This is a genomic window from Streptomyces sp. CNZ287, assembly GCF_007827615.1.
In genome coordinates this window covers 57,672-170,886 of the sequence record NZ_VISV01000017.1, presented here as the reverse complement: position 1 = coordinate 170,886, position 113,215 = coordinate 57,672, and the positions used below count along the sequence as shown (strand labels likewise).

General features: G+C 74.5%; 97 protein-coding genes and 2 pseudogenes (1 of these 99 running past the window's edge). 71 read left to right on the top strand and 28 right to left on the bottom strand.

Annotated elements, in window-relative coordinates; all coding sequences use genetic code 11:
* The first annotated feature begins 164 nt into the window (after positions 1 to 164).
* The 4 genes from leuC (at position 165) to FB457_RS26890 (ending at position 3,321) form a co-directional block, all read left to right on the top strand.
* Positions 165 to 1,577 (top strand): 3-isopropylmalate dehydratase large subunit, encoded by a 1,413-nt coding sequence (gene leuC, locus FB457_RS26905; RefSeq protein WP_125937356.1) that lies wholly within the window; start codon positions 165 to 167, stop codon positions 1,575 to 1,577.
* Positions 1,578 to 1,580: 3 nt separating this feature from the next.
* Positions 1,581 to 2,192 carry a 3-isopropylmalate dehydratase small subunit gene (gene leuD / locus FB457_RS26900; protein WP_047018301.1) on the top strand — a complete coding sequence of 204 codons (612 nt, stop codon included), beginning with the start codon at positions 1,581 to 1,583 and terminating at the stop codon, positions 2,190 to 2,192.
* Between the two features lie 126 nt (positions 2,193 to 2,318).
* Positions 2,319 to 2,531 carry an SCO5555 family protein gene (locus FB457_RS26895; RefSeq protein WP_047018302.1) on the top strand — a complete coding sequence of 71 codons (213 nt, stop codon included), beginning with the start codon at positions 2,319 to 2,321 and terminating at the stop codon, positions 2,529 to 2,531.
* A 127-nt stretch (positions 2,532 to 2,658) separates the two neighbouring features.
* Positions 2,659 to 3,321 (top strand): HU family DNA-binding protein, encoded by a 663-nt coding sequence (locus FB457_RS26890; protein WP_047018303.1) that lies wholly within the window; start codon positions 2,659 to 2,661, stop codon positions 3,319 to 3,321.
* A gap of 120 nt (positions 3,322 to 3,441) precedes the next feature.
* Here the strand turns inward: FB457_RS26890 and FB457_RS26885 are convergent, their stop codons facing one another.
* Positions 3,442 to 3,645 (bottom strand): hypothetical protein, encoded by a 204-nt coding sequence (locus FB457_RS26885; RefSeq protein ID WP_047018304.1) that lies wholly within the window; start codon positions 3,643 to 3,645, stop codon positions 3,442 to 3,444.
* A gap of 24 nt (positions 3,646 to 3,669) precedes the next feature.
* Positions 3,670 to 4,479 (bottom strand): 2-phospho-L-lactate guanylyltransferase, encoded by an 810-nt coding sequence (gene cofC / locus FB457_RS26880; protein WP_047018305.1) that lies wholly within the window; start codon positions 4,477 to 4,479, stop codon positions 3,670 to 3,672.
* A 156-nt stretch (positions 4,480 to 4,635) separates the two neighbouring features.
* Between cofC and FB457_RS26875 the strand changes: the two genes are divergently transcribed.
* From FB457_RS26875 to FB457_RS26865, 3 genes are read left to right on the top strand one after another with little or no spacing between them, the layout of a single operon-like run.
* Complete coding sequence (locus FB457_RS26875; protein WP_047018306.1) at positions 4,636 to 5,382, top strand: lysophospholipid acyltransferase family protein; 747 nt, start codon at positions 4,636 to 4,638, stop codon at positions 5,380 to 5,382.
* Positions 5,379 to 6,419, top strand: a complete 1,041-nt coding sequence (locus FB457_RS26870) for an NAD(P)H-dependent glycerol-3-phosphate dehydrogenase (RefSeq protein WP_047018307.1) — start codon at positions 5,379 to 5,381, stop codon at positions 6,417 to 6,419. Before FB457_RS26875 ends, FB457_RS26870 begins: the two co-directional genes overlap by 4 nt.
* Before the next feature lie 32 nt (positions 6,420 to 6,451).
* A complete protein-coding gene (locus FB457_RS26865; RefSeq protein ID WP_047018308.1) occupies positions 6,452 to 7,621 on the top strand; it encodes a D-alanine--D-alanine ligase family protein in 1,170 nt (389 codons plus the stop codon).
* Between the two features lie 50 nt (positions 7,622 to 7,671).
* Here the strand turns inward: FB457_RS26865 and FB457_RS26860 are convergent, their stop codons facing one another.
* Positions 7,672 to 8,259 (bottom strand): DUF3515 family protein, encoded by a 588-nt coding sequence (locus tag FB457_RS26860; protein WP_078898458.1) that lies wholly within the window; start codon positions 8,257 to 8,259, stop codon positions 7,672 to 7,674.
* A gap of 23 nt (positions 8,260 to 8,282) precedes the next feature.
* Positions 8,283 to 8,516: an Lrp/AsnC family transcriptional regulator gene (locus FB457_RS26855; RefSeq protein ID WP_018839656.1), complete on the bottom strand. Its 234-nt coding sequence runs from the start codon at positions 8,514 to 8,516 to the stop codon at positions 8,283 to 8,285.
* A 137-nt stretch (positions 8,517 to 8,653) separates the two neighbouring features.
* Between FB457_RS26855 and FB457_RS26850 the strand changes: the two genes are divergently transcribed.
* Positions 8,654 to 9,628: a thiamine-phosphate kinase gene (locus FB457_RS26850; protein ID WP_047018309.1), complete on the top strand. Its 975-nt coding sequence runs from the start codon at positions 8,654 to 8,656 to the stop codon at positions 9,626 to 9,628.
* Entirely contained in the window at positions 9,621 to 10,469 is an 849-nt protein-coding gene (thiD, locus tag FB457_RS26845; RefSeq protein ID WP_047018310.1) for a bifunctional hydroxymethylpyrimidine kinase/phosphomethylpyrimidine kinase, read from the top strand. Before FB457_RS26850 ends, thiD begins: the two co-directional genes overlap by 8 nt.
* A 153-nt stretch (positions 10,470 to 10,622) precedes the next feature.
* Here thiD and rpmB read toward each other — a convergent pair whose 3' ends face one another.
* Positions 10,623 to 10,808, bottom strand: a complete 186-nt coding sequence (gene rpmB / locus FB457_RS26840; protein ID WP_018839653.1) for a 50S ribosomal protein L28 — start codon at positions 10,806 to 10,808, stop codon at positions 10,623 to 10,625.
* Between the two features lie 226 nt (positions 10,809 to 11,034).
* On the opposite strand from rpmB, the gene FB457_RS26835 reads away from it, so the two are divergent.
* On the top strand, positions 11,035 to 12,735 hold the full coding sequence (locus FB457_RS26835) for a DAK2 domain-containing protein (protein WP_145783546.1): 1,701 nt from the start codon (positions 11,035 to 11,037) through the stop codon (positions 12,733 to 12,735).
* Between the two features lie 93 nt (positions 12,736 to 12,828).
* Here FB457_RS26835 and FB457_RS26830 read toward each other — a convergent pair whose 3' ends face one another.
* On the bottom strand, positions 12,829 to 15,900 hold the full coding sequence (locus FB457_RS26830) for a tetratricopeptide repeat protein (protein WP_145783544.1): 3,072 nt from the start codon (positions 15,898 to 15,900) through the stop codon (positions 12,829 to 12,831).
* Positions 15,897 to 17,765: an HSP90 family protein gene (locus FB457_RS26825; RefSeq protein WP_047018313.1), complete on the bottom strand. Its 1,869-nt coding sequence runs from the start codon at positions 17,763 to 17,765 to the stop codon at positions 15,897 to 15,899. The genes FB457_RS26830 and FB457_RS26825 overlap by 4 nt, the downstream gene beginning before the upstream one ends.
* 166 nt (positions 17,766 to 17,931) lie before the next feature.
* Between FB457_RS26825 and recG the strand changes: the two genes are divergently transcribed.
* From recG to mutM, 8 genes are all read left to right on the top strand, one after another.
* Positions 17,932 to 20,202 (top strand): ATP-dependent DNA helicase RecG, encoded by a 2,271-nt coding sequence (gene recG, locus FB457_RS26820; RefSeq protein ID WP_047018314.1) that lies wholly within the window; start codon positions 17,932 to 17,934, stop codon positions 20,200 to 20,202.
* A 151-nt stretch (positions 20,203 to 20,353) separates the two neighbouring features.
* A complete protein-coding gene (gene rsmD, locus FB457_RS26815; protein WP_047018315.1) occupies positions 20,354 to 20,929 on the top strand; it encodes a 16S rRNA (guanine(966)-N(2))-methyltransferase RsmD in 576 nt (191 codons plus the stop codon).
* Positions 20,930 to 21,017: 88 nt separating this feature from the next.
* On the top strand, positions 21,018 to 21,497 hold the full coding sequence (gene coaD / locus FB457_RS26810; RefSeq protein ID WP_078898719.1) for a pantetheine-phosphate adenylyltransferase: 480 nt from the start codon (positions 21,018 to 21,020) through the stop codon (positions 21,495 to 21,497).
* A 24-nt stretch (positions 21,498 to 21,521) separates the two neighbouring features.
* Complete coding sequence (locus FB457_RS26805; protein WP_047018317.1) at positions 21,522 to 22,706, top strand: F0F1 ATP synthase subunit B; 1,185 nt, start codon at positions 21,522 to 21,524, stop codon at positions 22,704 to 22,706.
* 117 nt (positions 22,707 to 22,823) lie between these two features.
* A complete protein-coding gene (locus FB457_RS26800; RefSeq protein WP_047018318.1) occupies positions 22,824 to 23,504 on the top strand; it encodes a YceD family protein in 681 nt (226 codons plus the stop codon).
* A gap of 2 nt (positions 23,505 to 23,506) precedes the next feature.
* Positions 23,507 to 23,680 carry a 50S ribosomal protein L32 gene (gene rpmF, locus FB457_RS26795; RefSeq protein WP_018844671.1) on the top strand — a complete coding sequence of 58 codons (174 nt, stop codon included), beginning with the start codon at positions 23,507 to 23,509 and terminating at the stop codon, positions 23,678 to 23,680.
* Between the two features lie 18 nt (positions 23,681 to 23,698).
* Positions 23,699 to 24,664 (top strand): ribonuclease III, encoded by a 966-nt coding sequence (gene rnc, locus FB457_RS26790; protein ID WP_145783542.1) that lies wholly within the window; start codon positions 23,699 to 23,701, stop codon positions 24,662 to 24,664.
* A gap of 7 nt (positions 24,665 to 24,671) precedes the next feature.
* Positions 24,672 to 25,526, top strand: coding sequence for a bifunctional DNA-formamidopyrimidine glycosylase/DNA-(apurinic or apyrimidinic site) lyase (gene mutM, locus FB457_RS26785; protein ID WP_047020414.1), 855 nt, complete (start codon positions 24,672 to 24,674; stop codon positions 25,524 to 25,526).
* Positions 25,527 to 25,554: 28 nt separating this feature from the next.
* On the opposite strand, the gene FB457_RS26780 is transcribed toward mutM, so the two are convergent.
* Entirely contained in the window at positions 25,555 to 26,532 is a 978-nt protein-coding gene (locus FB457_RS26780; RefSeq protein ID WP_145783540.1) for a CAP domain-containing protein, read from the bottom strand.
* A gap of 145 nt (positions 26,533 to 26,677) precedes the next feature.
* On the opposite strand from FB457_RS26780, the gene FB457_RS26775 reads away from it, so the two are divergent.
* From FB457_RS26775 to ftsY, 4 genes are all read left to right on the top strand, one after another.
* Positions 26,678 to 26,959, top strand: coding sequence for an acylphosphatase (locus tag FB457_RS26775; protein WP_047018320.1), 282 nt, complete (start codon positions 26,678 to 26,680; stop codon positions 26,957 to 26,959).
* A 287-nt stretch (positions 26,960 to 27,246) separates the two neighbouring features.
* Entirely contained in the window at positions 27,247 to 27,447 is a 201-nt protein-coding gene (locus tag FB457_RS26770; RefSeq protein ID WP_047018321.1) for a hypothetical protein, read from the top strand.
* 242 nt (positions 27,448 to 27,689) lie between these two features.
* Positions 27,690 to 31,268: a chromosome segregation protein SMC gene (gene smc / locus FB457_RS26765; protein WP_145783539.1), complete on the top strand. Its 3,579-nt coding sequence runs from the start codon at positions 27,690 to 27,692 to the stop codon at positions 31,266 to 31,268.
* Between the two features lie 82 nt (positions 31,269 to 31,350).
* The gene (gene ftsY, locus FB457_RS26760; RefSeq protein WP_145783537.1) at positions 31,351 to 32,562 is read left to right on the top strand and encodes a signal recognition particle-docking protein FtsY; all 1,212 of its coding nucleotides are present in this window, start codon (positions 31,351 to 31,353) and stop codon (positions 32,560 to 32,562) included.
* Positions 32,563 to 32,684: 122 nt separating this feature from the next.
* On the opposite strand, the gene FB457_RS26755 is transcribed toward ftsY, so the two are convergent.
* Positions 32,685 to 33,374 carry a bifunctional DNA primase/polymerase gene (locus tag FB457_RS26755; protein ID WP_145783535.1) on the bottom strand — a complete coding sequence of 230 codons (690 nt, stop codon included), beginning with the start codon at positions 33,372 to 33,374 and terminating at the stop codon, positions 32,685 to 32,687.
* 403 nt (positions 33,375 to 33,777) lie between these two features.
* On the opposite strand from FB457_RS26755, the gene nsdA reads away from it, so the two are divergent.
* From nsdA to FB457_RS26645, 22 genes and pseudogenes are all read left to right on the top strand, one after another.
* Positions 33,778 to 35,301, top strand: coding sequence for a transcriptional repressor NsdA (nsdA, locus tag FB457_RS26750; protein WP_145783533.1), 1,524 nt, complete (start codon positions 33,778 to 33,780; stop codon positions 35,299 to 35,301).
* Between the two features lie 254 nt (positions 35,302 to 35,555).
* Positions 35,556 to 36,890, top strand: coding sequence for an ammonium transporter (locus FB457_RS26745; RefSeq protein WP_047018326.1), 1,335 nt, complete (start codon positions 35,556 to 35,558; stop codon positions 36,888 to 36,890).
* Positions 36,887 to 37,225 carry a P-II family nitrogen regulator gene (locus tag FB457_RS26740; RefSeq protein ID WP_145783531.1) on the top strand — a complete coding sequence of 113 codons (339 nt, stop codon included), beginning with the start codon at positions 36,887 to 36,889 and terminating at the stop codon, positions 37,223 to 37,225. The genes FB457_RS26745 and FB457_RS26740 overlap by 4 nt, the downstream gene beginning before the upstream one ends.
* An 86-nt stretch (positions 37,226 to 37,311) precedes the next feature.
* The gene (locus FB457_RS26735; protein ID WP_486589145.1) at positions 37,312 to 40,209 is read left to right on the top strand and encodes a [protein-PII] uridylyltransferase; all 2,898 of its coding nucleotides are present in this window, start codon (positions 37,312 to 37,314) and stop codon (positions 40,207 to 40,209) included.
* Between the two features lie 99 nt (positions 40,210 to 40,308).
* Positions 40,309 to 41,856 (top strand): signal recognition particle protein, encoded by a 1,548-nt coding sequence (gene ffh, locus FB457_RS26730; protein ID WP_047018327.1) that lies wholly within the window; start codon positions 40,309 to 40,311, stop codon positions 41,854 to 41,856.
* 77 nt (positions 41,857 to 41,933) lie between these two features.
* Positions 41,934 to 43,361: a proline--tRNA ligase gene (gene proS / locus FB457_RS26725; protein WP_047018328.1), complete on the top strand. Its 1,428-nt coding sequence runs from the start codon at positions 41,934 to 41,936 to the stop codon at positions 43,359 to 43,361.
* Between the two features lie 241 nt (positions 43,362 to 43,602).
* Complete coding sequence (locus tag FB457_RS26720) at positions 43,603 to 44,193, top strand: hypothetical protein (protein ID WP_047018329.1); 591 nt, start codon at positions 43,603 to 43,605, stop codon at positions 44,191 to 44,193.
* A 357-nt stretch (positions 44,194 to 44,550) separates the two neighbouring features.
* On the top strand, positions 44,551 to 45,045 hold the full coding sequence (gene rpsP / locus FB457_RS26715) for a 30S ribosomal protein S16 (RefSeq protein WP_145783528.1): 495 nt from the start codon (positions 44,551 to 44,553) through the stop codon (positions 45,043 to 45,045).
* A gap of 2 nt (positions 45,046 to 45,047) precedes the next feature.
* Positions 45,048 to 45,287, top strand: a complete 240-nt coding sequence (locus FB457_RS26710) for an RNA-binding protein (protein WP_027771538.1) — start codon at positions 45,048 to 45,050, stop codon at positions 45,285 to 45,287.
* 163 nt (positions 45,288 to 45,450) lie between these two features.
* On the top strand, positions 45,451 to 46,020 hold the full coding sequence (gene rimM / locus FB457_RS26705) for a ribosome maturation factor RimM (RefSeq protein WP_047018331.1): 570 nt from the start codon (positions 45,451 to 45,453) through the stop codon (positions 46,018 to 46,020).
* Positions 46,017 to 46,826 (top strand): tRNA (guanosine(37)-N1)-methyltransferase TrmD, encoded by an 810-nt coding sequence (trmD, locus tag FB457_RS26700; protein WP_047018332.1) that lies wholly within the window; start codon positions 46,017 to 46,019, stop codon positions 46,824 to 46,826. The genes rimM and trmD overlap by 4 nt, the downstream gene beginning before the upstream one ends.
* A gap of 135 nt (positions 46,827 to 46,961) precedes the next feature.
* Positions 46,962 to 47,309, top strand: a complete 348-nt coding sequence (rplS, locus tag FB457_RS26695) for a 50S ribosomal protein L19 (protein ID WP_047018333.1) — start codon at positions 46,962 to 46,964, stop codon at positions 47,307 to 47,309.
* Positions 47,310 to 47,355: 46 nt separating this feature from the next.
* Positions 47,356 to 48,078: a signal peptidase I gene (gene lepB / locus FB457_RS26690; RefSeq protein ID WP_047018334.1), complete on the top strand. Its 723-nt coding sequence runs from the start codon at positions 47,356 to 47,358 to the stop codon at positions 48,076 to 48,078.
* Positions 48,068 to 49,349 (top strand): annotated as a pseudogene (lepB, locus tag FB457_RS26685) (signal peptidase I); the annotation flags it as partial. The gene lepB (FB457_RS26690) and the pseudogene lepB (FB457_RS26685), both read left to right, overlap by 11 nt.
* A complete protein-coding gene (lepB, locus tag FB457_RS26680; protein ID WP_486589144.1) occupies positions 49,261 to 50,361 on the top strand; it encodes a signal peptidase I in 1,101 nt (366 codons plus the stop codon). The pseudogene lepB (FB457_RS26685) and the gene lepB (FB457_RS26680), both read left to right, overlap by 89 nt.
* 236 nt (positions 50,362 to 50,597) lie before the next feature.
* Positions 50,598 to 51,356 carry a signal peptidase I gene (lepB, locus tag FB457_RS26675; RefSeq protein WP_164492588.1) on the top strand — a complete coding sequence of 253 codons (759 nt, stop codon included), beginning with the start codon at positions 50,598 to 50,600 and terminating at the stop codon, positions 51,354 to 51,356.
* Positions 51,353 to 51,670, top strand: coding sequence for a DUF2469 domain-containing protein (locus FB457_RS26670; RefSeq protein WP_047018337.1), 318 nt, complete (start codon positions 51,353 to 51,355; stop codon positions 51,668 to 51,670). Before lepB (FB457_RS26675) ends, FB457_RS26670 begins: the two co-directional genes overlap by 4 nt.
* Before the next feature lie 118 nt (positions 51,671 to 51,788).
* Positions 51,789 to 52,151 (top strand): YraN family protein, encoded by a 363-nt coding sequence (locus FB457_RS26665; protein WP_047018338.1) that lies wholly within the window; start codon positions 51,789 to 51,791, stop codon positions 52,149 to 52,151.
* Positions 52,151 to 53,773: a YifB family Mg chelatase-like AAA ATPase gene (locus FB457_RS26660; RefSeq protein WP_047018339.1), complete on the top strand. Its 1,623-nt coding sequence runs from the start codon at positions 52,151 to 52,153 to the stop codon at positions 53,771 to 53,773. Before FB457_RS26665 ends, FB457_RS26660 begins: the two co-directional genes overlap by 1 nt.
* Positions 53,774 to 53,949: 176 nt before the next feature.
* Positions 53,950 to 55,197, top strand: coding sequence for a DNA-processing protein DprA (dprA, locus tag FB457_RS26655; RefSeq protein WP_047020416.1), 1,248 nt, complete (start codon positions 53,950 to 53,952; stop codon positions 55,195 to 55,197).
* A gap of 318 nt (positions 55,198 to 55,515) precedes the next feature.
* Positions 55,516 to 56,325 (top strand): RNA polymerase sigma factor WhiG, encoded by an 810-nt coding sequence (whiG, locus tag FB457_RS26650; protein ID WP_047018340.1) that lies wholly within the window; start codon positions 55,516 to 55,518, stop codon positions 56,323 to 56,325.
* Between the two features lie 51 nt (positions 56,326 to 56,376).
* Positions 56,377 to 56,931, top strand: coding sequence for a TetR/AcrR family transcriptional regulator (locus tag FB457_RS26645; protein WP_047018341.1), 555 nt, complete (start codon positions 56,377 to 56,379; stop codon positions 56,929 to 56,931).
* Between the two features lie 22 nt (positions 56,932 to 56,953).
* Here the strand turns inward: FB457_RS26645 and FB457_RS36440 are convergent, their stop codons facing one another.
* The gene (locus FB457_RS36440) at positions 56,954 to 57,325 is read right to left on the bottom strand and encodes a peptidoglycan DD-metalloendopeptidase family protein (protein ID WP_486589143.1); all 372 of its coding nucleotides are present in this window, start codon (positions 57,323 to 57,325) and stop codon (positions 56,954 to 56,956) included.
* Between the two features lie 704 nt (positions 57,326 to 58,029).
* Between FB457_RS36440 and rpsB the strand changes: the two genes are divergently transcribed.
* The 9 genes from rpsB (at position 58,030) to FB457_RS26595 (ending at position 67,830) form a co-directional block, all read left to right on the top strand.
* Positions 58,030 to 59,010 (top strand): 30S ribosomal protein S2, encoded by a 981-nt coding sequence (gene rpsB / locus FB457_RS26635; RefSeq protein WP_047018342.1) that lies wholly within the window; start codon positions 58,030 to 58,032, stop codon positions 59,008 to 59,010.
* A gap of 45 nt (positions 59,011 to 59,055) precedes the next feature.
* Positions 59,056 to 59,889 carry a translation elongation factor Ts gene (gene tsf / locus FB457_RS26630; protein WP_047018343.1) on the top strand — a complete coding sequence of 278 codons (834 nt, stop codon included), beginning with the start codon at positions 59,056 to 59,058 and terminating at the stop codon, positions 59,887 to 59,889.
* Between the two features lie 281 nt (positions 59,890 to 60,170).
* Positions 60,171 to 60,962, top strand: coding sequence for a UMP kinase (gene pyrH, locus FB457_RS26625; RefSeq protein ID WP_047018344.1), 792 nt, complete (start codon positions 60,171 to 60,173; stop codon positions 60,960 to 60,962).
* Positions 60,963 to 61,060: 98 nt separating this feature from the next.
* On the top strand, positions 61,061 to 61,618 hold the full coding sequence (frr, locus tag FB457_RS26620; protein ID WP_047018345.1) for a ribosome recycling factor: 558 nt from the start codon (positions 61,061 to 61,063) through the stop codon (positions 61,616 to 61,618).
* A 71-nt stretch (positions 61,619 to 61,689) separates the two neighbouring features.
* Positions 61,690 to 62,619, top strand: a complete 930-nt coding sequence (locus FB457_RS26615) for a phosphatidate cytidylyltransferase (RefSeq protein ID WP_047018346.1) — start codon at positions 61,690 to 61,692, stop codon at positions 62,617 to 62,619.
* 131 nt (positions 62,620 to 62,750) lie between these two features.
* Positions 62,751 to 63,869, top strand: coding sequence for a dual-specificity RNA methyltransferase RlmN (gene rlmN / locus FB457_RS26610; protein WP_145783523.1), 1,119 nt, complete (start codon positions 62,751 to 62,753; stop codon positions 63,867 to 63,869).
* Positions 63,870 to 64,031: 162 nt separating this feature from the next.
* Complete coding sequence (locus FB457_RS26605; RefSeq protein WP_047018348.1) at positions 64,032 to 65,090, top strand: thiamine ABC transporter substrate-binding protein; 1,059 nt, start codon at positions 64,032 to 64,034, stop codon at positions 65,088 to 65,090.
* Positions 65,091 to 65,206: 116 nt separating this feature from the next.
* Entirely contained in the window at positions 65,207 to 66,811 is a 1,605-nt protein-coding gene (locus FB457_RS26600; protein ID WP_145783557.1) for an ABC transporter permease, read from the top strand.
* Complete coding sequence (locus FB457_RS26595; protein ID WP_145783521.1) at positions 66,811 to 67,830, top strand: ABC transporter ATP-binding protein; 1,020 nt, start codon at positions 66,811 to 66,813, stop codon at positions 67,828 to 67,830. Before FB457_RS26600 ends, FB457_RS26595 begins: the two co-directional genes overlap by 1 nt.
* 381 nt (positions 67,831 to 68,211) lie before the next feature.
* Here the strand turns inward: FB457_RS26595 and FB457_RS26590 are convergent, their stop codons facing one another.
* From FB457_RS26590 to FB457_RS26575, 4 genes are read right to left on the bottom strand one after another with little or no spacing between them, the layout of a single operon-like run.
* Entirely contained in the window at positions 68,212 to 69,402 is a 1,191-nt protein-coding gene (locus FB457_RS26590) for an ABC transporter permease (protein WP_145783519.1), read from the bottom strand.
* 20 nt (positions 69,403 to 69,422) lie between these two features.
* Entirely contained in the window at positions 69,423 to 70,094 is a 672-nt protein-coding gene (locus tag FB457_RS26585; RefSeq protein WP_145783518.1) for an ABC transporter ATP-binding protein, read from the bottom strand.
* On the bottom strand, positions 70,091 to 71,293 hold the full coding sequence (locus FB457_RS26580) for an efflux RND transporter periplasmic adaptor subunit (RefSeq protein ID WP_047018352.1): 1,203 nt from the start codon (positions 71,291 to 71,293) through the stop codon (positions 70,091 to 70,093). The genes FB457_RS26585 and FB457_RS26580 overlap by 4 nt, the downstream gene beginning before the upstream one ends.
* The gene (locus tag FB457_RS26575; RefSeq protein WP_047018353.1) at positions 71,290 to 71,838 is read right to left on the bottom strand and encodes a hypothetical protein; all 549 of its coding nucleotides are present in this window, start codon (positions 71,836 to 71,838) and stop codon (positions 71,290 to 71,292) included. The genes FB457_RS26580 and FB457_RS26575 overlap by 4 nt, the downstream gene beginning before the upstream one ends.
* A gap of 172 nt (positions 71,839 to 72,010) precedes the next feature.
* On the opposite strand from FB457_RS26575, the gene FB457_RS26570 reads away from it, so the two are divergent.
* Both FB457_RS26570 and FB457_RS26565 read left to right on the top strand, forming a co-directional pair.
* Complete coding sequence (locus tag FB457_RS26570; RefSeq protein WP_047018354.1) at positions 72,011 to 72,667, top strand: response regulator transcription factor; 657 nt, start codon at positions 72,011 to 72,013, stop codon at positions 72,665 to 72,667.
* On the top strand, positions 72,664 to 73,935 hold the full coding sequence (locus tag FB457_RS26565) for a sensor histidine kinase (protein ID WP_047018355.1): 1,272 nt from the start codon (positions 72,664 to 72,666) through the stop codon (positions 73,933 to 73,935). The genes FB457_RS26570 and FB457_RS26565 overlap by 4 nt, the downstream gene beginning before the upstream one ends.
* A gap of 244 nt (positions 73,936 to 74,179) precedes the next feature.
* On the opposite strand, the gene FB457_RS26560 is transcribed toward FB457_RS26565, so the two are convergent.
* The 6 genes from FB457_RS26560 to FB457_RS26535 all read right to left on the bottom strand — a co-directional run bounded on the left by FB457_RS26560 (position 74,180) and on the right by FB457_RS26535 (position 80,685).
* Positions 74,180 to 75,283: an LOG family protein gene (locus FB457_RS26560; RefSeq protein WP_047020419.1), complete on the bottom strand. Its 1,104-nt coding sequence runs from the start codon at positions 75,281 to 75,283 to the stop codon at positions 74,180 to 74,182.
* 10 nt (positions 75,284 to 75,293) lie between these two features.
* Positions 75,294 to 76,481, bottom strand: coding sequence for a serine hydrolase domain-containing protein (locus FB457_RS26555; protein ID WP_047018356.1), 1,188 nt, complete (start codon positions 76,479 to 76,481; stop codon positions 75,294 to 75,296).
* Positions 76,482 to 76,602: 121 nt separating this feature from the next.
* The gene (locus FB457_RS26550) at positions 76,603 to 77,820 is read right to left on the bottom strand and encodes a hypothetical protein (RefSeq protein WP_145783516.1); all 1,218 of its coding nucleotides are present in this window, start codon (positions 77,818 to 77,820) and stop codon (positions 76,603 to 76,605) included.
* Entirely contained in the window at positions 77,802 to 78,620 is an 819-nt protein-coding gene (locus FB457_RS26545) for an ABC transporter ATP-binding protein (RefSeq protein ID WP_347615522.1), read from the bottom strand. Before FB457_RS26545 ends, FB457_RS26550 begins: the two co-directional genes overlap by 19 nt.
* A gap of 179 nt (positions 78,621 to 78,799) precedes the next feature.
* The gene (locus FB457_RS26540) at positions 78,800 to 80,224 is read right to left on the bottom strand and encodes an aspartate aminotransferase family protein (protein ID WP_486589142.1); all 1,425 of its coding nucleotides are present in this window, start codon (positions 80,222 to 80,224) and stop codon (positions 78,800 to 78,802) included.
* A complete protein-coding gene (locus tag FB457_RS26535) occupies positions 80,212 to 80,685 on the bottom strand; it encodes an Lrp/AsnC family transcriptional regulator (protein ID WP_047018360.1) in 474 nt (157 codons plus the stop codon). Before FB457_RS26535 ends, FB457_RS26540 begins: the two co-directional genes overlap by 13 nt.
* 255 nt (positions 80,686 to 80,940) lie before the next feature.
* Between FB457_RS26535 and FB457_RS26530 the strand changes: the two genes are divergently transcribed.
* From FB457_RS26530 to FB457_RS26490, 9 genes are all read left to right on the top strand, one after another.
* Positions 80,941 to 82,371, top strand: coding sequence for a gamma-aminobutyraldehyde dehydrogenase (locus tag FB457_RS26530; RefSeq protein WP_047018361.1), 1,431 nt, complete (start codon positions 80,941 to 80,943; stop codon positions 82,369 to 82,371).
* A 198-nt stretch (positions 82,372 to 82,569) separates the two neighbouring features.
* The gene (locus FB457_RS26525; RefSeq protein WP_047018362.1) at positions 82,570 to 83,709 is read left to right on the top strand and encodes a hypothetical protein; all 1,140 of its coding nucleotides are present in this window, start codon (positions 82,570 to 82,572) and stop codon (positions 83,707 to 83,709) included.
* A 122-nt stretch (positions 83,710 to 83,831) separates the two neighbouring features.
* On the top strand, positions 83,832 to 85,346 hold the full coding sequence (locus FB457_RS26520; protein WP_047018363.1) for a gamma-aminobutyraldehyde dehydrogenase: 1,515 nt from the start codon (positions 83,832 to 83,834) through the stop codon (positions 85,344 to 85,346).
* 136 nt (positions 85,347 to 85,482) lie between these two features.
* Positions 85,483 to 86,733 (top strand): polyamine ABC transporter substrate-binding protein, encoded by a 1,251-nt coding sequence (locus FB457_RS26515; RefSeq protein ID WP_145783513.1) that lies wholly within the window; start codon positions 85,483 to 85,485, stop codon positions 86,731 to 86,733.
* On the top strand, positions 86,730 to 87,887 hold the full coding sequence (locus tag FB457_RS26510; protein ID WP_047018365.1) for an ABC transporter ATP-binding protein: 1,158 nt from the start codon (positions 86,730 to 86,732) through the stop codon (positions 87,885 to 87,887). Before FB457_RS26515 ends, FB457_RS26510 begins: the two co-directional genes overlap by 4 nt.
* Positions 87,884 to 88,804 carry an ABC transporter permease gene (locus tag FB457_RS26505; RefSeq protein ID WP_047018366.1) on the top strand — a complete coding sequence of 307 codons (921 nt, stop codon included), beginning with the start codon at positions 87,884 to 87,886 and terminating at the stop codon, positions 88,802 to 88,804. Before FB457_RS26510 ends, FB457_RS26505 begins: the two co-directional genes overlap by 4 nt.
* Positions 88,804 to 89,595: an ABC transporter permease gene (locus FB457_RS26500; RefSeq protein ID WP_047018367.1), complete on the top strand. Its 792-nt coding sequence runs from the start codon at positions 88,804 to 88,806 to the stop codon at positions 89,593 to 89,595. The genes FB457_RS26505 and FB457_RS26500 overlap by 1 nt, the downstream gene beginning before the upstream one ends.
* Positions 89,592 to 91,058, top strand: coding sequence for an FAD-dependent oxidoreductase (locus tag FB457_RS26495; RefSeq protein WP_145783511.1), 1,467 nt, complete (start codon positions 89,592 to 89,594; stop codon positions 91,056 to 91,058). Before FB457_RS26500 ends, FB457_RS26495 begins: the two co-directional genes overlap by 4 nt.
* A gap of 20 nt (positions 91,059 to 91,078) precedes the next feature.
* Positions 91,079 to 92,305, top strand: coding sequence for a saccharopine dehydrogenase C-terminal domain-containing protein (locus FB457_RS26490; RefSeq protein ID WP_145783509.1), 1,227 nt, complete (start codon positions 91,079 to 91,081; stop codon positions 92,303 to 92,305).
* On the opposite strand, the gene FB457_RS26485 is transcribed toward FB457_RS26490, so the two are convergent.
* Positions 92,269 to 95,697 carry an AfsR/SARP family transcriptional regulator gene (locus FB457_RS26485; protein WP_347615525.1) on the bottom strand — a complete coding sequence of 1,143 codons (3,429 nt, stop codon included), beginning with the start codon at positions 95,695 to 95,697 and terminating at the stop codon, positions 92,269 to 92,271. The genes FB457_RS26490 and FB457_RS26485 overlap by 37 nt on opposite strands.
* Before the next feature lie 150 nt (positions 95,698 to 95,847).
* On the opposite strand from FB457_RS26485, the gene FB457_RS26480 reads away from it, so the two are divergent.
* Both FB457_RS26480 and FB457_RS26475 read left to right on the top strand, forming a co-directional pair.
* Positions 95,848 to 96,399, top strand: a complete 552-nt coding sequence (locus FB457_RS26480) for an NAD(P)H-dependent oxidoreductase (RefSeq protein ID WP_145783507.1) — start codon at positions 95,848 to 95,850, stop codon at positions 96,397 to 96,399.
* A gap of 36 nt (positions 96,400 to 96,435) precedes the next feature.
* A complete protein-coding gene (locus FB457_RS26475) occupies positions 96,436 to 98,049 on the top strand; it encodes an MFS transporter (protein ID WP_047018371.1) in 1,614 nt (537 codons plus the stop codon).
* Between the two features lie 147 nt (positions 98,050 to 98,196).
* On the opposite strand, the gene FB457_RS26470 is transcribed toward FB457_RS26475, so the two are convergent.
* Positions 98,197 to 98,946 (bottom strand): glycerophosphodiester phosphodiesterase, encoded by a 750-nt coding sequence (locus FB457_RS26470; RefSeq protein WP_145783555.1) that lies wholly within the window; start codon positions 98,944 to 98,946, stop codon positions 98,197 to 98,199.
* Positions 98,889 to 99,956 carry an adenosine deaminase gene (locus tag FB457_RS26465; RefSeq protein WP_047018373.1) on the bottom strand — a complete coding sequence of 356 codons (1,068 nt, stop codon included), beginning with the start codon at positions 99,954 to 99,956 and terminating at the stop codon, positions 98,889 to 98,891. Before FB457_RS26465 ends, FB457_RS26470 begins: the two co-directional genes overlap by 58 nt.
* Before the next feature lie 100 nt (positions 99,957 to 100,056).
* Here FB457_RS26465 and FB457_RS26460 point away from each other — a divergent pair, with 100 nt between their 5' ends.
* The 3 genes and pseudogenes from FB457_RS26460 to FB457_RS36435 all read left to right on the top strand — a co-directional run bounded on the left by FB457_RS26460 (position 100,057) and on the right by FB457_RS36435 (position 102,335).
* A complete protein-coding gene (locus FB457_RS26460) occupies positions 100,057 to 100,473 on the top strand; it encodes a DUF4190 domain-containing protein (RefSeq protein ID WP_486589141.1) in 417 nt (138 codons plus the stop codon).
* A 41-nt stretch (positions 100,474 to 100,514) separates the two neighbouring features.
* Positions 100,515 to 101,612 carry a DUF308 domain-containing protein gene (locus FB457_RS26455; RefSeq protein ID WP_145783505.1) on the top strand — a complete coding sequence of 366 codons (1,098 nt, stop codon included), beginning with the start codon at positions 100,515 to 100,517 and terminating at the stop codon, positions 101,610 to 101,612.
* A 176-nt stretch (positions 101,613 to 101,788) separates the two neighbouring features.
* A pseudogene (locus FB457_RS36435) lies at positions 101,789 to 102,335 on the top strand (hypothetical protein).
* Here the strand turns inward: FB457_RS36435 and FB457_RS26445 are convergent.
* From FB457_RS26445 to sigJ, 3 genes are all read right to left on the bottom strand, one after another.
* On the bottom strand, positions 102,274 to 103,194 hold the full coding sequence (locus FB457_RS26445; RefSeq protein WP_047018378.1) for a phosphatase PAP2 family protein: 921 nt from the start codon (positions 103,192 to 103,194) through the stop codon (positions 102,274 to 102,276). The pseudogene FB457_RS36435 and the gene FB457_RS26445 overlap by 62 nt on opposite strands.
* Entirely contained in the window at positions 103,191 to 104,549 is a 1,359-nt protein-coding gene (gene gabT / locus FB457_RS26440) for a 4-aminobutyrate--2-oxoglutarate transaminase (protein ID WP_047018379.1), read from the bottom strand. The genes FB457_RS26445 and gabT overlap by 4 nt, the downstream gene beginning before the upstream one ends.
* Before the next feature lie 293 nt (positions 104,550 to 104,842).
* Positions 104,843 to 105,742: an RNA polymerase sigma factor SigJ gene (gene sigJ / locus FB457_RS26435; RefSeq protein WP_078898462.1), complete on the bottom strand. Its 900-nt coding sequence runs from the start codon at positions 105,740 to 105,742 to the stop codon at positions 104,843 to 104,845.
* Between the two features lie 295 nt (positions 105,743 to 106,037).
* Between sigJ and FB457_RS26430 the strand changes: the two genes are divergently transcribed.
* The gene (locus FB457_RS26430; RefSeq protein ID WP_486589140.1) at positions 106,038 to 108,233 is read left to right on the top strand and encodes a hypothetical protein; all 2,196 of its coding nucleotides are present in this window, start codon (positions 106,038 to 106,040) and stop codon (positions 108,231 to 108,233) included.
* Between the two features lie 251 nt (positions 108,234 to 108,484).
* On the top strand, positions 108,485 to 110,374 hold the full coding sequence (locus FB457_RS26425) for a helix-turn-helix domain-containing protein (RefSeq protein WP_047018382.1): 1,890 nt from the start codon (positions 108,485 to 108,487) through the stop codon (positions 110,372 to 110,374).
* 48 nt (positions 110,375 to 110,422) lie between these two features.
* On the opposite strand, the gene FB457_RS26420 is transcribed toward FB457_RS26425, so the two are convergent.
* Together FB457_RS26420 and FB457_RS26415 are read right to left on the bottom strand one after the other, a co-directional pair.
* A complete protein-coding gene (locus FB457_RS26420) occupies positions 110,423 to 111,742 on the bottom strand; it encodes a phospholipase D-like domain-containing protein (protein ID WP_047018383.1) in 1,320 nt (439 codons plus the stop codon).
* 173 nt (positions 111,743 to 111,915) lie between these two features.
* A protein-coding gene (locus FB457_RS26415; protein WP_047018384.1) for an aldehyde dehydrogenase family protein crosses the window boundary here: on the bottom strand, positions 111,916 to 113,215 show its 3' portion. 149 nt of this gene lie beyond the right edge of the window; 1,300 of the gene's 1,449 nt are visible here — the last part of the coding sequence; the start codon falls outside the window, past its right edge; the stop codon is at positions 111,916 to 111,918.

Genomic DNA, 113,215 nt, shown 5'->3' with positions numbered 1-113,215 from the left:
ATACTCACGTCTCACACTGTGAAACGCAAGTTCAAATTTCCGGGGAACGCGTCACCCTGGGGGGGGACCGCGCCCCGTCCGGCGCGAGGGGAGCGGACGGTGCCTGCGGGCACCGGCACGGACATGCGCACACGCAGTTCGCAATCGACGACGATGGGAATGCGATGGGAAGGACACTCGCGGAGAAGGTCTGGGACGACCATGTCGTCCGGCGCGCGGAGGGCGAGCCCGACCTTCTCTTCATCGATCTCCACCTGCTGCACGAGGTGACCAGCCCGCAGGCCTTCGACGGCCTGCGCAAGGCGGGCCGGCCGGTGCGCAGGACCGACCTCACCATCGCCACCGAGGACCACAACACCCCCACTCTCGACATCGACAAGCCCATCGCCGACCCGGTCTCGCGTACGCAACTGGAGACCCTGCGCAAGAACTGCGCCGACTTCGGCGTCCGGCTGCACCCGCTCGGCGACGTCGAGCAGGGCGTCGTGCACGTCGTCGGCCCGCAGCTCGGGCTCACCCAGCCGGGCACCACCGTGGTCTGCGGCGACAGCCACACCTCCACGCACGGCGCGTTCGGCGCGCTGGCGTTCGGCATCGGCACCAGCCAGGTCGAGCACGTGCTCGCCACCCAGACGCTGCCGATGGCCCCGTTCAGGACCATGGCCGTGACCGTCAACGGCGAGTTGCCCGAGGGCGTCACCGCCAAGGACCTGATCCTCGCGATCATCGCCCGCATCGGCACCGGCGGCGGGCAGGGCTACGTGATCGAGTACCGCGGCGAGGCCGTCGAGAAGCTCTCGATGGAGGCGCGGATGACGATCTGCAACATGTCCATCGAGGCCGGCGCGCGCGCCGGGATGGTCGCCCCGGACGAGACGACGTTCGCGTACCTCAAGGGCCGCCCGCACGCCCCGGAGGGCTCCGGCTGGGACGCGGCCGTCGAATACTGGCGCACGCTGCGCACCGACGACGACGCGGTCTTCGACCGGGAGGTCGTCATCGAGGCCGCCGAGCTGGCCCCGTTCGTCACCTGGGGCACCAACCCCGGGCAGGGCGCGCCGCTGTCGGCGCAGGTGCCCGACCCGGCGTCCTTCGACGACGCCAGCGAGCGGCAGGCGGCGGAGAAGGCGCTGGAGTACATGGGCCTCACCGCGGGGCAGCCGCTGCGCGAGATCGCGGTCGACACCGTGTTCGTCGGCTCCTGCACCAACGGCCGGATCGAGGACCTGCGCTCCGCCGCCGAGGTGGTGAACGGCAGGCAGGTCGCCGACGGCGTACGGATGCTGGTCGTGCCCGGCTCCGTACGGGTCGCGCTGCAGGCCGTCGAGGAGGGGCTCGACAAGGTGTTCACCGCCGCCGGGGCCGAATGGCGGCACGCCGGTTGCTCGATGTGCCTGGGTATGAACCCCGACCAGCTCGCCCCCGGCGAGCGCTCGGCGTCCACCTCCAACCGCAACTTCGAGGGCAGGCAGGGCAAGGGCGGCCGTACGCACCTGGTCTCCCCGCAGGTCGCCGCGGCCACCGCCGTGACCGGCCGGCTGTCCTCCCCGGCCGACCTGATCACCGCGGAGGTCTGATCCATGGAAGCCTTCACCACCCACACCGGGCGCGCCGTGCCGCTGCGCCGCAGCAACGTCGACACCGACCAGATCATCCCGGCCCACTGGCTGAAGAAGGTCACCCGGGACGGCTTCGAGGACGGCCTCTTCGAGGCGTGGCGCAAGGACCCGGAGTTCGTGCTGAACGACGCGGCGTACCGGGGCGGTAGCGTGCTGCTGGCCGGCCCGGACTTCGGCACCGGATCGTCCCGCGAACACGCCGTGTGGGCGCTGCAGAACTACGGCTTCAAGGCCGTCGTCTCGTCCCGCTTCGCCGACATCTTCCGCGGCAACTCGCTCAAGAACGGCCTGCTGACCGTCGTGCTGCCGCAGCCGGACGTCGAGCGGCTGTGGGAGCTGGCCGAGGCCGACCCGCGGACCGAGGTGACGGTCGACCTCCAGGCCCTGGAGGTGCGCGCCGGCGGTACGGCGGGGGAGCCCGCGTTCGCCGCCTCGTTCGAGCTGGACGAGAACGCCCGCTGGCGGCTGCTGAACGGTCTCGACGACATCAGCATCACCCTTCGGTACGAAGCCGACATCGCCGCTTTCGAGGCGGCCCGGCCGGCGTTCAAGCCGCAGACCGTACAGGGCTGACCGGCGGTTTCCGCCCCAGCCGAAGCCCCGCGCCCGCCACCGACCGGTGGCGGGCGCGGGGCTTCGCGCGCCGCCGCGTTGGCATGCCGACGAGCGACAACTCACCGCAGATGACACAATCGGCGCATGGATCCCGACGGCCAACTCGCGCTCTACGAGGCCGTCGCCGCCGGGCTGAAGGAGGCCCACCGCCAGGTGCGCGAGGTGGCCGCGACGGACGCCGAACGGGCAGAGCTGACAAGGCGCCTGCTCGCCATCACGGGTGCCGCGAAGCACGATCTCGCCGGAGCCGCAAGGCGGCTGGAGCGGCTGCGGCGGGAGCTGGACGCGCGCTCGTAGCGGTAGTCCGTTGCGACACAAGGGTGATGAGAGACGTTTTGCCTTTGATTTGCGGTATATATCTGCCTAACGTGCGAAAAAGCTTGAACATTTCGTTCCGGCAATCAATGCCTCAGAAGGGGAAGACGTGAACAAGGCCCAGCTCGTTGAAGCTATTACCGACAAGATGGGTGGCCGCCAGCAGGCCGCCGACGCCGTGGACGCCGTCCTCGACGCGATCATTCGTGCGGTCGTCTCCGGCGAGCGCGTATCGGTCACGGGCTTCGGCTCTTTCGAGAAGGTGGAGCGTCCGGCGCGCTACGCCCGTAACCCGCAGACCGGCGAGCGCGTCCGGGTCAAGAAGACCTCCGTGCCCCGCTTCCGCGCGGGCCAGGGCTTCAAGGACCTCGTCTCGGGCACCAAGCGGCTGCCGAAGCACGACACGGCCGTGAAGAAGGCCCCGAAGGGCAGCCTGTCCGGCGGCACCAAGACCACCGCCAAGGCCGCCGCCAAGAAGGCCACCAAGAAGGCCACCGCCGCCGCCAAGAAGGCCACCGCGAAGAAGACGACGGCCAAGAAGACCGCGGCCAAGAAGGCGCCGGCGAAGAGGACCGCCACCGCCAAGAAGTCCTCGGCGAAGAAGACGACGGCCAAGAAGTCGTCGGCGAAGAAGGCCGCCGCCAAGAAGACGGCCGCCAAGAAGTCGGCCAAGAAGGCCCCGGCGAAGAAGGCGACCGCCAAGAAGGCGCCGGCCCGCAAGGCCGCCGGCCGGCGGACCACCGCGAAGAAGACCACTGCCAGGAAGCGATGACGGACCCGGCGCAGGGTCCGCAAGCGGGGCCGGCTCCCCTCGGGGAGACCGGCCCGCGGCATGTCCGGGCCCGGCCGCAGGCCGCCGTAAGGGACCGGGCGGCGCCCCGGGGCCGCGGCCTCAGAAGGTCTGCAGCGTCACCAGGACGATCCTGCGCTCCTCGCCCGCGCCCTCGGTCTCGATCCGCACCCGCTGCCCCGGCCTGAGCAGCCGCAGCCCGCCCGCCGCGAACGCGGCGCCGTCGAAGGGCAGCGGCGTGCCGTCGTCGAGGAGCACGCTGCCGCTGCCGGTCTGCGGGTCGTACGTGAACGCTGTGGCCTGCATGCGCCGCAGGTTACCGGCCGGCGCTCAGCCGCACACGCCGTCGGACGCAGCCCGCGTACCCGGGGCGTGCCCGGGGCACCCGGCAGGGGCCCCGTCCCGGCCCCGGACCCCGTCCCCCTCGCGGGCCCCCTCCCCGTCGCGGACCTCGCGGCCGCACGCCGCCAGGCGGTCCAGCGCCGCCGCCGTGTGCCGCCCCACCCCCAGCGCCATTGCGGCCCGCAGGTCGGCGCCCGTATCGACGTCCTGCCGCACGGAGTCCACCCCGCGCAGCCCGATCTCCCGCGCCCCCGACGCCAGGTGCCGCGCCCGCGACGCGACCCCGAAGCCCGGCGCCAGCGCCGCTCCCGCGTCCGCCGCCAGCAGCGTCGTGCCCACCCCCGGGGCGTCGGCCAGGAACGCCCGGCCGCCGCCCGCCGCCGCGAGCACCCTGGCCAGCTCCGCGGGGCGCAGCGCCGGCAGATCCGCGTTGAGCGCCGCGACGGCCGCGCCGGGCGCCGCCGCCCGTACCCGCTGCTCCCCGTGCGCGAGCGCGGCGTTCAGCCCCGCCCGCGGTGCGTCAGGTACGACCCGCGCCCCCGCCGCCGTCAGTTGCCCCGCCGCCTCGGCGTCGTCGGTGACGACCGTGACGGAGGCCACCGCCGGGCAGCCGAGCGCCGCGCCGACCGTGTCGAGCGCGAACGCCAGCGCCAGCCGGCCCCGTCCCGGCTCGCCCGCCGCCGGGCCCAGCCGGGACTTTGCCAGCGCGAGCGGCTTCAGCGGTACGACGACATGCCACAGCGGCCGGTCCGGTCGGCCGGGGAGTTCCGTCTGCGCTGGTGCCGTGCGTTTCGTCATCGTCGTTACGCCCCATTGTCACCTGACCGTGCCGCGCGCGGCGGGGCGGCCCGGTCACATGGGCGTACGGTGTTCTCGACAGACGTGAGACCCGGGGCCAGACTGTTTCGGCCACGAAACGCGCACCGAAGAAAATCCGGGAAGGTGAAAAGGACCGTGTCACGGCGGAGGATCGGCTTCTGGTACCGGCTGGTCGCGGCCATCTGCAAGCCCCCGCTGCGGCTGCTCGTCAAGCGGGACTGGCGTGGCGCGGAGCACATACCGGCCGACGGCGGATTCATCACCGCCGTCAACCACAACTCGTATCTGGACCCGTTCTTCTATGCCCACTTCCAGTACAACACCGGCCGCGTGCCGCGGTTCCTGGCGAAGGACGGACTGTTCAAGAAGGGCGTCGTCGGCACCGTGATGCGCGGCACCGGGCAGATTCCCGTCTACCGCGAGTCGACCGACGCCTCCAAAGCATTCCGGGCCGCGGTCAAAGCCGTCGAGGACGGCGAGTGCGTCGCGTTCTACCCCGAGGGGACGCTCACCCGCGACCCCGGCCTGTGGCCGATGAAGGGCAAGACCGGCGCCGCCCGGGTCGCGCTCGTCACCAGGGCGCCCGTCATCCCCGTCGCCCACTGGGGCGCCAACGAGCTGCTGCCCCCGTACGGAAAGCCCCGGCCCTTCCCGCGCAAGACCTTCCACCTGCTCGCCGGGGAGCCGGTGGACCTGTCGGAGTTCTACGGCAAGGAGCCCACCCCGCAGGTGCTCGCGGAGGTCACCGAGGTCATCATGGACGCCGTCACCCGCCTGCTGGAGGAGCTGCGCGGCGAGCAGGCGCCCGCGGAGCGCTTCGATCCGAAGACCGTACGCGCCGAACAGCGCCGCCGCTCCGCGGACCGTAAGGAGAACTCGTGACGCGCTGCGCCGTCTTCGGCACCGGATCGTGGGGCACGGCCTTCTCGATGGTGCTGGCCGACGCCGGCTGCCGGGTGACGATGTGGGGCCGCAGAGCCGCGCTCGTCGACGCCCTCAACGCCACCCGCGAGAACCCCGACTACCTCCCGGGCGTGCGTCTCCCCGACGCGGTCACCGCGACCGCCGACCCCGCCGAGGCCGCCCGGGACGCCGAGTTCACGGTGCTCGCCGTGCCGTCGCAGACCCTCCGGGGCAACCTGGAGCACTGGGCGCCGCTGCTCGACCCGGGCACCGTGCTCGTGAGCCTGATGAAGGGCGTCGAGCTGGGCACCGCCAAGCGCATGAGCGAGGTCATCGAGGAGGTCGTCGCCAAGCAGGGCGCCGGCGCGGGCCCCGCGGGCGGTCCCGGCGGCGTACGCGGCCGGGTCGCCGTGCTCACCGGGCCCAACCTCGCCCGCGAGATCGCCGCCCGGCAGCCCGCAGCCGCCGTCGTCGCCTGCGCCGACGAAGAGGTGGCCCGCCGGCTGCAGACCGCCTGCCACACCCCGTACTTCCGCCCGTACACCAACACCGACGTCGTCGGCTGCGAACTCGGCGGCGCCGTCAAGAACGTCATCGGGCTGGCCGTCGGCATCGCCGACGGCATGGGCCTCGGGGACAACGCCAAGGCGTCGCTCATGACCCGCGGCCTCGCCGAGACCGCCCGCCTGGGCACCGTGCTCGGCGCCGACCCGCGCACCTTCGCGGGCCTGGCCGGCATGGGCGACCTGGTCGCCACCTGTTCCTCGCCGCTCTCCCGCAACCACACCTTCGGCACCAACCTCGGCCGCGGCATGACGCTCGCCGAGACCATCGCCGCCACCAGGCAGACCGCCGAGGGCGTCAAGTCCTGTGAGTCGGTGCTCGATCTGGCCCGCAGACACGCCGTCGACATGCCCATCACGGAGACCGTGGTGAGCATCGTGCACGACGGGAAGCCGCCGCTCGTGGCGCTGAAGGAGCTGATGTCGCGCAGCGCCAAGGCGGAGGGACACTGACGTCGCCCGGCGCAGCGGGTAGTCTGCGAGCGATGAGCAGCGAGCACTCCTACGAAAGCCAGGGCCGCAAGCCGCGCGTCGCCGTCGTTTTCGGCGGACGCAGCTCCGAGCACGGCATCTCCGTCGTCACCGCGGGCGCCGTCATGGCCGCCATCGACCGGGACAAGTACGAGGTGCTGCCCATCGGCATCACCGCGGACGGCCGCTGGGCCCTCACCGCGGACGACCCCGCGCGGATGGCCATCGCCGACCGCCAGGTGCCGCGCGTGGAGGAACTGGTCGACGACGAGGCCGAGGACGGCGCCGTCGTGCTCTCCGCGGACCCCGGCAGCCGCGAGGTCGTCTACGCCGAGCCGGGGCAGGTGCCCAAGGCGCTCGGCGAGGTCGACGTCGTCTTCCCGATGCTGCACGGCCCGTACGGCGAGGACGGCACGCTGCAGGGCATGCTCGACCTCTCCGGTGTGCCGTACGTGGGCTCCGGGGTGCTGGCCTCCGCGGTCGGCATGGACAAGGAGTACATGAAGCGGGTCTTCGTCTCGTACGGGCTGCCGGTCGGCCCGTACGTCGTGATCCGGCCGCGCGAGTGGGACCAGGGCGCCCCCGGGCAGGAGGGCGCGGCGGCCCGCAAGAAGATCGTGGACTTCGCCGCCGACCACGGGTGGCCGGTGTTCGTGAAGCCGGCGCGGGCGGGTTCGTCCATCGGCATCACGAAGGTCGGCGAACTCGGCGCGCTGGAGGACGCGCTCGCCGAGGCGCGCCGGCACGACCCGAAGATCATCGTGGAGGCGGCGGTCGAGGGGCGCGAGATCGAGTGCGGCGTGCTGGAGTTCGAGGACGGGCCGCGGGCCAGCGTGCCCGCCGAGATCCCGCCGACCACCAGCCACGACTTCTACGACTTCGAGGCCAAGTACATCGACTCCGCCGCCGGGATCGTGCCGGCGCCGCTGACCGCGGAGGAGACCGCGGAGGTGCAGCGGCTGGCGGTCGCCGCGTTCGAGGCGTGCTCCTGCGAGGGGCTGGTGCGGGCGGACTTCTTCCGCACCGCCGACGGCGGCTTCGTGATCAACGAGATCAACACGATGCCCGGCTTCACCCCCATCTCGATGTACCCGCGGATGTGGCAGGAGTCCGGCGTGAGTTACCCGGAGCTGGTCGACCGGCTCATCCAGGCGGCGCTGCGCCGCTCGACGGGGCTGCGCTAGCAGCCCCCTGCGGCCCGCGGCCCGTGACCGGTCCCGGGCCCGCGGGGGCGTCAGAGCGTGCCGGGCACGGTCTTGTCGACCGCCTCCGCCAGGTCCGTCAGCGCGTTCACCTCGGGCGCGTACGCGCCGGGCACGGTGACCTCCACGAAGGCCCTGCGCTGCGTGGTGGTGAAGCGGGCCCCGTCGTCCAGCTCCTCGTACAGCCAGTCGACGCCGTTCACGCTCACCGCGTCGGCGGTGGGGTTGTAGTGTTCACTCCCGGGCGTGAGCACCTCCGGCCTGGGCACGCCGCAGCGCAGCTCGACGGCCGGGTCACCCCACCCGGCGGTGAGCGCCGAGACCGGATCGGTCTCGCGGCGACTCTGGCCGTCGACGGTGCCGGGCAGCCGGTCGGCGAGCGCGCGGCAGTGGTCCACGGCCTTCCCCTGCGGGGTCGGCACGGCCACCTGCGGCGTGCCGCCGCCGCCACCGGAACAGGCGAGCGGGGCGGCGAGCAGCAGCAGTGCGGCGGGCAGGCGGAGAGCGGAGCGGTATGGCCGGGTGGGGCGGAAGTGCAGGGCGGGGCGTTCGCTCCGTGCGCCGCGGTGCGTGGCGCCGGGGCGCCGGGGCGTGCGGGGCGGCCGGGACGGTGTGCTCATCACCGGCCGAGCATACGGGGGGCCTAGAGATGGACGACCGGGCAGGTCAGGGTCCGGGTGATCCCCGACACCTGCTGGACTCTGGCGACCACGAGCCGGCCCAGTTCGTCGACGGTGTCCGCCTGCGCGCGCACGATCACGTCGTAGGGACCGGTCACGTCCTCGGCCTGGATCACTCCGGGGATCTTGGCGATGACTTCGGCGACGGCCGACGCCTTGCCGACCTCGGTCTGGATCAGGATGTAAGCCTGTACCACGGAACCTCCAGGGGCGGCTTCGAGGATCATGGGAGAGGAGACGCAACCGTATCGCGTACTCCGGCCGGCGCGGGAGGGTCGGGAGCGGCCGTGACGGGCGAGACCGCGGGCGCCGGGTTGACGGAAGGAGCGATCCGATGAGGGGCCACGGGCAGGGCCAGGGCACCGTGGGGGAGCTGGGCGAGTTCGGGCTCATCCGGGAGCTGACCTCCCGGCTGACCACGACGCCCGCGGTACGGATCGGTCCGGGGGACGACGCCGCGGTCATCAGCGCCCCCGACCGCCGGGTCGTGGCCAGCACGGACGTGCTCATCGAGGGCCGGCACTTCCGCCGCGACTGGTCCACGGCCTACGACGTGGGCCGCAAGTCCGCCGCCCAGAACCTCGCCGACATCGCCGCCATGGGCGCCGTCCCCACCGCTCTGCTCCTCGGCCTCGTCGTCCCCGCCGACCTGCTCGTCACCTGGCCCGCGGAGCTGATGGACGGGCTGCGCGACGAGTGCCAGGTCGCCGGCGCCGCCGTCGTCGGCGGCGATGTCGTACGGGGCGACGCCATCACGCTCGCGATCACCGCGCTCGGCGACATGCAGGGCCACGAGCCGGTCACCCGCGCCGGCGCCCGCCCCGGGGACGTGGTGGCGGTGACCGGGTGGCTCGGCTGGTCCGCGGCCGGTCACGCCGTGCTGGCGCGCGGCTTCCGCTCGCCCCGCGCCTTCGTCGAGGCCCACCGCCGCCCCGAACCGCCCTACCAGGCGGGCCCCGCGGCGGCCGCGCTCGGCGCCACCTCGATGACGGACGTCAGCGACGGGCTGCTGGCCGACCTCGGCCACGTCGCGGAGGCGGGGAAGGTCCGTATCGACGTCCGCACCGCGGCCCTCGACGTGCCCGGACAGATGGCGGACATCGGCAAGGCGGTGGGCGTGGACCCGCTGCAGTGGGTGCTGACGGGCGGCGAGGACCACGCGATTGTGGCGACCTTCCCGCCGCAGGTGAAGCTGCCCGCGCGGTGGCGGGTCGTCGGCGAGGTGCAGGCGCCGTCGGCGGCGGCCCAGGTGACGGTGGACGGCGAGCCGTGGCGGGGCGCGGCCGGCTGGGACCACTTCGGTGGCTGAGCCGGCGGGCACGGAGGGCCCGGAGGGCGGCGGGGGCGGCGCGAGCGCGCCGCCGCGGGTGCTCACCGTCGCCGGCTCCGACTCCGGCGGCGGCGCGGGCATCCAGGCCGACCTGAAGACGATGCTCGCGCTCGGCGTGCACGGCATGAGCGTCGTCACCGCCGTGACCGCGCAGAACTCGCTCGGGGTGCAGGACAGTTGGACGCTGCCGGTGGCCGCGGTGCGCGGCCAGTTCCGCAGCGTCGTCGACGACATCGGGGTCCAGGCCGTCAAGACCGGCATGCTCGCGGGTGCCGAGACGGTGGCGGCGGTCGCGGAGCTGCTGGCGGGGACGCCCGCGCCGGTCGTGGTCGACCCCGTGGGGGTCTCGACCCACGGCGACCGGCTGCTGGCGGCCGAGGCGCTGGACACGGTGCGGACCCGGCTGCTGCCGGTCGCGACCGTCGTCACCCCGAACCTGGCCGAGGTGGCGTGGCTGACCGGGATCCGGGTGGCGGGCGAGGCGGACATGCGGCCGGCGGCGGCGGCGCTGCTCGCGTACGGGCCGCGCTGGGCGCTGGTCAAGGGCGGCCATCTGCCGGCGGACGAGGGCGCGGTGGACCTGCTGACGGACGGCACGGAGGAGCACTGGCTGCGCGCGCCCCGGATCCCCGTGCGGCACACCCACGGCACGGGCTGCACGCTGGCGAGCGCCGCCGCGGCGTATCTGGCGCGGGGGCGGGCGGTGCCGGAGGCGGTGGCGGCGGCGAAGGAGTACGTCACGGGGGCGATCGCGGCGGGGTTCCCGCTGGGGGCGGGGACGGGTCCCGTGGACCACGGCTGGCGGCGGCGCGGGGCGTAGGCCCCGGGGACGCCGTGCCGTACGGGCCGGGGGCGTGCCCCCGTACGGGCGGGAACTGCCTTCTCCGTACGGCCCGGTGGGGCCGCGCGGACACGAGAGAGCCGGCCCACCCCGCGGTGGACCGGCTCGCCGTGCGTGGGCGGCTGCGCTACGTCAGCGCGAGACCTTGCCCGCCTTGATGCACGAGGTGCAGGCGTTGAGGCGCTTCGGCGTCCCCCCGACCACGGCGCGCACCCGCTGGATGTTGGGGTTCCAGCGGCGGCGGGTGCGGCGGTGCGAGTGGGAGATGTTGTTGCCGAAGCCCGGCCCCTTGCCACAGACGTCGCAGTTGGCAGCCACGGGTCACTCCAAGCTTCTGATGCACGTACGGTCGGAACCCGGCAGCGCGCCCTTCTCCGGGAAGGAGCAGGCCGGCCGTGCCGGGGGAGGAAGGCCCGGTACGGGACCGGGCAACCTGTGCAGCATACTACGGCGCTTCCCGGCGGAGGAAATCACCGGTCCAGCGGCTACGCTGCCGCTACACCGTACCCGGCCGTGCCGTCGTCCGTTCCGAGGGGGTTGTGCAGTGCTCGACGCCTCGTCCGTGCGGGCCTGGTGCGCCCTGGCCCTGGAGGCGCTGGGCCGGGGCCGGGAGGAGATCGACGCGGTCAACGTCTTCCCGGTCGCCGACGGCGACACCGGGACGAACCTGTACCTGACGGTGGAGTCGGCGGCGCAGGCGGTGGACGCGGTGTACGGGGCGTTCGCGGCGGAGACCGCGGGCAGCAGCGGCGGCGTGGAGCCGGCGGTGGCGGACGTGCTGCGGGCGATGGCGCACGGGGCGCTGATCGGGGCGCGGGGCAACTCGGGGACGATCCTGGCGGAGCTGCTGCGAGGGCTGACGGGCGCGGTGGTGGCGGCGGACGCGGGCTCCGGTACCGGCTCCGGCCCGGGTTCCGGGGCGCTGCTGGCCGGCGCGCTGCGGCGGGGCGCGGACGCGGCCCGGGCGGCGGTGGAGCACCCGGTCGAGGGCACGATGCTGACGGTCGCCGACGCCGCCGCGGCCGCGGCCGAGGGGTCGGGCGCGGGCGACGCGGCGCGGGTGGCGAGGGCCGCGTACGACGGCGCGCGGGAGGCGCTGGCCGCGACGACCGGGCAGTTGGACGTGCTGCGCCGGGCGGGCGTCGTGGACGCCGGAGGGCTGGGCCTGGTGGCGGTGCTGGGCACGCTCGCCGACGCGCTGAGCGGTGCCGCGCGCCCCACGGAGCTGGAGCTCGAAGGGCCGGCGGGCCGCGGGGCGGGTTCCCGCAGGACCACCGCCCGCCACGAGGGCGGCGACGCCGCCTGTCCGGTGCCGGCCGGGGGCGGGCCCGGGTACGAGGTGATCTACCTGCTGGAGGCCGCCGACGACGCCGTCGCCCGGCTCAGGCCGCGGCTCGACGCGCTCGGCGACTCCCTCGTCGTCGTCGGCGGCGACGGGCTGTGGCGGGTGCACGTGCACGTCGACGACGCCGGTGCCGCCGTCGAGGCGGGCGTCGAGGCGGGCCGCCCGTACCGCATCCGGATCACCCACCTCCCGGCCGGCACCGCCGCGCCCCCGCGCGGCGGTGCCGGCGGCGGGCCCGGGGGCCGGGCCGTCGTCGCCGTCGTGCCGGGCGAAGGGCTGGCGGCGCTCTGCGCGGAGGCGGGCGCGGGCGTGGTGACCGTACGGGAGGGGGAGCCGCCCGCGAGCGGGGAACTGGCGGAGGCGATGCGGCGCACGGGCGCGCGGGAGGTCGTACTGCTGCCGAACGACGCGGAGTTGCGGCACACCGCGGCCGTGGCGGTGGAGGAGGCGCGCGCGTCCGGCGTGCGCGCGGCCCTCATCCCGACGCGCGCGGCGGTCCAGGGACTTGCTGCGCTCGCGGTGCACGACCCGGGGCGGCGGTTCGACGAGGACGTGGTCGCGATGACGGCCGCCGCGGGCGCCACGCGGCACGCGGAGCTGGCGGTCGCGGAGCAGGAGGCGTGGACGACGGCGGGTATCTGCCGCCCCGGCGACGTACTCGGGGTGATGGAGGGCGACGTGGCGGTGGTCGGCGCCGACCTCGCCGGGACCGCGGAGGCGGTGCTCGACCGGATGCTGGCGGGCGGCGGTGAGCTGGTCACGCTGGTGCTCGGCCCCGACCTGCCCCGGGGCTTCGGCGCCCGCCTGGAGGCGCACGTACGGAGTGGGCACCTGGCGGTGGACACGGTCGTGTACGAGGGCGGCAGCCAGTCGGCACCGCTGCTGATCGGGGTGGAGTAGCGGGGGGCGCCACGCGGTCGGCGGGGACGCTCCCGGGCGGAGCCCGGCCGCACGCGCCGGGTGGCGGCGGTGCGGCGCGGGCTGCGGCGGCGGTCAGGCCCCGGCGGCCCCGGCGTGGTCCAGCAGCGCCCGGGCCTCGTCCCGGCGGGACTCCGCGGTCTCGCCCGCGGCGTCGTCGTCCGCGTACGCGGCGAGTACCGCGCGGGCGCGCCGCGCCGCCGCCCCGGGGCGGCCCAGGTCGGCCTCCAGCCAGGCGGCGAGGAGGTGGGCGCCGGTGTACTCGTCGCGGCAGTCGGGGCCGAGACCGGCGAAGCCGGCCACGGCGCGTTCGACGTGGGCCAGCCCCTCTTCGTACGCGGCACGGGCGGCCTCGGCCGCGTACTCGTCCGGGTCGTGCGGCGTGCTGCCGGCGGCGGCGGTGATCAGGTCGCCGGTCTGCCGGTGCGTGGCGGCGAGTTCGGCGAGCAGGACGTCGCGGCGCCCTCCGCGGACCGGGGCGCCGCCGGCCTCGGCCGCCACCGGGGCGCCCGGCTCCGTCGCCGCCAGGGCCGTGGTCAGCTCCCGTTCCGCCTCCGCCATCAGCGCCCGGCCCGCCGCCGCGCCCTCCTGCTCCGGCCGGAGCGCCAGCCAGGCGCGGGACCTGAGCGTGCGGATCAGGGCCGGGACGTCGCCGAGGTCCCGCCAGAGCGCGCCGGCGCGCTCGTACGCGCGGGCCGCCTGGGTGTCCAGGTCCGCGCTGCTCAGCGACTGCGCGGCCAGCGTCGCCAGCATCGCGTGGTCGCGGGCGCCCTCGCGCGGCCAGTGCGCGGCGATCTCCGCGGCGAGCAGGTACTGCTCCGCCGCCTGCTGGTGCTCCCCGAGCCGCCCCAGGGCGTCGCCCAGCCACCAGCGCGTCTGCACCACGGTGCCTTCGCCGTGCCGTTCCGCGCCCAGGTCCGCGAGCGCGTCCTCCAGCACCGTCGCCGCCTCCGCCGCGCGGCCGAGGCGGAGCAGGGCGCCGCCGAGGTGGTGGCGGGCCCAGGCGCCGGTGCCGGCGGAGTCGCCGGCCTCGTCGGCCCAGAGGGCGGCTTCGAGCAGGTGCTCGGCGCCTTCGCCGTCGCGGCCGGTGTTGCAGAGGACGTCGGCCAGTTGCAGGTGCAGGCCCGCCTGCCCGGCGGGCTGGGCGTGCAGGGCGCTGTGCTCCAGCGCCCCGCGCACGGCGCGCTCCGCGGTCTCGCGGTCGCCGAGCCGGGACGCGAGGCCGGCCAGCGCGGACCGGGCCCGTACGGCGTACCAGGGCACGCCCGCGGCGGCGTACCCGTCGACCGCCTGCGCGTACAGCGCCGCGGCGGGCTCCGTCTCGCCGCGGCGGGCGGCGAGTTCCGCCCGGAGTTCGTACGTCTCGGCGATCCGTCCCGCGACGCGCGGATCGTCCGCGTACGGCGCGGCGAAGTCCGCCACCGCGGCCACCGCGTCGGCGGCGGATCCGTCCGCCGCGGCGGTGCCCTGTGTGCCGGAAGCCCCGTCGCCGCGCATGGTGTGGATACGGGCCCGGCAGATCAGCGCCGTCGCCGCCTCGGCCGCCGTGGCGCGGCCCTCCGCGTGCAGCGCCAGCGCCCGGGTACAGGGCTCCGCGACCGCCGCCAGGGCCTCGTCCGTACGCCCCTCGCGGGCGAGGGCGAACGCCGCGCGGGCGCGCGCCACCTCGGCCTGGCCCGGGTCGCCCGCCGCCTCGAAGAGCCCGGCCGCCGTCCCGAGGAGCGCCGCGACCTCGGCGTCGGCGGTGTCCGGGTGCATCGCGCGGTGGGCGGTGGCCTCCGCCCGGTCGCGTACGGACAGCTCGGTGCCCGCCTCCGCCGCCGCGCGCGCCGCGTCCGCCCAGGCCCGTACCGCGTCGGGGCGGCGGGCCTGGGTCAGCTCCCTGGCGGCCGCCAGCAGCTCCGCCACCCCGGGCCGTGCCGCGGGGGCCCCCGCGGCGGGCGGCGCCGCGGCACCGGCGGCGGAAGCCGCGGGCCGGCGCACCGGCCGGCCCACGCGCAGCCCCAGCGGCAGCCGCTCCGTCAGCGGCTCGCGCGCCATCCGCTCGCGTACGCCCGAGGACACGGCCGCCGTGCCGTTGCGTGCGTCGAAGCGGCTGGCGAGCGCCAGCGCCTCGCGCTCCGCGTACGCCCCCAGCTCCGCGACCTTCCACTCCCGTCCGGGGTCCCCGGCCCCCGGCGGGCCCACCACCGGCTCCGCGCCCAGGCCGAGATCCGCCAGCCGCCGCGTCAGCAGCGCCGTCACCGCCAGGTACGCCATCAGGCTCGACGGCTCGCCCCGGTCGGTCAGATAGGCGGGCCGCTCCGCCAGCAGCTCCAGGCCCCGCGCCTCGTTGCCCGTCAGCGCGCAGAACTCCACGTGCCGCGCGAACGCGAACCGCATGCTCTCCATCCGCCGCACCATCCGGTGCCCGCGCAGATGGTTGGCCCGCGCCTCGTCGACGCGGCCCAGCCGCAGCAGGGGCAGGAGCGACTCCGCGAGCGTGGCGTGCGGCTCGTGCGCGCAGGTGTGCACGCCGCCGAGCACCGGCGCCCACAGCTCGAGCGCGGCGGCGTCGTCCCCGTGCCCCGCCTCCCGACTGCCCTGGCCGCGCAGCTCGCAGGCGTGGCAGTCGCTCGTGGCGTCGCGCTCCGCGGCGCGCCAGGCGGCGTACGCGCGGGCGGCGCGCGCGTCGTCGCCGACGTGCTCGGCGATGTGGTACTCGGCCTGCCGCACGGCGCGTTCGCTGTGGCCCGCGAGGCGGTAGCGGCGCTCCATCTCGGCAAGCCACTTCTCCATCGCCGCCAGCGGGATGTGCGGCTGGTCGGTCATCCCGGAGGAGACCCACTTGAACATCCAGAACAGCCGGTGGGCGTCCTCCTCGTCGAAGTCCTCCGGACACTCGTCCCACATGCGCAGCAGCCGCGCGAAGGGGACGAACATCTTGTCCTGCTCGGAGCTGAAGTTGTACGTCTGCAGCAGGTGGATCAGGGCCTCGACGACGAACGCCGCCTGGCCGGTCCGCTCCGCCTCGGCGAGCAGCCGCTCCGCGCCCGCGTTGCGGCCGGGGCCCTCCGGCTCCCGCGCGTTGTCGTGCATCGCCTGGCGGAAGGCGACGATGTCGGCGGGAGGCCCGGCGGGGGAGGGGGCGGGGGCGTCCGTGCTCATCGGCCGTCCTCCTCACCGGTGCCGGGGGCGCCGGCCGCGGGGTCCGCGGCCCCCGGCGGGTGCGTCGCCCACTCCAGCAGGCCGGCGAACGCCCGGTTCAGCAGCGCCGAGTCGGCGGGCCGCAGCGGGCGCTGCGCCATCAGCAGCGCCTGCCCGTACAGCGCCTCGACCGCGCTGCCGACCAGCTCGGGAGCGCCCAGCGTGCTGATCCTGCGCACCAGCGGGCTGCGGTGGTTGAGGACGAGCCGGGCGCGCGGGGCGCCGCCGCGCAGGCTGCCGAGGATGTCCGCCCACAACTCGTCGGCCTGCTCCTCCTCGTCCGCGCGGGCCCGTTCGTGCCGGGCGGCGCGGTCGTCGAGGTGGAGCGCGGGCACGGTCAGCGGGTGGAAGGCGCGGAGCACGACGTCGCAGGCGAGCGGGTCGAGGCGGGCGCGGGCGACGCCGAGGAAGCCGGACAGGGCCAGCTCCTCGGCCGCGTCGACGCCGTCCAGGTGGGCGGTGACGGTGTCCGGGTCCAGCTCGGCGACCGCGGTGCCGGGGCGTACCCGCGGCAGCAGCTCGACCAGCTCCGCGTCGTAGGTGTAGCCGCCGTTGACGACGCCGATGCCCTGCGCGGAGGCGATCGGCGCGACCTGCCGGAACTCCTCCACGCTGCGGGTGAAGTGCACCACCGGGTGGCGCTGCGCGAACTCCGCCAGCGACACCTGCCCGTCGGTGGTCTCGAACGGCAGCCACGGCAGCATCGTGCGCAGCATCTCCTCGTCGTGCCGGGCCAGCGACTTCACGCCCAGGTGGTGCACGGAGAGGAACTGCGTGAGCCGGTCCGGGTCGCCGGTGGCCAGCGAGGTCAGCCAGTCGCGTACGGCCCCGCCGAGCGCCTCCCGTACGGCCAGGAGCGTCTCGTCCTCGTACAGCGCCTCCCGTGAGGCGGTCGGGCGCAGGCTGTCGGTGTCGACGACGCAGCGGACGAAGAACGCCCAGTCGGGCAGGAGCCCTTCGGCGCGCGCGGTGAGCAGCATGCCCTTCAGATGCACGCGGTGCCCGGCGCGCTGGGCGGGGCTGACGGCGGACGGCAGCACGTACGCGACCCCGCGTACGCCCGCGAGCGGCACGTCCAGCTCGACGGCGTCGAGCGGGGTGAAGCCGAAGACGTCCCGGCAGTGGGCCGCGAGAGCCACCCGCCGGGCGGCCGGGCTCGGGTACGGGCGGTCCCAGACCGCCGGCAGCTCGGTGACCGGCGTCTCGTCCACACGCACGTCGTACGGCAGGAGCGAGCCGAAGTCGCGGGCCAGGCCGGCGACGCGGGCCGGCTCGAACCACTCGGCGCAGCCGGGCCGCGGCGTCAGGTACACGGTGGTGCCGGGCTCGGGGCGGGCGGCCGGGGGGAGCGTCCGTACCGTGTACGAACCGTCGCCGGCGGCCGTCCACTCCACCGGCGGCGCCCCGGGCTCCCGCGCCGACCTGCTGACCACCCGGATCCGCTCCGCGACCAGGAAGCAGGCCAGCAGCCCGATGCCGAACCGGCCCAGGAACCCGGCCCGCACGGACTCCAGGCCCCCGGCGCGCTTGGAGCTGCGGCCGATGGTGGCGAGCAGCTCGTGCACCTCCGCCTCGGTGAGCCCCACCCCGCTGTCCTCGACGCGCAGCCCGGCGCCGCCGCCGTCCCGCGGGTACAGCCGGATCCGGTCCGGCGCGCCGGGGTCGGCCGCGCGCCTGGCGGTGACCGCGTCGACGGCGTTCTGCAGCAGTTCGCGGAGATAGACCCGCGGACTGGAGTAGAGGTGGTGGGAGAGCAGGTCCACCAGGCCGCGCAGGTCGACCTGGAAGGTGTGGGACGAGGCGGGCGCAGCGTTCTCAGATGTCATCACTGGAGCGCCGGCGGGGGGGTGGAAGGGGCGGCGCGGGTCGGGCGATCCCGATCGGCGTCGGTGATCGCGAAGGGGAGTTCGAGGCGGACCATCGTAGGACCGCGCGGGCCCGGGTTACCAGGGGTTTCCACGCTCTGTCGGCCCGATGGTGTGCAATGGACGCGTGTCCGTGCTGGAAGAGCCCCTGAAGACGTCCGTCGGAGACCGGACCGCCAAGGCCATGGCGGAGCACCTGGATCTGCACACGGCCGGAGACCTGCTGCACCACTACCCCCGGCGGTACGCCGAGCGCGGGGAGCTGACGCGGCTGGCCGACCTGGAGATCGACGAGCACGTCACGGTCGTCGCGCAGGTGGAGAAGGCCGCCATGCTCGGTACGGGCCGGGGGCGCCGGCTGGAGGTGGTCATCACCGACGGCAGCGGCCGGCTCACCCTCGTCTTCTTCGGGCGCGGCGCGTACCACCCGCAGAAGGAGCTGCTGCCCGGCCGGCGCGCCCTCTTCGCCGGCAAGGTCACCGTCTTCAACCGCAAGCGCCAGCTCGCCCACCCCGACTACAAGCCGCTGTCCGGCAAGGACGGCGCGGGCGCCGACGCCGAGGCCGACGAGTGGGCGGGCAAGCTCCTCCCGCTCTACCCGGCGTGCCGGCAGCTCGCCTCCTGGCAGCTCCAGCAGGCCGTCGACACCGTGCTGGACGGGCTGGAGGCCACGGGCTGGGAGGGCGTCGCCGACCCGCTGCCCGCGGCGCTGCGGGCCGAGCGGGGGCTCGTACCGCTGCGCGAGGCGCTGCTGAAGGTGCACCGGCCGAAGACCAAGGCAGACCTGTGGGCGGCCCGGGACCGGCTGAAGTGGGACGAGGCGTTCGTCCTCCAGGTGGCCCTGGCCCGGCGGCGGCACGCCGACGGGCAGTTGCCCGCGGTGCCGCGGGTGGCGCCCGCCGGGGGGCTGCTCGCGGACTTCGACGCCCGGCTGCCGTTCACCCTCACCGAGGGCCAGCAGCGGGTCTCCGCCGACATCTTCGCCGACCTGGCCACCGACCACCCCATGCACCGGCTGCTCCAGGGCGAGGTGGGCTCCGGCAAGACGCTGGTGGCGCTGCGGGCGATGCTCGCCGTGGTGGACGCGGGCGGGCAGGCCGCGATGCTCGCCCCGACCGAGGTGCTGGCGCAGCAGCACCACCGCTCGATCACCGAGATGATGGGCGAGCTGGCCGAGGCCGGCCTTCTCGGTGGCGCCGAGCACGGCACGAAGGTCGAGCTGCTCACCGGCTCCTCCGGCGCCGCGGCCCGCCGCAAGGCGCTGCTCGACCTGGCCACGGGCGAGGCCGGGATCGTCGTCGGGACGCACGCGCTGATCGAGGACAAGGTGCACTTCCACGACCTGGGCCTGGTCGTGGTCGACGAGCAGCACCGCTTCGGCGTCGAGCAGCGGGACGCGCTGCGCGCGAAGGGCAACCGCGGGGACGACAAGCGCACGCCGCACCTGCTGGTCATGACCGCCACGCCCATCCCGCGTACGGTCGCCATGACGGTCTTCGGCGATCTGGAGACCTCCGTGCTCGACCAGCTCCCGGCCGGCCGCTCGCCGATCGCCAGTCACGTCGTGCCGGCGGCCGACAAGCCGCACTTCCTCTCCCGCGCCTGGGAGCGGGTGCGCGAGGAGGTCGAGGGCGGGCACCAGGCGTACGTCGTCTGCCCGCGCATCGGCGACTCCGCGGAGGAGACGGAGCCCACGGGCGGCAAGAGCGGCAAGGGGGCGAAGGGCGGGAAGGGCGCGAAGGAGGCGCCGTCGCCCGAGGACGAGGCGGAGAGGCGGCCGCCGCTGGCGGTCCTCGACGTCGCCGCGCAGCTCTCCGCCGCCCCCGGGGCGCCGCTGGCCGGGCTGAAGGTCGAGGTGCTGCACGGGCGGATGCAGCCGGACGCCAAGGACGACGTGATGCGCCGGTTCGCCGCCGGCGAGGTGGACGTGCTGGTCGCCACGACGGTCATCGAGGTCGGCGTCAACGTCCCCAACGCCACCGTCATGGTCATCATGGACGCCGACCGCTTCGGCGTCTCCCAGTTGCACCAGTTGCGCGGCCGGGTCGGCCGCGGCGCGGCCGCCGGGCTCTGCCTGCTGGTCACCGAGATGCCGGAGGGCACTCCCGCCAGGACCCGGCTGGACGCGGTCGCCGCCACGCAGGACGGCTTCCGGCTCTCCCGTATCGACCTGGAGCAGCGCCGCGAGGGCGACGTCCTGGGCCAGGCGCAGTCCGGGGCCCGCTCCAGCCTCAGGATGCTCACGGTCATCGACGACGAGGACGTCATCGCCGAGGCCCGGGACGCCGCCGCGGCGATCGTGGCCGAGGACCCCGAGCTGACCGCGTACCCGGAGCTGCGCGGCGCGCTGGCGAGCCTGCTGGACGACGAACGGGAGCAGTTCCTCGACAAGGGCTGACACGGGCCCCGCTGCGGGCTTGTGCGCGGGCGGGCGGCGCAAGTGGCGCGTGCCCCGCCGCCCGCGCGCCACCGGGCGGCACCGCGCCCGTCACCCCGGAGGCATATCGTGGGACGGACCGCGCCCGTGAGGACAAGGACAACCAGCAGCCATGACCCGCGTGATCGCCGGCACCGCCGGCGGGCGGCGCCTGGCCGTGCCGCCCGGCACCGGCACCCGGCCCACCTCCGACCGCGCCCGCGAGGGTCTCTTCTCCACCTGGCAGGCCCTCCTCGGCCCGCTCGCAGGACTGCGCGTCCTCGACCTGTACGGCGGCTCCGGCGCCGTCGGCCTGGAGGCGCTCTCCCGCGGCGCGGCGCACGCGCTGCTCGTCGAGGCCGACGCCCGCGCCGCCCGCGTCATCCGGCAGAACGTCCGCGCCCTGGGCCTGCCCGGCGCCGAGGTGCGCGCCGCCCGCGCCGAGCAGGTCGTCGCCGGGCCGCCGCCCCCCGACCCGTACGACGTGGTCTTCCTCGACCCGCCGTACGAGGTGGAGGACGCGGCCGTGGGCGAGATACTCGTCACACTCCGTGCCCACGACTGGCTGTCACCGGGCGCGCTCGCCACCGTGGAGCGCAGCACCCGAGGAGGCGAATTCCCCTGGCCCGACGGGTTCGAGGGGCTGCGGGCCAGGCGCTACGGCGAAGGCACGCTCTGGTACGGTCGCGCCGCCTCCCCGGCCCCATGACCGCCCGCCTCCGTCCCGCCCCCGACCCTGGACCGCCACCCACACCCTCATGACCCTCACGACCGGAACCGAGAGCGAGGAACCTCCGTTGCGCCGCGCCGTCTGTCCGGGGTCCTTCGACCCCATCACCAACGGGCATCTCGACATCATCGCCCGGGCCTCGAAGCTCTACGACGTCGTGCACGTCGCCGTGATGATCAACAAGTCGAAGAAAGGCATGTTCACCGTCGAGGAGCGGATGGACCTCATCCGCCAGTGCACGACGGAGTACGGCAACGTGGAGGTCGAGAGCTTCCACGGCCTCCTCGTGGACTACTGCAAGGAACGCGACATCCCCGCCATCGTCAAGGGGCTGCGCGCCGTCAGCGACTTCGACTACGAGCTGCAGATGGCCCAGATGAACAACGGCCTGTCGGGCGTGGAGACCCTCTTCGTCCCCACCAACCCGACCTACAGTTTCCTCTCCTCCAGCCTGGTCAAAGAGGTGGCCACCTGGGGCGGCGACGTATCCCACCTCGTACCCCCGGTTGTCAACCGGGCACTCGGCGAACGCCTCACCAAGTCCTAGCCGGGCGCCGTAGAGTCTTTCCCCATGGACGTGCAGAGAAAGCTCGACGAGATCGCGGAGGCCCTCCAGGGCGCGCGGTCCATGCCCATGTCGGCGTCGTGCGTGGTCAACCGCGCCGAGCTGCTCGGCATGCTGAACGAGGTGCGCGAGGCACTGCCCGGGTCGCTCGCCCAGGCGCAGCAGTTGCTCGGCGGGCGCGAGCAACTGGTCGAGGAGGCACGCCGCGAGGCCGAGCAGATCCTCGACGAGGCGCAGAACCGGCGCAACGCGCTGATCTCCGACACCGAGGTCGCCCGGCACGCCCAGGCCGAGGCCGACCGGATCCTGGGCGAGGCCCGCCAGGAGGCCGAGCAGATCAGCGCCGAGGCCGACGACTACGTCGACAGCAAGCTCGCCAACTTCGAGGTCGTCCTCACCAAGACCATCGGCTCCGTCGACCGCGGCAGGGACAAGCTGCTGGGCCGCGCCCCCGGGTACGACGACCCCCAGGGCTTCGAGGCGGGGCAGGACCCGGCGGGCGAGGCGCCCGAGCGCAGCGCCGACCCGCAGGAGCAGCGCAGGCGCGCCGATACGTACGTCGAGGCACAGTTCCAGGCGTTCCAGTCGGTGCTCACCAAGACCCTGGAGGCGGTCGGCCGCGGCCGGCAGAAACTCCAGGGCGCCCGGCCCACGGACCAGCTCGGCGAGACCTTCGGGCAGCCCGGCACCGGGCACACGGGCACGACGGACGAGAGCTACCTCGCGGAGCTGGCCGAGCTGGCCGACCCGCCTCCGGGCCCGGCGCACGCCCCCGGCGCTCCGAGGGACCCCGCGATCCCGCCGCCCCCCGCGCAGCAGCCCCCGCACGCCGCCCCGCAGCCGGCCGCCGCGTACTACGACGTCACCGCCGCGCAGGGCTACGGCCAGGCCGGCTACCCCCAGCCGGAGCAGCCGGACTACCCGCAGAGCTACGGCCAGGGCTACCCGCAGGGCTACGAGCAGCCGGAGCCCGGCTACGGCTGGGCGCAGCAGGCCGGGCAGCAGGAGCAGGCTCCGGCCGGCGCGTACCCGGACGCCGGGCAGCAGGTGCCGTACGGCCACAGTGACGCGCACCTGCCGCAGCAGGGCGGCTACACCCCGGCGCCCGCCGCGCTGGACGAGACGAGCCTCTTCGACACCAGCATGATCGACCTGGAGCAGCTCAGGCAGTACGACGACCGCGGCCGCTGAGCCGCCGGGGAGCACCCGCCGGGACCGGCCGCGGCCGGACGCCCGGATTGGGTCCTGGGCGGGGTCTCAAGTATTCTGGACCCTCGCCGTATCGCGCCGCGCCCGTCCCTGCCCGTCATGCGCAGGGTGCACGAAAGCAGGAAAGCCCTGAAAGCCCATCCGGACCACCGCGCCCCTCTCGTGTTCGACACACGGGAGCTGGGCCGTCGTCCCGGTACGCTCAAGCGGCTCTCCCGCACCGTGCCGGCGCCCAAGGACCTCGGCAACGAGGTGGTGGGCGTGCCGGAGGGCGACCCCGTCGAGCTGGAGCTGCGGCTCGAGTCGGTGATGGAGGGCGTGCTCGTCACGGGCACCGCCCGGGCACGGGCGACGGGCGAGTGCGTAAGGTGTCTGGAGCCGCTCGGGCAGGAGCTCCGAGTGGACATCCAGGAGTTGTACTCCTACCCGGAGACCGACGCCAGGGGCCGTGTGGCCCGGGGCGGCGGCTCCGGCGCGGACGCCGAGGAGGCGGACGCGGAGGAGGAGACGCTGTACCTCGAGGACGACATGTTCGACCTCGAACCGGAGCTGCGCGACGCGGTGGTGCTCGCACTGCCGCTGCAGCCGGTGTGCCGGGAGGACTGCCCGGGCCTCTGCCCCGACTGCGGGGCGCGGCTCGCGGACGACCCGGACCACCGGCACGACGTCGTCGACGCCCGGTGGGCGGCGTTGCAGGGACTCGCCGAGACCGTCTCGGACGGCGAGAAGAACGATACGAGCGGCGCTGACGACGGCGCCGGCGAGAAGCAGGAGAAGTAGCCGTGGCCGTTCCGAAGCGGAAGATGTCACGCAGCAACACGCGCCACCGCCGGTCGCAGTGGAAGGCTGCGGTCCCGCACCTGGTGGCATGCGAGCGCTGCCACGAGCCGAAGCAGCAGCACATCGCATGCCCGAACTGCGGCACGTACAACCGCCGCCAGGTCCTCGAGGTCTGAGCGACGGGGAGAAGGCTCATGTCAGATGCCACTACGCCGCGGAAGGCGCCGGCCGACACAGCCTCGTCCCCCAAGATCCTGGAAGGGCGGCTCGAGTACGAACTCGAGCCCGCCCTTCTGGTGCGCGCCCTCACCCACCGCTCGTTCGCGTACGAGAACGGCGGTCTGCCCACCAACGAGCGGCTCGAGTTCCTCGGGGACTCGGTGCTCGGCCTGGTGGTCACCGACACGCTGTTCCGGGGCCACCCCGACCTGCCCGAGGGCCAGTTGGCCAAGCTGCGGGCCGCGGTGGTCAACTCGCGTGCGCTCGCCGAGGTGAGCCGCGGGCTCGACCTGGGCGCGTTCATCCGGCTCGGCCGGGGCGAGGAGGGGACGGGCGGCCGGGACAAGGCGTCGATCCTCGCGGACACGCTGGAGGCCGTGATCGGCGCGGTCTACCTGGACAAGGGACTGGAGGCGGCGTCGGAGCTGGTGCACCGGCTCTTCGACCCGCTGATCGAGAAGTCCTCGAACCTCGGGGCGGGGCTGGACTGGAAGACGTCGCTGCAGGAGCTGACGGCCGCCAGGGGACTGGGCGTGCCGGAGTACCTGGTGAGCGAGACCGGCCCGGATCACGAGAAGACCTTCACGGCTGCCGCCCGCGTCGGTGGTGTCACGTACGGCACCGGCACCGGCCGCAGCAAGAAGGAAGCGGAACAGCAGGCGGCGGACACGGCCTGGCGCGCGATCAGCGCGACCGGGACGGACGGCGAGGCGGGCACGGGCGCGGTGGGGAGTAACGGCTCCGCGGCCGCGGCACCGGAGCCCGCGCCGTCCGGCGGGTCCGACGGCGCGTCCGCATCAGGCGGTACGCCCGCGTCCGACGGCGCGTCCGCGTCCGCCGGCACGTCCGCGTCGGCCGGTACGCCCGCGGACGTACCGGACTCCGCGGACGGTGACGCCGCCGCGGGGCCCGCCGGGGCGGCGCAGGCCGCCGACCGGTAGCGCGGCGATGCCGGAGCTGCCGGAGGTCGAGGTGGTGCGCCGCGGCCTGGCGAAGTGGGTCGCGGGCCGCACGGTCGGCTCCGTCGAGGTGCTGCACCCCAGGTCCGTACGCCGGCACCCCGCGGGCGCCGGTGACTTCGCCGCCCGGCTGACGGGGCACCCGCTGGGGGAGCCGCGGCGGCGCGGCAAGTACCTGTGGCTGCCGCTGGCCGACGGCCCCGAGTCGGTGCTCGCGCACCTGGGCATGAGCGGCCAGCTCCTGGTCCGGCCGGAGGCGGCGCCCGACGAGAAGCACCTGCGGATCCGGGTCCGCTTCGCGGACGAGACGGACACGGAGCTGCGCTTCGTCGACCAGCGCACGTTCGGCGGCCTCTCGCTGCACCCGAACGCGGCCGGGGGGCTGCCCGACGTCATCGCGCACATCGCCAGGGACCCGCTGGACCCGGAGTTCGACGACGCGGCGTTCCACGCGGCGCTGCGCCGCAGCCGGACCACGATCAAGCGGGCGCTGCTGAACCAGTCGCTGATCAGCGGCGTCGGCAACATCTACGCGGACGAGGCCCTGTGGCGCGCCCGCCTGCACTACGAGCGCCCCACCGCCGGCCTCACCCGCCCCCGCACCGCGGAACTCCTCGGGCACGTCCGCGCGGTGCTGAACGCCGCGCTCGACGTCGGCGGCACCAGCTTCGACAGCCTGTACGTCAACGTCAACGGCGAGTCCGGCTACTTCGCCCGCTCGCTCGACGCGTACGGCCGCGAGGACGAACCCTGCCGCCGCTGCGGCACCCCGATCCGCCGCCGCCCCTGGATGAACCGCTCCAGCTACTTCTGCCCCCGCTGCCAGCGCCCACCACGCCCCTGACCCGGCCGGACCACCCGCAACCCGCGCCTCAGAAGCCGAAGTTCTGCGTCCACCAGGGGCCGCCGTCGCCGAAGTGGGCGCCGACGCCCAGGGTGCGGAAGTCGCAGTTCAGTATGTTCGCGCGGTGGCCTTCGCTGTTCATCCAGGCGTCCATCACCGACTGCGCGTTGGCCTGGCCGCGGGCTATGTTCTCGCCGCCGAGGTCGGCTATGCCGTAGTCCTGCGCGCGCTCCCACGGGTCGTTGCCGTCGGGGTCGGTGTGGTCGAAGAAGCCGCGCTCCGCCATGTCCTGGCTGTAGTCGCCGGCCAGCTTCGCCAGCTCCGGGTCGTTCGTCAGCGGGCGGCAGCCCGCCTGCGCGCGCTCCTGGTTGACCAGCCGCAGCACCTCCGCCTCCGCGGCGGTGGCGGCGTCGGCGGTGGCGGTCGGCTTCGCCGAGGGGGTGGGCTCGGAGGTCCGCGTCTTCGTGGGGGAGGGCGAGCGCGACTCCGTGCGGGACGGGCTCGGGGACGTCGACGACGGTTCCGCGGATTCCCGCTTCTCACGCTCGGGCGCCGAGGTGGAGGGCGAAGCACTCTTCGACTCCTTGCCGTCCCGCGCGTCCTTGCCGCCGTTCCTCTTCGCCTCCGGCCTCCCGCTCTCCGGCCGCTCAGAACCGTCGCTCGCGGACGGCGACGCCTCCAGCGTCGGTAGCTCGGAGGAGCCCTGGGTGCTGGGGGACGGCGGATCACCCGCCTGGACGTGCCCGGCGGGACCGCCGCCGCCGCGGTCGAGGTCGAAGCCGCTGCCGAGGACCCCGGAGGCCATCGCCACCGCGCCCACGGCCAGCGCCGCCGAGGTACCGAGCATCCCGGCCCTGGCCGGGCTCTGCTTGCGGTGCTGCCCCCGCGACCGGCCGGCGCCGTGCGCCTCGCGGTCACCGTAGGAGTCGTACGAGTCGTACGCGGCGGGCGTGTGCCCGCGGTGGCCTGTCGGGGGCTGCGGCTCCGAGCGTCTGTGGCGGCCCATCCGGCTGACCCCTCACGTCCGACGACAACATCTCCTGCACACGTGCCACTCGCACACACGAGTGATATTGCTGTCGGCAGACTGTACGCCATGACCCCTACGCCGGACGTGCCCGCGGCCACATCGTCCGGATAACGTGCGTCACATGAGTACGGACGTCCGCATGACGGCATGGGTGCGCGGCGTGGTCCAGGGCGTCGGCTTCCGCTGGTTCACCCGCGCCCGCGCGCTGGAGATCGGCGGCCTCAGCGGCTTCGCCGCCAATCTCGCGGACGGCCGGGTCCAGATCGTCGCCGAGGGTCCGCGAGCGCAGTGTCAGGAGTTGCTGGAGTGGCTGCGGTCCGCCGACACGCCGGGCCGCGTGTCGGGTGTGACGGAGATCTGGGACGAGCCGCGCGGCGGATATCACTCATTTGCCATCCGCTGAGCACGCTCCGCCATAAGGGCTGGTCCGACAGGGATGACCAGCGGGTTGCCAACGGCTGCCGGGCGTGCAAAGCTCTCACACCAGACGGGTCCTGCCACCCCCCGCGGCCTGCAATTGCACGCGCTGCGCCCGATGCGGGGTGTGATCGTGTTGACCGTCAAACCATTTGGTGAGACGCTTGAAGCCCCGCGCACCCTTGCTGTTTGTGCCATGGGCAGACACGCGGGTGCGAATCCCTCACGACCCACACCGCTCGGTCGGTCACTCAATGTGGAGGACCTGCAATCATGGCAAAGGCGCTTCTCGGTTACGTCGGCGGTACTGACCCGCGACTCCTCGCCGAGATGCGACGGCTGCAGCAGCGTGTCCAGGACCTGGAGTCGGAACTCGTCCGCGTCCAGGCCGAGAACGACATGCTCGCCGCCGCCGCTGCTCACAACAGCGAGTCACTGCTCGACGTACCCCAGGCGGAGCCTGCGCTTACCTGACAATCATGCGAGAACCGTCAGGTCTGCACCTCAACCGCTTGAGATAACTGTCAAGGGACGCTTACGGGCGTCCCTTCGTCGTTCCTCCGTCTCTTACGGATCCCCCGGCAGGGAACCCGCCCCGGAGCCGGCACCCCGGGGGTGATGCTCCGTAATGGATGTGCCCCGGCGGTTACCCAGTGAAACCGGCTTGCGCGATAGAGTCTCCGGCACATGTTTCGTTGCCGGAGGAGAGCTCGCCAGTGCACTTGAAGGGCCTCACGCTCCGGGGGTTCAAATCCTTCGCCTCCGCCACCACCCTCCGCTTCGGGCCGGGCATCACCTGTGTCGTGGGCCCGAACGGCTCGGGAAAGTCCAACGTGGTGGACGCGCTGTCCTGGGTGATGGGGGAGCAGGGGGCGAAGTCCCTCAGGGGCGGCAAGATGGAGGACGTCATCTTCGCCGGGACCACCGGCCGGCCGCCCCTCGGCCGCGCCGAGGTCTCGCTGACGATCGACAACTCCGACGGCGCGCTGCCCATCGACTACTCCGAAGTGACCATCACCCGGACGATGTTCCGCAGCGGCGGCAGCGAATACCAGCTCAACGGCGACACCTGCCGCCTCCTCGACATCCAGGAACTGCTGTCGGACTCCGGCATCGGCCGCGAGATGCACGTCATCGTCGGCCAGGGCCAGCTCGACTCCGTTCTGCACGCCGACCCCTCGGGCCGCCGCGCCTTCATCGAGGAGGCGGCCGGCGTCCTCAAGCACCGCAAGCGCAAGGAGAAGGCGCTGCGCAAGCTGGACGCGATGCAGGCCAACCTCGCCCGCGTCCAGGATCTCGGCGACGAACTGCGCCGCCAGCTCAAGCCGCTGGGCCGGCAGGCCGCCGTCGCCCGCCGGGCCGCCGTCATCCAGGCCGACCTGCGCGACGCCCGGCTCCGGCTGCTCGCCGACGACCTCGTCACCCTCCGCGCGGCCCTCTCCGCCGAGATCGCCGACGAGGCGGCGCTGAAGGAGCGCAAGGAAGCCACCGAGGCCGAGCTGACCGCCGCCCGCGCGCGCGAATCGGCCCTGGAGGAGCAGGTACGGGCCCTCACCCCGCGGCTCACCGAGGCGCAGGGCGCCTGGCACGAACTCGGCCAGCTCGCCGAGCGGGTCCGCGGCACCGTCAGCCTCGCCGACGCCCGCGCCAAGCACGCCACCGCCGCCCCCGAGGACGAGCGCCGCGGCCGTGACCCGGAGGACCTGGAGCGCGAGGCGCAGCGCATCCGCCAGCAGGAGGCCGAGCTCGAAGCCGCCCTGGAGGCCGCCGAACGGGCGCTGGAGGACACCGTCGCCCACCGGGCCGAACTGGAGCGCGAACTCGCCGCGGAGGAGCGGCGGCTGAAGGACGCCGCCCGCGCCGTCGCCGACCGCCGCGAACGGCTCGCCCGGCTCAGCGGCAAGGTCACCGCCGCCCGCGGCCGCGCCGCCTCGGCGCAGGCCGAGATCGACCGGCTGGCCACCGCGCGCGACGAGGCGGAGGAGCGCGCCGCGGCCGCGCAGGAGGCGTACGAGACCCTGAAGGCCGAGGTCGACGGACTGGCCGGGGACGACAGCGAACTGGCCGCCGAGCAGGAGGCGGCGAAGAGCGCCCTCAAGGCGGCCGAGGCCGAGCTGACCGCCGCCCGCGACGAGACCGCCGAGGCCGAGCGCGCCCGCGCCGCCACCACCGCCCGCCGCGACGCGCTCGCCCTGGGCCTGCGCCGCAAGGACGGCACCGGCACCCTGCTCCAGGCCCGCGACAAGCTCTCCGGCGTGCTCGGCCCGGCCGCCGAACTGCTCACCGTCGCCCCCGGGTACGAGGTCGCCGTCGCCGCCGCGCTCGGCGCCGCCGCCGACGCCCTCGCCGTCTCGGGACCCGCCGCCGCGGCCGACGCGCTGCGGCTGCTGCGCAAGCACGACGCCGGGCGCGCCGCGTTGCTCCTCGGCGACGCCCCGTACGAGCCGCTGCCCGACGGCGAGCTCCCGCCCGGCGCCCGCCACCTCGCGGCCCTGGTCGCGGGCCCCGACCAACTGCTGCCCGCCGTGCGCCGGCTGCTGGCCCGTACGGTGTACGTCGCCACGCTGGAGGAGGCGGAGGACCTCGTCTCGCTCCGGCCCGAGCTCACCGCCGTCACCGCGGAAGGCGACCTCTTCGGCGGCCACTTCGCCCACGGCGGCTCCGCCGGCGCCCCCAGCCTGCTGGAGGTGCAGGCGTCCGTCGACGAGGCGGCGGCCGAGCTGACCGAGCTGGACGCCCGCTGCCTGCGGCTCCGCGACCGGCAGGAGGCGGCCGTCGCCCGGCGCGCCGAGTGCGCCGCGCTCGTCGAGGAGCTGGGCGGCCGGCGCAGCGCGGCGGACCGCGAGAAGTCCCGCGTCGCCGGCGAGCTGGGCCGGCTCGCCGGGCAGGCCCGCGCCGCCGCGGGCGAGGCCGAGCGCAGCGCCGCCGCGGCGGCCCGCGCGGAGGAGGCCCTGGCCCGCGCGGGGGCGGAGGCGGAGGAACTGGCGGCGCAGTTGGAGACCGCCGAGGAGGAGGCCGGCGCCGCCGAGGACGGCGACGACGGCTCCGACTCCGACACCTCCGTGCGCGACCGGCTCGCCGCCGACGGCGCCAACGCCCGGCAGACCGAGATGGAGGCCAGGCTCCAGGTCCGTACCCACGAGGAGCGCGTCAAGGGCCTCGCGGGCCGCGCCGACGGGCTCGACCGCGCCGCCCGCGCCGAGCGCGAGGCCCGCACCCGGGCCGAGCGCCGCCGCGCCCGGCTGCGGCACGAGGCGGCCGTCGCCACCGCGGTCGCCGCCGGTGCCCGGCAGCTCCTCGCGCACGTCGAGGTCTCCCTGGCCCGCGCCGAGGAGGAGCGCGCCGCCGCTGAGCGGGCCCGCGCGGAGCGTGAGCAGGAGCTGGGCCGGCAGCGCCGGCTCTCCCGCGAGCTGGCCGGCGAGCTGGACAAGCTCACGGACTCCGTCCACCGCGGCGAGGTGCTGGGCGCCGAGAAGCGGCTGCGCATCGAGCAGTTGGAGGGCCGGGCGCTGGAGGAGCTGGGCGTCGAGCCCGCCGACCTGGTGGCGGAGTACGGGCCCGACCAGCCCGTACCGCCGTCGCTGCCCGCCGAGGGTGAGGAACTGCCCGAGGATCCGGAACATCCGCGCAACCGGCCGCGGCCGTACGTGCGCGCCGAGCAGGAGAAGCGGCTGAAGGCCGCGGAGCGCGCGTACACCAAGCTGGGCAAGGTCAACCCGCTGGCGCTGGAGGAGTTCGCGGCGCTGGAGGAGCGGCACAAGTTCCTCACCGAACAGCTCGACGACCTCAAGCGCACCCGCGCCGACCTGCTCCAGGTGGTCAAGGAGGTCGACGAGCGCGTCGAGCAGGTCTTCACCGACGCCTTCCACGACACCGCCCGCGAGTTCGAGGGTGTCTTCTCCCGCCTCTTCCCCGGCGGTGAGGGCCGGCTGATCCTCACCGACCCGGACGACATGCTGAACACCGGCGTCGAGGTGGAGGCGCGGCCGCCGGGCAAGAAGGTCAAGCGGCTGTCGCTGCTGTCCGGCGGGGAGCGCTCGCTGACCGCGGTGGCGATGCTGGTGGCGATCTTCATGGCCAGGCCGAGCCCGTTCTACGTGATGGACGAGGTCGAGGCCGCGCTGGACGACACCAACCTGCAGCGGCTGGTGCGGCTCATGCAGGAGCTGCAGCGCACCTCGCAGCTCATCGTGATCACGCACCAGAAGCGCACGATGGAGGTCGCCGACGTCCTCTACGGCGTCTCGATGCAGGGCGACGGCGTCTCCAAGGTGATCAGTCAGCGGCTCAGCTGAGCCCTCCGCGCCGGCGTCCCGCGGGCCGGAAGTGGGCGGGGTGCCGCGAACGCCTCCCGGGCGGGCGATACTGGTGGGCGTTATGGACATCATCCTCATCGTCATCGCCATTGCCGTCGTCGCAGTCCTCGTCGCGGGCGGCCTGGTCCTCGGCTCCCGCCGCCGGAAGCAGGTACCCCCGCCGCCGTCGCCCGGCACCACGACCCCCGCCGAGCCGCAGGTCGGCGAGGAGGCGGGGGAGCCAGGCGACGAGCAGCGCAGGACCATCGAGGAGGTGGGTCTGCCGGGCGAGGCCGCCGCCACCGGCACCGTCGTCGCCGAGCCGCCGGCGCCCGCGCCGGAGCTGGAAGTCCCCGCGCCGTCGGCCGGGCGCCTCGTCCGGCTCCGCGCGCGGCTGGCCCGCTCGCAGAACTCCCTCGGCAAGGGCCTCCTCGGCCTCCTCTCCCGCGAACACCTCGACGAGGACACCTGGGAGGAGATCGAGGACACGCTGCTCACCGCCGACGTCGGCGTGCAGCCGACGCAGGAGCTGGTGGAGCGGCTGCGCGAGCGCGTCAGGGTCCTCGGTACGCGCACGCCCGAGGAGCTGCGCGCGCTGCTCCGCGAGGAGCTGCTGGCGCTCGTCGGCACCGAGGCCGACCGGTCGCTGGACACCGCCGAGTCCGTCGGCCCCGAGGGCGGCGAGGTGCCGGGCGTCGTGCTCGTCGTCGGCGTGAACGGCACCGGCAAGACCACGACCACCGGCAAGCTCGCCCGGGTGCTGGTCGCCGACGGCAAGTCCGTGGTGCTGGGCGCCGCGGACACTTTCCGGGCCGCCGCCGCGGACCAGCTCCAGACGTGGGGCGAGCGGGTCGGCGCGCGTACCGTACGCGGACCGGAGGGCGGCGATCCGGCGTCCGTCGCGTACGACGCGGTGAAGGAGGCCATCGACGAGGGCGCCGACGTTGCGCTCATCGACACCGCGGGGCGGCTCCACACCAAGACCGGGCTCATGGACGAGCTGGGCAAGGTCAAGCGGGTGGTGGAGAAGCACGGGCCGGTCGGCGAGGTGCTGCTCGTGCTGGACGCCACGACCGGGCAGAACGGGCTGGTGCAGGCACGGGTCTTCGCGGAGGTCGTGGACATCACCGGGCTGGTGCTGACGAAGCTGGACGGCACCGCCAAGGGCGGCATCGTGATCGCCGTGCAGCGGGAGCTGGGCGTGCCGGTCAAGCTGGTGGGCCTGGGCGAGGGCGCGGACGACCTGGCGCCGTTCGAGCCCGAGGCGTTCGTGGACGCGCTGATCGGCGACTGAGCCGCTTGCCCCGGGCCGACCCCCGCCGACCCCCGGGCAGGGGGGCTGTCCTGCTGTCCGCGGCCGGTGGAGCGGACCGTATGCACGCCGCTGGTGGCCCCCCCCGTACGCGGGCGCCGGGGTCAGCCCGCGCGCAGCCAGGCGCTCTGCGCGTACGCCAGCGTGCCCAGCAGCAGCCGGGCCGGCGGCGGGCCGCCCGCCGTGTCCAGCGTCGGCGGGCGCAGCCAGCGCACCGGGCCGAGGCCGCGCAGATCGCAGGGCGGTGCGAGCAGATAGTCGCCCCGGCCGAGGCAGCGCAGGTCGAGCCGGGCGCCGTCCCAGCCCATCCGGTACAGCAGCCGGGGCAGCTCGGCGGCGGCGCCGGGGGCGACGAAGAAGTGCGCCCGCCCGTCCGGGGTCGCGCTGACCGGGCCGAGCGGCAGCCCCAGGCGCTCCAGCCGCGGCAGCGCCCGCCGCCCGGCGACGGCGCTCACCTCCAGGGCGTCGAACGACAGGCCCACCGGCAGCAGCACCGCGGCCCCCGGCGTGCCCGCCCAGGCGTCCGTCACCTCGTCCAGCGGGGTGCCCGCGGGGACGGGGCGGGCGTCCGGCAGCGGGTGCTCTCCGGGGGCGGGGCAGGCGGCGCCCCGCGCGCACGAGCAGACGCGCCCGCCGCCGTCGCCGCGCACGAGCGGCGCGCCGGGCAGCACGTCCCAGCCCCACAGCCCGGTGTACTCCGCCACCGCCGTCGCCGCGTGTCCGGCGGACGTACGGGCGCGCCGGACGGATCCGATGTCGCGTCGGCCGCGGATGCCGCCGATCGGGAAACCCATGCCCCCTCCAACTGCTCGCCGGTGCGGTCGGTCACTCCGCACGCCTCACTCACAGCAGTTTGCTCGTAACACTGTGTTGTCGGGGAGGTGTATCCGGGGTGTGATGGCGTGCGAGGGGGTAGCGTGACCCGCGGCGCGCGCCCTGCCGGGCGTCACCTCGAACGCTGCGATGCCGTCCCTCGTCAAGTCAACCGCGTGTCAGCGGCGCCGTGTTCACTCGTAGGGGTGGCGAATGGTGGCGTTTCCGTGATCGCGCTCGCGAAACCGTGATCGTAGGATTACTCTCAGTGCCAGCGGCGGCGGCATGCGACAGATGGATATGCCAACGGCAGGAATTCCCACCGGGCTTCGGGGGCTTCGGTTCCGGGGATAATCCGGGGCGTACCACGACGGCCGAGGCGGGATGGGGGCGTTGGAGTTGGACGGCACGGGCGGCAGCCGGACCGGCGCCACCGGCGCGGGCAAGGGCCCCAACGGGGAGCTCACCTCCTGGTTCCTGCGCAGCGGGTGGTCCAAGGGCGAGCTGGCCAGGCAGGTCAACCGCCGGGCCCGCCAGCTCGGCGCCCACCACATCAGCACCGACACCTCCCGCGTCCGCCGCTGGCTCGACGGCGAACAGCCGCGCGAGCCGATCCCGCGGATCCTCTCCGACCTGTTCTCGGAGCGCTTCGGCCGCGTCGTCGGCGTCGACCAGCTCGGACTGCACGCCGCCCGCCCCCGCCCCGCCGTCTCCGGCATCGACCTGCCGTGGAACGCCACGGAAACCGTCGAGCACATCAGCGAGTTCTCGCGCAGCGACCTCATGCTCGCCCGCCGCGGCTTCCTCGGCACCTCGCTGAACGTCGCCGCGGGCCCCGTCCTCGTCGAGCCCATGCAGCGCTGGCTGGCGCACCCCCCGGGGCCGGGCGGCCCTGCGGCCCCCGTGCCCGCCCCGGCCGCCGCCTCCGCCGCGCCCGCCGGCGTCCCGCCCTACGCCCTCTCCGGGCCCGAGCTGGCGCTGCTGGAGACCACCACCGCCAAGTTCCGCCAGTGGGACGCCCAGTGCGGCGGCGGGCTGCGCCGCAAGGCCGTCGTCGGGCAGTTGCACGAGATCACCGACCTGCTCCAGGAGCCGTATGCGCCCGCGGTCGCCGAGCGGCTGTTCCGTATCACCGCCGAACTCTCCCAGCTCGCGGGCTGGATGAGCTACGACGTGGGCCTCCAGCCCACCGCCCAGAAGTACTTCGTGCTGGCCCTGCACGCCGCCAAGGAGGCCGGCGACCGGCCGCTCGGCGCGTACGTACTGTCCAGCATGGCCCGGCAGATGATCCACCTCGGCCGCGCCGACGACGCCCTGGAGCTGATCCACCTCGCCCAGTACGGCAGCCGCGACAGCGCCACGGCCCGTACCCAGTCGATGCTGTATGCGATGGAGGCACGCGCGTACGCCAACCTCGGCCGCCCGGACCGCTGCCACCGGGCCGTCCGCATGGCCCAGGACTGCTTCGAGGAGATCGACCCCGACGGCTCCGAGCCCGACTGGATCCGCTTCTTCTCCGAGGCGGAACTGAACAGCGAGAACGCCCACTCCTACCGCGACCTCGCCTACGTCGCGGGCCGCAGCCCCACCTACGCCGCCCTCGCCCGGCCCGTCATGGCGCGCGCCGTCGAGCTGTTCGCCGCCGACGCCGAGCGGCGCCGCTCGTACGCGCTGAACCTCGTCGGCCTCGCCACCGTCCACCTGCTGGAGGAGGATCCCCGGCAGTGCGCCCTGTGCGCGGGCGAGGCGCTGACCGTCGCCCGCCAGGTGCGCTCCGAGCGGGTCAACACCCGGCTGCGCAAGACCGTCGACACCGCCGTGCGCCGGTACGGCGCGGTGGGCGAGGTCGCCGACCTGGCCGACCGGCTCGCCCGCGAACTGCCCGAGACCGTGGAAGCCGCCGGCTGATTCGAACCCGCGGCTCCCCGGCACCCGGTCACCCTGGCCCGTCCCCCGGACGGGCCGCCCCCGTGGTGCGTGCGAGAGTAACCCCGCCCGCCGGCGCCCGCGGGAAGTTCATCGCCCTGTAACACCTCCGTGGCCTTCGTCACGCCCCCGAAACACCGGGGGGCGGTGGCGGAAACCCCGCTGCGCCAGCCTCGTGCGCATTCCGGCCCGCACCACTTCTGCCCGCACGGGCCGCACGAGGAGGAGACGCGACGTTGAATGGCGCCGATACCGCATTTGTACTGATCAGCGCGGCGCTGGTCATGTTGATGACGCCCGGTCTTGCCTTCTTCTACGGGGGCATGGTGCGGGTCAAAAGCACCCTGAACATGCTGATGATGAGCTTCATCTCGCTCGGGATCGTCAGCATCCTGTGGGTGCTCTACGGCTACAGCCTCACCTTCGGCGACGACATCGGCGGCGGCGTCCTCGGCGACCTCGACCACGCCGGCATGGCCGGGATCACCCCCGAGACGCTGACGGGAGGCGACGAGGGCATCCCGGTGCTCGCGTTCGCCGCCTTCCAGCTCATGTTCGCCATCATCACCCCCGCACTCATCAGCGGCGCCCTCGCGGACCGGGTGAAGTTCACCGCCTGGGCGCTCTTCATCGCCCTGTGGGTCACGATCGTCTACTTCCCCGTCGCGCACTGGGTCTGGGGCCCGGACGGCTTCATCGGCCTGAACGGCGACATCAAGGCCATCGACTTCGCGGGCGGCACCGCCGTGCACATCAACGCCGGCGTCGCGGCACTGGCCGCCGTGCTCGTCGTGGGGAAGCGCATCGGCTTCAAGAAGGACCCGATGCGGCCGCACAATCTGCCCTTCGTGCTGCTGGGCGCCGCGCTGCTGTGGTTCGGCTGGTTCGGCTTCAACGCCGGCTCCGAGCTGGCCGCCGACGGCGTCGCCGCGACGATGCTCCTCAACACCCAGGTCGCCACCGGCGCCGCCGTCGTCGGCTGGCTGATCTACGAGAAGTGGCGGCACGGCTCGGTCACGATGCTCGGTGCCGCGTCCGGCGCCATCGCGGGACTGGTGGCGATCACCCCGTCCGGCGCGTCGGTGAACGCCGTGGGCGCGCTGGCGGTGGGGATCATCGCCGGGGTCGTCTGCGCCTGGGCCGTGGGCCTGAAGTACAAGCTGGGCTACGACGACTCGCTCGACGTCGTCGGCGTCCACCTGGTCGGCGGCATCGTCGGCACGCTCGCGATCGGCTTCTTCGCCATCGACGAGATCGGCCTGTTCTACGGCGGCGGTCTCGAGCAGCTCGGCCGGCAGGCGGCGGGCGCGGGCGTGGTGCTCGTCTACACGTTCGTCGTCACCTGGCTGCTTGCCAAGGGCATCGACCGGCTGGTGGGCTTCCGGGTCGGCGAGGACGAGGAACTCGCTGGCGTGGACCGTTCGCAGCACGCGGAGAGCGCGTACGACTTCAGCGGCGTGGGCTCGGCGGCGGTGGCCGCGGCGCCGGGAGCGGCGTCCGTGGGCGGTCAGGCGGCGGGCACGGACAGGGCGACGGCGGCCGCGGCCGCGGACAAGAGGGTTGACGCGTGAAGCTCATCACGGCAGTGATCAAGCCGCACCGGCTGGACGAGGTGAAGGAGGCCCTCCAGGCCTTCGGCGTGCAGGGGCTGACGGTCACGGAGGCCAGCGGCTACGGCAGGCAGCGCGGCCACACCGAGGTGTACCGGGGCGCGGAGTACACGGTGGACCTCGTGCCGAAGGTGCGTATCGAGGTGCTGGTGGAGGACGACGACGCCGAGCAGTTGGTGGAGGTCGTGGTGAAGGCGGCACGGACGGGCAAGATCGGCGACGGCAAGGTGTGGAGCGTGCCGGTGGACACGGCGGTACGGGTCCGCACCGGCGAGTGCGGCCCCGACGCGCTCTGACCTGGCGGTCGGCGACCCCCGCCCACGGCCGGGCCCGCAAGGGAGCGGGCCCGGCCGTGGGCGGACCAACTGGCGGGAGTACGTGGGTGACGGAGACCGGACGGCAGCGGCCGGGGGGATACAAGGGCGGCGAACTGGCAGCGGCGGGGCCCCCCGGAGGCACCGGGGGGCCCTCGCGGGGGACACAGGGCGCCGGCCGGGTGGCTTCCCGGACGGGGCCCGCCCCGGCAGCGCCCGGGGAGGGTGCGCGCCCCGGCGGAGCGCCTGTGTCCGGGGACGGGGCCGGGAGCGGCCCGCCGGCCGGGGAGAAGGACCCCCGACCGGCGCGCGGCGCCGCGCACTCCGTACCGGGATCCGCCGCATCCGGCGCCCCGCCGGCCGAGGAGTCCTACGCCGCCGCCCGGGTGCGGCTGCTCGACGCCGAGGGCGGCGCGCCGCGGCGGGCCGCGCTGGCGCGGGCCACCGACCGCTGGCTCGCCGGCCTGCTCCACGGGGCGGCCGGCGGCGCCGTATCGGGGTCCGTATCAGGTGCCGGACCCGGTGACGCCCGCGGGCTCCGCGGTGTCGCCCTCGTCGCCGTCGGGGGCTACGGGCGCGGGGAGCTGTCACCCCGCAGCGATCTCGATCTGCTCCTCCTCCACGACGGCTCCCTCCGGCCCGCCGGACTCGCCGCCCTCGCCGACCGGCTCTGGTACCCCGTCTGGGACATGGGCCTGGCCCTCGACCACTCCGTACGCACCTCCGCGGAAGCGCTCAAGACCGCCGCCGACGACCTCAAGGTCACCCTCGGACTGCTCGACGCCCGCCACGTCGCCGGCGACGCCGCGCTCACCTCCGCGCTGCGCACCGCCGTCTTCGCCGACTGGCGCAACCGCGCCGCCCGCCGCCTCCCCGAACTGCGCGAGCTGGGCCGGGAGCGGGCCGAGCGCCACGGGGAGCTGCAGTTCCTGCTGGAGCCCGACCTCAAGGAGGCCCGCGGCGGCCTCCGCGACGCCACCGCCCTGCGCGCCGTCGCCGCCTCCTGGCTCGCCGACGCCCCCCGCGAAGGACTGGACCGCGCCCGCGCGCGGCTCCTCGACACCCGCGACGTGCTGCACCTGACCACCGGCCGCGCCACCGACCGGCTCGCGCTCCAGGAGCAGGACCAGGTCGCCGAAGCCCTCGGGCTCCTCGACGCCGACACCCTGCTGCGCGAGGTCTACGAGGCCGCCCGCACCCTCGCGTACGCCACCGACGTCACCTGGCGCGAGGTCGACCGCGTCCTGCGCGCCCGCGGCGGCCGGCGCGGCGCCGCCCGGCTGCGGAACCTCATCGGCTCCGGCCAGCGCGGCCCCGCAGAGCGCACCCCCCTCGCCGACGGCGTCGTCGAGCAGGACGGCGAGGTCGTCCTCGCCCGTACCGCCCGCCCCGCCCGCGACCCCGTGCTGCCGCTGCGCGCCGCTGCCGCCGCCGCGCAGGCGGGGCTGCCGCTGTCGCTGCACGCCGTACGGCTGCTCGCCGTGCAGGCGCCGCCGCTGCCCGTCCCGTGGCCGGACGAGGCGCGCGAGCAACTGGTGACCCTCCTCGGCGCCGGCGAGGCCACCGTGCAGGTGTGGGAGAGCCTGGAGGCGGAGGGGTTCCTCACCCGGCTGCTGCCCGACTGGGAGCGGGTACGCTGCCGCCCCCAGCGCAACGCCGTGCACCGCTGGACCGTCGACCGCCACCTCGTGGAGACCGCGGTACGGGCCGCGGCGCTCACCCGCCGCGTCGGCCGTCCCGACCTGCTGCTGGTCGCCGCGCTCCTGCACGACATCGGCAAGGGCTGGCCGGACGGCCCGGGCGGGCACAGCGCCACCGGCGAGACCATCGCCCGCGACATGGCCCGGCGCATCGGCTTCCCGCCCGCCGACGTCGCCGTCGTGGCCACGCTCGTACGCCACCATCTGCTGCTCGTCGAGACCGCCACCCGGCGCGACCTGGACGACCCCGCGACCGTACGCCTCGTGGCCGACGCGGTCGGCGGGCGCGGCACGCTGGAGCTGCTGCACGCGCTCACCGAGGCCGACGCGCTGGCCACGGGACCCGCGGCGTGGAGCGCCTGGCGCGCCTCGCTCGTCGCCGACCTGGCGGGGCGGGTCGGCGCCGCGCTGGCCGGCGAGCCCGCCGGGGCGGCCGAGGAGCGGGCCGAGCGGGCCCCCGGGGCGGCGGAGGAGCGGCTCGCGGTGGAGGCGTGGCGTACCCGCGCCCCGGCGCTGACGCTGCGCGCCAGGACCGAGGAACCGCCGCCCGCGGAGGCGGAGCTGGAAGGCGCGGCGGGTACGGAGCGGGCCGGTGCCCTGCCGCTGGGCGTGGAGCTGCTCGTGGCCCTCCCCGACCGCCCCGACGCCCTGGCCGCGCTCGCGGGCGTACTGGCGCTGCACCGGCTGACCGTACGCACCGCGGAGCTGCGCCCCCTGCGGCTGCCGCCGGGGGTGGCGGACGGCCTGGAGCCCGCGCCGGACCGGACCGGCACCCCGGCCGGCGCCGGGCCCGGGCCCGCGGCCGGTCCCGGCACCCCCGACGACCCCGACACCCCGCACGTCCTCCTCCTCAACTGGCGCGTCGCGTCCGAGTTCGGCTCCCTCCCCGCCGCCGACCGCCTCCGCGCCGACCTCCTGCGCGTCCTCGACGGCACCCTCGACGTGCCCGCCCGCCTCGCCGAGCGGGAGAAGGCGTACCGCCCCCGCCGCCGCGGCACCCCCGGCCCGCCGCCCCGCGTGACCGTCGCCCCCGGCAGCTCCCAGCACGCGACCGTCATCGAGGTCCGTGCCCAGGACGCCCCCGGCCTGCTGCACCGCATCGGCCGGGCGCTGGAGGCGGCCGGGGTGCGGGTGCGCGGCGCGTACGTCAGCACCCTCGGGGCCAACGCCGTCGACGCCTTCTACGTCACCGACCCCGCCGGCCGCCCCCTCGCCGACCGCGCCGCCGACGAGCTGGCCGGGAGTCTCCAGGCGGCGCTGGTCTGAACCGGTCCGCCGCGCACCGCCGGTCCGCGCGCGCCGCCGGGCGGATACCCTGGAGAGCCGACATCGCCTGACCACCCGAGCCAAGGAATCGCGAACGCCGTGTTCGATACGCTCTCCGACCGCCTAGCAGCGACCTTCAAGACCCTCCGGGGGAAAGGCCGGCTGTCCGAGGCGGACATCGACGCCACCGCGCGGGAGATCCGCGTCGCCCTCCTGGAGGCGGATGTCGCGCTGCCCGTGGTACGGGCCTTCATCAAGCAGGTCAAGGAGCGCGCGCTCGGGGCGGAGGTCTCCCAGGCGCTCAACCCCGCCCAGCAGGTCATCAAGATCGTCAACGAGGAGCTCGTCGGCATCCTCGGCGGCGAGACCCGCAGGCTGCGGTTCGCCAAGACCCCGCCGACCGTGATCATGCTCGCGGGCCTCCAGGGCGCGGGCAAGACGACCCTCGCGGGCAAGCTCGGCAAGTGGCTGGCGGGCCAGGGGCACACGCCGCTGCTCGTCGCCGCCGACCTCCAGCGCCCCAATGCCGTCAACCAGTTGCAGGTCGTCGGCGAGCGCGCGTCGGTCGCGGTCTACGCCCCCGAGCCGGGCAACGGTGTCGGCGACCCGGTGCGGGTGGCCAAGGACTCGATCACCCACGCCCGCGACAAGCAGTACGACGTGGTGATCGTCGACACCGCCGGCCGCCTCGGCGTCGACGCCGAGATGATGCAGCAGGCCGCCGACATCCGGGACGCGGTCGGCCCCGACGAGATCCTCTTCGTCGTCGACGCGATGATCGGCCAGGACGCCGTCAGCACGGCCGAGTCGTTCCGCGACGGCGTCGGCTTCGACGGCGTGGTGCTCTCCAAGCTCGACGGCGACGCCCGCGGCGGCGCCGCGCTGTCGATCGCACAGGTCACCGGCAAGCAGATCATGTTCGCCTCCAACGGCGAGAAGCTTGACGACTTCGACGCGTTCCACCCGGACCGCATGGCGTCCCGCATCCTCGGCATGGGCGACATGCTGTCGCTGATCGAGAAGGCGGAGCAGACCTTCAGCCAGCAAGAGGCCGAGAAGATGGCGGCCAAGCTGGCGAAGGGGCCGAAGGAGTTCACGCTCGACGACTTCCTGGCGCAGATGGAGCAGGTCCGCAAGATGGGCTCCATCTCCAAGCTGCTCGGCATGATGCCGGGCATGGGCCAGATGAAGGAGCAGATCAACAACCTCGACGAGCGGGACGTGGACCGTACCGCGGCGATCATCAAGTCGATGACGCCGGGGGAGCGCCACGACCCGATGATCATCAACGGTTCCCGCAGGGCCCGGATCGCGCGCGGCTCCGGCGTCGAGGTCAGCGCCGTGAAGAACCTGGTGGAGCGGTTCTTCGAGGCCCGCAAGATGATGTCGAAGATGGCCCAGGGCGGCGGTATGCCGGGGATGCCGGGCATGCCCGGGATGCCTGGCGCGGGCGGCGGCGGCAAGCGCAAGGGCAAGCAGCAGAAGAAGGCCAAGGGGCGCCAGCGCAGCGGCAATCCGATGAAGCGCAAGGCCGACGAGCAGGCCGCGGCCGAGCGCCGGGCCGCCTCGGGCAGCCCGTTCGGCGGCGGCGCGGAGCAGCCGCCGCAGGACTTCGAGCTGCCGGAGGAGTTCAAGAAGCTGCTGTGACGGCGGCGGCCGGCGGGCCGGCGGGGGCCTCGTAAACCAGTACCTGCGGCCCGCGGCCGGCCCCTACGATCTCCGCCATGGCAAAGGCACCCGTACTCACGCCCCAGGCGGACGACTTCCCGCGCTGGTACCAGGACGTCATCACCAAGGCCGAGCTGGCCGACAACGGCCCGGTGCGCGGCACGATGGTCATCCGGCCGTACGGGTACGGGCTCTGGGAGCGTACGCAGCGGGAGATGGACGACCGGATCAAGGCCGCGGGCGCGCAGAACGCGTACTTCCCGCTCTTCATCCCGGAGTCCTACCTGGCCAGGGAGGCCGACCACGTCGAGGGCTTCGCGCCGGAACTGGCCGTCGTCACCCACGGCGGCGGCAAGGAGCTGGAGGAGCCGGTCGTCGTCCGGCCCACCTCGGAGACGATCGTCAACGACTACTTCGCCAAGTGGGTGCAGAGCTACCGAGACCTGCCGCTGCTGATCAACCAGTGGGCCAACGTGGTGCGCTGGGAGCTGCGGCCGCGGATGTTCCTGCGGACGACGGAGTTCCTGTGGCAGGAGGGGCACACCGCGCACGCCACGTACGAGGAGGCGCGCGACTACGCGGCCCGTATCCAGCGCGACGTGTACGCCGACTTCATGGTGAACGTGCTGGCGATCGACGTGCTCCCGGGCCGCAAGACCGCCGCCGAGCGGTTCGCTGGCGCCCTCAACACCCTGACCCTCGAAGCGATGATGCGCGATGGCAAAGCGCTGCAGATGGGCACCAGTCACGAGCTGGGCCAGAACTTCGCGAAGGCGTTCGGCACGCGGTACCTGACCGCGGACGGCGCCCGCGAGCACGTGTGGCAGACCTCCTGGGGCTCCACGACCCGCATGGTCGGCGGCATGATCATGGTGCACGGCGACGATGACGGGCTGCGCGTCCCGCCGCGGCTGGCGTCCGTACAGGCGGTGGTGCTGGCCGTGAAGGGCGACGAGGCGGTGCTCGCCAAGGTGCGCGAGGCCGGCGACCGGCTGGCCGCCGCCGGGGTACGGGTCCGGGTCGACGACCGCGTCGACGTCCCCTTCGGACGGCGGGCGGTGGACTGGGAGCTGAAGGGGGTGCCCGTACGGGTCGAGATCGGCCCGCGCGACCTGGCCGCCGGCACCGCGACGCTCGTCCGGCGGGTGCCCGGCACCAAGGAGCCGGTGGCGCTCGACGCGCTGCTGGACGACGGGGCCGGGATGCTCCCGAAGATTCTTGAAGACGATCAGGAACGGTTGCTGGCCGAGTCACGTCGAATGCGTGAGGAGGGGACGACGGACGTGCGGACGGTCGCGGAGGCGGCCGAGGCGGCGGCGGCCGGCGGCTGGGCCCGTATCCCGTGGGCGGACCTCGGTCCCGCGGGCGAGGCCCGGCTGGCGGAGCAGGCCGTGTCGGTGCGCTGCCTGATCGCGGCGGACGGGTCGGTGCCGGGAGCGGACGACGAGCCCGGTACGCTCGCCGTCGTCGCCCGGGCGTACTGATCGTCCGGAGCGGCGGCTTCCGGCGGGACACGGTGGAGGCGCACGGTGCGAAGGACGCATGACGGTGCACAAGCGGTCACGTACGGCTTTGTTGTGACCCGATCATTTAAGCGGCAGACCTCCACAGATGAGCACAGGCGCCCCGGTCCCCACCGCATCATCGCGAACTGACGGGTAGATGCAAATTATTTGGGATGCCGGGAATCGGAACACCGAAGGGGGCTCGCTCGTTACTCCCGACGTGAGCACGACACCACTTGTACTTGCCGCGGAGCTGGCAGCCGCGTGGGCCGAGATTCAGCGGCACCACCCGGAGCTGCCGGACCTCGCCGCGCCGGAATCACTGATCGGGGAGTCCTCGTCCGCCTGCGGGGCGGAGCTGTCCTTCGAGCGACTCCTGCACGAAGCCGTTCACGGCATTGCCGCAGCCCGTGGGGTACGGGACACCTCCCGGGCCGGCCGCTACCACAACAGACGCTTCCTTGCCATCGCCGAGGAGCTGGGCCTCGACCACCCCGACGAGCCGCATCCCAGCAGCGGGTTCTCCCTGGTGACCCTCACCCCGGCCGCCAAGAAGCGCTATCGCGCGGCCGGCGAGCGTCTGCGCAAGGCGCTGCGGGCTCATGACGCGGCCACCGCCGCCGACAGCCCGCGCAGCTTCCGCGGCCCCGCGGCCCGGCACGGGTCGTCCGGCGGCGGTGTGCGGGTGAAGGCCGTGTGCGACTGCGGGCGGAACGTCCGCGTCGTGCCGTCGGTCCTGGCCCAGGCCCCGATCGTGTGCGGCGGCTGCGGCAAGCCGTTCCGCATCCCGGAGCCCGCCGCCGCGGCCTGACCCCGCCGCCGGACTCCCGCCCCCCGATCCCCCGATCCCGCCCGAGCGCCGGCCGACCGCCGGACCGCCGGCCGGATCGCGGAGGCGGCCACCTGAAGCCGTGTGCGCCGCCCCATACGGGTACCTCGCCCAGCCGCCCGTCCGGCACGCCCTCGCGGGCACCGGCGGGCGGTACGAGGCGTGTGACCGCGCGGGCAGGGGCGTCGGGACCGTGTGGCACAATGGTCAGCTGAACTCGACAGCCGCACAGGACCCCTCTCTCCTCCGGCTGGCGCGTCCATCGGGCGCCCGGGCACTGCAACCCCACGCAGCACCTCGGCCGGCCCAATCACGTCAACTCCAGGAGACACCACTCCCGTGGCAGTCAAGATCAAGCTGAAGCGCCTGGGCAAGATCCGGTCGCCGCACTACCGCATCGTCGTCGCCGACTCGCGCACCCGCCGTGACGGCCGGGCCATCGAGGAGATCGGGCTGTACCACCCGGTCCAGAACCCCTCGCGCATCGAGGTCGACTCCGAGCGGGCGCAGTACTGGCTGGGTGTCGGCGCGCAGCCGACCGAGCCCGTGCTCGCCATCCTCAAGGTCACCGGCGACTGGCAGAAGTTCAAGGGCCTGCCGGCGCCCGAGCCGATGAAGGTCCCCGAGCCGAAGGCCGACAAGCGCGCCCTCTTCGAGGCCGCCGCCAAGGACGCCGCCGACGAGCCCAAGGGCGGCGCGGTGACCCCCAAGGCGAAGAAGGCCGACAAGGCTGAGAAGGCCGAGAAGAGCGAGAAGGCCGACAAGGCCGAGAAGGCCGAGAAGAAGGCCGACGCCGAGCCCGGCGAGGCCGCGGCCGAGGCCCCCGGGGCCTGACGATGCTCGAAGAAGCCCTTGAGCACCTGGTGAAGGGCATCGTCGACAACCCCGACGAGGTCGAGGTCAGTTCCCGCAACCTGCGCCGCGGCCGGGTGCTGGAGGTCCGGGTGCACCCCGAGGACCTCGGCAAGGTCATCGGCCGCAACGGCCGTACGGCCCGCTCGCTGCGCACCGTCGTCGGCGCGCTCGGCGGCCGCGGCATCCGCGTCGACCTGGTCGACGTGGACCAGGTCCGCTGACCGGTCGTCGCGCGGACGGACGGAGCAGTCACCGGCACGGGCCGGGGAGGCCGGCAGGCGCCCCGGCCCGTCGCCGTACGCGGGCGGCGGGCCGTCCCGTACACCCGCGCGGGCCCGGCGCGCACCGGGTGACGGCCGACGACGTACGAAGAGGAAGGCACCCGTGCAACTCGTAGTCGCGCGGATCGGCCGCGCCCACGGGATCAAGGGCGAGGTCACCGTCGAGGTACGCACCGACGAGCCCGAGCGGCGGCTCGCCCCGGGCGCGGTCCTCACCACGGACCCCGCCGCCGCAGGACCGCTGACCATCGCCACCGGGCGGGTGCACAGCGGCCGGCTGCTGCTGCGCTTCGAGGGCGTCACCGACCGCACCGCCGCCGAGGCGCTGCGCAACACCCTCCTCGTCGCCGACGTCGACCCCGAGGCGACCCCGGAGGACCCCGAGGAGTTCTACGACCACCAGCTCGCCGACCTCGACGTCGTCCTCCGCGACGGCACCCCCGTGGGGCGCGTCGCGGAGGTCGCGCACCTGCCGTACCAGGACCTGCTGGTCGTCGCCCGCCCGGACGGCGGCGAGGCGCTGATCCCGTTCGTCAGCGAGATCGTGCCCGAGATCGACCTCGACGCGCAGCGCGTCGTCGTGCAGCCGCCGCCGGGGCTGCTGGACGTGGCCGTCAGCGGCGACCGGGACGGCGCGCCGGAAGGCGGGCGCGGGGGAGAGGGCCCGGCGTGAGGATCGACGTCGTCTCGATCTTCCCCGCCTATCTGGAGCCGCTGCGGCTGTCGCTCCCCGGCAAGGCCATCGAGCGCGGCGTGCTCGACGTCCGCGTCCACGACCTGCGGGAGTGGGCGTTCGACCGGCACCACACCGTCGACGACACCCCCTACGGCGGCGGTCCCGGCATGGTCATGAAGCCCGAGCCGTGGGGCGCCGCCCTCGACGCCGTCGCCGGCTCCGGGACCGGCGACCCCGTCCTCGTCGTCCCCACCCCCAGCGGCCGGCCCTTCACCCAGGAACTGGCCGTGGAACTGGCCGCCGAGCCCTGGCTGGTCTTCGCCCCCGCCCGCTACGAGGGCATCGACCGCCGCCTGGTCGAGGAGTACGCCGGCCGCTACCGGCTGCACGAGGTGTCCATCGGCGACTACGTCCTCGCCGGCGGCGAGGCCCCCGTCCTCGTCATCGCCGAGGCCGTCGTACGCCTCCTGCCCGGCGTCCTCGGCAACGCCGCCTCCCACCAGGACGACTCCTTCGCCCCCGGCGCCATGGCCGACCTCCTGGAAGGCCCCGTCTACACCAAGCCTCCCGACTGGCGCGGCAGGACCGTACCCGACGTCCTGCTCAGCGGCGACCACGGCCGCATCGCCCGCTGGCGCCGCGACCAGGCGCTGCGCCGCACCGCCGAGGTCCGCCCCGACCTGATCGCGCGGGCCGCGCCCGGTGCGTACGACAAGCACGACAGGGCGCTGCTCGCCGAACTCGGCTGGGCCGAGGGGCCCGACGGACGATTTTGGCGTACGGGCGCCGACGTGGAAGAATAGGCCGCTGCTGCCTGCCGTCCGACGCGGCGCCCCTGCCACAGGGGGACACGACGCCCGTACGACGCTGCAGCATCCTCTGTCCCACTTCGGACTCTTGTCGATGACCTGTGGCATCGGCGAAGAAAGCAGACGGTCATGAACCTTCTCGAAAGCGTCGACGCAGCCTCCCTGCGCGACGACATCCCGCCCTTCCGGCCCGGTGACACGGTCAACGTGCACGTGCGCGTCATCGAGGGCAACCGCTCCCGTGTCCAGCAGTTCAAGGGTGTCGTCATCCGCCGGCAGGGCGCCGGGGTCCGCGAGTCCTTCACGGTCCGCAAGGTCAGCTTCGGCGTCGGCGTCGAGCGCACCTTCCCCGTGCACACCCCGGTCGTCGAGAAGATCGAGCTGGTGACCCGCGGCCAGGTCCGCCGCGCCAAGCTGTACTACCTGCGCGACCTCCGCGGCAAGGCCGCGAAGATCAAGGAGAAGCGCGAGAGCTGACGCGGCCGGTCCACGCGGGCGAATCGCCATATTAGGCTTCGCAGCGATGGACACTGAGCTGCGGCCAGAGGAGCGCGACGACTCCTCCTCCCCGGAGTCCGGGCGGGAGGGGTCATCGCGCTCCTCTTTTCTCCGTCTGCTGCGCTGGGCCGTTGCCCTCGCGGCCACCTTCACCGTCCTCGGGCTGCTCGTCAGCGCCTTCGTCGTGCAGCCGTTCCTGGTGCCGAGCAGTTCCATGGAGCCGGTTCTCCAGCCCGGCGACCGGGTATTGGTCAACAAGCTCGCTTACGCGTTCGGGGACGAACCGGAGCGCGGAGACGTTGTCGTCTTCGACGGCTCGGGGACCTTCGCCGCCGCCGGTGACGGCGGGGGTGCGGTGCCGGGCCTGCTGCGCAGGGCCGGCGCGGCCACGGGCCTCGCGGAGCCCGAAGGCACCGACTACGTCAAGCGGGTCATCGGTGTCGGCGGTGACCGCGTGATCTGCTGCGACGCACGGGGGAGGGTGAAGGTGAACGGAAAGCCGCTCGACGAGCGGGAGTACCTGTATCCGGGCGACGCCCCGTCGCTGGTCGAGTTCGACGTCATCGTGCCGCCCGGCCGGCTGTGGGTCATGGGCGACCACCGCAGCGACTCCCGCGACTCCCGCGACCACCTCGGGTCGCCCGGGGGCGGCACGATCTCGGTGGACAAGGTGATCGGCAGGGCGGACTGGCGGGGGTGGCCGCCGGACCGGGCCGGCTCGCTGGGGCGGCCGGGATATGGGGGGTAGCCACGCGCGTCACGCGGGCGGCGGCGGTCAGGAGGACCGCCGCGGCGCGGGGGGCGGGCCGGGGCGCCGTGATCCGCACGGGAGCAGCGGCGGTGGCGGGTACGGGGGCGGGGATCCGTACGGACGCGGGGGCGGCGGGGATCCGTACGGCCCGGGCGGCGGATACGGCGAAGGACCGTACGGCGCGGGCGGCGGGTACCGCGAGGGCCCTCCGTACGGACGGGACGGCGGGCAGGGCGACGGCACGTACGCCTCGGGCGGCGACGATCCGTACGAGCCGGAGAGCGGCCCGCGCGGCCCCGGCGGTGAGCAGGGTCCGCGGCTCGGCGGGCGCGCGGAGCGCCGCAAGGCGGCCAAGCGGGCGCGGCGGCGCAGAACCCGTTCGCGGATAAAGGAGATCCCGCTCATCATCGGCGCGGCCATGCTGATCGCGCTGGGCGTCAAGACCTTCCTGCTGCAGGCGTTCGTCATCCCCTCCGGATCCATGGAACAGACGATCCGGATCGGCGACCGGGTCGTCGTGGACAAGCTCACGCCCTGGTTCGGCGCCAAGCCGGAGCGCGGCGACATCGTCGTCTTCAAGGACCCCGGCGGCTGGCTCAGCAACCGGGAGGAGGACCGGCTCGACGACCCCGTGGGCGTCGCACAGGTCAAGGACGTGCTGACGTTCATCGGGCTGCTGCCCTCGGAGCACGAACAGGACCTGATCAAGCGGGTCGTGGCGGTCGGCGGCGACCGCGTGGTCTGCTGCGACGACGGCGGGCGGGTCACGGTCAACGGCACCGCGCTGGTGGAGCCGTACCTGCACCCCGGGGACAAGCCGTCGCAGCGGACCTTCGACGTCACCGTGCCGGACGGCCGGATCTTCGTCATGGGCGACCACCGCTCCAACTCCGCCGACTCGCGCTACCACCTGGACGGTCCGTACCAGGGGACGATCGCGGAAGAGGACGTCGTGGGCAGGGCCATGGCCATCGCCTGGCCGCTCGGCCACTGGGACAAATTCGACTCACCGGACACCTATGCCTCGGTTCCGGAGTCGGACGCGCAGACGAATAAGGTGTCCTCGAAAGAAGTGGGCCGAATGGAGCCCCTCCCGACTCCTGCGGAACTCTCGCTCGTTATGGGAGTGGTGGGCCTGCACCTGACCAGGGGCAGGCAGCGGCAAGGTGAGGAGTGGATGTGGGGGACGTGGCAGTCAGCGCCCGGTCCGGTCACGAGGATCCCGAAGACCGGCCCGGTCAGGGGCGCGCGCAGCAGCCGGCTGCCGGCCCTCCTGGCAGCCCTCCGGAGCAGGCGGCCGACGGCCCGGCGGACACCGCGCGGGACGGCGCCCCCCGACCCTCACTCGGCAAGGACGGTGTCCCGCAGGACGCCGCGGCCGGCGCTCCCGGCGGCCCTGCGGCGGCGGAAGCGGGAGCGATGAGCGACGGCGGGGACGGCAGTGACGGGAGCAGCAGCAGGGGGGAGGACGCGGACGGCGGCGGCGCGGCCGCCGCGGGCGGGAAGAAGCAGCGTTCCTTCTGGAAGGAACTGCCGATCCTCATCCTCGTCGCGCTGGTGCTCGCGCTGATCATCAAGACCTTCCTGGTCCAGGCGTTCTCCATCCCCTCCAACTCCATGCAGGACACGCTGCAGGTCGGCGACCGCGTGCTGGTGGACAAGCTCACGCCGTGGTTCGGCGCCGAGCCCGAGCGCGGCGAGGTCGTCGTCTTCCACGACCCGGGCGGCTGGCTGAACGAGGCGCCGTCGTCGGACTCCGGGCCCGTGCTCGAAGGCATCCAGAAGGGGCTGAGCTTCATCGGCCTCATGCCCTCGGCGGAGGAGCAGGACCTCATCAAGCGCGTCATCGCGGTCGGCGGCGACACCGTGGAGTGCAAGGGCGTCGGCCCGGTGAAGGTCAACGGCAAGGCTCTGGACGAGACTTCGTACATCTTCCCCGGCGACACCCCCTGCGAGGACAACGACTTCGGTCCCGTGAAGGTGCCGGAGGGCAAGCTGTGGGTGATGGGCGACCACCGGCAGGACTCGCTGGACTCCCGCTACCACGAGAAGTCGCCGGACAAGGGCTTCGTCGACGAGGACCTGGTCGTCGGGCGGGCCATCGCGCGGGCCTGGCCGATCGACCGCTGGGGCACCCTGCCGGTGCCGGGCACCTTCGACCAGCCGGGGCTGAACGCCGCCTCGGGGGCCGCGCCGGCGGCGCTGGGGCTGGCCGGGGCGGTGCCGCTGGTGCTGTGGCGGCGGCGCCGGCTGATCCGCAAGGCGGACCTGAACGGCTGAGGTGAGCCGGGGGCCGCGCCGCTCCCGGCCCGGCTGCTTGCTCACGGTGCGCGGGGGCACGGGGCCGTCCGGGTGATGTGATCGCCGGGGCCGCGGCGGCTTCCGAGCCGTATGCGACCCCCTGGCCTGCGGTTTCACGGGCGCGGGCCGGTGCCGAGGCGGGGCCGGGCGTCGCTGATCACGGTGGTTCACCGAGCGGGCTGACTGCCTGCCGGACCTCTGGGTAGTGTGCGCCCATGAGCAGCAGCGGAGCCGGGCGCAGGGGGAACGTGCTGTCGGGCCTGGCCGTGGCGGTCGGGTGCGTGCTGTTCCTCGGCGGCTTCGCCTGGGGCGCCGCGGTGTACGTGCCGTACACCGTGCCGACGTCCTCCATGGCACCCACCGTCGCCTCCGGCGACCGGGTGCTGGCCGAGCGGATCTCGGGCGACGAGGTGCGCCGCGGCGACGTCGTGGTCTTCGAGGACGCGGCGTGGGGGGACCTCCCGATGGTCAAGCGGGTCGTGGCGGTCGGCGGTGACACGGTCCGCTGCTGCGACGCGCAGGGGCGGCTGACGGTCGACGACGTGCCGGTCGCGGAGCGGTACGTCACGGAGAGTCAGCGCGCGGCTCAGGAGGACTTCCCCGCGACCACCGTGCCGGAGGGAATGGTCTTCCTGCTCGGCGACCACCGCGGGGACTCCGTCGACTCCCGCAGCCATCTGGCCGAATCGGGCGGCGGAGCCATACCCCGCGACGCCGTCAGGAGCCGGGTCGACGCGACGGCGTGGCCGCTGGGCAGCGCGGGCATGCTGGAGCGCCCGGACGGCTTCGCGGCGCTGCCCGGGGGGATCTCCGAGCCCGGCCCGCTGGGGCCGCTGCTGCTCGCGGTCGTCGCCGGGGCGGCGCTGATCCTGGGCGGCGCCGCCTACGGGCCGGTTTCCGGCTATGCCCGGGCCCGTCGTGCCCGGGGGACGCACAATGGGGTCACGCACAGGCGGAAGGGGAACGTGCCATGAGCGCCGAGGACCTCGAGAAGTACGAGACCGAGATGGAGCTGAAGCTCTACCGGGAGTACCGCGACGTCGTCGGTCTGTTCAAATACGTGATCGAGACCGAGCGGCGTTTCTACCTCACCAACGACTACGAGATGCAGGTCCACTCGGTCCAGGGCGAGGTGTTCTTCGAGGTGTCGATGGCGGACGCCTGGGTCTGGGACATGTACCGGCCGGCCCGCTTCGTCAAGCAGGTGCGGGTACTCACGTTCAAGGATGTGAACGTCGAGGAGCTGAGTAAGTCCGACCTGGAGATGCCCTCCGACGACCTCGGTTGAGTTCCCCTCCTCCGTCACCCTCATGGGTGAGGGAGTTGTCCACAACCCGCCGGTTATCCACCAAGATCAACAAATTCTCCCGCGGCACGACACAGTCGGACGCGGGAGGTGGTGCCCGATGCCGAAGCAGCGGCAGGCGCTCGGACAGTACGGGGAACGGATCGCGGAGCGGCGGCTCGTCCAGGCGGGAATGACCGTCCTGGCGCGGAACTGGAGATGCAGCGACGGCGAGATCGACATCGTCGCGCTCGACGGCGAGGCCCTCGTCGTCTGCGAGGTCAAGACCAGACGGGAAGGCGGCTGGGAGCATCCGATGGCCGGCGTCCCGCCGGCCAAGGCGGACCGGCTCCGGCGGCTCGCCGAAGCCTGGGCCCTGCGGCACGGCGGCGTCCCGCCGGGCGGCATGCGGATCGACGTCGTCGGCGTGGTGCTGCCGGACCGCGGCGCCCCCGTCGTCGAGCACGTGCGGGGGGCCGCCTGATGGCCTTCGCCCGCACGTGCTCTGTCGCCCTCGTCGGCGTCGAGGGGGTCGTCGTCGAGATCCAGGCCGACCTGGAGCCGGGCGTCGCCACGTTCACGCTGGTCGGGCTGCCCGACAAGAGCCTCACGGAAAGCCGCGACCGGGTGCGCGCCGCCGTCGTCAACTCCGGCGTCGACTGGCCGCAGAAGAAGCTCACCGTCGGCCTCAGCCCCGCCGCCGTACCCAAATCCGGCAGCGGATTCGACCTCGGCATCGCCTGCGCCACCCTCGGCGCCGCCGGGCGCATCGCGCCCGACGCGCTCACCGGGCTCGTCATGGTCGGTGAGCTGAGCCTCGACGGCCGCGTCCGGCCCGTCCCCGGCGTGCTGCCCGCCGTGCTCGCCGCCGCGGCCGCCGGCTGCTGCCAGGTCGTCGTCCCCGAGGCCGCCGCAAGCGAGGCCGCCCTCGTCCCCGACGTCTCCGTCCTCGGCGTCCGCAGCCTGCGCCAGCTCATCGCCATCCTCAACGACGAACCGCCCCCCGACGAGCCCCCGGAAACCGGCGGCGCCCCGGCCGTCCCGTCCGCCCGGCTCGCCGTGCCCGGAGCCGGCTGGTGCGCCCCGGCGGCCCTCGGCCCCGGCGCGTACCGCCCCGACCTCGCCGACGTCGCGGGGCAGCACCGGGCCCGCTTCGCCCTCGAAGTCGCCGCCGCGGGCGGCCACCACCTGTACCTGAAAGGCCCCCCGGGAGCGGGCAAGACGATGCTCGCCGAACGGCTGCCCGGGCTGCTGCCGCCCCTGACCGAGACCGAAGCGCTCGAAGTGACCGCCGTCCACTCGGTGGCCGGCACCCTGCCCGCGGGCCAGCCCCTCGTCGGCGAAGCCCCCTATGCCGCCCCGCACCACTCCGCGACCCTGCCCGCCCTCATCGGCGGCGGCAACGCGCTGCCCAAGCCGGGAGCCGTCTCCCTGGCCCACCGCGGCGTGCTCTTTTTAGACGAAGCGCCCGAATTCAGCGGCCGGATCCTGGACGCCCTCAGACAGCCCCTGGAGTCCGGGCACGTCGTCGTGGCCCGGTCCGCGGGCGTCGTCCAGTTCCCCGCCCGCTTCCTCATGGTCCTCGCCGCCAACCCCTGCCCCTGCGGCCTCTTCGCCCGCCGGGAAGGCGGCTGCGAATGCCCGCCCATGGCCATCCGGCGCTACCAGGGCCGGCTCACCGGCCCGCTCCTCGACCGCGTCGACCTCCGGGTCGCCGTCGACGCCGTCAGCCGCGCCGAGCTGTCGGCCGCCGGTGAACGCGCCGAGTCCACCGCCGACGCCGCAGCCCGGGTCCTGGCCGCCCGCGACCGCGCCGCCGCGCGGTACGCCGGCACCGCCTGGCGCACCAACGGGGAAGTCCCCGGCCACGAGCTGCGGCGCCGCTGGCACCCTGCCCCCGGCGTCCTCGCCCCGGCGGAACGCGACCTCGAACGCGGCCTGCTCACCGCCCGCGGCCTCGATCGCGTCCTCCGCGTGGCCTGGACCATCGCCGACCTCGCGGGCCACGACCGCCCCGGGCCCGAGGACGTCGCCGTGGCTCTGGAACTCCGCACGGGAGTGCCCCGAGGCACCCGTACCCAGGCAACGACGGAGCCCGTCGGATGAACGCGACCGAGAAGCCCGCCTGGAAGCCGCGCAGCGGCCTGCCGATCGGGGCCTGCACCTGCCCGGCGGCCGATCCGGCGCCGGGCGGGGGCTGCCTGCCGGCTGCTGTGCCTGTGCCTCCGGCCGAGGGGCAGAGCGGGCCGTCCGGCCCGGTCGCGGGACCGGTGCCGGGCGCGATGCGGACCCCGGCCGCCCGGCCCCGGCGCGGCCCCGGCTCCGGCGCCCGGCCGGCGGCCCGTAGCCGCCAGGGGACGGAGCCCGCACCCGAAGCGGGCCTCGCTGAAGCCGCGGAGTGCGACGCGGAGCGGTTGGCGCGGGTCGCGCTGACGCGGCTCGTCGAGCCCGGAGACGAGGTCGCCGGAAGGTGGCTGCGTACGCACGGGGCCGTGGCGCTCATGCGCTGGGTGACCGGCGACGCCCCACCGCCCTCACCGGAGGCCGAGACCCGGCTGGTCCGCTACCGGCGGCGGCTCGGCGGACCCGCCCCCCGGGAGGACCTCGCCGCCGCCGAAGCCGTCGGAGCGCGGTTCGTCTGCCCCGGCGACCCCGAATGGCCCCGGCAGCTCGACGACCTCGCGGCCGCCCGGCCCCTCGGCCTCTGGGTCCGCGGCCGCGCCGACCTCAGGCTGTGGGCGCTGAAGTCCGTCGCCGTCGTCGGCGCCCGCGCCTGCACCGAGTACGGCGCCCACGTCGCCGCGACGCTCGCCGCCGGCCTCGCCCACGCCGGGTGGACCGTCGTCTCCGGCTCCGCCTACGGCATCGACGCCGCCGCCCACCGCGGCGCCCTCGCCGCCACCGGAGCCACCGTCGGCGTACTGGCCTGCGGCGTCGACCGGGTCTACCCGCCCGGCCACAGCGAGCTCCTCGGCCGCGTCGCCGAACAGGGCCTCATCGTCGCCGAACTCGCCCCCGGCGACCATCCCACCCGGTCGCGCTTCCTCCTGCGCAACCGCGTCATGGCGGCCCTCACCCGCGGCACCGTCGTCGTCGAGGCCGAGCGCCGCAGCGGCTCCCTCGTCACCGCCCGCTGGGCGCAGCGCCTCGGCCGCCCGACGATGGGCGTGCCGGGCCCGGTGACCTCCGGGCTCTCCTCAGGGGTGCACGAGCTGCTGCGCGGCGAGGCAGTGCTCGTCACCGAGGCCGCCGAAGTCGTCGAGCTGGTCGGCCGCATCGGCGCGGACCTCGCCCCGGTCCGCCGCGGCCCCGTCGTACCACGCGATCTGCTCCCGCCCGCCACCGCACGGGTGCTCGAAGCACTCCCCGGTCGGGGTACAGCGCCGCTGGAACAGATCGCACATGAGGCGGGCACGGAGCGCGACGAAGCCTTGGGCAGGCTTCATGAGCTGCAGTCCCTCGGATTCGTCCGCCGCGACGGCACCGGCTGGCGGCTGGCCCCGCGCTCCAGCGAGCACCCCAAAAGGTGACGAGCCGTTCCTTGACCTGGGACGTTCGGGTGAAAGGGTGGGGGAGATGCAAACCGACCCCCACCCGGTGCCGCGGCGGCCGTCCCCCCGCTGTGACCTCCTGATAACCCGCAGGTGCGGTCCGCGGAACGAACCTGCGTACTCATGAAGAGCCGTCAGTCGCAGAATGCGACCGTACGGTCACGCTACGCTCGCGGAACGTTCCCGCATTCCCCGCCGCGTCACCCTCCCCGCTCCGCCCCTCCCCACACCCGCTCGCTCCCCCCACGGCCCCCACCGAACCCAGTCCCCCACCAGAACGGTTCAAGGCGACGACGCATGCCCCAGCACATCTCCGGGTCCGACCGTGCCGCATCACGCACAGCACCCTCGTCGGTCGACGAGCTGTGGCGGTCGTACAAGGAGACGCGTGACGGCCGGCTGCGCGAGCAGCTCATCCTGCACTACTCGCCGCTGGTGAAGTACGTCGCGGGACGCGTCAGCGTCGGCCTGCCGTCCAACGTGGAACAGGCCGACTTCGTCTCGTCCGGAGTCTTCGGACTCATCGACGCCATCGAGAAGTTCGACCCCGAGCGCGCCATCAAGTTCGAGACGTACGCCATCACCCGCATCCGCGGTGCGATGATCGACGAGCTCCGGGCGCTGGACTGGATCCCCCGCTCCGTACGGCAGAAGGCCCGTGCCGTCGAGCGCGCCTACGCCACCCTCGAAGCCGCCCTCCGCCGCACCCCCTCGGAAGCCGAGGTCGCCGCCGAGATGGGCATCCAGCTCGAAGAGCTGCACGGGGTTTTCAGCCAGCTTTCCCTCGCCAACGTCGTCGCCCTCGAAGAACTGCTGCACGTCAGCTCCGACAACGGCGACCGGCTCAGCCTCATGGACACCCTCGAGGACACCGCCGCCGACGACCCCGTGGAGGTCGCCGAGGACCGCGAACTGCGCCGGCTGCTCGCCCGCGCCGTCAACACCCTGCCCGACCGGGAGAAGACCGTCGTCACCCTCTACTACTACGAGGGCCTCACGCTCGCCGAGATCGGCCAGGTCCTCGGCGTCACCGAGAGCAGGGTCAGCCAGATCCACACCAAGTCCGTCCTGCAGTTGCGCGCGAAGCTGGCCGACTCGGGCGGCTGAACGGCCGCCGCGGTCTAAAGTTGGACGGTGCCGAAGATTCGAGCGGCCTCCGTGGCCGAGCACCGGACCATGCAGCACGCCGCGCTGCTCGACGCCGCGCGCGAACTCCTCGGCGAAGGCGGCACCGAAGCGCTGAACTTCGCCGCGCTCGCCGAGCGCACCGGCCTCGCACGCTCGTCCGTGTACGAGTACTTCCGCAGCCGGGCCGCCGTGGTCGAGGAACTGTGCGCCGTCGACTTCCCGCGCTGGGCGGCCGAGGTGGAGGCGGCCATGGAGCGCGCCGACACCCCGGAGGCGAAGGTCGAGGCGTACGTACGCACCCAGCTCGCGCTGGTCGGCGACCGCCGCCACCGGGCCGTCGTCGCCATCTCCGCGGGCGAACTCGACGCCGGCGCCCGGGAGAAGATCCGCGCCGCGCACGGCGGGCTCGTCACCATGGTCGTCGCGGCCCTGGCGGACCTCGGCCACGACGAACCCCGCCTCGCCGCCACCCTGCTCCAAGGGGTCGTCGACGCGGCCGTCCGCCGCACCGAACTCGGCACCGACGCCCCGGAGACCGTTGCCGACACGGCCGTCGCCGTGGCCCTCCACGGCGCCGCCCGCTGACGGCACCGCCCTCGTCGCGGCGTCAGCCGCCACCCGCGGGCGGCGGGACGCCGAACACCGGCAGCAGCCGGGCATGGCCCGCGGTGAGCAGCCCGGGCGGCAGCAGCGACAGCGGGTCGAGGTAGACAGGGCCGCGGCGCAGCCCCCAGTGCAGACAGGCCGTCGCGCAGTGGTACCCGCCGCCCTGCAGATGTCCGATGACCTGCCCTTTCCCGACCCGCTCACCCTTGCGTACGGCGGGCACCACCGGCTCGTACGTGGTGCGCAGCGGCGGGCGGCCCGTGCCCGGATGGTCGACGGCCAGCACTCCGCGTCCCGCCACCCGCCCCGCGAACGACACCCGCCCCGCCGCCGCGGCCCGCACCGGTTTCCCCGCCGATGCCCGCAGATCCACCCCGCGATGGCCCGGGCCGTACGGCGACCGCGGCGCCTCGAACCCCCGCTCCACCACCGGCCGCCCCCGCGGCCCCCCGTCAACAGGCCACACCGCGTCCACGCCGGGGGGCCTCGGCTCGGCAGGCGCCACCGCCGGCCGCCCCGGACCGGTGGACCGCCCGCCGGGCGCGGACGTATCCCGTATCCCCCGTTCCCCCCGCCCCGCCCCCGCCCCCTCCCCACCCGCCTCCGCCACCCTGTCCGTCGTGTCCGCCGTCGTGAACGGGGGTGCGGGCCAGGCGCCCGCGGTCAGGGCCGCGGCGAGCCCGACCGCGAGCGCCCACCGCGCCCCGCGGCCCGGGACGCCGGCCGTGCGGGGTTCGGGTCGTCCGTTCATGGGGGGAGTCTGGCCGGGGGACGGGACGCTTGGGGATCATGGACGGATTCTGTGGATAACCGGCCGGTTGTGGACAACCCGGGGCCGGGGACCGCCCGGAGACCCGCCCGGGGACCGGGCTCCGTGGCGCAGGCGGGTGATGCCGTCCCGTACACTTCTGGTGGCGACCCGGCTCTCCGGGTCGACTTCGCACGCCCCGCCACCTGCCTGAAGGTGGCCGCGTCACTCGGTCCTCCGGCTCCCGCCGGAGGCGCGGCGCGCAGGGGCGTCAGGAGCGGTGGCCGGCCGGCCGCCGCGCACAACCGAGACACACGAGGAGTACGGCCATGGCCGTCGTCACGATGCGGGAGCTGCTGGAAAGCGGCGTCCACTTCGGGCACCAGACCCGCCGTTGGAACCCGAAGATGAAGCGCTTCATCTTCACCGAGCGCAACGGCATCTACATCATCGACCTCCTGCAGTCGCTGTCGTACATCGACCGCGCCTACGAGTTCGTGAAGGAGACCGTCGCGCACGGCGGAACCATCATGTTCGTGGGCACGAAGAAGCAGGCCCAGGAAGCCATCGCCGAGCAGGCCACCCGCGTCGGCATGCCGTACGTGAACCAGCGCTGGCTGGGCGGCATGCTCACCAACTTCTCCACGGTCCACAAGCGGCTGCAGCGCCTCAAGGAGCTGGAGGCCATCGACTTCGAGGACGTGGCCGCCTCCGGCCTCACCAAGAAGGAACTGCTGGTCCTCTCCCGTGAGAAGGCCAAGCTGGAGAAGACCCTCGGCGGCATCCGCGACATGCAGAAGGTGCCGAGCGCCGTCTGGATCGTGGACACGAAGAAGGAGCACATCGCCGTCGGCGAGGCGCGCAAGCTGCGCATCCCGGTCGTCGCGATCCTCGACACCAACTGCGACCCCGACGAGGTCGACTACAAGATCCCGGGCAACGACGACGCGATCCGCTCCGTCACGCTGCTGACCCGCGTCATCGCCGACGCCGTCGCCGAGGGTCTGATCGCCCGCTCCGGTGCCGCCACCGGTGACGAGAAGGCCGTCAAGACCGACGCCGAGCCGCTCGCCGAGTGGGAGCGCGACCTGCTCGCCGGCGAGAAGGACGGCAAGACCGCGCCGGCCGCCCCGGCCGAGAAGACGGACGAGGCCGCGGCCGAGGCCGAGGTGCAGACCTCCGCCGAGACCGCCAAGGTCGCCGACGCCGAGCAGGCCGACGAGACCCCCGCCCCGGCCGCCGAGCAGGCCACCGAGGCCGCCGAGGCCGCCGAGGGCACGGAGCCCGCCGGCGACGCTCCGCAGGTTTGATCCGCCGATCCCAGTCACCCGTCGAGAAGAGAAAACCACCGAATCATGGCGAACTTCACCGCCGCCGACGTCAAGAAGCTCCGGGAGCTCACCGGCGCCGGCATGATGGACTGCAAGAAGGCGCTGGAAGAGGCCGAGGGCGACGTCGACAAGGCCGTGGAGCTGCTCCGCGTCAAGGGCCAGAAGGGCGTCGCCAAGCGTGAGAGCCGCTCCGCCGAGAACGGCGCCGTCGTCTCCCTGATCGCCGACGACAACTCCTCCGGCGTCCTGCTGGAGCTGAAGTGCGAGACCGACTTCGTCGCCAAGGGCGACAAGTTCATCGCCGTCGCCGACGCCCTCGCCGAGCACGTCGCGGCCACCAAGCCCGCCGACCTGGAGGCGCTGCTCGCCTCCGAGATCGACGGCAAGACCGTCCAGGCGTACGTGGACGAGGCCAACGCCACCCTCGGCGAGAAGATCGTCCTCGACCGCTTCGCGCGCTTCGAGGGCGCCTACGTGGGCACGTACATGCACCGCACCATGCCCGACCTGCCGCCGCAGGTCGGCGTGCTCGTCGAGCTGGACAAGGCCGACCCGCAGACGGCCAAGGAGGTGGCGCAGCACATCGCCGCCTTCAGCCCGCGCTGGCTGAGCCGCGAGGAGGTCCCGGCCGACACGGTGGAGAACGAGCGCCGCGTCGCCGAGGCCACCTCCCGCGAGGAGGGCAAGCCGGAGGCCGCGCTGCCGAAGATCGTCGAGGGCCGGGTGAACGGCTTCTTCAAGGAGAACGTGCTGCTGGACCAGCCGTTCGCCAAGGACCCGAAGAAGTCGGTGCAGAAGGTGCTCGACGAGGCCGGCGCGCAGGTGATCCGCTTCGCGCGCATCCGCGTCGGCGCCTGAGCACCGGCGCCACCGGCGGGCACCGTGCCGCCCGGCGCGCGCAAGCGCGACCGGACGGCACGCGCCGCGATCCGGCGCGCCGCAGGGCGGGTCGCCGCGGCGTACGCGGCGCACGGTGTACGGCGAACGGCCACCGGCCCCGCTAGGGTCGGGTTGAGTTGTTGCGGGCCGGTGCGGGGGACCGCCGCCGGGCCGCGGAAGTGACGAGGAGGCCATTGCCGGGAATGGGTGGATGAGAACCCACGGCGATGGCCTCTTTCGCATGCGCACGAGGAGACTTCATGAACGAGGACGCCGACGCGGACCACGGCCACCGGGAGAAGGCGGACAACGGCCACCATACGAAGAGGGACAGCTCACGCTTCCTGCTGAAGCTGTCCGGCGAGGCGTTCTCCGGCGGCGGGGACCTCGGCGTCGACCCCGACGTCGTGCGCGCCATCGCCCGCGAGGTCGCGGCCGTCGTCCGCGACGGGTACGAGATCGCGGTGGTGATCGGCGGCGGCAACTTCTTCCGCGGCGCCGAACTGCAGCAGCGCGGCATGGACAGGGCCCGCTCCGACTACATGGGCATGCTCGGCACGGTCATGAACTGCCTCGCCCTGCAGGACTTCCTGGAGAAGGAAGGCATCGACTCCCGGGTGCAGACGGCGATCACCATGGGCCAGGTCGCCGAGCCGTACATCCCGCTGCGCGCCATCCGGCACATGCAGAAGGGCCGCGTCGTCATCTTCGGCGCCGGCATGGGCATGCCCTACTTCTCCACGGACACCACCGCCGCGCAGCGCGCCCTGGAGATCCACGCCGAGGCCCTGCTCATGGGGAAGAACGGCGTCGACGGGGTCTACGACTCCGACCCCAAGAAGAACCCCGACGCGGTGAAGTTCGATGCGCTCGGATACGGCGAGGTCATCACCCGTGACCTCAAGGTCGCCGACGCCACGGCCGTCACCCTGTGCCGCGACAACGAACTGCCCATCCTCGTCTTCGAGCTGCTGAAGGAGGGCAACATCGCCCGGGCGGTGCGGGGTGAGAAGATCGGTACGCTCGTGAGCGCGCACGGCAGCCGGGTCTGAGGGATGGACAACGGCCTGCCGGTCGGACACCGTGCAGGCATGGTACGGGCGGACGGGAGCACTCCCGTTCCGCTCACGGATGAGACCAGGAGCCAGTGGTGATCGAAGAGACCCTCCTCGAAGCCGAGGAGAAGATGGAGAAGGCCGTCGTGGTCGCCAAGGAGGACCTCGCCGCGATCCGCACCGGGCGGGCGCATCCGGCGATGTTCAACAAGATCACGGCGGATTACTACGGGGCCCAGACCCCCATCAACCAGCTGGCGTCGTTCTCGGTGCCGGAGCCGCGGATGGCGGTGGTGACCCCGTTCGACAAGAGCGCCCTGCGCAACATCGAGCAGGCGATCCGCGACTCCGACCTCGGCGTCAACCCCTCCAACGACGGCAACATCATCCGGGTGGTCTTCCCGCAGCTCACCGAGGAACGCCGCAAGGAGTTCATCAAGGTCGCCAGGGCCAAGGGCGAGGACGCGCGGATCGCCATCCGCTCCGTGCGCCGCAAGGCCAAGGAGACCATCGACAAGGCCGTCAAGGACGGCGAGATCGGTGAGGACGAGGGCCGCCGCGGCGAGAAGGAGCTCGACGACACCACCCACAAGTACGTGGCCCAGGTCGACGAGCTGCTCAAGCACAAGGAAGCAGAGCTGCTCGAGGTCTGATGAACGACTCCTCCAGGGGGGCCCCGGCGGGTCCCGTGTACGGCGGGGGTGAAAGGGCGCAGACTCCGCGCATGCCCATCGTGTCCGGCGACGCCCCTGCCGACGAACCCTCCCCAGGTCCCTCCGGGGGATCCGGCGCCCCGGGCGATCCCTCCACCCCGCCGCCGCCCGCCCCCAAGCGGCGCCGCGGCGGCCGGGACCTCGGCGCGGCCATAGGCGTCGGGCTCGGCCTCGGCGCCATCGTGCTGGCCACGCTCTTCGTCGTGAAAGTGCTCTTCCTCGGCGTCATCGTCGTCGCGGTGGCGGTCGGGCTGTGGGAGCTGACGTCGCGGCTGGCGGAGGTCCGCGGCATCCGCACGCCGCTGGTGCCGCTGGTGCTCGGCGGCATCGCCATGGTCATCGCCGGGTACGCGGCCGGCGCCGAGGGCGCCGCAGCGGCCCTCGCGCTCACCGCCCTCGCCGTCCCCGTCTGGCGGCTGACGCGCCCCGTGGAGGACTACCTCCGCGACGTCACCGCCGGCGTCTTCGCCGCGTTCTACGTGCCGTTCCTCGCCTCCTTCGTCGCCCTGATGCTCGCCGCGGACGACGACGGGCCGCAGCGGGTGCTGACGTTCCTGATCCTCACGGTGATCAGCGACACCGGCGCGTACGCCGTGGGCTACAAGCTCGGCCGCAACAAACTCGCCCCGCGCATCAGCCCCGGCAAGACCCGCGAGGGCCTGGGCGGCGCGCTGGCCTTCGCGATGGCGGCGGGTGCGGTGTGCATGGAACTGCTCATCGACGACGGCCGCTGGTGGCAGGGCCTCCTGCTGGGCGCCGCGGCAGCCGCCTCGGCGACGCTCGGCGACCTCGCCGAGTCGATGATCAAACGGGACCTCGGCATCAAGGACATGGGCACGCTGCTCCCCGGCCACGGCGGGATCATGGACCGGCTGGACTCGCTGCTGCCGACGGCGCCGGTGGTCTGGCTGCTGATGGTGATCTTCGTCGGCGCGGGCTGACCCGGCCGCGGTGTTCCCCCTCCTCCGGGCGCGGTTTCGGCGAGCGCCGGCCAGGGGGTTCTTGCCGACGAATCAGGGCGTTTGGGGATGAGGCGGGCGGGGGTGCATCCGTCTGCGACACTGGTAAGCCTATGCCGAAGCCAGGAGAGCTCACCTTCGCCGTCCCCCGTGGTGCCATGAAGCCGCCGCGGCACCTCGCCGACCTCACCCCCGCCGAGCGCCGCGACGCCGTCGCCGGGCTGGGGGAGAAGCCGTTCCGTGCCGCGCAGCTCTCGCGCCACTACTTCGCGCGCTACGCGACCGACCCGGCCGGCTGGACCGACGTGCCCGCCGCATCCCGGGCGAAGCTCGCCGAGGGGCTGCTGCCCGAACTCATGACCGTCGTACGGCATCTGAGCTGCGACGGCGACACCACCCGCAAGACCCTGTGGCGGCTCTTCGACGGCACGCTGGTCGAGTCGGTGCTCATGCGCTACCCCGACCGCGTCACCATGTGCATCTCCTCGCAGGCAGGATGCGGCATGAACTGCCCGTTCTGCGCCACCGGCCAGGCCGGGCTCACCCGCAACCTGTCCACCGCCGAGATCGTCCACCAGATCGTCGACGGCATGCGCGCCCTGCGCGACGGCGAGGTGCCCGGGGGCCCGGCGCGGCTGTCCAACATCGTCTTCATGGGCATGGGCGAGCCGCTGGCGAACTACAACCGCGTGCTGTCGGCCATCCGCCGCCTCACCGACCCCGAGCCCGACGGGCTCGGGCTCTCCCAGCGCGGCATCACCGTCTCCACCGTCGGCCTCGTGCCCGCCATGCACCGCTTCGCCGACGAGGGGCTCAAGTGCCGCCTCGCCGTCTCCCTGCACGCGCCCGACGACGAGCTGCGCGACACCCTCGTGCCCGTCAACACCCGCTGGCAGGTCCGCGAGGTCCTCGACGCCGCGTGGGAGTACGCCGCCCGCTCCGGCCGCCGCGTCTCCATCGAGTACGCGCTCATCAAGGACATCAACGACCAGGCGTGGCGCGCCGACCTCCTCGGCCGTCTCCTCAAGGGCCGCCGCGCGCACGTCAACCTCATCCCGCTCAACCCCACCCCCGGCTCCCAGTGGACCGCCTCCCGGCCCGAGGACGAGCGGGCGTTCGTCGCCGCCCTGGAGGCCCACGGCGTGCCCGTGACCGTACGGGACACCCGGGGCCAGGAGATCGAGGGCGCCTGCGGGCAGCTCGCCGCCTCCGCGGCCGACACCCCCGCCTGATACCGTTCACGTGTACACACCGACAGGGGAGCGCTCGCAGCGCTGAGAGTGCGGCACCGTCCAGGCCGCAGACCCTCGAACCTCGCCCAGGTCATTCTGGGTAGGAAGTTCGGTCGAGACTCTGCTGCTGCCCGGGCTGCCCGCCGCCACGAAAGCAGCCCGATGAAGCGCATCGTCACCACCGCCCTGGCCGCGTCCCTCGCCCTGGGCCTGGCCGCCTGCGGCTCGGACTCCGGCGACGGATCCGGGTCCGGCGCGGGCGACAAGAGCGTCACCCTCGTCACCCACGACTCCTTCGCCGTCTCCGACGGCGTCCTGAAGGCGTTCGAGAAGCAGTCCGGGTACACGGTCGACATCCTCAAGGGCAAGGACGCCGGCTCCGCCGTCAACCAGGCCGTCCTGTCCAAGGACAACCCCCAGGGCGACGTCTTCTTCGGCATCGACAACACGCTGCTCTCCCGCGGCCTCGACAACGGCATCTTCACGCCGTACGAGGCGAAGGGGCTCGACCGCATACCCGGGGAACTCCAGCTCGACGCGGACGAACACCGCGTCACCCCCGTCGACTACGGCGACGTCTGCGTCAACTACGACCGCGCGTACTTCGAGGAGAAGAACCTCGACCCGCCGCAGACCTTCGACGACCTCGCCGACCCCCGCTACAAGGACCTCCTCGTCACCGAGAACGCCGCCACCTCCTCCCCGGGCCTCGCCTTCCTCCTCGCCACCGCCGACGAGTACGGCGAGGAGGGCTGGGAGGACTACTGGGGCAAGCTGCGGGAGAACGGCGTCGAGGTCGTCGACGGCTGGGAGCAGGCGTACTACGAACGCTTCTCCGGCGCCGGCAAGGGCGACAAGCCGCTCGTCGTCTCGTACGCCTCCAGCCCGCCCGTGCTCGACATGGAGTCCCGGCCGGAGGAGGCCACCACCGGGGTGTCCACCGGCACCTGCTTCCGCCAGATCGAGTTCGCCGGGCTGCTCGCCAACGCCGGCAACGCCGAAGGCGGCAAGGCCCTCATCGACTTCCTCATCGGCGAGCGGTTCCAGCAGGACATGCCGCTGAACATGTTCGTCCACCCCGTGCGCGAGGACACCGCGCTGCCCGAGGTCTTCACCCGCTACGGCGAGGAGATCGCCGACCCCCACACCCTCGACCCGGCGACCGTCGACGACAACCGGGAGCAGTGGATCAAGACGTGGACCTCGCTGGTCGTGAAGTGACCCGGACCGCGGGCCGCGGCAAGACGGACACGGGACCGGGTACGGGTACGCCGACGGGACCGGCGCCGGGCGCGGGCCGCCGCCGGATACGCGGGGCGGCCGGGCGGCTCGCGCTCATGGCCGTACCCGCCGCGTTCCTCGGCGTCTTCTTCGCCTACCCCGTGAGCGCCATCGTCGCCCGCGGCCTGCGCGAGGGCGGCCGCTGGCAGTTCGGCCGCATCCCCGACGTCCTCGGCGACCCCGACATCCTCGGCGTCCTCTGGTTCACCCTCTGGCAGGCCGCCGCCTCCACCGGGCTCACCCTCGTCCTCGCGCTGCCCGCCGCCTACGTCTTCGCCCGCTTCGACTTCCCCGGCAAGCAACTGCTGCGCGCCCTGGTCACCGTGCCGTTCGTGATGCCCACCGTCGTCGTCGGCTCCGCCTTCCTCGCGCTCACCGGCCGCGGCGGCGTCCTCGACGGCTGGTGGGGCATACGGCTGGACACCACCGTGTGGGCCATCCTCCTCGCCCACGTCTTCTTCAACTTCGCCGTCGTCGTACGCACCGTCGGCGGCCTGTGGGCCCAGCTCGACCCGCGCCAGGAAGAAGCCGCCCGCGTCCTCGGCGCCGGCCGCCTCGCCGCCTGGCGGCACGTCACCCTGCCCGCGCTCGGTCCCGCCGTCGCCGCCGCGGCCCTCATGGTCTTCCTCTTCACCTTCACCTCCTTCGGCGTCATCCAGATCCTCGGCGGCCCCGCCTACGCCACCCTCGAAGTCGAGATCTACCGCCAGACCGCCGACTTCCTCGACCTGCCCACCGCCGCGGTCCTCTCGCTCCTCCAGCTCGCCGCCGTCGCCGCCGTCCTGGCCGTGCACGCCTGGACCGTACGCCGCCGGGAGACCGCGCTGCGCCTCGTCGCCCCCGAGACCACCGCCCGACGCCCCCGCGGCGCCGGCGAACGCGCCCTCCTCGGCGGCGTCGTCGCCGTCGTCGCCGTGCTCCTCCTCGCGCCGCTCGCCGTCCTCGTCGAACGCTCCTTCGCCACCCCCGGCGGCCACGGCCTCGGCTTCTACCGCGCGCTCCAGGAGAGCGACGGCACGTTCGCGGTCCCGCCGCTGGAAGCCGTCGGCAACTCCCTCGCCTACGCCGCCGTCGCCACCGTCATCGCCGTCGTCGTCGGCGGCCTCGCCGCGGCCGCCGTCACCCGCCGCGCCGGGCCCCTCGTCCGCGGCTTCGACGCGCTGCTCATGCTGCCGCTGGGCACCTCCGCCGTCACCGTCGGCTTCGGCTTCCTCATCGCCCTCGACAGCCCGCCGCTCGACCTCAGGTCCTCCTGGATCCTCGTGCCAATTGCGCAGGCGCTGGTCGGCGTCCCCTTCGTCGTACGGACCATGCTGCCCGTGCTGCGCGCCGTCGACGACCGGCTGCGGGAGGCCGCCGCCGTGCTCGGGGCGTCACCGCTGCGGGCCTGGCGGGAGGTCGACCTGCCGCTGGTGCGGCGGGCGGTGCTCGTCGCCGCCGGCTTCGCGTTCGCGGTCTCCCTCGGCGAGTTCGGGGCGACCGTCTTCATCGCCGGGCCCGACCGGCCGACGCTGCCGGTCGCCGTCGCGCGGCTCCTCGGGCGGGCCGGGGAGACCAACTACGGGCAGGCGATGGCGCTGAGCACCATCCTCATGGCGGTGTGCGCGGCCTCGCTGCTGCTGCTGGAACGGGTCCGCAAGAACCAGGCGGGAGAGTTCTGATGCTCGTACTCGACGACGTCACCGTGCGCTACGGCGCCCGCGCCGCGGTCGACGGGATCGCCCTCGACGTCGCGGACCGCGAGATCGTCAGCGTCCTCGGGCCCAGCGGCAGCGGCAAGTCCACGCTGCTGCGGGCGGTGGCCGGGCTGCAGCCCGTCGCCGGCGGGCGTGTGCTGCTCGGCGGCCGGGACCTGGCCGGGGTGCCGGCGCACCGGCGGGGGGTGGGGCTGATGTTCCAGGACCAGCAGTTGTTCCCGCACCGGGACGTGGGCGGGAACGTGTCCTTCGGGCTGCGCATGCACGGGGCCCCGCGGGCGGCGGCCCGGGAGCGGGTGGCGGAACTGCTGTCGCTCGTCGGGCTGCCGGGGGCGCAGCGGCGGGCGGTGGGGGCGCTGTCGGGCGGGGAGCAGCAGCGGGTGGCGCTGGCGCGGGCGCTGGCGCCGTCGCCGGACCTGCTGATGCTGGACGAGCCGCTGGGGCAGTTGGACCGGTCGCTGCGGGAGCGGCTGGTGGTGGAGCTGCGGCAGCTCTTCGGGCGGCTGGGCACGACGGTGCTGGCGGTCACGCACGACCAGGGGGAGGCGTTCGCGCTCTCCGACCGGGTGGTGGTGATGCGGGAGGGGCGCGTGGCGCAGACCGGGACGCCGGTGGAGGTGTGGGAGCGGCCGGCGGACGAGTTCGTGGCGCGGTTCCTGGGGTTTGCGAACGTCGTACGGGGGACGGTGCGCGGATCGGCGGCGGAGACGCCGTGGGGGCGGGTGGGGGTGGCCGGCGCCGGGGTGTCGGGGGAGCACTCGCTGCTGGTACGGCCGGCGGGGGTACGGGTTCGCCCGGCGGGCACGGGGCTGGACTGCGCGGTGGTGGGGCGGACCTTCCGGGGGGACCACGTGCTGCTGACGCTGCGACCGGACACGGGACCGGAGCTGGAGTCGTCGGTGGCCCTGCGGGGTGCGCCGGAGGCGGGGGCACGGGTGGGGGTGGAGTTCGACCCGTCGGAGGTGGTGGTACTCGGGGGGTGAGGCGGGTACCGGTGCCCGGTGCGGGTGCCGGTGCCGGGGGGTGGTTCCCCGACCCCGCCCCTTCCCGAAACTCAGGGGCTCCGCCCCCGAGCCTCCCGCGGGGCTGCGCCCCGGACCCCGGCGGGGCTGCGCCCCGGACCCCCGCGGGGCTGCGCCCCGGACCCCGGCAGGGCTGCGCCCTGGACCCCCGCGGGGCTGCGCCCCGGACCCCCGCGGGGCTGCGCCCTGGACCCCGGCAGGGCTGCGCCCGGACCCCCGTGGAACTGCGCCCCCCGAACCCCCGCAGGTTCCGCCCCGGCCACCCGGGGTGCGCCCGACCCTCGCGGGGCCGCCGCCCTCCCCGCCCGGGCTGTGCCCTTCGCCCCTCCGCCCACACTCTCGCTACGGCGTTGCCAGGGCCGTTGTCGGGGAGAGGCGGCTGGCGTGGAGGGCGGGGTAGAGGCCCGCCAGGGCGCCTACGGTCAGGGTGGCCGCCAGGCCGCCGGCCAGGGTCCAGGCCGGGATCACCGGCGGCCAGGACTGCGACGCCGCGTACGAGGCCGTCACCCCCGCTCCCAGGAGTGCGCCCGCCGCGCCGCCCAGGGCCGACAGCAGCAGCGACTCCGCCAGGAACTGCGTGCGGATGTGCCCGCGGGTGGCGCCCAGGGCGCGGCGCAGGCCGATCTCCGCGCGGCGTTCCAGCACCGAGATGACCATCGTGTTCGCCACCCCCACGCCGCCCACCAGCAGCGCCACCGCGCCCACCCCCAGCAGCAGCCGCGTGAACGCCTCGCCCGCCGCGCGCTTCGCCGCCAGCGCGTCCGACGGGCGCGAGACCTCCACCTCGTTCGGCGCCGCCGGGTTCGCCGTCGCGCCCAGCACCGACCGGACCTCCTCCACGGCCGCGTCCGCCGACCTCGTGTAGACCGTCGTCGCCCGGCCGTCGAAGCCCAGCCGGTCCTCCGCCGCCCGCCACCCCACCAGCGCCCCGGTGTCCAGCTCCGGTGCCAGCGGCGCCGGCTCCAGGATCCCCACCACCGTGAACCACTCGCCGCCCACCAGCACCCGCACCTCCGGTGCCGACCGGCCCACGCCCAGCCGCTCCGCCGCCGTCGCGCCCAGCACCACCGCCGGATAGCGCGCCGTCGCCGCGTTCAGCCAGGTGCCGGTGCGCAGCCGCGCGCCCGTCGCCTCCGGGAGGCCGGTGCGTGCCGCATACGCGGCCAGACCGCCCGTCTCCGCCTCCGGGATCCGGTCCGTGCGGTAGACGTGCGCGTCCGGGACCTGGCCGATCGCCGACACCGACGTCACCGGGCCGATCCTGGCCACCATGTCCTCCGCCCGCGCCGGCAGCTTCGCCTGCCCGCCGCTCATCGTCCGGCCCGGCGAGACCGTCAGCAGGTTCGTGCCCAGTGAGGCGAGCGTACGGTCCAGATCCGCCCGCGAACTCGACGAGATCCCCACCACCGCCACCATCGCCGCGATCCCGATCGCGATCCCCAGCGCCGACAGCACCGCCCGCAGCGGCCGCGTCCGCAGCCCCACGGCCCCGCCGCGCACCACGTCCCCCGGCCGGAGGACCGCGGGTGGCATCTCCTCAGCCGGCCTTCCCTTCACTTCGCCCTCGCCCCCTCCTGCTCCAGCCTGCCGTCCCGCAACCGCACCTGCCGCGGCAGCGACGCCGCCAGCTCCCGCTCGTGCGTGATCACCACCACCGTCGTCCCCGCCGCGTTCAGCTCCCGCAGCAGTTCCACCACCCCCGCGCCCGACGCCGTGTCCAGGGCCCCCGTCGGCTCGTCCGCCAGCAGCAGCGGCGGGTCGCCCGCCACCGCGCGGGCCACCGCGACGCGCTGCCGCTCGCCGCCCGACAGCTCGTGCGGCCGGTGCTCCATGCGGTGGGCCAGGCCCACCCGGTGCAGCACCCCCGCCGCGCGGCGGCGGCGCTCCGCCGGGCGCAGGCCGGTGTAGAGGAGGCCGTCGGCGACGTTGTCGAGGGCCGACGTGCCGCCCGCGAGGTGGAACTGCTGGAAGACGAAGCCGATCCGGTGGGCACGCAGCGCGGACAGGCCGGCGTCGGACAGCGCGCCCACGTCGTACCCCGCGATCCGCACCCCGCCCGACGTGGGGCTCTCCAGGGTGCCCAGGACATGGAGCATCGTCGACTTCCCCGACCCCGACGGGCCGGTGACGGCGACGAGTTCGCCCGCGGCCACGCGCAGGGAGACCCCGGCGAGCGCGGTGACGCCGCCCGGGTAGGTCTTCGTCACGTTCGTCAGCTCGATCACCGCGGCATGCCCACCTTCGTGCCCGCCGTCAGGCCCTCGCCCGAGACCTCGACCCGGCCGCCGGCGAACAGGCCCGTCTCCACCGGTACGTACCGGGTGGTGCCGTCCGTCACCACCTCCACGCCGAAGCCGCCCTCCGCCAGTGCCAGCAGCGCCGCGACCGGCACCGTCAGCACGTTCTCGCGCCGGCCCGCGGTGAAGTCCACGTGCACGCCCGCCTCGTCGTACGCGGACGCCGCCTTTCGCGCCTCCGCGCCCTTGAGCCGGACGACGACCTCTACCACCGTCCGCGCCTCCTGCTCGCCGTCGGCCGGCCGCGTCCGTACGGACACCTCCGCGACCGTGCCGCGCACCGTCCGCCCGTCCGGCAGCTCCACGCCCACCTTCGCGCCCCGCCGCGCGAGCCGCCGGTCCGCGACGTCCAGTTCCGCGGTGACGGCCACGTCGGTGCCGGTGTACGTGAGGACGTCGGCGCCCGGTACGACGAGGTCGCCGCGCTGCGCGTCGACGCTCGCCACCACGACCGGGCCGGGCGCGAACACCACCTGCCCCGGCTCCACCCGGCCCGTCGCCCCGGCACCCAGGTCGTCCTGCCAGTCGCGGACGGCGGCGGCCGTGGCGCCGGAGTAGGCGTCGTCCACGGTGAAGCCGGTGTAGCCGAGGGCGCTCAGGTTGCGCTCGAGCTGCGCCACGTCCGTGCCCTCGGCGCCGGGCGCCAGCGTGCGGTACGCGGGCAGGTCCCCGTACAGCAGGGTCACCGGCTCGTCGTCCAGCTCGTACAGCGCCTCGCCGCGGGTCACCCGCGCGCCCGCGCGCGGCAGTTCCGTCAGCGTGCCGTCGGTGCGGGCGGCGGCGCCGGTGGCCGGGCCGTGGCCCAGCTCTGCGTCGGCGCTTCGGGTGTCGACCAGCGTGTCGCGGGTCACCTCGGCGGTGGCCGGGGGCAGTTCGCCGTCGGCGGCGCCGGCCGGGCCGCCGGTGCCGCCGAGGCCGAGCCCGGCCGCCGCGGCACCGCCCGTCGCGGCGAGGAACACCGCCCCGGCGGCCATCCGCCGCCGCCTGCGGCGGTGCCGGCCGCGGCGCGGCGGAGACGGATCCGCCCCGGGCAGGTCCGTGGCGGTCGGGTCCGCGGCCGGTTCGTCCGCCGCGGCCGGGCCCCCGGGGCCCGGCTCCCGCCGGGAGGCGGCGGGTTGCGCCGTCATTCGCCCTCCACCTCGTTCGTGGAGCTCTCGCCCTCGCCCGCCGGCATCAGCTTCCTGCACGCCTTCGCCGCCCCGCCGTAGTCCGGGTCCTGCTGGATCGCGCCGTCCATCTGCAGCCCGCCGCCCGGCACCGGATCCGGGAAGTCCGCCACACCGTTGCTCCGCATGCAGCGCGCGTACGCGCGCAGCTTCTCCTCCAGCTCCTTGCTGATCGGGTCGTTCTTCGAGAGGGTCGCCGGGTCGTACTCCCGGCACGCCTCCATGGCGCGCTTCGCCTTCGCCGGTCCGACGCCGTCCATGTTCAGGTTCACGCCCTGCCCGGGCTCCGGGTCCTGGACGTCCACGCCGTTCTCCCGCAGGCACCGCGCGAACTGCAGCATCTGCTCGTCCATGTCGTCCGCGACCGGGTCCTTCCCGCCGCTCTTCTTCTCCTCGCCGCCCGCGGTCGCCACCGTCCCGTCGCCGCCGCCGGAGCCGCAGCCCGTGAGGGCCAGGGTGACCGCCAGCGGCAGGGCCGCGAGCGCGGTGCGCGTACGTCGTCGCATCGTCGTCTCCGCTCCTTCGGGGCGCGGGCGTCAGCCGCCCGCGCCGTACGGGCCGATGCAACGCGGTGGCGCGTTTCCCCGCCGTTTCCGCCGTACGCCCCCGTCTCCTCACGCCGAGGAAACGCGCCCTTCGGCACCATGAGCCTCCGAACCCAGCTACGGGAGGACGCCGATGAGGGTGCTGGTCGCCGAAGACGAGCCGGTGCTCGCGGCCGCCGTCCGCGCATGGCTGCGCGCCGAGGCGCACGCCGTCGACGTCGCGTACGACGGCGCCGCCGCGCTGGAGCGCGCCGCCGTCCACGACTACGACGTCGTCGTCCTCGACCGCGACCTCCCCGCCGTCCACGGCGACGACGTCTGCCGCCGCCTCGTCGCCGCCGGCTCCGCGGCGCGCGTGCTGATGCTCACCGCCTCCGCCGACGTCGCCGACCGCGTCGCGGGTCTCGGCCTCGGCGCCGACGACTACCTCACCAAGCCGTTCGCCTTCCCCGAACTCGCCGCCCGGGTCCACGCCCTCGGCCGCCGCGCCCGGCCCGCCGCGCCGCCCGTGCTGCGCCGCGCCGGGATCGCCCTGGACCAGGCCAGGCACGAGGTCGTACGCGACGGGCGCTATGTGCCCCTGTCCCGCAAGGAGTTCGCCGTCCTCGCCGAACTGCTCCGCGCGGAAGGCGCCCCGGTCTCCGCGGAACTCCTGCTGGAGAAGGCGTGGGACGAGCACGCCGACCCCTTCACCGGCGCCGTCCGCCTCGCGGTGCTCAAGCTGCGCCGCAAGCTCGGCGAGCCGCCCGTCGTCGAGACCGTCACCGGCGTCGGATACCGCATCCCATGAGCGGCCCGCGCACCGTGCTCCGGCCGCGGCGCTTCACCCTGCGCGCCCGGCTGACCCTCGTCTACGGGGCCATGTTCCTGGCCGCCGGCGCCGTGCTCCTCGGCCTCACCTACGTCCTGTTCAACGCCCGCCTCGGCGCCGGCGGCACCTTCAACAGCAGCTCCACCGAACCCTCCGCGGCGCCGACCGGCACCCCCGCCCGCGCCCCCGGCCCCGGTCCGGAACCCGGGTTCGAACACCAGCGGTTCACCGAGAGCCGCGAGGACGTCCTGCGCGACGCCGCGGGCACCTCCCTCCTCACCCAGGGCGGCATCGCCCTCCTCGTCGTCGGTGCCGCCGCGGCCGGCTCCGGCTGGCTCGTCGCCGGCCGGGTCCTCGCCCCGCTGCACCGCGTCACCGACACCGCCCGGCGGATCGCCGACGCCCCCGCCGCCGGCCGCGGGCTGCACGAACGCATCGCGCTCGGCGGCCCCGACGACGAGGTCAAGGAACTCGCCGACACCTTCGACACCATGGTCGAACGGCTCGACCGCTCCTTCGACGGCCAGCGCCGCTTCGTCGCCAACGCCTCCCACGAGCTGCGCACCCCGCTCACCCTCGGCCGCGCCCTGGTCGAGACCGCCATGCACCGGCCCGCCGCCTCCGCGGACATCCGGCGCCTGGGCGAGGACCTGCTGCAGATCAACTCCCGCCACGAGCGGCTCATCAGCGGGCTGCTGCTCCTGGCCTCCTCCGAGAACGAGATCACCGAACGGCACCCCGTCGACCTCGCCGACATCGTCACCCACGTCGTCGCCCAGGCCGTCTCCGAGGCGGCGAAGGCCGGGATCGAGGTGACCGTGAAGACCGCGGAGGCGTGGACCGCGGGCGACGCCCTGCTGCTGGAGCGGCTGGTGCACAACCTGGTCGAGAACGGCGTCCGCCACAACTCCGGCGCGGGCGGGTACGTCCGCGTCACCTGCGCCACCGGGGCCGGCGGCCGGGCCGAACTCCGGGTCGCCAACACCGGGCCCACCGTGCCCCCGTACGAGATCCCCGCCCTCTTCGAGCCGTTCCGCCGCCTGGGAGCCGACCGGCTGGTCACCGGCGGCGGGGCCGGGCTGGGGCTGTCGATCGTCCGGGCCGTCGCGCGCGCCCACGGCGGGGACGCGGCCGCCCGCCCCCGCGACGGCGGCGGGCTCACGGTGACGGTCACGCTGCCGCCGGACCCGGACGCCGGACGGCACTCCGGGCAGGACGCCGGACAGCGCGCGGGGCCCGCGTCCTAGGGTCTGTCTTCACTCTCCCGTCTGCGGCTGGGGGTACCGCCCACGCGCGCGCAGCGCGCTGTGGGGGAGGAGCCCGGCACGCACGCTCGCCGCGTTGTCGGGATCGACCGAAGAGGCCCCCTATGCGGTCGGCCCTCCGCCTTGCGATCGCACGCACCAGACTCCCCCTACGCCCCGGGGGCGTGGGCGGTGCCCCCTGCCCCGCCCGCCCTACGGGCGAACGACGCGAGAGTGAAGAGAGACCCTAGTCCGCGGCGCCCAGCTTCAGCAGCGCCTCCGGCGCCTCCTCCACCCCGTCGACCAGCGCGATCCGCGGCGCCATCGGCCGGCCGTCCGCCAGCGCCGACAGCAACTGCCACGCCGGCAGCCGCGCCGACCAGTGGTCGCGGCCCACCAGCACCATCGGCCGCGGTTCGCCGCGCGACTCGTAGTAGTTGGGCGTCGCCGCGTCGAAGATCTCCTGCACCGTGCCCGCCGCGCCCGGCAGGAACACGACGCCCGCGGTGCTCCGGGCCAGCAGCCCGTCCTCGCGCAGCGCGTTCGCGAAGTACTTCGCGATGTGCCCCGCGAAGGCGTTCGGCGGCTCGTGGCCGTAGAACCAGGTGGGGATGCCGATCGAGTCGCCGCCGCCCGGCCACCGCTCCCGTACCGCGAACGCCGCCTCGGCCCACTGCGCCACCGAGGGCGTGAACGACGGCGCCTTGCCCAGCATCCGCACCGCCTCGTCCAGCATCGCGTCGTCGAACTCCACCGCGTACGCGCCCAGGTTGGCCGCCTCCATCGCGCCGGGACCGCCGCCCGTGGCCACGTCGAATCCGGCGCGCACCAGCGCCCGGCCCAGCCGGGCCGCGCCCGCGTAGTCCTCGCCGCCGCGCTCCAGCGCGTGCCCGCCCATGACGCCGACGACGGGGCGGCAGGCGCGCAGCCGCTCGTCCAGCGCGTTGGACATCGACTCGTCGTGCATGCCGCGGATGACGGCGGCGAATATGTCGTGCTCGGCGCGGGTGCGCTGGAACCAGGCGTACGAGCGGGCGTCGGGCGTCTGCTCGTACCCCCGCGCCAGGCCCGCGAACAGCTCGTCCGGGGTGTACAGCGCACCCCGGTACGGGTCGAACGGCAGATCCGGAACCACAGGGAAGACCAGCGCGCCGTCGCGCTGCACGCGGTGCGCCGCCTCCTCGGCCATCGGGCAGCCGAGGAACACCGCGCCGTGCACGTCCGCGGTGAGCAGCAGCCGCGTGCGGTCCGTCAGATCGACGGACTGCACGCGGAACCCGCTGATGGAACCGGAGGCGACGGCGGCGTCGAACTCGGCCAGGGACTCGATCTCGAAGGGGGAGTGCGGCATGCGCCCCACCCTAGGCGCGTTCGCGCACCCGTTCGGCGATTCCGGTCGTCAGCTCCCGGTCCAGGTCCGGAAGATCCCACGCGCCCGCGCGGGTCGCGGCGTTGCTGATCCAGAAGACCAGCGTGCCGTCGTCCAGGAAGCGGGCGACGCGCCCCGAGGACCACTCGTTGCCGCCGTCGTGGGTGGCGACGGGGGCGCCGCCGAGGTCGAGCAGGCTCCAGCCGTAGCCGTAGAAGGACCCGGCGCCGCCGCCTTCCGGGACGTACCGCGTGAACAGCAGCTTCCTCGCCTTCGCGGGCAGGACGCGGTCGCCGAGGAGGGCGCGGTGCCAGCGGAGCATGTCGCGGGCGGTGGAGAGCATGCCGCCGTTGCCGCGGAGGTTCCAGTACGGGCCGTCGCCGGCCCAGGGATGGTCCATCGGCCGGCCCTGCGGGCGGCCCCGGCGGTCGTACTCGACGGCGATGCGGTCCCGGTCCCAGTCGGGCAGGACGTACCCGGTGTCGGTCATGCCGGCGGGGCGGAAGAGGTGGCCGGCGAGGTACGGCTCGTAGCCGGTGCCGGACGCCTCCTCCACGACGGCGGCCAGGAGGCTGTAGCCGGTGTTGGAGTACGCGTAGCGCTCGCCGGGCGGCGAGTGGAGCGGGGTGGCGAGGGCGCCGGAGACCAGCCCGGCGCGGGAGAGCGGGTCGTAGTCGTCGCCGAGGGACTCGGGCAGCCCCGCGGTGTGGGTGAGAAGGTGGTGGAGGGTGATGCCGCGCTTGTCCGCGGGCACGCCGTCGAGGTGGCGGGAGAGGGGGTCGGTGACGCGCAGCTTCCCCTCGGTCTGGAGCTTGACGATCGCCGCGGCGGTGAACTGCTTGGTCATCGACGCGATGTCGTACACGGTGCCGCAGCCCGCCCGCGCGCCGGTCCCGGGGTCGGCGGGCCCGCGCCCCGAGCAGGTCACCGCGGCCCCGCCGCGGGCGGCGACGACGGTGCCGGGCGCGTCTTCCGGCCACACCTCGTCGAGGTACTTCTCCACCGCCCGGGTGGCGGGGTCGCCGGCGCGCGCCTGCGTCCGTATCCCGGCGGCACCGTCGTCCCGCACGTCCCGGTCCCGGTCACGGTCCGCCCCGCACGCGGCCGCCGCCGGCAGCACCAGCAGCACGAGCAGGGCGGCGAGCAGGCGCCGGGCGCGGATGTCTCCGTACGTCGTCATGCGGGGAGGCTAGGCAGCGGGCGCCCCCGGGGTCGTCACGCGCCCGGGCGAACCGCGGGCGCTCACACGGGGGACGCGGAAGTCCCCCGCACGGGGGAGGGACGGCCGTTGCCGCCCTCCGCTAGCGCAGCGGCAGTGACGCCAGTTCGCCCAGGGCCAGGGACAGGGGGGCGAAGACCGCCAGGAGGACCGTCGTGCGGAGCAGCGCCGCGCGGCGCAGCAGGCGGGGGGAGGCGCCGAGGCGGAGGAGGGCGGTGGTGGCGTGGGTGCGGGCGCGTTTGGACTCCAGCGCCGCCATGCCCGCCGTCGCCACCGCGCAGCCCACCACCAGGGCCGCGCCCAGCACCGTCAACGGGCCCAGCGACCGGGCGTCGTCGCCGTCCGGCCAGACGAGCGTGCACAGCACCCCGCCCGCCGCCACCGCGCACAGCGCGCCCAGCGGGCGGCCCACCCGGCGGGCCTCCTGCTGGAGCACCCGCCCGGCGAGCAGCCGCAGGGCACCCGGGCGCAGCGCGCACAGCAGCCGGCCGCAGAGGTGGACGATGCCGGGGCCCGCGAGGATCAGGCCCGCCGTGATCAGGGCCCAGCTCGCGACGACCGCCGGCGCCGCGTCGCCGGAGCCGCCGGGCAGCGGCAGCTTCAGCGCCGCGTCGTCCCCGGCGCTCGCGAAGCTGCCCGCGTACGCGCCGAGGGCCAGGCCCGTCGTCGCCAGCGCGGTGCCCCACGGCAGGTCGGCGGGGACCGGCGGGTCGTCGCCGCCCGGCCCCGGTGCGGCCAGGGCCACCCCGGTCGCGTCCGCCGCCTCGCGCCGGGCCCGCAGCCGGGCCGCCGCCGCGGCGGAGCCCTGCGCCGCCGTACGCCGCGGGCGCAGGCTCGCCGCGCTCGCCGCCGCGGCCAGCGCCGGTACGCAGGTGAGCAGCGTGAGCGCGCCGGCGACGGGCAGCGGGCCGCCGGCGCCGAGGAGCGCGGCGGCGGCGCCGTCGAACGGCAGCCCCGACAGGTCGCCGCGCAGGTGCAGGAAGAACAGCAGCGCCAGCGCGCTGCCCAGCAGGCACGACACCGCCGTCGTCACCGCGGCGACCGCCGGCGCCGTGGCCGGGCCGAAGCCCGCGGAGGAGAGCGCCTGCGACGGCCTTGCGTGCGGGTCGGTACGGGCCACGGCCACCGCGAACTGGACGGTGGCCGCCAGCGGCGCCACGCACCACAGCAGTTGCTGGGGCGAGGCGTGGCCCAGGGCGGTCAGCAGCAGGAAGCCGACGCCGGCCGAGGCGCACGCGACGAGCAGCCTGCGGAGCAGGACCAGCGGGTGGGAGCCGCGGGCTAGGCGGAGACTGAGCACGGGTCCTCCGAGTTCTCCGTCGGCCGCGCCGCCCCTGCCTCCGTACCCGCTGCCGCCGCCCCGTCCCCGTACCCCGCGACCTCCGCCGCCGTCCGCGCCCCGCTCGCCCGGCGCCCGTCGACCAGCGGGAACGTCCGGTCGGCCGCCCCGGCGACGGCCGCGTCGCCCTCCGGCCCGGCGAGCACGACGCTGATCCCGTGCGAGCGCGCCGCCGCGACGAGCGTGCGCAGCGCCTGCATCCCCTCCGCCCGCCGCAGCGGAGCCGTCGGCTCGTCGGCGAAGACCACGTCGGGCCCGGCGACCAGCGCGCGGGCGATGGCGACGTGCTGCCGCTGCTGCTGCGGCAGCTCCGCGGGCCGGGAGCGCGCGATGCCGCCCGCGTCGAGGCGCTCCAGCCACTCCATCGCCGCGCGCCGCGCCACGCGGTGCGCATCGCCGGCCAGCAGCAGCGGCAGCGCCACGTTCTCCCAGGCGGTCAGCTCGGGGACCAGCTCGGGGCGGGTGCCGATCCAGCCGAAGCGGTCCCGGCGCAGCCGCTCGCGGGCGCCGGCGGAGAGGGTGTGCACGGGGCCGCTGTTGAACCACACCTCGCCCTGCTGGGGCAGCAGTTGCCCGGACAGGCACTTCAGCAGCGTCGTCTTGCCGCTGCCGCGCGGCCCGAGGACGGCGAGGATCTCGCCCTGTGCGACGCCCAGCGAGACGCCGGCCAGCGCCGGGGTGCCGCCGTGGGCGTAGTGCAGGGAGCGGGCCCACAGCACGTCGTTGTCGGGTGGGGCGGTCCGAGTGGTCGCCGCGGTCATCGCACACCTCTTTCCCTGGGTCCCCTTGCGCCCCCACGGTGGTGGAACGAGGACGGCGGGCTCCGGTCACTCGCACCCTAGGAAGGGGCGGCGGAACCGCAGGTGAGGCGGCGGGCGGCGCGCCGGATGGTCCGCTCGTACGGACGGACCGCCCGGCGCGCGCACCGGGACGGGCAGGGTCAGAGCCGCGCCCAGGCGTCGGTGAGGACGCCCCGCAGGATCTGCTCCGCCTCGTCGAAGACCGCCTGGTCGGCGACGAGCGGCGGGGCGAGCTGCACCACCGGGTCGCCGCGGTCGTCGGCGCGGCAGTACAGGCCGTTCTCGAAGAGCGCCCGGGAGAGGAAGCCGTAGAGGACCCGCTCGGTCTCCTCGGCCGTGAAGGTCTCCTTGGTGGCCTTGTCCTTCACCAGCTCGATGCCGTAGAAGTAGCCGCTGCCGCGCACGTCGCCGACGATCGGCAGGTCGAGCAGCCGTCGCAGGGTGGCGTGGAACGCCTCCTCGTTGGCGCGTACGTGGCCGTAGAGGTCCTCGCGGTCGAAGATGTCGAGGTTGGCGAGGGCGACCGCGCAGGAGACGGGGTGGCCGCCGAAGGTGTAGCCGTGCGGGAAGGTGTTGCCGCCGGCGTAGAAGGGCTCGGCGACGCGGTCGGAGACCAGGCAGGCGGCGAGCGGCGAGTAGCCGGAGGTCAGGCCCTTGGCGCAGGTGATGAGGTCGGGCACGTAGCCGTACCGGTCGCAGCCGAACATGTGGCCCAGCCGGCCGAAGGCGCAGATGACCTCGTCGGAGACGAGCAGCACGTCGTACGTGTCGCAGATCTCCCGCACCCGCGCGAAGTACCCGGGCGGCGGCGGGAAGCAGCCGCCGGCGTTCTGCACCGGCTCCAGGAAGACCGCGGCGACCGTCTCCGGGCCCTCGAAGAGGATCTGCTGCTCGATCTGGTCGGCGGCCCAGCGGCCGAACGCCGCCGGCTCCTCGGGGGCACCACCGTGCCCGGCAGCCCGGTAGATGTTGGTGTTCGCGACCTTGCGGGCGCCGGGGACCAGCGGCTCGAAGGGGGCCTTGAGCCCCGGCAGGCCGGTGATGGAGAGGGCGCCCTGCGGGGTGCCGTGGTAGGCGACGGCACGGGAGATCACCTTGTACTTGCCGGGCCGGCCGGTGAGCTTGAAGTACTGCTTGGCCAGCTTCCAGGCGGTCTCGACCGCCTCGCCGCCGCCGGTGGAGAAGAACACCTTGTTCAGGTCGCCGGGGGCGCCGGCCGCCAGCCGCTCGGCGAGTTCGACGGCCTTGGGGTGGGCGTAGGACCAGATCGGGAAGTACGCCAGCTCCGCGGCCTGCTTGGCGGCGGCCTCGGCCAGCTCGGTGCGGCCGTGTCCGGCCTGCACCACGAAGAGGCCGGCGAGGCCGTCGAGGTAGCGCTTGCCCGTCTCGTCGTAGATGTACGCGCCGTCGCCGCGGACGATGGTGGGCACGGGGGCGTTCTCGTACGACGACATCCTGGTGAAGTGCATCCACAGGTGGTCGTACGCGGCCTTCGAGGTGGCCGAGGGGGTGGCGCCGGATGCGGCGGTGCTGCTGTCCTTGCTCACGGTTATCAGGTTCCCCACGAGTAGGTCTGCTTGCGCAGCTTCAGGTACACGAAGCTCTCCGTGGCGCGGACGCCGGGCAGTGCCCGGATCCGCTTGTTGATGAGCTCCAGCAGGTGGGCGTCGTCGTGGCAGACGACTTCGGCGAGCAGGTCGAAGGAGCCGGCGGTCACCACCACGTAGTCGACCTCGTCGAGCCCGGCCAGCGCGTCCGCGACCGGCTCGACGTCGCCGTCGACGGTGATGCCGATCATCGCCTGTCTCATGAAGCCGACCGTCAGCGGGTCGGTGACGGCGACGATCTGCATGACACCCTGCTCCAGCAGCTTCTGCACCCGCTGGCGCACGGCCGCCTCGGACAGGCCGACGGCCTTGCCTATCGCGGCGTACGAGCGGCGGCCGTCCTGCTGCAACTGCTCGACGATCTTCAGCGAGACGTCGTCCAGCGCCGAGCCCGCCTGCTTCTTGTCATGTGTGGCCACGCTGTCACTCTGCCCGAGCGCCGGAGCCCGCCGCAAGGGATCGGAAACTGAATCCGTGGATGAATGGCGTACAGGCGATGGATTCGCTTGTTCCAAGATGCTTGAGCTGTCAATCTCGTACGAGGACGGGGAAGTGGCCGCACCGGCGAGGCCGCGGGCGGCGACGGAAGTCTTCCTGTTCAGGCGCCTCGTGACGGGCAAATCTCCCGCCGTTAGGGTGGGGCGCATCAGCGGACCGACTACTGGAGGGTCGCAGTGACCAGCGAACCGCGCCGTCTGCGCAACTACATCAACGGAGAATTCCGGGACGCCGCCGATGGCCGGACCATGGACGTCGTCGACCCGGCCACCGAGGAGGTCTACGCGACCGCGCCCCTGTCCGGCGCCGCCGACGTCGACGCCGCCGTGCAGGCCGCGGCGGCGGCCTTCCCCGGCTGGCGGGACGCCACCCCCGGGGCGAGGCAGCTGGCGCTGCTGAAGATCGCCGACGCCCTGGAGGCCAGGGCGGACGAGCTGCTGGAGACCGAGTGCAAGGACACCGGCAAACCCCTGGAGCTCACCCGCGAGGAAGAGCTGCCGATGATGCTGGACCAGATCCGGTTCTTCGCCGGCGCGGCCCGCATGCTGGAGGGCAAGTCCGCCGGCGAGTACATGGACGGCCTCACCTCGTACGTACGGCGTGAGCCGATCGGCGTCTGCGCCCAGGTCACCCCCTGGAACTACCCCGTGATGATGGCGATCTGGAAGTTCGCCCCCGCGCTGGCCGCGGGCAACACGGTGGTCCTCAAGCCCTCCGACACCACCCCGGCCGCCACCGTGCTGCTCGCCGAGATCATGGGCGGGATCCTGCCCAAGGGCGTCTTCAACGTCGTCTGCGGCGACCGCGACACCGGCCGGCTGATGGTCGAGCACCCCGTCCCCGCGATGGCCTCCATCACCGGCTCGGTCCGGGCCGGCAAGGAGGTCGCGGGCAGCGCCGCCAAGGACCTCAAGCGGGTGCACCTGGAGCTGGGCGGCAAGGCGCCGGTCATCGTCTTCGACGACGCCGACCTCCCCAAGGCCGTCGAGGACATCGCCGTGGCGGGCTACTTCAACGCCGGGCAGGACTGCACCGCGGCCACCCGCGTGCTCGTCCACGAGTCCGTCCACGACGAGTTCGTCTCCGCCCTCGCCAAGGCGGCGGCCGAGACGAAGACCGGCCCCGGCGAGGCGGACGCGCTCTACGGCCCGCTGAACAACGCCGCGCAACTGGAGCGCGTCGCCGGCTTCGTCGACCGGCTCCCGGCGCACGCGCGCGTCGAGGCCGGCGGCCGGCGGATCGGCGACAAGGGCTACTACTACGCCGCGACCGTCGTCTCCGGGCTCCGGCAGGACGACGAGATCATCCAGAACGAGGTCTTCGGCCCCGTCATCACCGTGCAGTCCTTCACCGACGAGGACCAGGCCCTCGCCTTCGCCAACGGCGTGCAGTACGCCCTGGCCTCCTCGGTGTGGACCAGGGACCACGGCCGGGCGATGCGGCTGTCGAAGGCGCTGGACTTCGGCTGCGTGTGGATCAACACCCACATCCCGCTGGTCGCCGAGATGCCGCACGGCGGCTTCAAGAAGTCCGGCTACGGCAAGGACCTCTCGTCGTACGGCTTCGACGACTACACCCGCGTCAAGCACGTGATGACCGCACTCTGAGCGCGGTTCCCGCACACCTACCTAGGTAGGCCGCGGGCCCGGCCCGCGCGGATACGTATACCGATCCGCGCGGGCTACCGATGTCCGCGGCCCGTCCGCGGGGCAGGCTGAACCCGCGGAGCCGACGAGGACTCCGCCGGCTGCGGCGACGCAGCGCAAACGCAGCAGACCAGCCTGGACGACGATGGGCACGGCCACATGACGCTGATCGGGCGCCGGGCGGACACCGCACGCCTCGGGGAACTCTTACGTGACACGCGGCTGGTGACGGTGACCGGCCCCGGCGGGGTCGGCAAGAGCGCGCTCGCGGCCGAGGCGATCGGCCGTCTCGGCCGCGGGCGTTCCGCCCCCGAGGTGCTGCGCGTCGACATGGCGCCGGTGCGCGAGCCGGTCGCGGTGCACCGGCGGCTGGCGGAGGCGGCGCGGCGGCTGCCGGACAGCGGGCGGCGGGCGGCGGTGCTGATCGTGGACACCTGCGAGCACGTCGCCGTGGCGGTCGCCGACGGACTGGACGCGCTGCTGCGGCAGCGGACGGGGCTGCGGGTGGTGGTCACGAGCCGGGTGCCGCTGGGCGGCGGCGCGGGTGCGGCGCCCCCGGCCGGCGCGGGAGCCGGCGCCGCGGGCTCCGCGCCGGCCGGGGGAGCGGGAACAGGGGCCGGCACCGGCGGCGGAACGCGGCGGCGTCCCTGGCCGCGCGGCGCGACCCTGCGGCTCGAACCGCTGGCGCCCGCCGACTCCGTGACGCTGCTGGAGAGCCTGGCTCCGCACGCCCTGCTCGACGACGACGGCGACCGCGAGGCCCTGCACGCCACCTGCGCCCTGCTGGAGGGCCTGCCGCTGGCGGCCAGGATCGCCGCCTCCCAGCTCGCCCGGCACTGCCCCGACCGGCTGCTGGAGCGCATCTCCCGCCCCGCGGGCTGCCTCGACCTGGCCGTCGAGGAGCCCCGCTGGCCGGCCAGGCAGCGCTCGCTGCGGGCCTCGCTGCGCTGGACCCACCGTCTGCTCACCCCCGCCGAGCAGTTGCTGTGGGCGCGCTGCAGCGTCTTTCCAGGAACGTTTCGACTTCCGGACGCCACCGAGGTCTGCGCCGACGAGCGGCTGCCCCCCGGCGCGCTGCCCGCCGTCTTCCGCGCGCTCCAGCGCCAGGGCGTCCTCGTCCTGCGGGAACGGGCGGGCGGCGGCCGCGTGGCGGCCGGGGCGGGGGAGCGGCCGGTGCGGATGGCGCGGCCGGTGCGCGCGTACGGGATGGAGCAGCTCGTACGGCTCGGCGAGGAGGCGGACTTCCAGCGCCGCTGTCTGGACTGGACGATGGTGGCCGAGGACACCTGGGAAGACTGATTCCGTCGCTTCTTCAAATGAAGACGACGGAATCCCTTGCCGGATATAGCATCTCCTGTCATGATCAGCCATCACCCCCTGCCGGAACGACATCCTGCCGAAACGACATCCGGAGTGGTTCGATGGCCCCTCGCCTCGAAGCGGCGGCACGCTTCGCCCCCGGCGCGCAGTTCGTCGCCGGCCGCCTGGTCCCCGGCACGTCCGGGCGCGTGCAGACCGTCACGGACCCGGCCACCGGCGCGGAGGTCCTGCGGTACGAACTCGCCGGACCCGCGGACGTCGACGCCGCCGTGGCCGCCGCCGCGGCGGCGCAGCCCGGCTGGGGCGCCTCGACCCCGGCTGAGCGCTCCGACGCGCTGCACCGGCTCGCGGGGCTGCTGGCGGAGCGGGCGGAGGAGTTCGCGTACGCCGAGTCGCTGCAGTGCGGCAAGCCGATCCGGCTCAGCACGGAGTTCGACGTCCCCGGCACCGTCGACAACGCCGCGTTCTTCGCCGGCGCCGCCCGGCTGCCGGAGGGCAGGGCCGCCGGGGAGTACAGCGCCGACCACACCTCGGCGGTCCGCCGCGAGCCCGTCGGCGTCGTCGGCTCCATCGCGCCGTGGAACTACCCGCTGCAGATGGCCGCCTGGAAGGTGCTGCCGGCCGTCGCCGCCGGGAACGCCATCGTGCTGAAGCCCAGCGAGCTGACGCCGCTCACCTCGCTGATGTTCGCCGAGGCCGCCGCCGACGCCGGGATACCCGCCGGCGTCGTCAACGTCGTCTGCGGCGCCGGGCCAGACGCCGGCGAACACCTCGTCGGGCACCCGGACGTGGCGATGACCTCGTTCACCGGCTCCACCGCCGTGGGCCGCCGCGTCGCGGCCCTCGCCACCGCCGCGGGGGCCGGCGTGAAGCGGCTCCATCTGGAGCTGGGCGGGAAGGCACCGTTCGTCGTCTTCGACGACGCCGACCTCGAGGCCGCCGTGCACGGCGCGGTCGCCGGGGCGCTCATCAACACCGGCCAGGACTGCACCGCCGCCACCCGCGCGTACGTCCAGCGCCCGCTGTACGACGCCTTCGTCGACGGCGTCGCCGCGCTCATGGCCCGGGTCCGGCTCGGCGACCCCTTCGACCCCGCGACCGACCTCGGCCCTCTCGTCTCGTACGCCCAGCGCGACCGCGTCGCCGCCTTCGTCGACCGGGCCCGCGCCGCCGGCGCCCGCGTCGTCACCGGCGGCCGGGCGCCGGACCGCACGGGCGCGTACTACGAACCCACCCTCGTCACCGGCGCCGCGCAGGACAGCGAGATCGTGCAGAGCGAGGTCTTCGGGCCCGTGCTGGCGGTGCTGCCCTTCGACGGCGACGACGAGGGCATCGCGCTCGCCAACGACACCCCCTACGGCCTGGCCGCCTCAGCCTGGAGCCGCGACGTCTACCGCACCGCGCGCGCCGCCCGGGAGATCCGGGCCGGCTGCGTGTGGCTCAACGACCACATCCCGATCATCAGCGAGATGCCGCACGGGGGTTACCGGGCCTCCGGCTACGGCAAGGACATGTCCGTGTACTCCTTCGAGGAGTACACCCAGATCAAGCACGTGATGCAGGACATCACCGGGACCGCGCGCAAGGAGTGGCACCGCACCGTGTTCACCCCCTGAGCCGCCCGGCGCCCGCGCGCACGCCCGCCGCGCACCGCTCGCCCGGCCCCGGCCCCGGCCCCGGCACCGCGCACCCCGTACCACGTACCACGCGCCCCGCAGCCCACTGGCCCGTCCCCGAGGAAGGCCGACCCCCATGGACCCGTTCGCCTCACTCCCCGAACCCATAGCGAGGGCCTGGGAGCGCAGCCTGGCCAGCGGCCGGGCCGCCCTGTCCAGGCGCCGGCTGCTCGCCGCGGGCGGCGCGCTGGCCGGGGCCGCTGCGCTCCCGGCGCTCGGCGCGTGCGGCATCCCCGCCGCCGACGGCGGCGGCCGGGACGGCGAAGCCGCCGCCGCCAAGGACTACTCGAAGCAGGAGAAGGAGCTGGCCTTCTCCAACTGGCCGCTGTACATCGACGTCGACGACGAGAACGAGAACGTCCGTCCCACCCTGGAGCGCTTCCAGGAGCGCAGCGGCATCCGCGTGACGTACACCGAGGACGTCAACGACAACGTCGAGTTCTTCGGCCGCATCAAGCCGCAGCTCGCCGCCGGCCAGGACACCGGCCGCGACCTGGTGTGCCTGTCGGACTTCATGGCGGGCCGGCTCATCCGGCACGGCTGGGCGCAGCGCCTCGACCCGCGCAACCTGCCGCACGCCAACGTCAACCTCGAACCGCGCTTCCGCAACGCCGCGCACGATCCGGGGCGGCAGTTCACCATGCCGTGGGCGGGGCTGGCCACGGTCGTCGCGTACAACAAGAAGGCCACCGGGGGCCGCGCGGTCTCCTCCGTCGCGCAGTTGCTGGAGGACGAGAGCCTCAAGGGCAAGGTGGCGCTGCTCACGGAGATGCAGGACACCATCGGCATGACGCTCATCGACATGGGCAAGTCGCCGACGAAGTTCACCGACGACGACTTCGGCGCCGCCCTCGCCCGGGTCCAGAAGGCCGTGGACGGCGACCAGCTCCGCCGCTTCACCGGCAACGACTACACCGAGGAACTGGTCAAGGGCGACATCGCGGCCTGCCTGGCGTGGGCGGGCGACATCGTGCAGCTCCAGTTCGACACCGACGACATCGAGTTCGTGATCCCGGAGAAGGGCTACCTCTACGCCACCGACGACCTGCTCGTCCCGGCGAGGGCCCGGCACAAGACCAACGCCGAGAAGCTGATCGACTACTACTACCGGCCCGACGTCGCCGCCGAGCTGGCGGCCTGGGTCAACTACATCTGCCCCGTCGTCGGCGCCCGCGCCGAGATGAAGAAGATCGACGCCTCGCTCGCCGGCTACCCGCTGATCTTCCCCGACCGGCAGATGATCGACAAAGGCCAGGTCTTCATGTCGATGAACGACGACAAGGAGACCGCGTACCAGGACAAGTGGTCCAAGGTGATCGGGGCGTGAGCGCGGTGACGGAGCGGCGGGCGGGCGTCACGCTCACCGGGATCAGCAAGAGGTTCGGCGACGTCACCGCGGTGCACCCGCTGGACCTCACCGTCCCCCGGGGCTCGTTCTTCGCCCTCCTCGGCGCCTCGGGCTGCGGCAAGACCACCACGCTGCGGATGATCGCCGGCCTGGAGCGGCCCACCACCGGCACCGTACGCCTCGGCGACGAGGACGTGACCGCCCTGCCGCCGCACCGGCGCAAGGTCAACACCGTCTTCCAGAGCTACGCCCTCTTCCCCCACCTCGACGTCCGCGACAACGTCGCCTTCGGGCTGCGGCGCCGCGGCATCCGGTCGGTGGCCAAGGACGTGCAGCAGACGCTGGAGCTGGTCGAGCTGGGCCACCTCGCCCGCCGCAAGCCGCACCAGCTCTCCGGCGGCCAGCAGCAGCGCGTGGCGCTGGCCCGCGCGGTCGTCAACCGGCCCGAGGTGCTGCTGCTCGACGAGCCGCTGGGCGCGCTCGACCTGAAGCTGCGCCGGCAGATGCAGTTGGAGCTCAAGCGCATCCAGACGGAGGTCGGCATCACGTTCGTGCACGTCACGCACGACCAGGAGGAGGCCATGACCATGGCCGACACCATCGCCGTGATGAACGCGGGCCGGGTCGAGCAGCTCGGCGCGCCCGTCGAGCTGTACGAGGACCCCGCCAGCTCCTTCGTCGCCAACTTCCTCGGCCAGTCCAACCTGATCGCCGCAGAGATAGCCGGCACCGCCGGCGCGGACCTGCTGCTCTCCGCCGCCGGCGACGTCAAGCTGGCGCTGCCCGCGGCCCGTTGCCGTGCCCGGTCCACCGCCGTGGGCACGCGGGTGCTCGCCGGGATGCGGCCGGAGAAGATCTCCCTCACCCACCGCGACGCCGCCGCCGGCACCGTCCCCGACGGCCGTAACCGGATACCCGGCACCGTCGTCGACGCCTCCTTCACCGGCGCCGCCACCCAGTACGTCGTCGACAGCCCCGTCTGCCCCGAGCTGTCGGTCTTCGTGCAGAACGTCGAGCGCGACCCCGGGCTCGTACCGGGCGCGGAGGTCGTCCTGCACTGGAACCCGGCGCACACGTTCGGGCTCGACGGCGACGAGGACATCGACGCGGGTACGGGCGAGGAGGCCCTGTGACCGCGCTCGCCGCCCCGCCGGAGGCGAAGCCCGACGCGCCCGGGCCCCCGCCCCCGCGCCGCCGGCTCACGCCGTACTGGCTGCTGCTCCCCGCCGCGCTCTGGCTGCTGGTCTTCTTCGCCGCACCGCTGGTCTACCAGGCGTCGACCTCCGTGCAGTCCGGCTCCTTCGAGGAGGGCTTCGAGGTCACCTGGCGGTGGGCCAACTACACCGACGCGCTCGACCAGTACGCCGAGCACTTCGCCCGCTCCTTCGGCTACGCCGCCGTGGCCACCGTCCTCTGCCTCGCCATCGGCTACCCGCTCGCGTACATGATCGCCTTCCGCGCCGGGCGCTGGCGGGGCGTGCTCCTCGTCCTCGTCATCGCCCCCTTCTTCACCAGCTTCCTCATCCGGACGCTGGCCTGGAAGACGATCCTCTCCGACAACGGCCCGCTGGTGGGCGCCCTGGACACCCTGCACGTCCTCGACGTCACCGCGACCCTCGGCCTGACCACCGACGACCGGCTGCTCGCCACCCCGCTGGCGGTCGTGTGCGGACTGACGTACAACTTCCTGCCGTTCATGATCCTGCCGCTGTACACCTCGCTGGAGCGCATCGACCCGGGCCTGCACGAGGCCGCGCAGGACCTCTACGCCCGGCCGCTGACCGTCTTCCGCCGGGTGACCTTCCCGCTGTCGATGCCCGGCGTCGTCGCCGGCACGCTGCTGACGTTCATCCCCGCCTCCGGCGACTACATCAACGCCCAGCTCCTCGGCTCGCCGAAGGAGCAGATGGTCGGCAACGCCATCCAGAAACAGTTCCTCAACGTGCTCGACTACCCGACCGCCGCGGCGATGTCGTTCCTGCTGATGGCCGCCATCCTGATCATGGTGACCGTCTACATCCGCCGGGCCGGCACCGAGGAGCTGGTCTGATGCGCTGGATCCGCCGCCACCTCGTCGTCATCGCCGGCACCCTCGCGCTGGTCTACCTGCTGCTGCCCAACGTCGTCGTGCTGGTCTTCTCCTTCAACGACCCCGCGGGCCGCTACAACTACACCTGGCAGTCCTTCTCCACCGATGCCTGGACCGACCCCTGCGGCGTCGCCGGCATGTGCGACTCCGTCGGCCTCAGCCTGCGGATCGCGCTCGCCGCCACCGTCGCCGCCACCGTCATCGGCACCCTCGCGGCCTTCGCGCTCGCCCGGCACCGCTTCCGCGGCCGGGCCGCGGGCAACTCGCTGATCTTCCTGCCGATGGCGATGCCCGAGGTCGTCATGGCCGCCTCGCTGGGCACCCTGTTCCTCAACATGCGGGTCGAGTTCGGCGTGACGACGATCCTCATCGCGCACATCATGTTCTGCCTCAGCTTCGTCGTCGTCGCGGTCAAGGCGCGGGTGGCGAGCATGGACCCGAAGCTGGAGGAGGCCGCCCGGGACCTGTACGCGGGGCCGCTGCAGACCTTCCTGCGGGTCACGCTGCCGCTGGCGGCGCCGGGGATCGCGGCCGGTGCGATGCTGAGCTTCGCGATCTCGCTGGACGACTTCATCATCACGCAGTTCAACGCGGGACCCTCCACGGTCACGTTCCCCATGTACGTCTGGGGCGCGTCGCAGCGCGGCATCCCGGTGCAGGTGAACGTCATCGGCACGGCGATGTTCGTGGCCGCGCTGGCGCTGGTCGTGGCCGGGCAGGTCGTCGGGGCCCGGCGGAGGTCGCGGGCATGACGGACCCCGCACGCTCCCTGGCGCCGGCCGCCCCGCGGCCGTACTGGCTCGACGACCCGGAACGGCCCGCGGCGCTGCCCGCGCTCACCGGCGCCGAGGAGGCCGACCTGCTCGTCGTCGGCGGCGGCTACAGCGGCCTGTGGACGGCGCTGCTGGCCAAGGAGCGCGGCCCCGGCCGCGACGTCGTCCTCATCGAGGCCGCCGAGTGCGGCTGGGCCGCCTCCGGGCGCAACGGCGGCTTCTGCGCCGCGTCGCTCACCCACGGCCTCGGCAACGGCCTGGAGCGCTGGCCCGAGGAGATCGGCACGCTGGAGAGGCTGGGCGCGGAGAACCTGGACGCGATCGGCGCGGCCGTCGACCGGTACGGCATCGACTGCGACTTCCGGCGCACCGGCGAGATCACGGTGGCCACCGAGCCGTACCAGCTCGATGAGCTGAGCGAGTTCGCCGAGGAGGCGACGCGCCGCGGGCTCGGCGAGGGGCTGCTGCTCATGGACCGGGACGCGGTCCGCGCCGAGGTCGACTCGCCGACGTTCCTCGGCGGGCTCTGGGACCGCGACGGCGTCGCCATGGTCCACCCGGCACGGCTGGCCTGGGGCCTCAAACGGGCCTGCCGGGAGGCGGGCGTACGGATCTACGAACACACCCCGGGTCTCGCCCTCACCCCCGCCGGCGGAGGAGGCGGCGGGGGCGGGGCGTTCCGCTCCGCGGGGGCCCCGGGCGTGCGGGGGCGCGGCGGCGCGATGGAGGTGCGCACCCCGTACGGGCGGGTGCGCGCGCCGCACGTCGCGCTCGGCACCAACGCCTTCCCGAACCTGGTCCGCCGGGTCCGCCCCTACCTCACCCCCGTCTACGACTACGCGCTCATGACCGAGCCGCTGTCCGCCGCGCAGCGCGACGCCGTGCGCTGGCACCGCCGCCAGGGGCTCGCCGACAGCGCCAACCAGTTCCACTACTTCCGCATCACCGCCGACCACCGCATCCTGTGGGGCGGCTACGACGCCGTGCACCACTTCGGCGGCGCGGTGCGCACCGAGTACGACCAGCGCCCCGAGACCCATCTGAAGCTCGCCCGCCACTTCCACCGCTGCTTCCCGCAGCTCGCGGACGTCCGTTTCACTCACCGCTGGGGCGGTGCCATCGACACCTGCTCCCGCTTCGCCGCCTTCTTCGGCACGGCCCACGCCGGCCGCGTCGCGTACGCCGCCGGCTACACCGGACTCGGCGTCGGCGCCAGCCGCTTCGGCGCCGAGGTGATGCTCGACCTCCTCGCGGGGGAGCGCACGGAGCGTACGGAGCTGCGGATGGTGCGCAGCAAGCCCCTGCCGTTCCCGCCGGAGCCGCTGGCGTGGGCGGGCATCGGGCTGACGCGGTGGTCGCTGGCGCGGGCCGACGCGGGCGGCGGGCGGCGGAACCTGTGGCTCAGGGCGCTGGACCGCATGGGCATGGGCTTCGACAGTTGACGGATGCAGGGAGTGGGCAGATGCGCATCTTGCTGGTGGGCGCGGGCGGCGTCGGCACGGCGATCACCCGGATCGCGGCGCGCCGCGACTTCTTCGAGGCGATGGTCGTCGCGGACCACGACCCCGGCCGGGCGGAGGCCGCGGTCGCCCACGTACGGGCCGCCCACCCGGGGCCCTCCGGCGCCCGGTTCACCGCGGCCCGGGTGGACGCCGGGGACCGTACGGCGGTGGCCGCCCTGCTGCGTACCCACCGCTGCGACGCGCTCCTCAACGCCACCGACCCGCGCTTCGTCATGCCGCTCTTCGAGGCCGCGTACGACACCGCCGCCACCTATGTCGACATGGCGATGTCCCTGTCCCGCCCGCATCCCGTCCGCCCGTACGAGGAGTGCGGCGTGAAGCTCGGCGACGAGCAGTTCGCCGCCGCGGACCGCTGGGCGACCTCCGGCCGCCTCGCGCTCGTCGGCATGGGCGTCGAACCCGGCCTCTCCGACGTCTTCGCGCGCTACGCCGCCGACGAACTCTTCGACACCGTCGAGGAGATAGGCGTACGCGACGGCGCGAACCTCACCGTGGACGGCTACGACTTCGCGCCGTCGTTCTCCATCTGGACGACGATCGAGGAGTGCCTCAACCCGCCCGTCATCTGGGACGCCGGCCGCGGCTGGCACACCACCGAGCCCTTCAGCGAACCGGAGGTCTTCGACTTCCCGGCGGGCATCGGTCCGGTGGAGTGCGTCAACGTCGAGCACGAGGAGGTGCTGCTCGTGCCGCGCTGGATAGACGCGCAGCGGGTCACCTTCAAGTACGGGCTGGGGGAGGAGTTCATCGACGTTCTCAAGACCCTGCACAAGCTGGGCCTGGACCGCACCGCCCCGGTCGCGGTCGGCGACGCGAAGGTCTCGCCGCGCGACGTCGTCGCCGCGTGCCTCCCGGACCCGGCGACCCTGGGCTCCCGGATGCGCGGCAAGACCTGCGCGGGGACGTGGATCCGCGGCACGAAGGACGGCGGGCCGCGGGAGGTGTATCTCCACCACGTGGCGGACAACGAGGAGACGATGGCCCTCGACGGCGTCCAGGCGGTCGTCTGGCAGACGGGCATCAACCCGGTGATAGCCCTGGAACTCCTCGCCACCGGAGAGTGGACCGCGGCGGGCGTCCTGGGCCCGGAAGCCCTCCCGCCCCGCCCCTTCCTGGACCTCCTCACGTCCTACGGCTCCCCCTGGTCCCTCCGCGAAGGCGGCTGACCCGGGGACGTCGAAGGCGCGGGCCTCCCCGGTTCGCCCGGCGGCTCGTCCGCCCACACCTCCCCGGTCGGCAGGTCTTCCCAGGCTGCCGTTCTGCCCTTCGCCAGCTCCGCTTCGAGGTCCGGCGGGGGCAGCCTCGTGCGGAGGCGGGCCGTGATGCGATCGGTGTCGACGCGTTCGGCTTCGGGGAGGGGGGCGCCCGCGGAGGCGCGGAGGGCCTCTGCCTTGCCGAGGAGGCGGGCGGCCGCCGTGGCGTCGCCGGCCAGGGACTCCGCGCCGGCCAGGCCCTCCAGCGCCAGGGCGAGGGCGCGGGGGTCGCCGGTGGGGCGGGCGGAGGCCAGGCCCTCGCGGTGGTGGGCGCGGGCCTGCTCCGCGTCTCCCGCCAGCTCCGCGACGAAGCCCAGCTCGGCGAGGATCAGGGCCGTGCCCACGTCCGACTCGATCTCCCGGTCCCAGTCCAGCCAGCGACGCAGATGCGCTTCCGCCTCCGCCAGCCGGCCCTGCCGGCGGGCGCCCAGCGCCAGGCCGATGCCCGCGAACTCCTCGCCCACCACGTACCCCTGCTCCGCGGCCAGCCGCGCGGCCCGGCCGTGCAGGTCGTCGGCCTGCGCGACGTCCCCCGTGAGCAGCGCGACCCGGCCCAGCATCGACAGCTTGTCCGACACCTCCGACCACAGCCCCAGGTCCTCGGCCATCCGCAGGCCCTCGCGGTGCAGCCGGGCGGCCTGCGCGTAGTCGCCGGTGATCTCCGCGTAGGTGCCGAGGGCGTACGTCGCGTGCAACTGGCCCCAGCGGTCGCCGAGTCCGGCGAAGAGCGCCATGCTGCGCTCCCCGTACTCCGCGAGCGCCGGCAGGTCGCCGCGGAGCACCGCCTGCCGGGCGAGGGTGCTGGACACCGCGGCGGTGCCCCACTGGTCGCCGAGCGCGCGGAAGACCTCCTCGGCGCGGGCCAGCGGGTCGCCGCCGCCGGGCAGCGGGCCGAGGCCGAGCCGGGTGAGGCCGAGGAAGGCGTCGGCGCGGGCGCCGGCGGCCAGTTCGGGGAGGGTGGCGGGGGGTGCCGGGCGGACGGCGGGCAGGGCGTCGGGGGCGAGGGTCTCGCCGAGGCGGAGGGTCATGGCGGCGCGCCAGGTGAGGGCGGTGGTACGGGCCGCGCGCTCCCTCTCCGCGTCGGCCGCGGGACGTGCGTCGTCGGCCGTCGGGGGGGTGGCCAGGGCGGTGGTGAGGAAGCGGCGGCCCTCGCCGAGGCGGCCGCGCAGCACCCAGTACCACGCCAGGTCGCAGGCCAGGCCGAGCGCCGTGGCCGCGGCGCCGGTACGCACCGCGTCCTCCAGCGCCGCGCGCATGTTGGCGGACTCGGCGTCGAGGCGCAGCAGCCACTGGCGCTGGGCGGGGCCGCGCAACTGGGGCTCGGCCTCGGCGGCGAGGGAGGCGTAGTACGCGGCGTGCCGGTGGCGGACGGAGGTGAACTCGCCGGCCTCGCAGAGCTTTTCGTGGCCGTAGGCGGCGACCGACTCCAGCAGGTGGTAGCGCGCGGGGGCCACGCCGTCGCCCGGGGTGGTCATGACCAGCGAGCGGTCGACGAGGCGGGCGAGGAGGCCGAGCACGTCGTCCTCGGCGATGCCGCCGCCCGCGCAGACCGCCTCGGCGGCGCCCAGCGTGCAGCCGTCCGCGTGCAGGGAGAGGCGGCGGAGCACGGCCTGCTCGGGGCCGGTGAGGAGCTCCCAGCTCCAGTCGAGCATCGCCCGCAGGGTGCGCTGCCGGGCGGGTGCGTCGCGCGGTCCCGCGGACAGCAGCCGGAACCGGTCGTCCAGCCGGGCGGCCAACTCGTGCACGCCGAGGGCCCGTACGCGGGTGGCGGCCAGCTCCAGTGCGAGGGGGATGCCGTCGAGCCGGCGGCAGACGGTCGCGACGGCGGCGGCGTTGCCCGCGTCGACGGCGAAGCCGGGGGCGACGGCGGCGGCCCGCGCGGCGAAGAGCCGCACGGCCCCGGAGGCGCGGAGCGCGGCGAGGCCGGGTGCCGCGCCGTCCGCCCCGGCCGCGGGCGCGGCGGGCGCGCCGGTCGCCGGCGGCGGTACGTCCAACGGCGCCACCGGCCACAGGTGTTCGCCGCCGACGCCCAGCGGCTCCTGGCCCGTCGCCAGCACGTGCACGCCCGGCGCCGCCGCGAGCAGCCGGGCGCAGAGGGCGGCGACCGCGTCGACGACGTGCTCGCAGTTGTCGAGGACCAGCAGCACCCGCTTCGTCCGCAGCGCCTCGGCCAGCCGCTCCGCGGGGGGCGTGCCGCCCGCGCCGGTCAGCAGGCCGCCGCCGGCGGTCTCGTCCCGTACGCCCAGCGCCGCGGCCACGACCTCCGCCGCCTTGTCGGCGTCGGGGGCGACGTCCTCCGGCGCCGCTTCCGGCCGGGGCGGTGCCAGCGCCGACAGCTCCACCAGCCACACGCCGTCCGGGAACGACCCCGGCAGCCCCCGGGCCGTCTCCAGCGCCAGCCGGGTCTTGCCCACCCCGCCGGGGCCCGTCAGGGTCACCAGCCGGCCCGTGGCCAGCAGCGCCCGGACCGCCGCCACCGACTCCTCGCGGCCGATCAGGTCGCCGTGCGGCGCCGGCAGATTGCCCCGTACCGCCGTCTCCTCCCGCTGCGGCGGGCCGAGCGCCGCGTCCTGCTCCAGGATCGACTGGTGCAGCGCGACCAGCTCAGGGCCCGGGTCCAGGCCCAGGTCCTCCGCTAGCTGCGTGCGCAGCCTGCCGTAGCTCGCCAGCGCCTCGCTCTGCCGCCCCGCACGGTACAGCGCGCGCAACTGCGCGGCGCGCAGCCGCTCGCGCAGCGGGTGGCGGGCGACGAGGTCGCCCAGCTCGTCGGCGAGGAGGGCGTGCTCGCCGAGTTCGAGCCGGGCCTCCGCCTGCTCTTCGAGGGCCGTCAGCCGCAGCTCGTCGAGCCGGGCGATCTCCGCGCGCGCGAACTCCTCGTCGGCGAAGTCCGCCAGCACCTCGCCCCGCCACAGCGCGAGCGCGTCCGCGAGCAGCGCCGCGCGCGCCCGGGGGTCCTCCGCGCGGCGGGCGGCGGCGGTCAGGGCGGCGAAGCGGCCGGTGTCGGTGGCCTCGGGGCCGACGTCCAGCAGGTAGCCCGGCGGGCGGGAGACGACGAGCGCGCGGGCGCCGGGCTCGGCGTCCTCCAGCGCGCGGCGCAGCTGGGAGACGCGGGTCTGGAGCGCCCCCGCGGGGTTCGCCGGCGGGCTGTCGCCCCACAGGTCGTCCACGAGCCGGTCGGCGGGCACGGCGCGGCCGGCGTGGATCAGCAGGTCGGCCAGGAGGCTGCGGACCTTCACCTCCGGTACGCGGACCGCCTGGCCGCCGGCCGTCCACACCGCCAGCGGACCGAGCACCCCGAAGCGCATGCGTTCACGGTAACCCAGCGCACCGACAGCGCCCGTCGCCGCAGGCCGCCGCCGTACCCGCAGCGGATCTGAAGCGGATCGGAAGGAGACCTGGAGCGCTCTGCCCGACCGTGGTCCACGTCGTCGCCGTCGAATGGGAGGAGGCCCCGGATGAGCACGGACGTCACGCTGCGGCTGACCGTCCTCGGCGGTCTCGGACCCGGCCGGGCGGCGGGAGCCGAGGCCCGGCGGCTCGCCGGGCTCGCGGGCCGGCGGGCCCGGCTGGAGGTCGACCTCATCGACCTCGCGGCCGCCTGTCTGCCGGAGCCCTGCCCCGGCGTGCTGCCCGGCGACGCGCCGGAGCCGCCCGCCGTGCGGGAGCTGCGGCCGTGGCTGGACGCGGCCGACGGGTTCGTCGTCGTGGCCCCGGCCGCGGCCCGGCAGCAGCCCGCAGGGCAGTCCCCCGCGGGGCAGCACTCGGCCGGGCCGCTCCAGCGCGCGCTGGTGTGGTGCGCCGAGGCGTTCAAGGCGCGGCCGGTGGCGCTGCACGTACGCGCGGGGGAGGGAACCGCACGTGCGCTGCGCACCCTGCGCGCCGACCTCGCCGAGGCGCACGCGCTGACCGTCCACGAGACCGACTGCCCCGACCACGCGCTCGACGAACTCATCTGGTGGGCCCGCGCCTTGCGCACCGCACGCGCCCGCACCCCGTACCCCTTCTGATCCCTACCGTCCCCGAACCCCGAAACGAGAAGAATCATGTCCGCAATCGCCCCGGAGGCCCCCGCGCTGCGCGCGGGCCCCAGGCAGTGGCTCGGCCTCGCGGTGCTGCTCGCGCCGACGATCCTGCTCTTCGTCACGATGACCGTGCTGTTCCTCGCCACCCCCGACATCGCCGCCGACCTCGAACCCAGCAGCGGCCAACTGCTGTGGATCAACGACATCTACGGGTTCATGATGGCCGGCCTGCTCGTCGCCATGGGCACCCTCGGCGACCGCATCGGCCGCCGCCGCATCCTCCTCTTCGGCGCCGTGGCGTTCGGTGCGGCGTCCGCGGCGGCCGCGTTCGCGCCGAGCGCGGAGGCGCTGATCGGGGCGCGCGCCGTGATGGGCCTGGGCGCAGCGGCGGTGATGCCGTCGACGCTCTCGCTGATCAGCAACATGTTCCAGGACGCCAAGCAGCGCGCCACCGCCATCGGCCTGTGGGCGGCGTCCGTGTCCGTCGGCGTGGCCGTCGGCCCGCTGGTCGGCGGGCTGCTGCTGGAGAACTTCTGGTGGGGCGCCGCCCTGCTGGCGGGCGCGCCGGTGATGGGTCTCGTGCTGCTCGCGGCGCCGTTCCTGGTGCCCGAGTACCGGGCGCCGCAGCCGGGGCGGCTCGACCTGCCGAGCGTGGCGCTCTCGGTGGTCACCATCCTGCCCATCGTCTACGGGGTGAAGGAGATGGCCGCGCACGGCGTGAACGCCGAGGCGATCGTCGCGCTCGTCCTCGGCGTCGTGCTGTCCACCGTGTTCGTACGGCGGCAGCTCCTGCTGACCGACCCCCTGCTGGACATGCGGCTGTTCCGCAACCGCACCTTCAGCGGCTCGCTGGCCGTCTTCCTCCTCAGCGCGGTCGCGCTCGGCGGCGTGTACCTGCTCTTCACGCAGTACCTGCAGCTCGTCGAGGGGCTGACGCCGCTGGAGGCGGGGCTGTGGATCCTCCCGGCGGCGGTGATGCTGGTGGTCGTCTCGATGCTGTCGCCGGTGATCGCCCGCAGGGTGCGGCCGGGGTACGTCGTCGCGGCGGGCAGCCTGCTGTCTGTGGCGGGGTACCTGGTGCTCACCCAGGTCGACAGCGTGGGCGGGCTGCCGCTGCTGATCACCGGCTTCTACCTGCTCTACCCGGGCATCGCGCCGGTGATGGCCCTGGCCACCAACCTGGTCATCGGCTCCGCCCCGCCGGAGAAGGCGGGCGCCGCGTCCGCGGTCAACAGCACGGCCAGCGACCTCGGCGTGGCCCTCGGCATCGCCCTGCTGGGCAGCGTCGGCACCGCCGTCTACCGCGGCGAGATGGCGGACGCGGTCCCCGCCGGCGTCCCCGAGGGCGCGGACGCCGCCGCCCGCGACACCCTGCCGGGCGCGCTGAGCGCGGCGGAGAACCTGCCGGCGGCACTGGGCGACGCGGTGCTGGCGCCGGCCAAGGAGGCGTTCGCGAGCGGGCTCAACGTGGCGGCGGCGCTCGCCGCGGGGCTGGCGGTCGCGGCGGCGGTCCTGTCGGCGACCCTGCTCCGCCGCGTGCCCGCCGCGGGCGCCGCGCAGGAGGAGCCGGACGCCGCACCCGAGCCCCCGCCCGCGCGGGACGAGACCCCGGTACCGGCGGAAGCCGGCCGCTGAGGCCCGTACGCCGTCCTGGACAGCCGGCGCACGGGAGCGGAAGAGAGCCGCGTGGCGGGGGAGTCGAGCCCTCCCACGCGGCACCCGCCGTCAGGGCGCAGGTCGTTGCCCCACCCGCCGTTGCCGCGCACGCCCGCCGGGCCGCCCTCAGGAGCCCAGGTGGCGGCGGAGCGCCGCGATGCGGTTGCTGGTGATGGCGTCGACGCCCATGGCCGTCAGCCGGCGCCAGTTGCGCGGCCAGTCGACCGTCCAGCACGACACCTTGTAGCCCGCCTCCTGGTCCTCACGGACCGTCGCCTCGTCGAGGAGGCCGAAGCGGTAGTTGAGCCACTGCGGCCGCAGGCGCCGCAGCAGGCCCGCGCGGTACGGGACGGGCGAGGAGCACGTCAGCGCTATCTCGGCGTCGGGGTCCGCGGCGCGGATGGTGAGCAGCGCCGCGGTGCCGCCGCAGTAGTACGTACGCGCCGCCGCGTCGGACTCCAGCACCTCGGTGACGACGTGCTCGGCCGCCGCCGGGTCGGGCAGGTCGATGAACGAGCGGACGCCCGGGCTGTCCGCCATGACCTTCAGCGCCTCGCGCAGCGTCGGGATGCCGCCCTCAGAGCGCTCCTGGACCTCGGCGTACGTCAGCGAGGCCAGGTTCACCTCCTGTCCCCACAGCCGCTGCAGCGTCCGGTCGTGCAGCAGCACCGGCACGCCGTCCCACGTCAGCCGGACGTCGAACTCCACCGCGTCCGCGCCCGCGGCCACGGCGGAGCGCAGCGAGCCGAGGGTGTTCTCGCGGACGACGTACGGATCGCCGCGGTGGGCGACCGCCAGCACGGCGGGGGCGGCGCCCGTCACGGAGCGGGCGGGGTCGCGGCCCCGGGAGCGCCGCCGGCGGCGGTCGCGGGCCAGGCGGCGAGGTACGCGTCGATCTCGGCGGTGAGCGCCGCCTTCGCGGCCGGGTCCATGAACGACGCCGTGACCGAGTTCTTCGCCAGCGCCGCCGTCCCCGCCTCGTCGAGGCCGAGGAGGCGGGCGGCCACGCCGTACTCCGTGTTCAGGTCCGTACCGAACATCGGCGGGTCGTCGCTGCCCAGCGCCACCGTCACGCCCGCGTCCACGATCTGCCGCAGCGGGTGCTCGTCCAGCGAAGGCACCGCCTTCGTCGCGATGTTGGACGTCGGGCAGACCTCCAGCGCGATCCCCGCCTCCGCGAGGTGCGCCAGCAGCTTCGGGTCCTGCGCCGCGCTCGTGCCGTGCCCGATGCGCTCGGCGCGCAGCTCCGTGACCGCGTCCCAGACCGTCTGCGGCCCGGTCGTCTCGCCCGCGTGCGGGACGCTGCGCAGCCCGGCCGCTATGGCCCGGTCGAAGTGCGGCTTGAACTGCCCGCGCGGCACGCCGATCTCGGGGCCGCCCAGGCCGAAGGCCACGAGCCCCTCGCAGCCGATGTCTATCGCGATCCGCGCGGTCTCCTCGGCCGCCGCGAGCCCCGCCTCGCCCGGGATGTCGAAGCACCAGCGCAGCACGACGCCCAGCTCGGTCTCGGCCCTGCGCCGGGCGTCCTCCAGGGCGTCGAGGAAGGCGCGGTCGGGGATGCCGCGGCTCGTGGAGCTGTACGGCGTGACGGTCAGCTCCGCGTACCGGATCTGCTGCCGGGCCATGTCGCGGGCGATCTCGTACGTCAGCAGGTGCACGTCTTCGGGGTCGCGGACGAGGTCCACGACGGACAGGTAGATCTCGATGAAGTGGGCGAAGTCGCGGAAGGAGAAGAACTCGGCGAGCGCGGCGGCGTCCGCGGGCACCGCGGAGTCCGGGTGCCGCGCGGCGAGTGCGGCGACGATGCGGGGCGACGCGGAGCCCACGTGGTGGACATGGAGCTCGGCCTTGGGCAGACCGGCGATGAAGGAGTCGAGATCGGCCATCGCATCATCGTAGGCCAACGGACTGACGGCGCCGCCCCGGCTCCGTAGCATGTGCGAACGCGCGTGCGCGCGGTGCGCGAGGGCAGCGGAGGGAGCGCACATGGCGGCGAGCAGTCCACCCGCCCCGGCCGCGGCCGGGGCGCGACAGGGAGCGGCCGGACTGGGCACGAAGGCGATGGTGTGCGGCATCGTCGGCGTCACGCTCCTGCCCACGGTCTACGGCATCGTCCTCTCGGTGCTGCTGGGCCCGGCGGCGCTGGTGCTCGGCCTGGTCGCGCGGAGCCGCGCGCGGCGCGAAGGCGCGGCCGCCGGGCGCAACGCGGTCATCGGCATCGCCACGGGCGCGGTGGCCTTCGCGGTCGCGGCGGCGGTCATCGTGCTGACGCTGACGGGCGTGATCTTCTCCGGGGACGACGACGAGGAGGAGAAGCCCGCGGAGCGGCGGGACGGGCAGCGCGTGCAGGTCATGGCGGAGCGGTCGGGGACGCTGTCCTGGCCGGGCGGCGGCGCCGGGTGAGCCGGTCCGGGGGGTTACGGGCGGCTCGTACAGTTGAGCCCATGGATACGGACCGGCGGGACGACGCGGCGGGGCGAGGTGCGCTCCGCGTGGAGACGGGCCGGGAGGCGGCGGATCCCGCCGGGGTGCCCGCCGCGGCGGGCACGGAGGCGGGCGGGGACGCGGCCGCGCCTGCGGACGCCGGTGCGGACGGTTCCGCCGGCGCCGGTGCGGACCTCGGTGCGCCTGCGCAGCAGGACCCGGAGGGGGACCGGGGCGCGGGGGTGACGGACGGTCAGGCCGCCGGCCCCGCGGACCCCGCGGCCGGCGGAGGGAAGGACCTCCCGGCGGCCCCGGGCGCCGACCTGCTCCCCTCGCCCGACGGCGGTCCGCCCGTGCCCCTCGCGCCCGGGTGGCAGCGGCCGCGGCCGGGTCCCGGCCCCGGTCCGTACGGCCCGAAGCCCTACCTCCCCGGGCCCTACGCCTGGGTGCCGCCCGCCGGGCCGCGCAACGGCTCCGGGGTCGCGGCGATGATCCTCGGCGTCGTCGGCGCCGTGCTCTCCTTCACGCTCCTCCTCAGCCCGCTCGCCGTCATCCTCGGCGGCCTCGCCATCGGGTTCGGCATCGTCACCCTCCGCCGGGTGCGGCGCGGCGAGGCGCGCAACAGGGGGTCGGGTCTGTCGGGCATCTGGCTCGGCGGTGTGGCGGCGGTCGTCGGTATCGGCATGAGCATCCTGCTCGTCGTCCTGGCGGTCGACTGGTTCGCCCCCGTCTCGCCCGAGACGGACAGCGCGGTCGAGGCCGGCGAGACCGTCACGTACGACGACGGCCTGGAGGTGACCCTCGACGCGCGTCGCACCGGGGGCGACCTGCTCCAGGTGCGCGTGCGGATCGACAACCGCACCGGCGAGATGGTGGCCCTGGCGAGCAGCGAGGTGAACGCGTACCCCATCGGCTCCGACGGAGGGAACCTGGAGCAGGCGTTCGGTGACGCCCTGCCCCTGGCCCTCGGCGAGGACCGGTCCGTCACGGCCGTCTACCACTTCGTACTGGAAGACGGGCCGGACGACATCGAGTTCGAGGTCTCGCCGGGCGGGCCGTACGAGTACGCGTACTGGTGGACGGACTTCGACGGCACTGGCGACGAACAGTCCGCCTGACGCACCACGCACCACGCACCCCGCGGCGCGCTCCGGCGTGCGCCCCTGCTGACCGTTGTGATCCACACCACTTGAGCCGTTTCCGTAAAGCCGCATGAGAGCTCCGGCCCTGCCCTCTCCCCAGTTGACAGCCGGTCTAGCAGGACCGGTGCGAGGGGAGACGGGAGACGGGCGTGATGACTGGTGCGGGAGCGGAATCCGCGGTGGAGTGGCTGGTCTCGGCGGCGTCCGAACCCGAGATCTGCAAGTGGGAGTGGGAGCGCAACCCGCTGGGGGTGGCGCGGCTGCCCGCCGGGCGGCTGTGGGACGTGCTGATCCTGCCGGGGGAGCTGGGGCGGCCGGCGCTCGACGTGATCGCCCGGATCACCGGCCCGCCGGGCCCGGTGCTCGCGGACATGACGGACGCGCGGGTCGGGTTCTTCGTGCCGCCGGGGACGGCGGATCGGTGGGTCGGTCGGTACGGGCGTACGGAGCGCGGGGCACGGGACGTGGATCGTGGTGCCCTACCCGGGGCGGTCGACCGGCGCGGTGCGGTGGCTGGTGCCGCCGGACGGCAGCGGGCGGCTGACGGATCCGGTGGTGCTGGAGCTGGCGATGCACGAGGCGGCCGCGCACCTCGCGGGCGGTCCCGGCGGGGCGGGGCCCGCGGGTCCCGCCGGTGCTACGGGCGGCGGGGGTGGTCCGGTGGCCGGGGAACGACGCGGGCCGCGGCGTACGCCGTGAGCCGGGCGGCTCCGTACCGGCACCCGGCGAGCAGCACCCCCGCCACACACCACCCCGCCACCACGTCCAGCGGCCAGTGGTACTCCCGCCACACCAGCCCCGCCCCGACCCCGAGCACGACCGCCCCGGCCGCGGCCGCCAGCAGCCGCCGGGCGGTGCGGGAGCGGAGCAGGGGCAGCAGGAGCAGCACGACGGCGCCGTACGCGACGGCCGCGGTGGTGGAGTGGCCGGAGGGGAAGAAGCCGGCGTAGTCGTCGGCGAGCGGGCCCTTGGGACCCGGCCGGGCCTGCGCGGACTTCAGCGGCAGGACGACGGCGGGCAGCACGGCGAAGGCGGCGGCCCCCGCGAGCAGCGGGACCTGGACGGCGGCCGGGACGCGGCGGTGAAGGGGATGCAGGAGACGAAGGGGGTGCAGGCGGTCAAGGGGGCGAAGGGGCCCGTGGCGCGCGGGGGCGGTCGCGGTACATCCCGCGCCGCCGGGCGCCGCCCCGGCGCGTACCGGCGTGCGCCACACCGCGTAGAGCATCGCCGCCGCCAGCACCGGCAGCGCCACCCCCACCCCGCCCAGGTCGGCCAGGAGCTCCGCGCCCGGCGGGGCGTGCCGCGACAGCGCGGGGCCGGTGCGCTCGTCCAGCTCGCGCACCGGCCCGTCCACCGCGACCTGCCAGGCCAGCAGCCCGTACAGCACGGCGCAGCCGAGGACGGCCCACGCCGCGACCGCCCACCGCCGTAGCGGCGGCGCCTGCGCCGGCTCCAGCCCCTGCGCTCGCGCCTGCTTCTGCGCCGGCTCCTGTGCCCGTTCCGCACCCCGCGCCGCCGGCCGGCGCGGGGCGCGCCGTACCCGTACCGCCTGCCTCACGCGTTCCGCGAGAGCGCCCCTTCCAGAATGTCCAGCCCTTCGGCCAGCAGGTCCTCGCCGATCACCAGCGGCGGCAGGAAGCGCATCACGTTCCCGTACGTCCCGGTGGTCAGCACCAGCAGCCCCTCCCCGTGGCACGTCTTGGCCAGCGCCGCCGTGAGCTGCGGGTCGGGGTCCTTCGTCCCCGGCTTGACCAGCTCGATGGCCAGCATCGCACCCCGGCCGCGGACGTCGCCGATGGCGTCGTACTTGCCCTGCAGCTCAAGCAGCCGGGCCTTCATGATCTCCTCGATGCGCCGGGCCTTCGCGTTCAGGTCCAGCTCGCGCATCGTCTCGATAGCGCCGAGCGCGGCGGCGCACGCCACCGGGTTGCCGCCGTACGTGCCGCCGAGACCGCCGACGTGCGGGGCGTCCATCATCTCCGCGCGGCCGGTGACCGCGGCCAGCGGCAGCCCGCCGGCGATGCCCTTGGCGGTGGTGACGAGGTCGGGGACGACGCCCTCCGCCTCGGAGGCGAACCACTGGCCCGTACGGCAGAAGCCGGACTGGATCTCGTCGGCGACGAAGACGATGCCGTTGTCCTTCGCGAACTGCGCGATCCGCGGGAGGAAGCCGGGCGCCGGCACGATGAAGCCGCCCTCGCCGAGGATCGGCTCGATGACGATGGCCGCCACGCTCGAAGCGCCGACCTGCTTGGTGATCAGGTCGACGGCCTGCGCCGCGGCCTCCTCGGCGCAGTTCTCGGGGCCGGTCAGCCAGCGGTAGGGGTAGGCGACGGGCACGCGGTAGATCTCCGGCGCGAAGGGGCCGAAGCCGTGCTTGTACGGCATGTCCTTGGCGGTGAGCGCCATGGTGAGGTTCGTCCGCCCGTGGTAGCCGTGGTCGAAGACGACGACGGCCTGGCGGCCGGTGTACGAACGGGCGATCTTGACGGCGTTCTCCACGGCCTCGGCTCCGGAGTTGAAGAGCGCCGACTTCTTGGCGTGGTCCCCGGGGGTCAGCTCGGCGAGCTGCTCGCAGACCTCCACGTAGCCTTCGTAGGGCGTGACCATCATGCAGGTGTGCGTGAAGTCGGCCAACTGCGCGGACGCGCGGCGGACGACGGCCTCGGCGCTGTTGCCGACGGAGGTGACGGCGATGCCGGCGCCGAAGTCGATGAACCGGTTGCCGTCGACGTCCTCGACGACACCGCCGGAGGCGCGGGCGGCGAAGACGGGCATCACCGTGCCCACGCCCTGCGCCACGGCGCCGTTCTTGCGCGCCATCAGCTCCTGGGACTTCGGCCCCGGGATCGGGGTGACAAGCCGCCGCTCCTGGGGGAGCGCGGCGCCTGCGGTGGCGGAAGCGCTGGTCATGGGGGATCTCCTCCGGGTCCGGACGACGATGCTCTCCCTCGCAGGCTAGGGCCGGGCGCGGGGTGGGGGCATGCTACGCGGGGGAGCGGTCTGCCGTGTCGCTTTGTCCACGGTGGACAGGGGGCGGGTGAGCTGCGGAAACGCGGGTGTGCGCGGCGGGCGGGGCGCGGGCGTACGGCGGAGTGGGGGGCGGGCGTACGGCGTACGGACGGGGGCGCCGGGCGCACCCACCGCGACGCCCGCGGACGCGTACGGCCCGCACCCTGTCCCGCAGCCCTCGGTTCGGGCCCGCCCTAGCCCTCCGGGAAGCGGACCGACGTCAGCTTCTCCGGATTGCGCTGCACGTCGATGGCCGTGATCCGCCCCCCGTCCACCGTGAACGCCGCCACCGACACGTCCCCCTCCGGCCCGTACAGCACCAGCCCGGCGGCCCCGTTGACGGTGACCACGCGCATCGTGCCGGGCGGCAGCCGCCCGCCGCCGAACGCGACCAGCCCGCGCGCCACCTGCTCCGCGCCCCGCACCACCCCCGGCAGCGACGAGACCAGCCCGCCGCCGTCCCCGCGCCACGCCACCTCCGGATCGAGCAGCCGCACCAGCCCCTCCAGATCGCCCTCCTGGCAGGCGGCGGCGAACGCGCGCACCAGCCGCCACTGCTCCGCCCGCGGCGCGGGCTCGTGCGGGCGGCTCCGCTCCACGTGCCGCCGGGCGCGGGAGGCGAGTTGGCGCACGGCGGCCGGGGTGCGGCCGACGACCTCGGCGACCTGGGTGAAGGGCAGGCCGAAGACGTCGTGGAGGAGGAAGGCGGTGCGCTGCGCGGGCGAGAGCTCGTCCAGCACGACGAGCAGCGCCATGCTCACCGACTCGTCGAGCGTCACCTGCTCCGCCGGGTCGGCGGGGCGGACGGTCCCGGCCGGCTCCACGAGCGGCTCGGGCAGCCAGGTGCCCACGTACCGCTCGCGCCGGGCGCGGGCGCTGCCGAGCGCGTCGAGCGCGAGCCGGCCGACGACCGTGGTGAGCCAGCCGCGCAGGTCGCGTATCGCTCCGGGATCCGGCACGCGGCGCAGCCGCAGCCAGGACTCCTGCACGCAGTCCTCGGCCTCGGCGAGGGAGCCGGTGGTGGAGTACGCGACCCGCAGCAGCCGGGGCCGCTCGTGCTCGAAGGCCCGGGCGAGATCGTCGTCGTGCGGCACGCTCACCGCCTCCTTCGCGGGCTGGCCTGGGCGGTCGACGGGCGTGGTGCCCCGGAGGTGGTGTTTCTCATGCCCTCAGGACGATGCGGGGCGCGGATATGTGACTCCCGGGGGTGCGGGTGGGCGTACGGGGGTGGTTGACGCGTGCCGCGGACGGGCACCGGGTCGGTGGGCGGCACGCGCTAAGTTGGGCGGGACGGTGCCGAGTTGCCGGCCGGCGGTGACGGGGCGCAGGAACGCAGGATCGGGCCCGGCTCCGCAACGGGGGCCGGACCAGCGGAAGGAAGAGCAGAACATGGGCGAGGACGGCCGACGCGGGCCGCGGAAGTCGGGACCGGAGCACGGGGATCGGCCCTGGCGTCCCGCGCGGCCCACGCAGCCGCCCATCGGCCCTGCGGTGCCGCCACAGTCCCGGGGAGCGGCGCCGGGCGCGGCGGCCGGAGCCGGGCAGGGCGGGACCGAGGCGTGGGAGAACCCGTTCGTCCGCTGGATGCGCACGCCGCGGCCGGAGGCGGGGCCGGGGATCTGGCGGTTCGGGCACGTGCCCAGGCCGCCTGACGAGGCGGACCGGATGTCCGACCGGCAACTGCTCGGCGGCGCCGCGCTCGCGCTGATCAGCGGGTTGATCGTGTGGTCGCTCTGCTGGAACGGCGTCATCACCATCTGGCTCTGGCCGCTCGACTGGGTCACCCTGGACGCCTGGCGGGACACGGGCGCCATGGTCGCCGCGGGTTACCTCTACTACGGCCTGTTCATCCTGTTGCTCGTGTACGTCTTCGGCCGCATCGGGCGGTGGCGCGAGGTGTGGACCCGCTTCCTGGAGCCCGCCCTCAGTGCTCAGCAGCCCGACCCGACCCAGGAGGACGCCGAAGCCGAGGATCCCGTGGTGTGGCCCGAGTTGCGGGCTGCCGGGTTGGTGGGGGAGGCCGAGGTGCTCGGGGGGGCCGCCCGGGGTGGGGGGATGAACGACGTCGATCTGGCGCGGATAGCGCGGGCCTGGGAGTCCGTACGGGCCCGGCCCGAGCGGCTGCGGGCCTTCGCCGACTCCGTACGGCGCGACGGCCCCGCCGCCTGCCCGCACCCCTCCGGGCTCCGCGACATCGGCCGCCGCGCGTACCGGCACGACCTCGTCACCGGCCAGGTCCGCATCGGCGCCGCCCCCGACGACAAGCGCAACCCCTACGCCTACCGCGGCGGCGGCATCGCCCTCGAACCCGCCCTCCTCGGCACCGGATTACTCGCCGTCGGCCCCGCGGGCAACGTGGTCAGCGACCGCGTCACCGGACCCGTCGCCGAGCTGCTCTGCCTCCAGGCGCTCGCCGGGCAGGCCGCGGTCGTCGTCGTCGGGGCGGCCGGCGCCCCGCTCGGCGACGACGACGCGTACGACGTCGTCATCCGCATCGCCGACCCCTCCTCCCCCCACGACCTCGACCTCTACGGCGGCACCGCCGACCCCGACGAGGCCGCCGCCCTCCTCGCCGAGGCCCTGCTCGGCGGCGACGAGGCCGACTGGGCGCACGCCCGGCCCGCCGTCACCGCCCTCGGCCAGCTCATCGGTGCCTACCAGTCGGCGTACGGCACTTTCCCCGGCGTCGCCGAGCTGCGCGGCCTCCTCGACGGCGACCGTGCCGCCCTCGCCGCCCTGCGGCGCGACTGCACCGCCGTCGCGGAGGGCATGCCCGAGGACGGTGCCGACCCCTTCGCCGCCGACCGCGCCGTCGCCGCCCTCCGCGAGCTCGACGCCCGCGAGCGCCAGCTCTCCCGCCCCGGCGACGTCGGCGCCCTCCTCGCCGGCCGGCTCGCCGTGCTCGACCGCCCGGTCTTCGCCCGGTTCTTCGACACCCGCGGCCGCGGCCGCCAGTTCTCCATGCGGGCGCTGGAGCACCCGATGCGGGTACGGATCGTGCTGCCGGAGCGTACGCACGCCGAGGCGTCCCGGGTGCTAGCCCGGCTCCTCCTCGCCCAGTTCACCGCCGCCGCCCCGGCCCGCTCCGACCGCTCCCTCTTCGCCGCCCTCGTCCTCGACGACGCCGCCCGCACCGCCAGCCCCGAGTCCGTACGGGCCATCGGGAGGCTGCGCGCCGCGCACGCCGGCGTGATCCTCGGGCTGCGCGGGCTCGACGACGTCGCGGAGCCGGTGCGCGGGCCGCTGCTGGCCGCGGTCGGCTGCCGGATGGCGCTCACCGGCGTCAGCACCTGGGACGGCCGGCACTTCGCGGAGGCGTGGGGCGCGGAGTGGGTGGAGGCGGAGGACGTCACGCATGTCCCGGATGTCTCCGGCGGTCTCATCCGGAAGCTGCTGAGGTGGGTACGGCAGGTCTTCACGGGTACGAAAGCCATGAGCCGCTCGGTGACGGTGCGCACCGTGGAGCGGGAGCGCTGGTCGGCCTCGGAGCTGGCGAACACGCTGCCGCCCGGGCACGCGGTGCTCTCCGTGACGACCGTGGACGGCGAGCGGACGCCTCCGGTGCTGGTCGACTTGCACCACTGAGGCACAATGGCAACAGCCGTTCATACGGAGCGGCGTAAGCACAGCGACAGTCTGAAAGCGGTCGGATACCTCCGCGACGGTCGGAGGACGGTGCGGATCGCCGGACTCCGGAGGGCCTGCGGGCCCACCGGGGCCGGACGGGGGCGGTCGGGACCGGTCGCGTACGCAGCGGACCGGTCCGGCCTGGGCGGTCGCGCAGACGGTCACGAACAGCATGGCGGCCCCGGCCGCCGCAGCAGCCAGAAGGTGCCATGCCCACGCTCGCCTCGCTCGTCCGCCATCCCACCCTCAAGCTCTCCGTCCTCACCGGCGCGGACGAGCTGGACGTGGCCGTGCGCTGGGCGCAGACCAGTGAGTTGATAGACCCCGTGCCGTACCTCGAAGGCGGCGAGCTGATCCTCACGACCGCGCTCAAGCTCGACGTCGAGGACGCCGAGGCCATGCGCCGCTACATGCGGCGGCTCGCGGACGCCGGGGTGGTCGGGGTGGGCTTCGGCGTCGGCGTGAACGTCGAGACCGTGCCGGAGGCGCTGCTCGCGGCGGCCAGGGAGGCGCGGGTGCCGCTGCTGGAGGTGCCGCGGACGACGCCGTTCATCGCCATCTCCAAGGTGGTCTCCGCGGCCATCGCCGCCGACCAGTACCGGTCGCTGACCCGCGGCTTCGAGGCGCAGCGCGACCTGACCAGGGCGGCGCTGGGCGCGGAGGGACCGGCGACGGTCGTCAGCCGGCTCGCGGCGCACGTCCGCGGCTGGGCGGCGCTGTACGACACGGCGGGGGAGGTGCTCGCGGTCTCCCCGGCCGGGGCGGCGGCGCGGGCGGAGGCGCTGAAGGGCGACGTGGCGCGGCTGCGCCGGCGGCCCGCGCCGGCGAGCGCGGTGGTGGCGGGCGTACGGGCCGAGGAGCCGGCGGACGCGGAGCCGGCCGGGCCGGCGGACGCGGGCGGCGGAGGGGCCGTAGCGGAGGGGACGGCGGCGGAAGGAGCAGTGGCGGAAGGAGCGGTGGCGGAAGGAGCGGTGGTGGAAGGGACGCCGGCGGACGGGGCGGCATCGGACGGTGCCGCAGGTGCGGCGCCGGAGGCCGCGGCCGACGCTCCTCCCGGCCGGGCCGGCGATGCCGCCCGTGGGGCGGGCCACGCCCCCGACCGCCCGGCGCGGGACGCCGCCGGACCGGCGGAGGACCGCGTCGAGCTGCAGTCCCTCGGCTCCGGCCGCCGCTGCTGCGGCGTCCTCGCCGTCGGGACCGACGGCAAGCTGGGCCCCGCCGAGCGCTACGCCGTGCACGCCGCCGTCTCCCTCCTCACCCTCGTCACCGAGCGCTCCAGCGCGTTCTCCGCCGCCGAGCAGCGCCTCGGCACCGCCGTGCTGCGGCTGCTCCTCGCCGGCCAGCCCGACCACGCGCGGTCCGTCGCCGGGCCGCTGTACGGAGGGCTGCTGGACGCGCCCGTACGCCTCCTCGTCGCCGAGGCCGCCGCGCCGGTGGCGCCGGTGGGGGAGGGCGAGCCGGAGCCGCTGCCGGAGGCGCTGGGGGAGCTGGCCGACGCGCTGGACGCCGCTGCGGCCGGGTCGGGCGAGGCGTTCCTCGCGGTGCCCGACGCCGGCCGGCTGGTGGTCCTGGCCACGGACGGCGGCGCGGTCGCGGAGGCGGCGGTGCAGCACGCGGGGCGGGTCGAGGCCGCGCACCCGGGTGCGGTGGGGCAGGCCCGCGGGTCCGGCGCGGGGCAGGGGACGCTGCCGCTGGTCGCCGGGGTGTCGGCGCCGGCGGGTCCCGCGGTGGTGACGGTGGCGTACAAGCAGGCCGAGCAGGCGCTGTCGGTGGCGCGGCGGCGCGGCCGGGTGCTGGTGGAGCACGAGGACGTGACGGCGGGCTCGGTGGTGGACCTGCTGGCGGACGACGCCGTGCAGGCGTTCGCGGACGGCACGCTGCGGGCGCTGCGCGAGCACGACGAGCGGGGCCGCGGCGACCTCGTCGCCTCGCTGCGGGCGTGGCTGTCGCGGCACGGGCAGTGGGACGCGGCGGCGGCCGACCTCGGGGTGCACCGGCACACGCTGCGCTACCGGATGCGGCGGGTGGAGGAGATCCTCGGCCGCTCGCTGGACGACCCGGACACGCGGATGGAGCTGTGGCTGGCCCTCAAGGCGTAGCGGGGGTCCGCCGCCCCGGCGGCCGGCGGCCGGCGGGGCGGCGGGGAGTCACGGCGTACGGGCCTTGCAGGTGTCGCGGATCTTGTAGAAGTACGACAGGTACTTCGCGTGGTAGTCCGCGCTCGTGATCCGTACCATCGCCTCGTCCGCGGAACGGAGGCCGGATCCCGTCCAGTTGTGGCTGCCGGTGTAGACGCGCGGCGTGATGCTGCCGTTGTAGTCGCCGTCCAGCAGCCAGAACTTCGTGTGCGTCCGCACGTCGATGCCCGGGCCGTTGGGGAAGTTGCAGAACTGCCGCTGGATGCCCGCGGCGTCGAGGATGCCCTCGACCGTCGCGTCGCCCTCGCTGTAGACGACGTCGACCCAGCAGCCCTGCGCGCGCTTCTGCGCCAGCTTCTGGGCCACCTGCTTGCGGGAGCCGAGGAACTGGAACATGGCGACGCGGATGTCGGTCTGGTGCCGCTTGCCGTCCGTGCCGGTGTACGCGCACGCCACCTCGTCGAGGGCGTTGACGATGGTGTCGGTGGCCGGGTTGCCGTAGTTCGCGTCGCCGCGCGGGAAGAAGAACGCGCGGTAGGGGGAGCCCGTGGGCGTGGACCAGTAGTACGTGCTGTCGCCGGCCGCCGAGTGGCGCAGGCGGCGCTGGTCCTCGTGGAACTTCGCGTAGCCGTCGTGGACGGTGGCGTCGGTGAAGGTCACGGCGTCGTTGTACGACTCGTTCTTGTACCAGTCGTTGAGGTTGGAGGACGACTGGAAGACGACCTTGCCGTAGGCGGTCCCGTCGTCGAAGGGGCCGACCCGGGTGAAGACGAAGAACTTGTTGTGGTTGTACGCGGGCCCCGGCGGCGGGACCGGGAGGCAGCCGCGCTGCACGTTGTCCTGGCCGGGGTCCTCGAACCGGTCGTCGCAGACGACGATCCACGACGTCTTCGTGTCGTCCGTGCCCAGCGCGCCGCGCAGCGAGGTCCAGGCGGCGCTGCCCTTGTCGCGGGTGTTGTCGTCGACGATCAGCCTGACCGCGACCCCGCGGCGCTGGGCGGCTATGAGGGCGTCGGCGACGGCCGTGTCCTCCAGCTCGAACACCGAGCCCCGGATGGTCTGGCCGGCGGGGGTGGCGTCGATGAGGGCGATGAGCTGGGTGAAGACGGCGCCGCGCTGGGCGGCGGTGCCGAGCGGGTCGTTGAAGACCGGGCCGTTGATGACGGGCTTCGCGACGGCGGCCGGGCGCACGGCGTCCGGCGGGGGCTCGGATGCGGATGCGGGCGTGGGCTCGTGCTCGGCGGCGGTGGCGCCGGAGACGAGCGTCGCGGTGAGCGAGAGCAGGACGGCGGCCACGCCCGCGGGCCGCCAGGCGCGTATGCGTCTCATGTGGTGGATCCCCCCTGGGTGCCTGGGAGTCGGCGGGTCGCCGAGCACCCTAGAGGGCGGAGCGCAGGCTTGTCAGGAGCCTGTCATCGAATTATTCGTAGTTATTCCCGGGTTGGCTGAAAGGCGAGGGCCCCGGGACATCCCGGGGGTCCTCGCCTTCCGGCCGGCCGTCGTCAGAGCGCGTCGAGCCCTGTGAAGACCATGACCTTCTCGTAGGTGTAGTCCTCCATCGCGTACCGCACGCCCTCGCGCCCCACGCCGGAGCGCTTCACGCCCCCGTACGGCATCTGGTCCGCGCGGTACGACGGGACGTCGCCGACGATCACGCCGCCGACCTCCAGCTTCCGCTGCGCCCGGAAGGCGCTCTGCACGTCGTGCGTGAACACGCCCGCCTGGAGGCCGTACTTCGAGTTGTTGACGGCCGCGAACGCGGCGTCCTCGTCGTCCGCCCGCTGCACCGTCACGACCGGCCCGAACGCCTCCTCGCGGGAGATCCGCACACCGCCCGGCACGTCCGTCAGCACCGTGGGCGCGTACGACGCACCGTCCCGCTTGCCGCCCGTCAGCACCCGGGCACCGGCGCCGACCGCCTCGTCGACCCACGACTCCAGCCGCTGGGCCGCGGCCTCGCTCACCATCGGGCCGACGTCGGTGGCCTCGTCCGCGGGGTCGCCGGTCACCTGCGCCTCGACGGCCGCGACGACCCTGGGCACCAGGCGGTCGTAGACCGAGGCGTCGGCGATCACCCGCTGGACGGAGATGCACGACTGGCCCGCCTGGTAGTTGGCGAACGTGCCGATCCGCTGCGCGGCGTGGTCCAGGTCGGCGTCCGAGGAGTAGTCGCCCAGGACAACGGCGGCGCCGTTGCCGCCCAGCTCCAGGGTGACGCGCTTGCCGGGGACGGAGTTGAGGATGTCGTAGCCGACCTTGTCCGAGCCGGTGAAGGAGATGATCGGCAGCCGCTCGTCCTGGGTGAGGGCGGGCATCCGGTCGTTCGGCACCGGCAGCACGCTCCAGCTGCCGGCCGGCAGGTCGGTCTCCGCCAGCAGCTCGCCGAGCAGCAGACCGGAGAGCGGGGTGGCGGGGGCGGGCTTGAGGATGATCGGGGCGCCCACGGCCAGGGCCGGGGCGACCTTGTGGGCGCAGAGGTTCAGCGGGAAGTTGAACGGCGCGATGCCGAGGACCGGGCCGTACGGGAAGCGCCGGGTGAAGGCCAGCCGGCCGGTCCCGCCCGGGTCGGTGTCGAGCCGCTGGCCGTCGCCGCTGCCCCACCTGCGGGCTTCCTCGGTGGCGAAGCGGAACGTGGACACGGCGCGGCCGACCTCGCCGCGGGCCCACTTCAGCGGCTTGCCGTTCTCGGCGGAGATCAGCCGCGCGATCTCCTCGGCGCGCGCGGCGATCTGCTTGGTCACGTGGTCGAGCGCCGCGGCGCGCACGTGCGCGGGGGTGGCGGCCAGCTCGTCCTTCACCGCG

What these genes read in the sequence shown, in the direction of transcription:
- rnc (WP_145783542.1), top strand. Translation starts at nt 23,699, where the DNA reads ATGTCAGATGCCACTACGCCGCGGAAGGCGCCGGCCGACACAGCCTCG.
- FB457_RS26520 (WP_047018363.1), top strand. Translation starts at nt 83,832, where the DNA reads ATGGCCCCTCGCCTCGAAGCGGCGGCACGCTTCGCCCCCGGCGCGCAG.
- FB457_RS26420 (WP_047018383.1), bottom strand. Translation starts at nt 111,742, where the DNA reads ATGAGACGCATACGCGCCTGGCGGCCCGCGGGCGTGGCCGCCGTCCTG.
- FB457_RS26605 (WP_047018348.1), top strand. Translation starts at nt 64,032, where the DNA reads ATGAAGCGCATCGTCACCACCGCCCTGGCCGCGTCCCTCGCCCTGGGC.
- FB457_RS26775 (WP_047018320.1), top strand. Translation starts at nt 26,678, where the DNA reads ATGAGTACGGACGTCCGCATGACGGCATGGGTGCGCGGCGTGGTCCAG.
- FB457_RS26895 (WP_047018302.1), top strand. Translation starts at nt 2,319, where the DNA reads ATGGATCCCGACGGCCAACTCGCGCTCTACGAGGCCGTCGCCGCCGGG.
- FB457_RS26500 (WP_047018367.1), top strand. Translation starts at nt 88,804, where the DNA reads ATGCGCTGGATCCGCCGCCACCTCGTCGTCATCGCCGGCACCCTCGCG.
- rplS (WP_047018333.1), top strand. Translation starts at nt 46,962, where the DNA reads ATGAACCTTCTCGAAAGCGTCGACGCAGCCTCCCTGCGCGACGACATC.
- FB457_RS26515 (WP_145783513.1), top strand. Translation starts at nt 85,483, where the DNA reads ATGGACCCGTTCGCCTCACTCCCCGAACCCATAGCGAGGGCCTGGGAG.
- FB457_RS26525 (WP_047018362.1), top strand. Translation starts at nt 82,570, where the DNA reads ATGACGCTGATCGGGCGCCGGGCGGACACCGCACGCCTCGGGGAACTC.
- rpsB (WP_047018342.1), top strand. Translation starts at nt 58,030, where the DNA reads ATGGCCGTCGTCACGATGCGGGAGCTGCTGGAAAGCGGCGTCCACTTC.
- FB457_RS26480 (WP_145783507.1), top strand. Translation starts at nt 95,848, where the DNA reads ATGAGCACGGACGTCACGCTGCGGCTGACCGTCCTCGGCGGTCTCGGA.
- FB457_RS26565 (WP_047018355.1), top strand. Translation starts at nt 72,664, where the DNA reads ATGAGCGGCCCGCGCACCGTGCTCCGGCCGCGGCGCTTCACCCTGCGC.
- FB457_RS26490 (WP_145783509.1), top strand. Translation starts at nt 91,079, where the DNA reads ATGCGCATCTTGCTGGTGGGCGCGGGCGGCGTCGGCACGGCGATCACC.
- FB457_RS26755 (WP_145783535.1), bottom strand. Translation starts at nt 33,374, where the DNA reads ATGGGTTTCCCGATCGGCGGCATCCGCGGCCGACGCGACATCGGATCC.
- FB457_RS26475 (WP_047018371.1), top strand. Translation starts at nt 96,436, where the DNA reads ATGTCCGCAATCGCCCCGGAGGCCCCCGCGCTGCGCGCGGGCCCCAGG.
- whiG (WP_047018340.1), top strand. Translation starts at nt 55,516, where the DNA reads ATGCCCCAGCACATCTCCGGGTCCGACCGTGCCGCATCACGCACAGCA.
- FB457_RS26800 (WP_047018318.1), top strand. Translation starts at nt 22,824, where the DNA reads ATGCGCAGGGTGCACGAAAGCAGGAAAGCCCTGAAAGCCCATCCGGAC.
- rsmD (WP_047018315.1), top strand. Translation starts at nt 20,354, where the DNA reads ATGACCCGCGTGATCGCCGGCACCGCCGGCGGGCGGCGCCTGGCCGTG.
- pyrH (WP_047018344.1), top strand. Translation starts at nt 60,171, where the DNA reads ATGAACGAGGACGCCGACGCGGACCACGGCCACCGGGAGAAGGCGGAC.
- dprA (WP_047020416.1), top strand. Translation starts at nt 53,950, where the DNA reads ATGCGGACCCCGGCCGCCCGGCCCCGGCGCGGCCCCGGCTCCGGCGCC.
- FB457_RS26560 (WP_047020419.1), bottom strand. Translation starts at nt 75,283, where the DNA reads ATGCCGCACTCCCCCTTCGAGATCGAGTCCCTGGCCGAGTTCGACGCC.
- FB457_RS26545 (WP_347615522.1), bottom strand. Translation starts at nt 78,620, where the DNA reads ATGACCGCGGCGACCACTCGGACCGCCCCACCCGACAACGACGTGCTG.
- FB457_RS26615 (WP_047018346.1), top strand. Translation starts at nt 61,690, where the DNA reads ATGCCCATCGTGTCCGGCGACGCCCCTGCCGACGAACCCTCCCCAGGT.
- FB457_RS26580 (WP_047018352.1), bottom strand. Translation starts at nt 71,293, where the DNA reads ATGACGGCGCAACCCGCCGCCTCCCGGCGGGAGCCGGGCCCCGGGGGC.
- FB457_RS26780 (WP_145783540.1), bottom strand. Translation starts at nt 26,532, where the DNA reads ATGGGCCGCCACAGACGCTCGGAGCCGCAGCCCCCGACAGGCCACCGC.
- mutM (WP_047020414.1), top strand. Translation starts at nt 24,672, where the DNA reads ATGCCGGAGCTGCCGGAGGTCGAGGTGGTGCGCCGCGGCCTGGCGAAG.
- FB457_RS26425 (WP_047018382.1), top strand. Translation starts at nt 108,485, where the DNA reads ATGCCCACGCTCGCCTCGCTCGTCCGCCATCCCACCCTCAAGCTCTCC.
- FB457_RS26885 (WP_047018304.1), bottom strand. Translation starts at nt 3,645, where the DNA reads ATGCAGGCCACAGCGTTCACGTACGACCCGCAGACCGGCAGCGGCAGC.
- FB457_RS26590 (WP_145783519.1), bottom strand. Translation starts at nt 69,402, where the DNA reads ATGCCACCCGCGGTCCTCCGGCCGGGGGACGTGGTGCGCGGCGGGGCC.
- FB457_RS26570 (WP_047018354.1), top strand. Translation starts at nt 72,011, where the DNA reads ATGAGGGTGCTGGTCGCCGAAGACGAGCCGGTGCTCGCGGCCGCCGTC.
- FB457_RS26595 (WP_145783521.1), top strand. Translation starts at nt 66,811, where the DNA reads ATGCTCGTACTCGACGACGTCACCGTGCGCTACGGCGCCCGCGCCGCG.
- FB457_RS26825 (WP_047018313.1), bottom strand. Translation starts at nt 17,765, where the DNA reads ATGACATCTGAGAACGCTGCGCCCGCCTCGTCCCACACCTTCCAGGTC.
- FB457_RS26465 (WP_047018373.1), bottom strand. Translation starts at nt 99,956, where the DNA reads ATGGCCGATCTCGACTCCTTCATCGCCGGTCTGCCCAAGGCCGAGCTC.
- gabT (WP_047018379.1), bottom strand. Translation starts at nt 104,549, where the DNA reads ATGACCAGCGCTTCCGCCACCGCAGGCGCCGCGCTCCCCCAGGAGCGG.
- FB457_RS26670 (WP_047018337.1), top strand. Translation starts at nt 51,353, where the DNA reads ATGAGCGCCGAGGACCTCGAGAAGTACGAGACCGAGATGGAGCTGAAG.
- rlmN (WP_145783523.1), top strand. Translation starts at nt 62,751, where the DNA reads ATGCCGAAGCCAGGAGAGCTCACCTTCGCCGTCCCCCGTGGTGCCATG.
- FB457_RS26665 (WP_047018338.1), top strand. Translation starts at nt 51,789, where the DNA reads ATGCCGAAGCAGCGGCAGGCGCTCGGACAGTACGGGGAACGGATCGCG.
- FB457_RS26455 (WP_145783505.1), top strand. Translation starts at nt 100,515, where the DNA reads ATGGATACGGACCGGCGGGACGACGCGGCGGGGCGAGGTGCGCTCCGC.
- nsdA (WP_145783533.1), top strand. Translation starts at nt 33,778, where the DNA reads ATGGGGGCGTTGGAGTTGGACGGCACGGGCGGCAGCCGGACCGGCGCC.
- FB457_RS26485 (WP_347615525.1), bottom strand. Translation starts at nt 95,697, where the DNA reads ATGCGCTTCGGGGTGCTCGGTCCGCTGGCGGTGTGGACGGCCGGCGGC.
- FB457_RS26495 (WP_145783511.1), top strand. Translation starts at nt 89,592, where the DNA reads ATGACGGACCCCGCACGCTCCCTGGCGCCGGCCGCCCCGCGGCCGTAC.
- FB457_RS26460 (WP_486589141.1), top strand. Translation starts at nt 100,057, where the DNA reads ATGGCGGCGAGCAGTCCACCCGCCCCGGCCGCGGCCGGGGCGCGACAG.
- proS (WP_047018328.1), top strand. Translation starts at nt 41,934, where the DNA reads ATGGCAAAGGCACCCGTACTCACGCCCCAGGCGGACGACTTCCCGCGC.
- FB457_RS26660 (WP_047018339.1), top strand. Translation starts at nt 52,151, where the DNA reads ATGGCCTTCGCCCGCACGTGCTCTGTCGCCCTCGTCGGCGTCGAGGGG.
- FB457_RS26770 (WP_047018321.1), top strand. Translation starts at nt 27,247, where the DNA reads ATGGCAAAGGCGCTTCTCGGTTACGTCGGCGGTACTGACCCGCGACTC.
- FB457_RS26860 (WP_078898458.1), bottom strand. Translation starts at nt 8,259, where the DNA reads ATGAGCACACCGTCCCGGCCGCCCCGCACGCCCCGGCGCCCCGGCGCC.
- cofC (WP_047018305.1), bottom strand. Translation starts at nt 4,479, where the DNA reads ATGACGAAACGCACGGCACCAGCGCAGACGGAACTCCCCGGCCGACCG.
- FB457_RS26555 (WP_047018356.1), bottom strand. Translation starts at nt 76,481, where the DNA reads ATGACGACGTACGGAGACATCCGCGCCCGGCGCCTGCTCGCCGCCCTG.
- ftsY (WP_145783537.1), top strand. Translation starts at nt 31,351, where the DNA reads ATGGACATCATCCTCATCGTCATCGCCATTGCCGTCGTCGCAGTCCTC.
- FB457_RS26710 (WP_027771538.1), top strand. Translation starts at nt 45,048, where the DNA reads ATGCTCGAAGAAGCCCTTGAGCACCTGGTGAAGGGCATCGTCGACAAC.
- lepB (WP_164492588.1), top strand. Translation starts at nt 50,598, where the DNA reads ATGAGCAGCAGCGGAGCCGGGCGCAGGGGGAACGTGCTGTCGGGCCTG.
- FB457_RS26830 (WP_145783544.1), bottom strand. Translation starts at nt 15,900, where the DNA reads ATGAGCACGGACGCCCCCGCCCCCTCCCCCGCCGGGCCTCCCGCCGAC.
- leuD (WP_047018301.1), top strand. Translation starts at nt 1,581, where the DNA reads ATGGAAGCCTTCACCACCCACACCGGGCGCGCCGTGCCGCTGCGCCGC.
- FB457_RS26600 (WP_145783557.1), top strand. Translation starts at nt 65,207, where the DNA reads ATGGCCGTACCCGCCGCGTTCCTCGGCGTCTTCTTCGCCTACCCCGTG.
- FB457_RS26575 (WP_047018353.1), bottom strand. Translation starts at nt 71,838, where the DNA reads ATGCGACGACGTACGCGCACCGCGCTCGCGGCCCTGCCGCTGGCGGTC.
- FB457_RS26865 (WP_047018308.1), top strand. Translation starts at nt 6,452, where the DNA reads ATGAGCAGCGAGCACTCCTACGAAAGCCAGGGCCGCAAGCCGCGCGTC.
- FB457_RS26430 (WP_486589140.1), top strand. Translation starts at nt 106,038, where the DNA reads ATGGGCGAGGACGGCCGACGCGGGCCGCGGAAGTCGGGACCGGAGCAC.
- FB457_RS26850 (WP_047018309.1), top strand. Translation starts at nt 8,654, where the DNA reads ATGAGGGGCCACGGGCAGGGCCAGGGCACCGTGGGGGAGCTGGGCGAG.
- FB457_RS26805 (WP_047018317.1), top strand. Translation starts at nt 21,522, where the DNA reads ATGGACGTGCAGAGAAAGCTCGACGAGATCGCGGAGGCCCTCCAGGGC.
- tsf (WP_047018343.1), top strand. Translation starts at nt 59,056, where the DNA reads ATGGCGAACTTCACCGCCGCCGACGTCAAGAAGCTCCGGGAGCTCACC.
- leuC (WP_125937356.1), top strand. Translation starts at nt 165, where the DNA reads ATGGGAAGGACACTCGCGGAGAAGGTCTGGGACGACCATGTCGTCCGG.
- lepB (WP_047018334.1), top strand. Translation starts at nt 47,356, where the DNA reads ATGGACACTGAGCTGCGGCCAGAGGAGCGCGACGACTCCTCCTCCCCG.